The sequence below is a fragment of the Caulobacter sp. FV2ye17ST genome (genome assembly GCF_058680955.1).
This window is the reverse complement of sequence record NZ_CM178727.1, coordinates 2,008,466-2,123,808: the sequence shown is the minus strand read 5'-3', so window position 1 is coordinate 2,123,808 and position 115,343 is coordinate 2,008,466. Positions and strand designations below refer to the sequence as shown.

Annotated in this window: 95 protein-coding genes and 2 pseudogenes (2 of these 97 running past the window's edge); 41 read left to right on the top strand and 56 right to left on the bottom strand. The window is 65.4% G+C overall.

The window, feature by feature from the left end; all coding sequences use genetic code 11:
- The 7 genes from ACW17V_RS10250 to phnX all read left to right on the top strand — a co-directional run.
- Window positions 1-1,388, top strand: the 3' end of a protein-coding gene (locus ACW17V_RS10250) for a TonB-dependent receptor (protein ID WP_492108706.1). 1,444 nt of this gene lie to the left of the window's left edge; 1,388 of the gene's 2,832 nt are visible here — the last part of the coding sequence; the start codon falls outside the window, past its left edge; the stop codon is at window positions 1,386-1,388.
- A gap of 70 nt (window positions 1,389-1,458) precedes the next feature.
- Entirely contained in the window at window positions 1,459-2,097 is a 639-nt protein-coding gene (locus tag ACW17V_RS10245; protein ID WP_492108705.1) for a sulfotransferase family 2 domain-containing protein, read from the top strand.
- A complete protein-coding gene (locus tag ACW17V_RS10240; protein WP_492108704.1) occupies window positions 2,094-2,723 on the top strand; it encodes an aspartyl/asparaginyl beta-hydroxylase domain-containing protein in 630 nt (209 codons plus the stop codon). Before ACW17V_RS10245 ends, ACW17V_RS10240 begins: the two co-directional genes overlap by 4 nt.
- A complete protein-coding gene (locus tag ACW17V_RS10235) occupies window positions 2,720-4,636 on the top strand; it encodes a tetratricopeptide repeat-containing sulfotransferase family protein (RefSeq protein WP_492108703.1) in 1,917 nt (638 codons plus the stop codon). Before ACW17V_RS10240 ends, ACW17V_RS10235 begins: the two co-directional genes overlap by 4 nt.
- A 2-nt stretch (window positions 4,637-4,638) precedes the next feature.
- Window positions 4,639-5,619 carry an aspartyl/asparaginyl beta-hydroxylase domain-containing protein gene (locus tag ACW17V_RS10230; protein ID WP_492108702.1) on the top strand — a complete coding sequence of 327 codons (981 nt, stop codon included), beginning with the start codon at window positions 4,639-4,641 and terminating at the stop codon, window positions 5,617-5,619.
- 15 nt (window positions 5,620-5,634) lie between these two features.
- Window positions 5,635-6,771: a TIGR03364 family FAD-dependent oxidoreductase gene (locus ACW17V_RS10225; RefSeq protein ID WP_492108701.1), complete on the top strand. Its 1,137-nt coding sequence runs from the start codon at window positions 5,635-5,637 to the stop codon at window positions 6,769-6,771.
- On the top strand, window positions 6,768-7,580 hold the full coding sequence (gene phnX / locus ACW17V_RS10220; protein ID WP_492108700.1) for a phosphonoacetaldehyde hydrolase: 813 nt from the start codon (window positions 6,768-6,770) through the stop codon (window positions 7,578-7,580). The genes ACW17V_RS10225 and phnX overlap by 4 nt, the downstream gene beginning before the upstream one ends.
- Window positions 7,581-7,621: 41 nt before the next feature.
- Here the strand turns inward: phnX and ACW17V_RS10215 are convergent, their stop codons facing one another.
- On the bottom strand, window positions 7,622-8,197 hold the full coding sequence (locus tag ACW17V_RS10215; protein ID WP_492108699.1) for an HD domain-containing protein: 576 nt from the start codon (window positions 8,195-8,197) through the stop codon (window positions 7,622-7,624).
- Between the two features lie 33 nt (window positions 8,198-8,230).
- A complete protein-coding gene (locus ACW17V_RS10210; protein WP_492108698.1) occupies window positions 8,231-10,354 on the bottom strand; it encodes a phosphocholine-specific phospholipase C in 2,124 nt (707 codons plus the stop codon).
- 182 nt (window positions 10,355-10,536) lie between these two features.
- Here ACW17V_RS10210 and ACW17V_RS10205 point away from each other — a divergent pair, with 182 nt between their 5' ends.
- The 3 genes from ACW17V_RS10205 to ACW17V_RS10195 all read left to right on the top strand — a co-directional run bounded on the left by ACW17V_RS10205 (window position 10,537) and on the right by ACW17V_RS10195 (window position 14,612).
- The gene (locus ACW17V_RS10205) at window positions 10,537-11,253 is read left to right on the top strand and encodes a UTRA domain-containing protein (protein WP_492108697.1); all 717 of its coding nucleotides are present in this window, start codon (window positions 10,537-10,539) and stop codon (window positions 11,251-11,253) included.
- A 91-nt stretch (window positions 11,254-11,344) separates the two neighbouring features.
- Window positions 11,345-12,640 (top strand): DUF5690 family protein, encoded by a 1,296-nt coding sequence (locus ACW17V_RS10200; RefSeq protein WP_492108696.1) that lies wholly within the window; start codon window positions 11,345-11,347, stop codon window positions 12,638-12,640.
- Between the two features lie 397 nt (window positions 12,641-13,037).
- Window positions 13,038-14,612 (top strand): M61 family metallopeptidase, encoded by a 1,575-nt coding sequence (locus ACW17V_RS10195; protein WP_492108695.1) that lies wholly within the window; start codon window positions 13,038-13,040, stop codon window positions 14,610-14,612.
- A gap of 136 nt (window positions 14,613-14,748) precedes the next feature.
- Here the strand turns inward: ACW17V_RS10195 and ACW17V_RS10190 are convergent, their stop codons facing one another.
- Window positions 14,749-16,023 (bottom strand): aminotransferase class III-fold pyridoxal phosphate-dependent enzyme, encoded by a 1,275-nt coding sequence (locus tag ACW17V_RS10190; protein WP_492108694.1) that lies wholly within the window; start codon window positions 16,021-16,023, stop codon window positions 14,749-14,751.
- Between the two features lie 83 nt (window positions 16,024-16,106).
- Between ACW17V_RS10190 and ACW17V_RS10185 the strand changes: the two genes are divergently transcribed.
- From ACW17V_RS10185 to ACW17V_RS10175, 3 genes are read left to right on the top strand one after another with little or no spacing between them, the layout of a single operon-like run.
- Complete coding sequence (locus tag ACW17V_RS10185; protein WP_492108693.1) at window positions 16,107-17,051, top strand: carbohydrate kinase family protein; 945 nt, start codon at window positions 16,107-16,109, stop codon at window positions 17,049-17,051.
- Window positions 17,051-17,701, top strand: coding sequence for a class II aldolase/adducin family protein (locus tag ACW17V_RS10180; RefSeq protein WP_492108692.1), 651 nt, complete (start codon window positions 17,051-17,053; stop codon window positions 17,699-17,701). The genes ACW17V_RS10185 and ACW17V_RS10180 overlap by 1 nt, the downstream gene beginning before the upstream one ends.
- Window positions 17,698-18,891 carry an MFS transporter gene (locus ACW17V_RS10175; RefSeq protein ID WP_492108691.1) on the top strand — a complete coding sequence of 398 codons (1,194 nt, stop codon included), beginning with the start codon at window positions 17,698-17,700 and terminating at the stop codon, window positions 18,889-18,891. The genes ACW17V_RS10180 and ACW17V_RS10175 overlap by 4 nt, the downstream gene beginning before the upstream one ends.
- On the opposite strand, the gene ACW17V_RS10170 is transcribed toward ACW17V_RS10175, so the two are convergent.
- From ACW17V_RS10170 to ACW17V_RS10160, 3 genes are all read right to left on the bottom strand, one after another.
- Window positions 18,830-19,516, bottom strand: a complete 687-nt coding sequence (locus ACW17V_RS10170; protein ID WP_492108690.1) for a TetR/AcrR family transcriptional regulator — start codon at window positions 19,514-19,516, stop codon at window positions 18,830-18,832. The genes ACW17V_RS10175 and ACW17V_RS10170 overlap by 62 nt on opposite strands.
- Window positions 19,517-19,611: 95 nt before the next feature.
- Complete coding sequence (locus ACW17V_RS10165; RefSeq protein ID WP_492108689.1) at window positions 19,612-21,867, bottom strand: TonB-dependent receptor; 2,256 nt, start codon at window positions 21,865-21,867, stop codon at window positions 19,612-19,614.
- A gap of 305 nt (window positions 21,868-22,172) precedes the next feature.
- Entirely contained in the window at window positions 22,173-23,036 is an 864-nt protein-coding gene (locus ACW17V_RS10160; protein WP_492108688.1) for a LysR family transcriptional regulator, read from the bottom strand.
- 104 nt (window positions 23,037-23,140) lie between these two features.
- On the opposite strand from ACW17V_RS10160, the gene bla (ACW17V_RS10155) reads away from it, so the two are divergent.
- From bla (ACW17V_RS10155) to ACW17V_RS10135, 5 genes are all read left to right on the top strand, one after another.
- Entirely contained in the window at window positions 23,141-24,055 is a 915-nt protein-coding gene (bla, locus tag ACW17V_RS10155; RefSeq protein WP_492108687.1) for a subclass B3 metallo-beta-lactamase, read from the top strand.
- A 247-nt stretch (window positions 24,056-24,302) separates the two neighbouring features.
- Window positions 24,303-24,962 carry a hydrolase gene (locus ACW17V_RS10150; protein ID WP_492108686.1) on the top strand — a complete coding sequence of 220 codons (660 nt, stop codon included), beginning with the start codon at window positions 24,303-24,305 and terminating at the stop codon, window positions 24,960-24,962.
- 66 nt (window positions 24,963-25,028) lie between these two features.
- Window positions 25,029-25,322 carry a DUF1427 family protein gene (locus tag ACW17V_RS10145; protein ID WP_492108685.1) on the top strand — a complete coding sequence of 98 codons (294 nt, stop codon included), beginning with the start codon at window positions 25,029-25,031 and terminating at the stop codon, window positions 25,320-25,322.
- A 71-nt stretch (window positions 25,323-25,393) separates the two neighbouring features.
- A complete protein-coding gene (locus ACW17V_RS10140; RefSeq protein WP_492108684.1) occupies window positions 25,394-26,026 on the top strand; it encodes an amidohydrolase family protein in 633 nt (210 codons plus the stop codon).
- A complete protein-coding gene (locus ACW17V_RS10135) occupies window positions 25,972-26,898 on the top strand; it encodes an amidohydrolase family protein (RefSeq protein ID WP_492108778.1) in 927 nt (308 codons plus the stop codon). Before ACW17V_RS10140 ends, ACW17V_RS10135 begins: the two co-directional genes overlap by 55 nt.
- Here ACW17V_RS10135 and ACW17V_RS10130 read toward each other — a convergent pair.
- The 8 genes from ACW17V_RS10130 to ACW17V_RS10095 all read right to left on the bottom strand — a co-directional run bounded on the left by ACW17V_RS10130 (window position 26,856) and on the right by ACW17V_RS10095 (window position 34,552).
- Entirely contained in the window at window positions 26,856-28,031 is a 1,176-nt protein-coding gene (locus ACW17V_RS10130) for an SDR family oxidoreductase (protein WP_492108683.1), read from the bottom strand. The genes ACW17V_RS10135 and ACW17V_RS10130 overlap by 43 nt on opposite strands.
- Before the next feature lie 17 nt (window positions 28,032-28,048).
- On the bottom strand, window positions 28,049-28,921 hold the full coding sequence (locus ACW17V_RS10125) for a lysophospholipid acyltransferase family protein (RefSeq protein ID WP_492108682.1): 873 nt from the start codon (window positions 28,919-28,921) through the stop codon (window positions 28,049-28,051).
- Window positions 28,914-30,065 (bottom strand): nucleotide disphospho-sugar-binding domain-containing protein, encoded by a 1,152-nt coding sequence (locus tag ACW17V_RS10120; protein WP_492108681.1) that lies wholly within the window; start codon window positions 30,063-30,065, stop codon window positions 28,914-28,916. The genes ACW17V_RS10125 and ACW17V_RS10120 overlap by 8 nt, the downstream gene beginning before the upstream one ends.
- Window positions 30,066-30,079: 14 nt before the next feature.
- Window positions 30,080-30,382 (bottom strand): acyl carrier protein, encoded by a 303-nt coding sequence (locus ACW17V_RS10115; protein ID WP_492108680.1) that lies wholly within the window; start codon window positions 30,380-30,382, stop codon window positions 30,080-30,082.
- Window positions 30,379-31,449 (bottom strand): sulfotransferase family protein, encoded by a 1,071-nt coding sequence (locus ACW17V_RS10110; protein WP_492108679.1) that lies wholly within the window; start codon window positions 31,447-31,449, stop codon window positions 30,379-30,381. The genes ACW17V_RS10115 and ACW17V_RS10110 overlap by 4 nt, the downstream gene beginning before the upstream one ends.
- Window positions 31,446-32,777 (bottom strand): cytochrome P450, encoded by a 1,332-nt coding sequence (locus ACW17V_RS10105; RefSeq protein ID WP_492108678.1) that lies wholly within the window; start codon window positions 32,775-32,777, stop codon window positions 31,446-31,448. The genes ACW17V_RS10110 and ACW17V_RS10105 overlap by 4 nt, the downstream gene beginning before the upstream one ends.
- 510 nt (window positions 32,778-33,287) lie before the next feature.
- On the bottom strand, window positions 33,288-33,749 hold the full coding sequence (locus ACW17V_RS10100; RefSeq protein ID WP_492108677.1) for an EF-hand domain-containing protein: 462 nt from the start codon (window positions 33,747-33,749) through the stop codon (window positions 33,288-33,290).
- An 11-nt stretch (window positions 33,750-33,760) separates the two neighbouring features.
- Window positions 33,761-34,552: a DUF4198 domain-containing protein gene (locus ACW17V_RS10095; protein ID WP_492108676.1), complete on the bottom strand. Its 792-nt coding sequence runs from the start codon at window positions 34,550-34,552 to the stop codon at window positions 33,761-33,763.
- Window positions 34,553-34,708: 156 nt separating this feature from the next.
- Between ACW17V_RS10095 and ACW17V_RS10090 the strand changes: the two genes are divergently transcribed.
- Both ACW17V_RS10090 and ACW17V_RS10085 read left to right on the top strand, forming a co-directional pair.
- The gene (locus ACW17V_RS10090) at window positions 34,709-36,940 is read left to right on the top strand and encodes a TonB-dependent hemoglobin/transferrin/lactoferrin family receptor (RefSeq protein ID WP_492108675.1); all 2,232 of its coding nucleotides are present in this window, start codon (window positions 34,709-34,711) and stop codon (window positions 36,938-36,940) included.
- A gap of 484 nt (window positions 36,941-37,424) precedes the next feature.
- On the top strand, window positions 37,425-39,020 hold the full coding sequence (locus tag ACW17V_RS10085; RefSeq protein ID WP_492108674.1) for an amidohydrolase: 1,596 nt from the start codon (window positions 37,425-37,427) through the stop codon (window positions 39,018-39,020).
- Between the two features lie 40 nt (window positions 39,021-39,060).
- Here the strand turns inward: ACW17V_RS10085 and ACW17V_RS10080 are convergent, their stop codons facing one another.
- On the bottom strand, window positions 39,061-39,615 hold the full coding sequence (locus tag ACW17V_RS10080) for an Lrp/AsnC family transcriptional regulator (RefSeq protein ID WP_492108673.1): 555 nt from the start codon (window positions 39,613-39,615) through the stop codon (window positions 39,061-39,063).
- Window positions 39,616-40,124: 509 nt separating this feature from the next.
- Between ACW17V_RS10080 and ACW17V_RS10075 the strand changes: the two genes are divergently transcribed.
- Window positions 40,125-42,908 carry a TonB-dependent receptor plug domain-containing protein gene (locus ACW17V_RS10075; protein WP_492108672.1) on the top strand — a complete coding sequence of 928 codons (2,784 nt, stop codon included), beginning with the start codon at window positions 40,125-40,127 and terminating at the stop codon, window positions 42,906-42,908.
- A gap of 198 nt (window positions 42,909-43,106) precedes the next feature.
- Window positions 43,107-43,288: pseudogene (locus tag ACW17V_RS10070) on the top strand (IS3 family transposase); the annotation flags it as partial.
- A 310-nt stretch (window positions 43,289-43,598) separates the two neighbouring features.
- Here the strand turns inward: ACW17V_RS10070 and ACW17V_RS10065 are convergent.
- The 4 genes and pseudogenes from ACW17V_RS10065 to ACW17V_RS10050 all read right to left on the bottom strand — a co-directional run bounded on the left by ACW17V_RS10065 (window position 43,599) and on the right by ACW17V_RS10050 (window position 47,231).
- Window positions 43,599-44,210 carry a hypothetical protein gene (locus ACW17V_RS10065; RefSeq protein WP_492108858.1) on the bottom strand — a complete coding sequence of 204 codons (612 nt, stop codon included), beginning with the start codon at window positions 44,208-44,210 and terminating at the stop codon, window positions 43,599-43,601.
- A 105-nt stretch (window positions 44,211-44,315) separates the two neighbouring features.
- Window positions 44,316-44,684 (bottom strand): annotated as a pseudogene (locus ACW17V_RS10060) (TniQ family protein); the annotation flags it as partial.
- Window positions 44,677-45,594, bottom strand: coding sequence for a TniB family NTP-binding protein (locus ACW17V_RS10055; RefSeq protein ID WP_492108671.1), 918 nt, complete (start codon window positions 45,592-45,594; stop codon window positions 44,677-44,679). The gene ACW17V_RS10055 and the pseudogene ACW17V_RS10060, both read right to left, overlap by 8 nt.
- Window positions 45,594-47,231, bottom strand: coding sequence for a transposase (locus ACW17V_RS10050; RefSeq protein WP_492108670.1), 1,638 nt, complete (start codon window positions 47,229-47,231; stop codon window positions 45,594-45,596). Before ACW17V_RS10050 ends, ACW17V_RS10055 begins: the two co-directional genes overlap by 1 nt.
- A 1,217-nt stretch (window positions 47,232-48,448) precedes the next feature.
- Here ACW17V_RS10050 and ACW17V_RS10045 point away from each other — a divergent pair.
- On the top strand, window positions 48,449-48,922 hold the full coding sequence (locus tag ACW17V_RS10045) for a GatB/YqeY domain-containing protein (protein WP_492108669.1): 474 nt from the start codon (window positions 48,449-48,451) through the stop codon (window positions 48,920-48,922).
- 236 nt (window positions 48,923-49,158) lie between these two features.
- Here ACW17V_RS10045 and cobA read toward each other — a convergent pair whose 3' ends face one another.
- The 12 genes from cobA to ACW17V_RS09985 form a co-directional block, all read right to left on the bottom strand.
- On the bottom strand, window positions 49,159-49,929 hold the full coding sequence (cobA, locus tag ACW17V_RS10040) for a uroporphyrinogen-III C-methyltransferase (protein WP_492108668.1): 771 nt from the start codon (window positions 49,927-49,929) through the stop codon (window positions 49,159-49,161).
- Window positions 49,919-52,612, bottom strand: coding sequence for a nitrate reductase (locus tag ACW17V_RS10035; RefSeq protein WP_492108667.1), 2,694 nt, complete (start codon window positions 52,610-52,612; stop codon window positions 49,919-49,921). The genes cobA and ACW17V_RS10035 overlap by 11 nt, the downstream gene beginning before the upstream one ends.
- Window positions 52,605-52,958: a nitrite reductase small subunit NirD gene (gene nirD / locus ACW17V_RS10030; protein WP_492108666.1), complete on the bottom strand. Its 354-nt coding sequence runs from the start codon at window positions 52,956-52,958 to the stop codon at window positions 52,605-52,607. The genes ACW17V_RS10035 and nirD overlap by 8 nt, the downstream gene beginning before the upstream one ends.
- The gene (gene nirB / locus ACW17V_RS10025) at window positions 52,955-55,423 is read right to left on the bottom strand and encodes a nitrite reductase large subunit NirB (protein WP_492108665.1); all 2,469 of its coding nucleotides are present in this window, start codon (window positions 55,421-55,423) and stop codon (window positions 52,955-52,957) included. Before nirB ends, nirD begins: the two co-directional genes overlap by 4 nt.
- Window positions 55,424-55,451: 28 nt before the next feature.
- Entirely contained in the window at window positions 55,452-56,672 is a 1,221-nt protein-coding gene (locus ACW17V_RS10020; RefSeq protein ID WP_492057329.1) for a nitrate/nitrite transporter, read from the bottom strand.
- Between the two features lie 227 nt (window positions 56,673-56,899).
- Window positions 56,900-57,685: an ABC transporter ATP-binding protein gene (locus ACW17V_RS10015; protein ID WP_492108664.1), complete on the bottom strand. Its 786-nt coding sequence runs from the start codon at window positions 57,683-57,685 to the stop codon at window positions 56,900-56,902.
- 12 nt (window positions 57,686-57,697) lie between these two features.
- On the bottom strand, window positions 57,698-58,612 hold the full coding sequence (ntrB, locus tag ACW17V_RS10010) for a nitrate ABC transporter permease (protein ID WP_492108663.1): 915 nt from the start codon (window positions 58,610-58,612) through the stop codon (window positions 57,698-57,700).
- A 10-nt stretch (window positions 58,613-58,622) separates the two neighbouring features.
- Window positions 58,623-59,921 carry a CmpA/NrtA family ABC transporter substrate-binding protein gene (locus tag ACW17V_RS10005; RefSeq protein WP_492108662.1) on the bottom strand — a complete coding sequence of 433 codons (1,299 nt, stop codon included), beginning with the start codon at window positions 59,919-59,921 and terminating at the stop codon, window positions 58,623-58,625.
- Between the two features lie 22 nt (window positions 59,922-59,943).
- The gene (locus ACW17V_RS10000; RefSeq protein ID WP_492108661.1) at window positions 59,944-61,326 is read right to left on the bottom strand and encodes an alginate export family protein; all 1,383 of its coding nucleotides are present in this window, start codon (window positions 61,324-61,326) and stop codon (window positions 59,944-59,946) included.
- 316 nt (window positions 61,327-61,642) lie between these two features.
- Window positions 61,643-62,797: a CmpA/NrtA family ABC transporter substrate-binding protein gene (locus ACW17V_RS09995; protein WP_492108660.1), complete on the bottom strand. Its 1,155-nt coding sequence runs from the start codon at window positions 62,795-62,797 to the stop codon at window positions 61,643-61,645.
- Entirely contained in the window at window positions 62,794-63,372 is a 579-nt protein-coding gene (locus ACW17V_RS09990) for an ANTAR domain-containing response regulator (RefSeq protein ID WP_421736419.1), read from the bottom strand. The genes ACW17V_RS09995 and ACW17V_RS09990 overlap by 4 nt, the downstream gene beginning before the upstream one ends.
- Before the next feature lie 344 nt (window positions 63,373-63,716).
- The gene (locus ACW17V_RS09985; RefSeq protein WP_492108659.1) at window positions 63,717-64,475 is read right to left on the bottom strand and encodes a helix-turn-helix transcriptional regulator; all 759 of its coding nucleotides are present in this window, start codon (window positions 64,473-64,475) and stop codon (window positions 63,717-63,719) included.
- A gap of 164 nt (window positions 64,476-64,639) precedes the next feature.
- On the opposite strand from ACW17V_RS09985, the gene ACW17V_RS09980 reads away from it, so the two are divergent.
- The 4 genes from ACW17V_RS09980 to ACW17V_RS09965 all read left to right on the top strand — a co-directional run bounded on the left by ACW17V_RS09980 (window position 64,640) and on the right by ACW17V_RS09965 (window position 70,337).
- A complete protein-coding gene (locus ACW17V_RS09980) occupies window positions 64,640-65,842 on the top strand; it encodes an acyl-CoA dehydrogenase family protein (protein ID WP_492108658.1) in 1,203 nt (400 codons plus the stop codon).
- A gap of 105 nt (window positions 65,843-65,947) precedes the next feature.
- Window positions 65,948-68,383, top strand: a complete 2,436-nt coding sequence (locus ACW17V_RS09975; RefSeq protein ID WP_492108657.1) for a TonB-dependent receptor — start codon at window positions 65,948-65,950, stop codon at window positions 68,381-68,383.
- Window positions 68,384-69,085: 702 nt separating this feature from the next.
- Window positions 69,086-69,700, top strand: a complete 615-nt coding sequence (locus ACW17V_RS09970) for a recombinase family protein (RefSeq protein WP_492108656.1) — start codon at window positions 69,086-69,088, stop codon at window positions 69,698-69,700.
- Window positions 69,701-70,070: 370 nt separating this feature from the next.
- On the top strand, window positions 70,071-70,337 hold the full coding sequence (locus tag ACW17V_RS09965) for a hypothetical protein (protein WP_492108655.1): 267 nt from the start codon (window positions 70,071-70,073) through the stop codon (window positions 70,335-70,337).
- A 95-nt stretch (window positions 70,338-70,432) separates the two neighbouring features.
- Here the strand turns inward: ACW17V_RS09965 and ACW17V_RS09960 are convergent, their stop codons facing one another.
- Window positions 70,433-70,672: a hypothetical protein gene (locus tag ACW17V_RS09960; protein ID WP_492108654.1), complete on the bottom strand. Its 240-nt coding sequence runs from the start codon at window positions 70,670-70,672 to the stop codon at window positions 70,433-70,435.
- Window positions 70,673-70,933: 261 nt separating this feature from the next.
- Between ACW17V_RS09960 and ACW17V_RS09955 the strand changes: the two genes are divergently transcribed.
- The 4 genes from ACW17V_RS09955 to ACW17V_RS09940 all read left to right on the top strand — a co-directional run bounded on the left by ACW17V_RS09955 (window position 70,934) and on the right by ACW17V_RS09940 (window position 76,668).
- Entirely contained in the window at window positions 70,934-72,436 is a 1,503-nt protein-coding gene (locus ACW17V_RS09955) for a DUF4153 domain-containing protein (protein ID WP_492108653.1), read from the top strand.
- A 4-nt stretch (window positions 72,437-72,440) separates the two neighbouring features.
- On the top strand, window positions 72,441-73,142 hold the full coding sequence (locus tag ACW17V_RS09950; RefSeq protein ID WP_492108652.1) for a response regulator transcription factor: 702 nt from the start codon (window positions 72,441-72,443) through the stop codon (window positions 73,140-73,142).
- Window positions 73,139-74,719 carry a sensor histidine kinase gene (locus ACW17V_RS09945; protein ID WP_492108651.1) on the top strand — a complete coding sequence of 527 codons (1,581 nt, stop codon included), beginning with the start codon at window positions 73,139-73,141 and terminating at the stop codon, window positions 74,717-74,719. The genes ACW17V_RS09950 and ACW17V_RS09945 overlap by 4 nt, the downstream gene beginning before the upstream one ends.
- Before the next feature lie 536 nt (window positions 74,720-75,255).
- Window positions 75,256-76,668 carry an alpha/beta hydrolase family protein gene (locus ACW17V_RS09940; protein ID WP_492108650.1) on the top strand — a complete coding sequence of 471 codons (1,413 nt, stop codon included), beginning with the start codon at window positions 75,256-75,258 and terminating at the stop codon, window positions 76,666-76,668.
- Window positions 76,669-76,896: 228 nt separating this feature from the next.
- On the opposite strand, the gene ACW17V_RS09935 is transcribed toward ACW17V_RS09940, so the two are convergent.
- The 3 genes from ACW17V_RS09935 to ACW17V_RS09925 all read right to left on the bottom strand — a co-directional run bounded on the left by ACW17V_RS09935 (window position 76,897) and on the right by ACW17V_RS09925 (window position 80,981).
- Window positions 76,897-79,335, bottom strand: a complete 2,439-nt coding sequence (locus ACW17V_RS09935; RefSeq protein ID WP_492108777.1) for a TonB-dependent receptor — start codon at window positions 79,333-79,335, stop codon at window positions 76,897-76,899.
- Window positions 79,336-79,351: 16 nt separating this feature from the next.
- Window positions 79,352-80,350 (bottom strand): FecR family protein, encoded by a 999-nt coding sequence (locus tag ACW17V_RS09930; protein ID WP_492108649.1) that lies wholly within the window; start codon window positions 80,348-80,350, stop codon window positions 79,352-79,354.
- 112 nt (window positions 80,351-80,462) lie between these two features.
- A complete protein-coding gene (locus tag ACW17V_RS09925; protein ID WP_492108648.1) occupies window positions 80,463-80,981 on the bottom strand; it encodes an RNA polymerase sigma factor in 519 nt (172 codons plus the stop codon).
- Between the two features lie 377 nt (window positions 80,982-81,358).
- Between ACW17V_RS09925 and ACW17V_RS09920 the strand changes: the two genes are divergently transcribed.
- Window positions 81,359-81,784, top strand: coding sequence for a hypothetical protein (locus tag ACW17V_RS09920; protein ID WP_492108647.1), 426 nt, complete (start codon window positions 81,359-81,361; stop codon window positions 81,782-81,784).
- A 163-nt stretch (window positions 81,785-81,947) separates the two neighbouring features.
- On the opposite strand, the gene ACW17V_RS09915 is transcribed toward ACW17V_RS09920, so the two are convergent.
- Window positions 81,948-82,415: an MlaD family protein gene (locus tag ACW17V_RS09915; RefSeq protein ID WP_492108646.1), complete on the bottom strand. Its 468-nt coding sequence runs from the start codon at window positions 82,413-82,415 to the stop codon at window positions 81,948-81,950.
- A gap of 751 nt (window positions 82,416-83,166) precedes the next feature.
- Window positions 83,167-84,378, bottom strand: a complete 1,212-nt coding sequence (gene bla, locus ACW17V_RS09910; RefSeq protein WP_492108645.1) for a class A beta-lactamase — start codon at window positions 84,376-84,378, stop codon at window positions 83,167-83,169.
- Here bla (ACW17V_RS09910) and ACW17V_RS09905 point away from each other — a divergent pair.
- The gene (locus ACW17V_RS09905; RefSeq protein ID WP_492108644.1) at window positions 84,262-84,546 is read left to right on the top strand and encodes a LysR family transcriptional regulator; all 285 of its coding nucleotides are present in this window, start codon (window positions 84,262-84,264) and stop codon (window positions 84,544-84,546) included. The two genes, bla (ACW17V_RS09910) and ACW17V_RS09905, sit on opposite strands and share 117 nt — an antisense overlap.
- A gap of 267 nt (window positions 84,547-84,813) precedes the next feature.
- On the opposite strand, the gene ACW17V_RS09900 is transcribed toward ACW17V_RS09905, so the two are convergent.
- The 4 genes from ACW17V_RS09900 to otsB all read right to left on the bottom strand — a co-directional run bounded on the left by ACW17V_RS09900 (window position 84,814) and on the right by otsB (window position 87,927).
- Window positions 84,814-85,131, bottom strand: a complete 318-nt coding sequence (locus ACW17V_RS09900; RefSeq protein ID WP_492108643.1) for a hypothetical protein — start codon at window positions 85,129-85,131, stop codon at window positions 84,814-84,816.
- Window positions 85,132-85,239: 108 nt separating this feature from the next.
- Complete coding sequence (locus ACW17V_RS09895) at window positions 85,240-85,533, bottom strand: hypothetical protein (RefSeq protein WP_492108642.1); 294 nt, start codon at window positions 85,531-85,533, stop codon at window positions 85,240-85,242.
- Between the two features lie 208 nt (window positions 85,534-85,741).
- Window positions 85,742-87,157: an alpha,alpha-trehalose-phosphate synthase (UDP-forming) gene (gene otsA, locus ACW17V_RS09890; protein ID WP_492108641.1), complete on the bottom strand. Its 1,416-nt coding sequence runs from the start codon at window positions 87,155-87,157 to the stop codon at window positions 85,742-85,744.
- Complete coding sequence (gene otsB / locus ACW17V_RS09885) at window positions 87,154-87,927, bottom strand: trehalose-phosphatase (RefSeq protein ID WP_492108640.1); 774 nt, start codon at window positions 87,925-87,927, stop codon at window positions 87,154-87,156. Before otsB ends, otsA begins: the two co-directional genes overlap by 4 nt.
- A 771-nt stretch (window positions 87,928-88,698) precedes the next feature.
- On the opposite strand from otsB, the gene ACW17V_RS09880 reads away from it, so the two are divergent.
- Window positions 88,699-89,166 (top strand): MarR family transcriptional regulator, encoded by a 468-nt coding sequence (locus tag ACW17V_RS09880; protein WP_419316803.1) that lies wholly within the window; start codon window positions 88,699-88,701, stop codon window positions 89,164-89,166.
- On the opposite strand, the gene ACW17V_RS09875 is transcribed toward ACW17V_RS09880, so the two are convergent.
- Together ACW17V_RS09875 and ACW17V_RS09870 are read right to left on the bottom strand one after the other, a co-directional pair.
- Complete coding sequence (locus ACW17V_RS09875) at window positions 89,163-89,918, bottom strand: hypothetical protein (RefSeq protein WP_419316804.1); 756 nt, start codon at window positions 89,916-89,918, stop codon at window positions 89,163-89,165. The two genes, ACW17V_RS09880 and ACW17V_RS09875, sit on opposite strands and share 4 nt — an antisense overlap.
- Window positions 89,915-90,760, bottom strand: coding sequence for a hypothetical protein (locus ACW17V_RS09870; protein WP_492108639.1), 846 nt, complete (start codon window positions 90,758-90,760; stop codon window positions 89,915-89,917). Before ACW17V_RS09870 ends, ACW17V_RS09875 begins: the two co-directional genes overlap by 4 nt.
- Before the next feature lie 93 nt (window positions 90,761-90,853).
- On the opposite strand from ACW17V_RS09870, the gene ACW17V_RS09865 reads away from it, so the two are divergent.
- The 4 genes from ACW17V_RS09865 to nhaA all read left to right on the top strand — a co-directional run bounded on the left by ACW17V_RS09865 (window position 90,854) and on the right by nhaA (window position 95,265).
- Complete coding sequence (locus ACW17V_RS09865) at window positions 90,854-92,155, top strand: SLC13 family permease (RefSeq protein ID WP_492108638.1); 1,302 nt, start codon at window positions 90,854-90,856, stop codon at window positions 92,153-92,155.
- Window positions 92,156-92,267: 112 nt separating this feature from the next.
- Window positions 92,268-92,627, top strand: coding sequence for a hypothetical protein (locus tag ACW17V_RS09860; RefSeq protein WP_492108637.1), 360 nt, complete (start codon window positions 92,268-92,270; stop codon window positions 92,625-92,627).
- 77 nt (window positions 92,628-92,704) lie between these two features.
- Window positions 92,705-93,883, top strand: a complete 1,179-nt coding sequence (locus ACW17V_RS09855) for a mechanosensitive ion channel family protein (RefSeq protein ID WP_492108636.1) — start codon at window positions 92,705-92,707, stop codon at window positions 93,881-93,883.
- Between the two features lie 143 nt (window positions 93,884-94,026).
- Window positions 94,027-95,265 (top strand): Na+/H+ antiporter NhaA, encoded by a 1,239-nt coding sequence (gene nhaA / locus ACW17V_RS09850; protein WP_492108635.1) that lies wholly within the window; start codon window positions 94,027-94,029, stop codon window positions 95,263-95,265.
- Window positions 95,266-95,268: 3 nt separating this feature from the next.
- Here the strand turns inward: nhaA and ACW17V_RS09845 are convergent, their stop codons facing one another.
- The 9 genes from ACW17V_RS09845 to acs form a co-directional block, all read right to left on the bottom strand.
- Entirely contained in the window at window positions 95,269-95,634 is a 366-nt protein-coding gene (locus tag ACW17V_RS09845; RefSeq protein ID WP_492108634.1) for a hypothetical protein, read from the bottom strand.
- A 65-nt stretch (window positions 95,635-95,699) separates the two neighbouring features.
- On the bottom strand, window positions 95,700-96,053 hold the full coding sequence (locus ACW17V_RS09840) for a DUF6768 family protein (RefSeq protein ID WP_492108633.1): 354 nt from the start codon (window positions 96,051-96,053) through the stop codon (window positions 95,700-95,702).
- On the bottom strand, window positions 96,046-96,615 hold the full coding sequence (locus ACW17V_RS09835; RefSeq protein WP_492108632.1) for an RNA polymerase sigma factor: 570 nt from the start codon (window positions 96,613-96,615) through the stop codon (window positions 96,046-96,048). Before ACW17V_RS09835 ends, ACW17V_RS09840 begins: the two co-directional genes overlap by 8 nt.
- A gap of 510 nt (window positions 96,616-97,125) precedes the next feature.
- A complete protein-coding gene (locus tag ACW17V_RS09830) occupies window positions 97,126-99,255 on the bottom strand; it encodes a TonB-dependent receptor (protein WP_492108631.1) in 2,130 nt (709 codons plus the stop codon).
- Between the two features lie 391 nt (window positions 99,256-99,646).
- Window positions 99,647-100,684: a LacI family DNA-binding transcriptional regulator gene (locus ACW17V_RS09825; RefSeq protein ID WP_492108630.1), complete on the bottom strand. Its 1,038-nt coding sequence runs from the start codon at window positions 100,682-100,684 to the stop codon at window positions 99,647-99,649.
- A gap of 115 nt (window positions 100,685-100,799) precedes the next feature.
- The gene (locus ACW17V_RS09820; protein ID WP_492108629.1) at window positions 100,800-102,149 is read right to left on the bottom strand and encodes a neutral/alkaline non-lysosomal ceramidase N-terminal domain-containing protein; all 1,350 of its coding nucleotides are present in this window, start codon (window positions 102,147-102,149) and stop codon (window positions 100,800-100,802) included.
- Between the two features lie 48 nt (window positions 102,150-102,197).
- Complete coding sequence (locus ACW17V_RS09815) at window positions 102,198-103,142, bottom strand: ROK family protein (RefSeq protein WP_492108628.1); 945 nt, start codon at window positions 103,140-103,142, stop codon at window positions 102,198-102,200.
- A 2-nt stretch (window positions 103,143-103,144) separates the two neighbouring features.
- The gene (locus tag ACW17V_RS09810) at window positions 103,145-104,302 is read right to left on the bottom strand and encodes a glycoside hydrolase family 68 protein (protein WP_492108627.1); all 1,158 of its coding nucleotides are present in this window, start codon (window positions 104,300-104,302) and stop codon (window positions 103,145-103,147) included.
- A gap of 129 nt (window positions 104,303-104,431) precedes the next feature.
- Window positions 104,432-106,381: an acetate--CoA ligase gene (gene acs / locus ACW17V_RS09805; protein WP_492108626.1), complete on the bottom strand. Its 1,950-nt coding sequence runs from the start codon at window positions 106,379-106,381 to the stop codon at window positions 104,432-104,434.
- A 661-nt stretch (window positions 106,382-107,042) separates the two neighbouring features.
- Here acs and ACW17V_RS09800 point away from each other — a divergent pair.
- Entirely contained in the window at window positions 107,043-108,170 is a 1,128-nt protein-coding gene (locus tag ACW17V_RS09800) for an alpha/beta hydrolase (protein WP_492108625.1), read from the top strand.
- 25 nt (window positions 108,171-108,195) lie between these two features.
- Here the strand turns inward: ACW17V_RS09800 and ACW17V_RS09795 are convergent, their stop codons facing one another.
- The 3 genes from ACW17V_RS09795 to ACW17V_RS09785 form a co-directional block, all read right to left on the bottom strand.
- On the bottom strand, window positions 108,196-109,443 hold the full coding sequence (locus tag ACW17V_RS09795) for an MFS transporter (RefSeq protein ID WP_492108624.1): 1,248 nt from the start codon (window positions 109,441-109,443) through the stop codon (window positions 108,196-108,198).
- 147 nt (window positions 109,444-109,590) lie between these two features.
- Complete coding sequence (locus ACW17V_RS09790; protein ID WP_492108623.1) at window positions 109,591-110,913, bottom strand: SGNH/GDSL hydrolase family protein; 1,323 nt, start codon at window positions 110,911-110,913, stop codon at window positions 109,591-109,593.
- A gap of 21 nt (window positions 110,914-110,934) precedes the next feature.
- Window positions 110,935-112,026 (bottom strand): alpha/beta hydrolase, encoded by a 1,092-nt coding sequence (locus ACW17V_RS09785; protein ID WP_492108622.1) that lies wholly within the window; start codon window positions 112,024-112,026, stop codon window positions 110,935-110,937.
- Window positions 112,027-112,338: 312 nt separating this feature from the next.
- Here ACW17V_RS09785 and ACW17V_RS09780 point away from each other — a divergent pair, with 312 nt between their 5' ends.
- Together ACW17V_RS09780 and ACW17V_RS09775 are read left to right on the top strand one after the other, a co-directional pair.
- Complete coding sequence (locus ACW17V_RS09780; RefSeq protein WP_492108621.1) at window positions 112,339-112,662, top strand: DUF485 domain-containing protein; 324 nt, start codon at window positions 112,339-112,341, stop codon at window positions 112,660-112,662.
- Window positions 112,659-114,371, top strand: a complete 1,713-nt coding sequence (locus ACW17V_RS09775; RefSeq protein WP_492108620.1) for a cation acetate symporter — start codon at window positions 112,659-112,661, stop codon at window positions 114,369-114,371. Before ACW17V_RS09780 ends, ACW17V_RS09775 begins: the two co-directional genes overlap by 4 nt.
- Before the next feature lie 112 nt (window positions 114,372-114,483).
- Here the strand turns inward: ACW17V_RS09775 and ACW17V_RS09770 are convergent, their stop codons facing one another.
- Window positions 114,484-115,343 carry the 3' portion of a carboxylesterase/lipase family protein gene (locus ACW17V_RS09770; RefSeq protein ID WP_492108619.1) on the bottom strand. The gene runs 838 nt beyond the window's last position, so 860 of the gene's 1,698 nt are visible here — the last part of the coding sequence; the start codon falls outside the window, past its right edge; the stop codon is at window positions 114,484-114,486.

Here is a 115,343-nt window from a genome sequence, read left to right as displayed (position 1 = left end):
ATCGCGGCTTCAACAATAAATCGGAGCTGCACGAGGGCGTGCTGAACGCCCGCTATGAACTGTCCGACGTGTGGACGCTGCGCGCCGGCGCCGCCTATCACAAGTTCTCGCAGGGCGGCATCGACCTGTTCTATGACGACAACGTCAATGGGACCCGGTCGAAGATGCGTGGAACGTCGGTCGCCGATGTCACCTCGGTGTTCACCAACAGCTTTGGTTCGTGGTTGATCGGCGACTACGCGAAGGCCTTCGCGAAGTACAACGAGTACCACCGGTTCGGTCCCAACAAGGACGGCACGGGCGGCGCGCTCCAGGATATCGAGAACGTCTACGAAACCACGGAAGAGACCGTGTCCGAGTACGTGCAGGCGGATTGGGACAGCGAGCTCTTCGGCAAGCGTTTCCGCGGCAATATCGGCCTGCGCGGCTACCAGACCGACACCCACAGCACCGGCTGGATCCAGGGCGACAGCTATGCCTACCTGGGCACGACGGACGTGGAAGGCAGCTATTCGGGCGTCTTGCCGTCGCTGAATACGGTGCTGGAGATGACGCCGGACGTTCTGGTGCGCTTCTCCGCCACGCAGAACCTGAACCGTCCTGGCCTGGGCTCCATGGCCGCCAAGGGCAGCGCGTTCCAGGGCAACGAGCCCTGCACGATCGCCGCGAACGGCTCCAATGATTGCAAGATCACGGCGTCGCGCGGCAATCCGAACCTTGAGCCTTACAAGGACAACACGCTGGATCTGGCGGTGGAGTACTATTTCGGCAAGGCGGGCCTGCTTTCGGCGGGCGTGTTCCAGAAGAACATCACGAACTTCATCGGTTCGCTGACCCTCGAGAACGTCCCCTTCAGCCAGACGGGCGTGCCATCCGGCACGATCCCGGGCGCCAAGGACAGCACAATCGTTTCGGAATTCTCGATGCCGATCAACGTCCCCGGCAAGAAGAAGCTGACCGGTGTCGAACTGGCCGCGCAGACCCAGTTGTCGTTCCTACCGGCGCCCTTCGACAACCTGGGTGTGGTCGCCAACTACACCTATGTTGACACCCCTCCGGAGCTTACCGGCATTTCGAAGACCAGTTACAACGCCACGATCTACTATGAGACCGAGACCTGGGGCGCCCGCGCTTCGGTGAGCCAACGTGACCGCTGGTACTCCGGGCGCAACGACTCGGTCATGAGCGCGAGCACGCGAGGCTTCCAGGGGTCTACCTATGTGGACGCCGCGGCCTTCGTGAACATCACCGAAAAGCTGCAGGTCACGCTGGATGCGATCAATCTGACCAACCAGAAGGACACTCAGTTCTGGGGTCAGAACGAGTATCTCTATAACCAGACCCAGAGCGGCAAAACCTACATGCTGGGACTGAGCTACAAGTTCTAGACGACTGACTATTTTAGACTATGCGCCCCGCCACCCTCGTGGCGGGGCGCTTTTTCGGGTTTTCTGAAACGTGATTGTTTCCCATCGCCACCGCTTCATCTTCGCCGCAGTGCCCAAGACCGGCACGCATTCCGTGCGGCAGGCCCTGCGCGAGCAGCTGGGCGACGAGGATGTCGAGCAGGTGGGGCTATTCGTCGACAAGCGGTTCCCGTGGGAAGATCTGGCGGCGATCCGGCACGGCCACCTCTCATTGCGGCAGGTGCGGCCCTATCTCGGCGAAGAGGCCTTCACCGACTATTTCAAGTTCGCCTTCGTGCGTAATCCCTTCGACCGCTTCGTTTCGTACTGCGCTTTCATGCTGCGGGGCGGCGAGGTCTTTCAGCAACAGCCGCGCGAGGCGATGCGCCACTTCTTGTTCGTGGAGCCGCCGGAGCAGCATATCCTGTTCCAGCCGCAGGCTTCGCTGCTGGTGGCTGAGGACGGCAAGACTCTCCTGACCGACGCCATCGGACGCGTCGAAGACATGCAGGCCTCTTATGATGCGATCTGCGCACGCATTGGCATCGCCTCCCGCCCGCTCGATCGGGTCAACGGCAGCAAGCATAACGATCATCGCCACTATTATGACCAGGCTCTGATCGACGGGGTCGCAGCGCGCTATGCGCAAGACCTGGAACTGTTCGGCTACACCTTCGAAGGCCTGCGATGACCGCCGTCCCTCTGGAACCCGTCGCCAATCCGCGCAAGACCGCTGGCGTCTGCAAGCTTGGACGGGTCGACATCACGGCCCTTCGGGTTGCCGTGCTGGCGATCCCCGAGGACGTATGGGAGACGGAAAACGCCAGCAAGCCCAACAGGTTCGAGGTGCTGGACGCCACGCGTCACATCGTCTTTCGCTTCATCGACAGCCCTCGCGACTGGCGCGGTTCGCATGATCGCGCGGCCTGGCCTCAATGGCGCGAATTGCTGGAGCCGGTGCTGGAGCAGGCCGTCCGCGACTATGGCTATGCGCGCGGCGTTTTCCCCCGGGTGATGCTGGCGAGGATGCCGCCGGGCGGGGTGATCCACCCGCACATCGACGCCAATCCCGCGGCGAAGTGGCCGCACAAGATCCACGTGCCGTTGTCGACCAATCCCAGGGTGGTGTGCTTCTTCGGCGGCGGCGAGCACCATTTTCCGCAGGGCGAGGCGGTGGAGGTCGATAACCTTGGCCCTCACTGGGTGCGCAACGATGGCGACACCGACCGCATCCACCTGATCTTCGAGTATTACGACGCCGACCAGCCGGAGCCGACCTGGCTGGAGCCGTTTCTGCTGGGCGGCGCGGCGCGGTGAGGGCTGTCGGTTCCAGCGATCGCGACACCCTGCTCCAGGAGGCGCGGGATCTGCGCGCCCGGCAACAGATCCCGGAAGCCCTGGCCACCCTCGCGCGGCTGCAGGTGCTTTATCCCCGGTTCAGTCGCCTCTTTCAGGAGCGCGGCCACTGCCATGTCCTGCTTCGCGACGGCCCGGCGGCCATCGCCGCGCTGCGGGAGGCTGTGCGCCTCAACCCGACCCTGCCGGCGAGCTGGGACATGCTGGAACAGCTTTACCGCCGCGAGGGCGACGCTGCCCAGGCGGCCGCGGCGGCGCAGCATCTGGCCACGCTGAAACAGCTGCCTTCTGAGGTGGTGGTGGCCAACAGTCTGCTGGCCGACGACGACTTTCCGTCAGCGGAGGAGGTCATCCGGGAGTACCTGCGCAAGGATCCTGAGAACCTTGGCGCCTTGCGGCTGCTGGCGCGTGTCCGGAAGGCGCGCGATGCGCCCGACGAGGCCGAGGCGTTGCTGAAATTGGTTCTCGAACGGGCGCCAGACTACCACGCCGCGCGCCTCGACTACGCCATGGTGCTTCTGCAGCAGCAGAAGCATCTGCAGGCGCGGCAGGAGGCCGAGCGTCTGCTCGGAAACGACCCGGACAACCGCGAATGCCTCAAGCTGTATGGCGCGGCCTGTATCGGCCTGGGCGATCATGAGCCGGTGATCGATCTCTATGAGAGGCTGCTGGCCGGCCAGCCTAAAACGGGAGCCGAGGTCGCTGACTTGCGCCTGTGGCGGGCGAACGCCCTGAAGATCTCAGGCCGGCCCCAGGAAGCCATTGCGAACTATCGCGCGTCCCTGATGGCCAGGCCGGATAATGGCGTGGCCTGGTTCAGCCTCGCCAACCTCAAGACCTATCGCTTCACGGACGATGACATCGCACGCCTACGCGTCGCGCTGGAGCGGCCAGGCGTCCTCGACATGGACCAGGTCTATCTGTGTTTCACCTTGGGCAAGGCGCTGGAGGACCGGGGCGACTATGCGGCGTCGTGGCAGTATTATGATCGTGGAAACGCGGTGCGGCGCCTCACCAGCCGCTACCGCCCGGACGCCGCGGAATCCTGCGCCCTTCGACTGAAGGCGGTCTTCACCGCTGAATTCTTCGCCGCGCGCGATGGTTGGGGCGTTGCCGACGCGGCGCCCATCTTTATTCTCGGCTTGCCGCGTTCGGGCTCGACCCTGATCGAGCAGATCCTGGCCTCACATTCCCGCGTGGAAGGCACCCAGGAACTAACCGAAATCGACCGCTATGTCGGCGAACTCTGCGGCCGGGATCCGGATTGCGGCCTGCCGCTTCAACCCGAGGCGCTCTTGCGCCTGACCGCGGTAGAGGCCCGTACGCTGGGTGAGCGCTTCCTGGCCGAAACCCGCACCTACCGCAGGCTGAACCGGCCGTTCTTCATCGACAAGATGCCGAACAACTTCTGGCACATCGGCCTGATCCAGCTGATCCTGCCGCGCTCGATCATCATTGATGTGCGGCGCGAGCCCATGGCGTGCTGCTTCAGCAATCTCAAGCAGCTGTTCGGGGGCGCCAATCAGGAATTCACCTACGGCGTCGATCATGTCGCGCGTCACTACCGCACCTATCTCGACCTCATGCGACACTGGGACGAGGTGCTGCCGGGCCGGGTGCTCAGGGCGCCGTACGAGGACGTGGTCGAGGATCTTGAAGGGAGCGTTCGGCGGATGCTGGAGCATTGCGGACTGCCCTTCGAGCCGGCCTGCCTGGCCTTCCACGAGACCCGACGCAGTGTGCGCACGCCCAGTTCCGAGCAGGTGCGCCAGCCCATCGGACGGGAGGGGCTGGAGCAATGGCGGCATTACGCACCCTGGCTCACGCCGTTGCGGGACGCGCTGGGTGATGCCTTGACGCGGTACAGGGACTGACCATGCGGCTATCGCGCCCCTTCTTTCAGCTTCCCCTGCTTTTCGACGTCGCGTGTCTGCAGGCCGAGGTCGCGGCCTTGCCGCCCGAGGCCTGGATCGCACACCCCGATCAGGTGCCCGGCAACAGCGCGGCGCGGTTGATCAGCGCCGGTGGCGACGAGACGGATTCCGTCCATGGACAGATGCTGCCGACCCGCTGGCTTGAGGCGATGCCTTATCTTCGCCAGGCCCTTGCGGGCTTTGGCGTGGTCTGGAGCCGGTCGCGACTGATGCGTCTCGCGCCGGGCGTGGGCGTCCCCGAACACGCTGACATCAACTACCATTGGCATACGAGAGTGCGGGTCCACATCCCGATCTTCACCCGACCGGAGGTGCTCTTTCACTGCGATGGTCAGGCGGTGCACATGGCCGCGGGCGAAGCCTGGATCTTCGATAACTGGCGCCGGCACCATGTCGAGAACGGGTCCAACGCCGAGCGCATCCATCTGGTCGCGGACACCAGCGGTACGGCGGCGTTCTGGCAGTTCGCCTGCGGGCAGGCGCCGCCACGCGCACAATGGCGGACCGTGAAATGGGATCCCGGCGCCAGTTCGACACTGCTGACCGAGGGCGACCAGCGCTCGCCGGTCATGCCTGCCGCCGAGGTGCAAGGGCTGGTCGATGACCTGCGCGCGGAACTGGCGGTCGCCACGGATACCGCCGAAGCCAGGACACGCGCCGTGCGGTTCAGCCTGCTGCTGGAGAGCTTCGTGCAAGACTGGCGTCAGCTCTGCGCACTGCATGGCGTAGGCGGGCGGGGGCGGCCTGACTTCCTGCGCCTGGGTCGCGCCGTGCACGAGGCGGCCAGGCCGCTCGCGGAGGGGCTGGTCATGCGCACCAACGACGCCAGCGCGCTTCTGGTGCTGGAAAAACGCGTGCTGCAGCACCTGGTCGCGGAAGACGTCACGCCGCAGGCCGACGGGCGCGCCAGATTGAACCCCTGACCTTTGGAACATCATTTGGAACAGACCTTCGATCTTGCAGTGGTCGGCGCCGGCGTCGTGGGCCTGGCGCATGCCCTGGCCGCCGCGCGCCTGGGCAAGCGTGTGGTGGTCATCGACCGCGACGCCCAGGCGAACGGCGCCTCGGTGCGCAATTTCGGCTTCGTGACGGTGACGGGACAGTCGCGCGGCGCTGTGTGGAGACGCGCCCGACGCTCCGCGCAGATCTGGGACGAGGTCGCAGGCCCAGCCGGCATCGCGGTGCTGCAGCGGGGCCTGACCATGGTCGCCCGCCGTCCGGAGGCCAAGGCTGTGCTGCAGGCCTTCCTCGAGACCGAGATGGGAGAGGGCTGCGCCTGGCGGGACGCCGCCGAGCTCGGCGATCGACTGCCGGGGCAAGGCGATGTGCTGGGCGCCCTGACCAGCAGCGTGGACCTGCGCGTTGAGTCCCGCACCGCCATTCCACGACTGGCCGCCTGGCTGGAGGCCGCACACGGCGTGACGTTCCTGCGGGGCGCGGCGGTGCGGAGCGTGGAGCCCGGACGGCTGGAGACTTCTGTCGGTTTGGTCCGCGCCGAGAGCATCGTGGTGTGCCCGGGCGACGACCTGATTACCCTGTTTCCCGAGAGCTTCGCCCGCGCCGACGTTACACGCTGCAAGCTCCAGATGCTTCGCCTGGCCGATCCGGGCTGGAGTCTGCCGGCGCCGGTCATGTCTGACCTTGGCCTTGTCCGCTACCAGGGCTATGCCGACCTGCCGCAGGCTGGACCGCTGCTGGAGCGGCTGCGCGCCGAGCAGGCCCCGCACCTTAAGCATGGCGTCCACCTGATCGTCGTGCAGAGCGCCGACGGCTCACTGGTGGTCGGCGACAGCCATCACTACGCCCAGACGCCCGACCCGTTCGCCCACGATGATGTCGACGCCCTGATCCTCGATGAATTTGCCGGGGTGTTCGGCCAGGCGCCCCCGGCGGTGCTGGAACGCTGGACAGGAACCTACGCTTCAGCGGCGGGCCACAGTCTGATCGAAACCCCCATGCCCGGCGTCCGCCTGGTGGTGGTGACCGGCGGCACGGGCGCTTCGACCGCCTTCGGCCTGGCCGAAGAGGTGCTGGCGGATCTCTACGACTTGCCTCAACCCGGAGCCGCCACATGAACAACAGCCCCATCCAGGCCGTAGTCTTCGACTGGGCCGGTACCATGGTCGACTTCGGCTGCCGTGCGCCGGTTAAAGCGCTGAGCGAGGTCTTCGCCGAGGCGGGGATCGAGATCCAGGAATCCGAGGCGCGGGCCGATATGGGCAAGGCCAAGCGCGACCATGTGCGGGCCCTGCTGGCCATGCCGCGCATCGCCGCCGCCTGGCGCGCGGCTCATGGCGAGGCCTCGACGGAGGCCGACGTCGATCGCTTGCACGACGCCGTCGAGCCGAAGATGCGCGCGGCCGCCCGGGACTGCGCCACGCTGATCCCCGGGGCTGTCGAACTCGTCGCCGACCTGCGCGCGCGCGGCGTGTCGATCGGTTCGACCACTGGCTACACCCGGCCGATGATGGCCGACATCCTGCCGCTGGCCGCAAGCCAGGGTTACGCGCCCGACGTCGTGGTTTGCGCCGGCGAGACGGCGCAGGGACGGCCTTCGCCGCTGATGATGTGGAAGGCGCTGGTCGAGCTGGGCGCCTGGCCGGGACGGGCCTGCGTCAAGGTCGACGACGCAGTCGTCGGGATCGGGGAGGGACTGGAGGTCGGGGCCTGGACGATTGGACTCTCGGCCTCTGGCAACGGCGTCGGCCTCGATGCAAGCGCCCTGGCGATGCTGCCGGCCGCCGAACGCACAGCAAGGATCGAGAGCGCTGCCAGGGCGCTACGTGAGGCTGGCGCGCACTATGTCGTCGAGAGCGTCGCGAGCCTCGAGCCCGTGCTGGCCGAGATCGAGGCGCGGATCGAACGCGGCGAGACGCCCCGGTAGAAAGGCCCCCGCGTCTTCCGGGACGGAGGACGCGGGACCCCTCAGGCCTTGCCCGAGCGCTCGATGAGGTCGCGGAGAAGATCGTGATAGGCCTCAAACCCCGCGACCTCGGCCTCCGGCGCCTTGCCGGCTTCGTCATAGCCGCGCAGCCGCAAGGCGGCCTGCGCCCATGGATCGGCCAGGAAGGTCTCGATCTCGGCGGGGGTCATGGACCCACCCTGCAGCGCGAGGCTCTGCAATGACGCCTTGCTGAGGTTCTCGAGATAGGCCGGATCCACCGCCACCCGGTAGCGTTTGGCGGCCACGTGCAGGCGGATCGGCTCAGTGACCGCCGGACCGAAGGCGCGAGCCAGGTAGCCGGCGCTGATCTGCTCGTGGCGGGTGTCGATGCCCAGGTCGGCGGCGTTCTCGCCGACCTTCTGCATCAGGTGGCCGACATCGTGCAGCAGGGCGGCGGCGACCAGCTCGGGCGGCGCGTCGTCGATCCGGGCGTGGTGCGCCGTCTGCAGCGCGTGCTCCAGCTGGCTGACGTCCTCGCCGTAGCGCAGCCCGCCCAGCTGGTTGAACAGGTCGGTTAGTTCGGCCACGAAAGCATCGGGCAGGGGACGCGAAGTCATTGAGTATCCGTAAGACAGGTTGTGAGGTGGGGCTTAGAGGCGCATCCGCCCGATGCCCGGATCAGTGCGGCTGGCGCGACCGGTTTCAAGGTGGCCGGCCAAGCGCTGGGTGAAAGAGGGATCGTCCGCCAGACTCAGGGTCAGGTCGTACCAGTGGTCGCTGCCGCTGAGGTCCCAGACCGAGCGGACGACGCCGTTGGGTTTCAGCTTCAGGCGTTCGCGGGCCTCGCCCTCGGCCAGGGGATAGGCCTCGTCCATCTGCGCTGTCACGAGGCCTGACTGCGTGGCCGCCATGCTGATGACCAGCCGTAGGCGGGCGTCAGCGGCGACGGTCACGATCGGCTGTGCCTTCGACGTATCGCCGGCGAAGCGGCGGTAGAAGCCGTTGGGTCCATGAACGGTCAGGTCGTAGGGACCCGGCCCGCGACCTGTCCCGTTCCAATGTCCGGCGACATAGGTCTCGCCGGCGGCCAGGGTGAAGCGCCAGGGGCCGTCGCGATCGGTGTTGTCGAACACCTGGAACACCGCGCCCGTGCGGCCGGTATTGGCCAGGTCGATCCACAATCCCTCGTCCGCCACGCGGGCGTTTGCCGACAGGGCGTAGGGCAGGGAACGCGCGCTGCGTTGCGGACCATCCTGCCCCGAGGCGCTCTGCCTGATGGGAATTCGCAGGGTCGGGGCAGCCTTGGAGCGGGCCACGCGCTGCACATAGTTGGCGGTGGCCGGCAGGGTCAGCGCCGTCCAGTTCTGGTTTGGCGAGGCGAAATCAAACGCGGAGGTGAGGTCGCCACACACCGTGCGGCGCCAGTCGCTGATGTTGTCCTCGCGCACGCCGAAGCGCTTCTCCAGGAACTTCAGAGTCGAGGTGTGGTCGAACACCTCCGAGCAGACGAAGCCGCCGCGGCTCCAGGGCGAGACAATGATGGCCGGCACGCGGATGCCCAGGCCGAGCGGGTGGGCGCCCTGGTTCTCGACCTTGGCCTGACCGTAGTCCTTGGTCTCGCCGGCGATCGACACCGAGCTCCAGCCCTGCTCGGGCGTCAGCGGCGGCATCGGCGGCTGCATGTGATCGTAGAAGCCGCCCGCCTCGTCATAGTTGACGATGAATACGGTCTTGGCGAAGACCTCGGGGTTGTCGACCAGCGCCTTGATCAGTTCGGCGCAGACGTGTTCACCCTTCGAGGGCTCGGCCTGTGGGTGTTCCGAGAGGTCGGCGGCGGTAACGATCCAGGACACCTGCGGTAGACGATCGGCGGCGACGTCGGCCCGGAAGGCCTCGACGAGTTGCTGGCCATCCGAGCGCGTGCGGTCGGCTCCGGTCTTGTGTTCCGACACCCAGGACCGGGCGCGGTCATAGAGCGGCGAATCCTTGGCGCAGGGTCGGAAGGGCTTGAACACCGACAGGATGTTGTCGCCGAAGTTGTCGTACTCTTGATAGACCTTCCAGCTGACCCCTGCGGCCTGCAATCGTTCGGCGTAGGTCGTCCAATCGTATGGCCCCCTGGCCATGAACTTGTCGTCGGCCATGTCGGCGCTGGGCGTCTCGTCCTCGCCGTAGTTGCTCATCTCCGGATCGCCGCCGACCTTGCCGCCGCCGTTACAGCCGGTCCAAAGGTGCAGGCGGTTCGGATAGGTCTGGGTCAGGGTCGAGCAGTGATAGGCGTCGCAGATCGTGAAGGCGCTGGCCAGAGCATGGTAGAACGGCAGGTCCGAGGCCTTGTAGTAGACCATTCGCTTGTGCAGTTCGCCCGAGTGGCCCCACTGATCGTAGCGGCCGCCATTGACGATCGTGATCGCTGCCTGGTGGCCCTGGTCAGCGCCGTCGACCGTATAGGCGTTGGTCACCGAGGCGTCGCCGTGGAACGGAGCAACGAAACCGTCCGGATGTTCGCGGCTGGGCTGACGCCAGACCGACGCGCCGCCCGGGAGGCGCTGCGGACGTGGATCGCCCAGGCCACGCACTCCGTTCAGCGCCCCGAAATAGTGATCGAACGCGCGGTTTTCCTGCATGAAGATCACGACGTGTTCGACGTCCATGATCGTGCCGGTGCGATGGCGCGCGGGGATGCTCATGGCCCTGGCGACCGTGGCCGGCAGCAGGCCTGCGGCGGCCCCCGCGGCGGCGGAACGTAGGAAGGCGCGGCGGTTGGCCGTCATGAACCGTCTCCAGAACGAAACGCTGGTATAGACCAGAGCGCTCCCGCTTGGACGAAACTTTCGTGAAATCTTGACCTCGCCCCAGCCCGCTCTTCAGGGGTCTGATCCATTTCCTTGACCCCGGAGAAGCGCCCACTCATCTTCCCGAGGTGGCGGGATTCGACCGCTAGCCAGGTCGTCAGATGCAACAGCCCGATCTCCAGTATCTCGGCGTGCGGGACGAAATTGCCGCGCGCATCGCCAGCGGCGAGCTCAAGCCGGGCGAGCGTCTTGCGTCCGAGCGTCAACTGCAGGTCGGCGGCGGCGTGGCGCGGGGCACCATCCGCGAGGCGCTATTCCAGCTGGAAGCCGAGGGCGCCATCTATCGCAAGGAGCGCAGCGGCTGGTACGTCTCGCCGCCGCCGGTGGTTTACGACCCGACCCGTTGGGAAGGCTTCATGTCCTATGTCGAGGCGCAGGGGCGGCGGCCGGAGACCGAGACGCTCAGCAAGATCGAGATCGCCTGCGACGCCATGCTGGCCCAGATCTTTTCGCGCCCCATCGGCGCGCCGATGTACTGGATCCGCCGGCGGCGCTCGGTCGATGGTCGGGCGGTTCTGATGGAGAGCATCATCGTTGACGCGTCCCTGGCGCCGGGTCTGGTGGATCACGATCTCGACGGCTCGCTGACCAGCGTCCTGAAGTCGGTCTACGGCATTGGCGTCGCGCGCAACAAGGTCGATATGCGGCCCTGCGCCCTGACCCGCGACGTGGCCGAGGCGCTGCGGGTCAAGTCGGGTCTGCCGGGCCTCAGCGTGGTTCGTACCTGCTACGACGCCCAGGGGTGCGTGGTCGAGTTCGACCGGGAATATTGGCGTCACGACGCCCTGAAGGTCAGCGTCGACCTTCGCGTGCGATAGGCATTGGCCTAGTTGTTCCAAGCGCGCTCGGGCGTCACCGAGGTGTCGTGGAGCTGGTATAGACCACCATGCTTAAACAAGGGGCGTTTCCATGACATCAGGTCCTCGGCGCTGGCTGGAGCGGGCAAATCCGCTGGCGTTCACGATCTTCGCGGGCCTGGCCGGTTTCTGCGCCTATTTCTCGATGTACGCCTTTCGCAAGCCCTTCGCCGCGGCGACCTTCGGCGCGGTCGACGGCTGGAACTTCGTGGTCGACTACAAGATCGCGCTCGTCCTGGCTCAAGTCATCGGCTACGCGGCCTCCAAGATGATCGGGGTCAAGGTGATTTCCGAGATCGCGCCACGGCATCGCGGCGCGGCGATTCTGGGCCTGATCGGCATCTCGTGGCTGGCCCTGGTCGCTTTCGCGCTCATTCCCGCACCCTGGAACGTCGCAGCCCTGTTCCTGAACGGCCTGCCCTTGGGCATGATCTGGGGTCTGGTGTTCGGCTTCATGGAAGGGCGGCGCACATCAGAGGTGCTGGGCGCCATCCTTTGCGCCAGCTTCATCCTGTCGTCCGGCGTCGTGAAATCGATTGGCAAGTGGCTCATGATCGACGCCCACGTGTCGCCGTTCTGGATGCCGGCCGCCACGGGCGCGCTCTTCATGCCCCTGCTGGCCATCTCAGTCTGGGCGCTGATGCAACTGCCGCCGCCCAATGCCGCCGATGAGGCCGCCCGCGTGCGCCGCCAGCCCATGGACCGCTCGCAGCGACAGGCCTTCCTGGCCGCCTACGCCCCTGGAGTCGCGCTACTGGTCCTGTCCTATGTTCTGCTGACGGCGCTGCGCGATTTCCGCGACAACTTCGCTGCGGAGATCTGGTCAGCCCTTGGCTATGGCCAGGCCTCCGGGGTCTTCACCGCGAGCGAGCTGCCGGTCGCCGTTGTCTCGCTGGCGGCGATCGGCGCGGTGATGCTTGTGCGCGACAACCTGCGGGCCCTGTTGGTCATGCACGGCGTGATCCTCGCCGGCTTTCTCATGATGGGCCTCTCGACGCTGGCGTTTCAGGCCCATCTGCTCAACCCGCTGACCTGGATGATCCTGACGGGGGCGGGCCTCTACATGGCCTACACGCCGTTCAACGCCATGCTTTTCGACCGGATGATCGCCTTCAGCGGCCGGGTCGGCACGGCCGGCTTTCTGATCTATGTCGCAGACGCCTCAGGCTATCTTGGTAGTGTCGCCCTGCTGGTCTGGCGCAACTTCGCCATGGTCTCGTTGGACTGGTTGGGTTTCTTCATTGCCAGCATCTACGCGACCAGCATCGTTGGCGCCGTCTGCGCGATCCTTGCGGGTCTGTACTTCCTGCGACAGGCCCCGACGACACGCCAAGACACTGCCGGCTGAACGTACTGCGCGACCTGAAGCCGTCTGTCGATGGGGTGCGCGTTGCCTGCGAACCGGCGGCGCCCGCGCATCAACGACATCAGGCGCGGGCGTTGAGGTCGACGGGTTGATCCGGAACTGCTGCTAGGTATCGGCCTATCGCTCGATGGAGCTGATAGGCGAGGGGTGGTCGTTTGATCCGAGGACTGCTCGACGCACGAGCCGGCAGCAGCCATGAAACAGTTCAAGGCAGGGTGTGAAGCAGACACTCCAAACCGGCGTCCCGACTGAACTGATCTATGGCCATTTCCAGAACGATGAGGCTACTCCCATCGCGCGAGCTGAGGCTCGCACAAGGTCGTTCGCGTCCGCGAAAAGCCAACCGCAACGCCCGCTCGTCAGAGCGGTGGAGGCCGCAATGAAATTCGCGCGATGGCAAGTTCTCGTGTTGGCCTCCATTATCCTGTCGACGGCCTCCGGCCTTGCAGTTGGCCAACAGGCCCTCGCGGGCGAGCGCAGGAAAGCTGCGGCGATCGCCTACCGAATCCACATCAAGGACCTCGTCAGCCAGACGGTGGAAGTGGAGGCGAACCTTCCCGTCAGCCAGTCCCAGGAAATCCTCTACATGCCGGTGTGGACTCCCGGCTACTACGTCAAGGAGGACTACAAGAAGAACGTCGTCCGGATCCAGGCGTATGACGGCCGCGGGCGTGAGTTGGCGGTGACCGACGCCGGCGCCAATCGATGGTCAGTGAACACGAGCGGAGCGGGCAGGCTGATCGTCCGATACGTACTTTCTGCGAAGGAGCGATCCGTATCGAGAAACGAAGTGACACCGACCTACGCCGTGCTCAACGGCTCAGCGACCTACATCACGGTAAAGGGCGGCGAGCATCTCCCGCAGGAAGTCGCTCTTGAGCTTCCCAAAGGCTGGGTCAGCGCGACGGGCCTCAGAAAAAAGGGGCAGGGCGCCGCGCCGCGCTTCGAGGCCGGCAGCTACGAGGAACTGGTCGATTCACCGATCATGGCGGGTGACCTGGAAATTCTCGAATTCACCTCAAAGGGTACGCCTCATCAGATCGCTTACAACCGCGGCGCCGTGACCGTGGACAAGTCGCGAGTGCTCTCCGATCTCAAGACGATGGTCGACGAGACGCGCGATTTCTGGGGAGAAAAACCCTGGCGGAACTACGCGTTCCTGATCGCCTTCAGGACCAAGACTGGCGGCGGTCTGGAGCACACCCATTCGACCTTCGTGAACGTCAATCCGGAGCGGTTCGCGACCGAGGCGGGCTACAACGCTTTCGTCTCCTTGCTCGCCCACGAGTACCAGCACGCGTTCAACGTGAAGCGACTGCGTCCCGTGGATCTGGGACCGTTCGACTACGAGACGGTCCCGACCCTATCCACCTTGTGGATATCGGAGGGCCTTACTTCCTATTACAGCAATCTCATGCTGCGACGGAGCGGACTGATCGACGTCGATCGCTATCTCGGCGTTCTGTCCAGACAGATCACCAGCCTTCAGAATTCGCCCGGCCGACTGAAGCAGTCCCTCGAACAGTCTTCCATGGACGTGTGGTCGAACAGCCTGTCCGGCGTCGGCGCATCGGATGCGACGGTCAGCTACTACATCAAGGGCGAGGTCGCAGGCTTCCTTCTGGACGCGCATATCCGCCAGTTGACCGGCGGCAAGGCCAGCCTCGATAACGTCATGCGCAAGGCCTATGGACAGTATTCTGGCAAGGTCGGCTTCCGGCCCGAAGAGTTCAACGCAGTGGCGGAGAGTGTCTCCGGCCATCCGCTGAAGGACTGGTTCGGCATCGTAGTCGGCTCTCCCGTAGAGGTCGACTACGCCGAGGCGCTCGATTGCTATGGCCTGGCCCTGACGCGGAGCGAGGCGAAAGACGGAGCCAGTTTCGTGCTCAGCATCGCGGCGAACGCGGATCAGAGGCAGACCGCGCAACGGCAAGACTGGCTCGGATCCAGATGATCTGAGGGTAGGATCTCTGGGCCGTTCTAAACAGTCGCGGCGCCCCCTCCAGGCCTTCCTCTCGCGGATTCACCACGCAAACGAGGCAGGATCATCCCGGAGGGGGCGTGGCTAGTCGGCTCCCGCCGGCGGGCCATCAACCGACCATGGAATGCATGAATTCGAGCTTGGCGACAGGCTCCAGCGGGCCGGCGGCCTTCAGCAGCTTGAAGGCGTCGTCGGCGGCCTGGAGGGCGTGGTCGATGTCGGCCTCGGTCATGGCAGTGTTGATGAACATGTTGTGCCAGGGGTGGAAATAGACGCCGCGCTTGAGCAGGGCGTTGTTCCAGAAATAGCCCTTCGCGCCGGTCGGATCCTCGTCGACCATGATGAGCGGCATCTGGACCGGTCCCGTCTGGCGGAGGCCAAAGCCGTGGCGGTTGGAAACCTCTTCCAGACCCGTGCGCAGACGCTGGCCCAGGGTGATGGTGCGCTCCAGATAGTCGGTTTCGGCGATCAGCTTCATCGTCGCCAGCGAGGCGGCCATCGGCGCGGCCGAGAACCAGAACGAGCCGGTGGCGTAGATCGTGGCGGCGGCGAAGCGGGCGATGTCGGCGCCCAGCAGGGCCGAGATCGGGTGGCCGTTGGCGATGGCCTTGCCCCAGCTGGACAGATCGGGTTTGACCCCCACCAGCGCCCAGCTGCAATCGCGGGCCAGGCGGAAGCCGGCGCGCACGTCGTCGATGATCAGCAAGGCGCCATGCTCGTCGCACAGCTCGCGGGCCCGGCGGGCATATTCGGGCGTAGGCGCTTCCTGGTCGATGAAGGTGTCGTGCTTGATGGGCGAGGCGAAGATGCCGGCCAGGTCGGAGCCGGCCTCGCGCACGGCCGCTTCCAGGCTTTCGACGTCGTTATAGTCGTAGAACACCTGATTGGCGCGATCGGCGGGGGTGACGCCGTTCTTCAGGGGCGTGCACCATGGCGCGGCGCCGTGATAGGCGCCCCTGGCCAGAACGATTGTGTTCTTCTTAGTGAAGTTGCGGGCGATCATCAGCGCCATGGTCGTGGCGTCGGTGCCGTTCTTGCAGAACATCGCCCAGTCGGCGTGGCTGACCTGGCGGGTCATGGCCTCGGCCAGTTCCACCATGGCCTGGCCTGGACCGGTCATGGTGTCGCCCTGCTGCATCCGCTCGACATAGGCGGCGTCGATGCCGGCATGGGCATAGCCGAACAGGTTGGGGCCATAACCGCACATGAAGTCGACATAGCGGTTGCCGTCGACGTCCCACAGATAGGCGCCCTGGGCGCGGTCGAAGAACTGCGGATAGTCGTCGGGCAGCAGCATGACCGACTGGTGGCCGTACATGCCGTTGGGGATCACGGCCATGGCGCGCTCGCGCAGCGCGCTGTCCTTGCTGTTGGTCCAGGTCATGTCGAGCCCTCCGCCATAAGATAGTTTTGACTATCATAAAGACCGAGGCATAGTGAGAGTCAACGCATGGGGGACGAACGGCGATGAAGACCGGCTTGGCGTGTATTGGCCTGACGACCTTGGACGTGGTGGCGCGCGCCATCGACGCCTTGCCGGAGGGCGAGGGGACCACCCTGATCGAGGGCATCGCCTGCGCGCCCGCCGGTACGGCGGCCGGGGCGGCGATAGTCGCCGCGAGGCTGGGCATGCAAGTCAAGCTGGCCTCGGCGGTGGGCGATGACCTGATCGGCCGCTTCATCCGCATGGCGCTGGACGAGGCGGGCGTCGACCTGTCGGCGCTGGAGACGATGCCGGGCCTGCCCAGCTCCACCACCGTGCTGGCGGTCGATTCGGCAGGCCGCCGGCCCAACTTTCATGCGCTCGGCGCCGGGATGCTGGCCTGGGCCTCGCCGGCCGCGCTCGAGGTGGCGACCTCGGCGCGCTTCTTCCACTATGCGGGCATCGGCGGGCCCAGGCTGGACGGCGGGGTGGGCGCGGATCTGGCCAAGGCGGCAAGCGAGGCCGGCGCGATCGTGACCTGCGACCTGATCTCGCCCCAGGCCTCGGCGATGGACGAGCTGAAGCGCCTGGCGCCCTTCATCGACTATTTCATGCCCAGCGCAGCCGAGGCCAAGGCCCTGACCGGCCAGGACGACCTGTTCGCCGCCGCCGACGTGTTTCGTGGGCTGGGGATCGGCGGCTGCCTGATCAAGAACGGCGGCCAGGGCTCGGTGATCGTGCTGGACGGCGTGCGCACCGCCTTGCCCGCCTACGCCATCACGCCGGTGGACACCACCAGCTGCGGCGACTCCTATTGCGCGGGGTTCATCGCGGCCCTGGATCGGGGCTGGCCGCCGCTGGAGGCCGCGCGGTTTGCCACGGCGACGTCGGCACTGGTGGCCCAGGGATTGGCGACGCTGGGCAAGCTGGAAAGCTTCGAGGCCACCGAGGCGGCGATGGGCCAGATGACCTTGAACGGAGCGGGCTGATGGCGGCGATGGACGAGGGCGCCCTGCGGGTTCGCCTGGCCCAGGTGATGAAGGCCATGGACGAGCGCGGCCTCAATCGCGGCACGTCGGGCAATGTCTCGGCCCGCTGCGGCGGCGCCATGTTGGTGACCCCCAGCGGTGTGCCGGCCAGCCAGCTCACGCCCGAGCAGATGGTGCTGGTCCAGCCTGACGGCTCCACCGCGCCGGGCGCGCTGAAGCCCTCCAGCGAATGGCGGATGCATCAGGGCCTGCTCGATCGACGGCCCGACATCAACGCCGTGGTCCACTGCCACTCGCGCCACGCCACCATCCTGGCTTGCGCGGGCCGGCCGATCCCGGCCGTGCACTACATGGTCGCCGTCAGTGGCGGGACCAGCGTGCCGGTCGCGCCCTACGCCACCTTCGGCTCGTCGGATCTGGCGAAGACCGTGGTCGAGGCGCTGGACGGCCGCTACGCCGCCCTGATGGCCAATCACGGCCAGATCGTCGTGGCGCCCAGCCTGGATTTCGCCCTGGCCATCGCCGAGGAGATCGAGGAGCAGGCGGCGGTCTATTGGGGAACCCTGGCCATAGGCGGTCCCACCCTGCTGGCGGAAGACGAGATGCACACCATCCTGCAGCGCTTCAAATCCTACGGGCAGCGCGGATGAGCGTGCTTGAGACTGTCGGCGACCAGCCGCTGGCCGTGACGTCGCCGCCCAGACACGAGGCCGCTGTCAGTCAGGGCATCGGCGTTGTCGCCCTGCTGATCGCGGGTCTGCAGCCGGTGATCCTGGGCGCGCTGGAACGGGAAGGCCGGCTCAGCACCGCCGAGATCGGCCTGACCGCCACGGTCGAGCTGATGGCCCTGGGCGTGGCCTGCGGTCTGGCCGCGGCCTTTCTGAAACCCACCCATATCCGCCTGAAGATCGCCCTGGCCTGTCTGGCCCATGCCGGCGCCATGCTCGCCACCACCCTGACCACCGGCGCGGAGGTCATCCTGGCGCGCGGCGCGGCGGGCGCCTGCGCCGGCGTAATGCTGTGGCTGGCGATCGGTGTCATCGCGCGCTCGTCCAGGCCTGAGCGCGCCTCGGGCGTCTTCGTCACGGTCCAGACCTTCGCCCAGCTGGTGCTGGCGGCAGCGCTTCCAGCGCTGGTCATGGGGCGCTGGGGCGTCAACGGCGCCCTGGTCACTCTGGCGGTGATCTCGCTGCTGGCCGCCGGGGCGGCCTTTGCCGGACCCGACCGCTTCTCGGTCCTTCCCAAGCCCGAGGGCGGCGGCGGCAAGCTGGGCGCCGCCCCGCTTGGCGGACTGCTGGCGGTGTTCCTCTACATGGCCTTCATCGTGGCCCTGTGGGTCTATCTGGAACCGCTGGCCGCCCAGGCGGGGCTGTCGCCGCGCGAGGCGGGACTGGCCGTCGCCCTGGCCCTGGGCCTGCAGGTGCTGGGCGGCGCCGCCGCCACCCTGGTGGGCGACCGCGCCCCGCCGGCCCGCATCCTGATTGGCGTGGGCCTGATCAACGCGGTCATCCTGGCAGTGCTGTGGAGCGGACCGGGGCGAGGCCTGTTCGTCGCCTGTGTCGCGGCGTTCGGCTTCCTGTGGCTGTTCGCCCTGCCGTTCCAGACCCTGCTGTTGATCCGCCTGGACCCGACGCGCCGCGCCGCGATGCAGTTGGGTGCGGCCCAGCTTCTGGGCAGCAGCGCCGGCCCGCTGGCGGCGTCGCTTGTGGTGGGGGATGGCGAGGTGCGGCGGGCCCTGGCCCTGTCGGCCGTCTGCCTGGCGGCCGCCCTGGCGCTGATCAGCCTTCTGGCGTCGCGGGCGCGGATGCCGGCCGCGTCAGGTGCTGATAGTACAGGCTGACCATCCAGCAGATCTCTTCGTTGATCCGGTCTTCGTCCTGGTCGGGCTCTTCCAGCACCATTTCGGTGGCGGCGTACATCATCTGGGTGGTCAGCCGGGTGGCCGTGCGCAGGCGATCTTCGTCGGCGTGAGGGTTGGCCTGGCGCAGCAGGTCGAACAGGGTCAGGGCGATGGTGTCGCGCGAGGAGGTGCGCACCTCCTGCAGCACGGGCAGGGCGCGCAGCGCGCGCAGGATCCAGTCGCCGCCCGGAAAGGCGCGGGTGACGGCGTTGACCTGTTTCTGCAGGTCGCGGTTCCTGGCGACGGAATCTTCCAGCGACGTGAAGCGCGTGCCGCCGTTCTCTAGCCACGCCAGCACCACCTGATCCTGGGCGTCCATCAGGCGATGGGCCAGTTCCTTGAGCAGGGCGTACTTGTTGGGGAAGTAGCGATAGAGGGCCGGCGGGGTCAGGCCCGCGCGCTGGCAAACCAGATTGGTGGTCAGGCGCTCGAAGCCCACCTCGGCCAGCAACTCGCCCGCCGTGGTCAGGATGACTTCGAACGTGTCGATGCCGCGCTGCCTGGACGGGCGCGACTTGGTGTCCAGAGAGGGCGCCGGGGTCGTGGCGGCGGAGCGTCTTGCCATGGGGTTCCTGAAGGGCCCGGATCGAGGATCGCCGACAGATAGCAAGAACCCCTTCCCGCGACGAGGCGCAAAGGCCCCGTCGCGGGCACGCGTCCCTAGTAGTGGTAGCGCAGGAAGGCGCCGAGGCTGCGCGGGCGGTTCATGCTCAGCAGGTCCTCGCCCAGACTGTCGATGTTGGAGATCGAGACCACATACGACTTGTCGAACAGGTTGCGGGCGAAGACGCCGGCTTCAATGGTCTGGTTGGGGGATCGCCAGCTGAGCTGGGCGCCGGCCAGCCACACCGCGTCCTGCGACAGGCGATCGGCGTTGCTGTTGTCGAAATAGACCCTGGACGCATAGTTGGCGTCGACATTGGCCACGACCGCGCCGCCGGATGGCAGGGCGGCGACATAGGTGGCGGCGGCGTTGAACGTCACCTTGGGCGACTGCGGCAGCCAGTTGCCGCTGAAGTCCTGGCCCTCGCTGAAATATTCGCCGTACTTGGCGTGCAGCAGCGAGACACCGGCCGTCAGGGTCAGGGGCTGGATCGGCCGCGCCGTCAGCTCAGCCTCGCCGCCATAGACCTCGGAGTTGGCGGCGTTGTCGAGCACCAGCACCGACAGGCCGTTGCGTAGCGCCTGGGCGAACACCTGCTGGTTCTTGTAGTCATAATAGAAGCCAGACACGTTCAGCCGCAGGCGACGGTCAAAGAACTCCGTCTTCGCCCCCAGCTCGAAGGCGTCGAGGGTTTCGTTGTCGTAGGGCTCGACCTCCTCGGGCGTGGTGGCCAGGCCGCCGAAGAAGCCGCCGCTCTTGTAGCCGCGATTATAGGTGGCGTAGACGCTGGCGTCGGGCGTCACCTCGTAGCGCAGGCCCAGCCGTCCGGAGAGCGCTGAGAAGGTCTTGCTCTGGTCGGAGCTCAACAGGACGATCAGCCCGTCCTCGATCTGGCTCTGATAGTTCATGTGCTTGTCGTCGGCAGACCAGCGCAGGCCCACCGTGCCGGTCAGCTTGTCGCTGAACCGGTAGTCGGCCTGACCGAAGACGGCGTAGCCCTTGGTCTTCTGGGTGTAGGGCCAGCCGAACACCGCCACGCTGTCGGCGGGGCTGAGGCCTTCGGGATTGTCGGGCGTGGCGAACAGCGGGCGGATCTCGCGCAGGGTGTCCTGGCGGGTGTTGTCCTTGACCGTCTCGTCCATGAAATAGGCCCCGACCACCCAGTTCAGGGCGGCGGCGCTGTCGTTGGACTGCAGGCGCAGTTCCTGGGTGAACTGCTGCTGACGGGAGCGGTAGTTGATCTCCAGCATCTGCAGGGGGCTGCCGTCGGTGTTTTCGACCGCGTTACGATGGGCCCACTGCCAGGCGGTGACCGAGACCAGCGACACGCCGCCAAACGTCCAGGTGGCCTGATTGGAGGCGCCGAACAGGTCGACCTTGTCCTTGCCCTCCAGATTGGAGTCGATCGCGCGGTCGTTGTCGTCGGTATCGGCATAGCCCAGCAGGTCGGTGCATTCGCCGCTGGCATAGGCGTTGGCGGCGCACAGACCGCCTGGGCCAGTAGCGCCGGCCGTGGCCGGGAACAGGGCGCGATGCTGGGGCGCGATGGCGTCGCCGCGATTCACATAGCGGCTGGCCTGGGTCAGCATCTCGAAATCGTCGGTGGGCGTATAGAGCAGCGACAGCCGGCCGGCCCAGTGATGGGCGGCGTTGACGTCGTTTCCGGTCACCCGGTTGAAGGTGTAGCCGTCGTCCTTGACCACCTGGCCGGCGACCCGGAAGGCCAGCTTGTCGGCGATGATCGGACCGCCCATGGCCGCCTCGGCGGTGATGGCGTTGAAGCTGCCATATTCCAGCGCGGTGTCGACGGAGAAGGCCTGGCTGGGGCGCTTGGTGGTGACGTTGATCGCGCCGCCATTGGTGTTGCGGCCATAGAGGGTGCCCTGCGGCCCGCGCAGCACCTCCACCTGGGCCAGGTCGAAGAAGCCGGCCATCTGGGCCAGGGGCGAGCCGATATAGACGCCGTCGACATAGACGCCCACGCCGCTGGAGGCGTTGGGGTTGAAGTCACTGAGGCCCACGCCGCGAATGAAGATCTTGGGATTGGCGGCCGCGTCATTGGCGCTGATCCGCAGGCCGGGGGCCATGTTGTTGAGCCCCATGACATTGCCGACGCCGCGCGCGGCAAGGGTGTCGGCGGTCAGGGCGGTCACCGAGACCGGAACGTCCTGAAGATTCTCGGCGCGCTTCTGGGCGGTGACGACGATCTCGGCGATTGCCGTATCGTTGTCGGCAGGAGCCGCTGTTTGGGCCGAAGCCAGACCTGCCGAAAGCGCCAGCATGGCGCAGCCCGTGAACATCGCCGCTTTCATATTCCGGTCCCCTAGATCCGGTACTTTTTGACCGGTGCGAACATACGATAATAAAAACTATCTCAACGCAAGGGTGGGAAGTGCAAGCCGTCGCGACGCGCCAAGGCAGCAGTCGCTCGCTCTGCATGGTTTAGAGGCGGGGCTGACCTCAAAGCGGTCCAGGGCGGCGCTAGTCAGCCAGCGTCGAGGACGTCTTGGAGAGCTCAGAGGTCCAGAAGTGATGGCTGGACGGGCTGGGAGGCTGCTGCTGCCAAAGGCGCCGCTTCAGCGTTTTCGAAGTCCTACTGCCCATGGGCGGATCTCGATCAGGCGGCGGCCCGCCGGAGCCAACCCCGAAAACGGGCCATGGCGGGACTGTCTTCGCGCGACTTGAGGCGGGTCAGCCAATACCGTCCGGTCGTAATCTCGATGTCAAACGGCCGCACGAGATGGCCAAGGTTCAGATCGCGGCCGAACATGGCCACGGGAACCAGCGCGACGCCGAGTCCGGCGCTGGCCGTGGCGGCCATCGTGGTGGAGCTGTCAAAAACCGGACCGCGTAGCGGCGGGCAAGTCGCGCCGGCCGCTTGGAACCACGCGGGCCATTCATCGGCGCGAAAAGACCGCAACAGAGTCTCGCCTGTCAAATCGGCGGGGGTGGCGAGGCGGGTTTGCAGGGCCGGCGCACATACCGGTGAAAGCGGGGCGTCCATCACCGCCTCGGCGTCGACCCCGTGCCAGGCGCCGTCGCCATAGCGGATGGCGAAGTCCAGGCCCTCTCCGGCCAGATCGACACGGTTGTTATTGGTCATGAGCCGCAGGTCGATCTGCGGGCAGTCCGCACGGAAGGCGGCCAGGCGTGGCAGCAGCCACCCGGAGGCGAAGGCGCCGACCACGCCGACGGTCAGGACTTCCTGGGCATCGCCCTGGTAGCGCGCCAGCGTCGCGCTCATTCGATCGAACAGCTCCGACAGCACCGGCGCCAGACCCAGACCCTCGTCTGTCAGGGCCAGGCCGCGCGGCAACCGACGAAACAGTTTCACGTCCAGCCGGGCTTCAAGCCGCGCGACCTGATGGCTGACCGCGCCCTGACTGACGCAGAGTTCGGCCGCCGCGCGGGTGAAGTTCAGGTGGCGAGCCGAGGCGTCGAAAGCGCGGAGGGCGTTCAGCGGCAGTTGTGCGCGTTCCATGCCCTGACATGAATTGGATTGGGGTCTCTGTCGAGAGAAGAAGGTTTGTCGGCTGCGGCGCTGATCGGCATTTTCCCAGCCTTGAAATCCAGGGAGACGACGACATGCAGCGGTTGGTGAAGCGAGTTCTAGCGCTGGGCCTGGCTTTCTCGGGATTGCCCGCTTTGGCCCACGAACCGACCGACCCGCTGCGCAGGCCGGTCGCCGCTGACTTTGCCAAGCGTTGGCTAGCGGAACAGCCGCCGGTGCGTGTGTTCGGCAATACCTATCTTGTGGGCTTTTCGGGCATGACCGTGGGCCTCATAGACACCGGCGAAGGGCTGATCGTGATCGACGCGGCGCTGCCGCAAGCGGTGGACAGCATCGAGGCCAACATCCAAAAGCTGGGTTTCAAGCTCAAGGACGTGCGCTGGATTCTCAGCACCGAGCCACATTATGATCATGCCAGCGGGCTGGCCGCCCTGGCGCGAGACACCGGTGCGACCGTGGTGGCCAGTCCCCAGGCCGCAGAGGTGCTGCGTCATGGCGGCGTCGACGCCAACGATCCGCAGTCAGGGTGGCTGCAGACCTTTCCGGCCGTCACCCGGCTCAAGACCCTGACCGACGGTCAGACGGTGAATCTGGGAAGAACCACGATCACCGCGCACGCCACGGCCGGTCATACGGCCGGCAGTATGAGCTGGTCGTGGCGGGCCTGTCAGGGCCGCGACTGTCGCAGCGTGGTGTTCGCTTCAAGCCTCAATCCGGTGAGCACGGACGACTATCGGTTCACCGATCCGAGCCATGCGCCCGTGGTCGCCAGCTACCGAAAGACCTTCGGCAGGCTTCGCCAGCTTCCCTGCGATATCCTGCTAACGCCTCACCCCGACCAAGGGGGGCTCGACCTGCGCATGGCCGCGTACCGCGCCGGCGGCGGCTTCAAAGCCTTCATCGATCCCCACGCTTGCCGCGCCTATGTCGATAGGTTCGAGCAGAAGCTCAATGCGCGCCTAGCCAAGGAAGTCGAGCCTGTGCGCTGATCGTCCCTCGGGCCAATATGCACCCGGCGCTCCACGCTGCTCCGCCGCGAGGGGCCAAGGCGCGCGCGTTGGGTCCTCCGCATCGCTGACGCAAGCGACCAGGGGCAAGACGCTCTTGCTGACCGCTCCTGGATGGGCGTGCTGATTGAAGTCGGCCAGGCCAAAACACCGCTCCCCGAGACAAGACCGGAGCGCGCTTGGGCGACAATGTTCCCCGGCAATCCCACGTCTTGCCAAGGACCCGTCGATGCCGATCAAGGCCACCCCAAAAGCTGGCTCTCAGCTGCTTTCGCCCAAGGATCACACGCTGATCCTCATCGACTTTCAGTCCCAGATGGCTTTCGCAACCAAGTCGATCGATCCGGTCAGCCTTCGCAACAACGCTGCTCTGGTGGCGAGCGCCGCGGCGGGTTTCGGGGTTTCCACCATCCTGACGACCGTCGCCGAGAAGAGCTTTTCCGGTCCGATGTTCTCGGAAGTCACCGCGCCGTTCCCGGGCCAGGCCTTGCTGGACCGCACCTCAATCAACGGCTGGGAAGACGTCGCGGTCATCGAAGCGGTCAACCGTATGGGCCTGGACCGGATCGTACTGGCTGGCCTCTGGACCAGTGTCTGCATTGCCGGGCCGGCGCTGTCGGCTCTGGAGCAAGGCTATGAGGTCTATTTCATCGCTGACGCCTGCGGCGATATCTCGCCGGAAGCCCATGAGAGCGCCGTGCAGCGCATGATTCAGGCGGGCGCGCGACCGATGACGGCCCTCCAGTATCTGCTGGAACTGCAGAGAGACTGGGCGCGTAGCGAAACCTACGACATGACCACCGGGATCGCCCAGAAACTGGGGGGCGGCTATGGCCTGGGCATCACCTATGCCCGCGCGATGTTCAACGCCTCCGAAGGCGGTCACTAGCGGCTCTGGCGCGCGACCTCTTGGTCGCGCGCCGCGTCGGCGCCCAGCCAAACTCGGAGCGGTCGAATGAAGATGTATCTTGTCGCGCTGGCGGTGGGGCTGCTGGTTGGTGCGATCTATGGCCTTTTGCAGGTGCGATCTCCAGCGCCGCCCATCGTCGCGCTGGTCGGTCTGCTGGGCATGCTGATCGGAGAACAGCTGGTGCCCCTGGCGCGGGAGGCGATCGCCGGCCGGTCCATCGCCGCCCATCTGCATCTGGGGGAAGCCCACCCTGTCTTCGGCAAGCTGCCAGAGGGCAGGACCCTGGCCAAGGGTCCTGCGGATGCGCAGGCCCCTGACGAGGCCCCCTCCGAAACATGAGTCCCACCCGCCGCGCCGTGGTTGGGACAGCACTCGCCAGTACGCTCGTTTCCTCAGCCTGGAGCGCCACCATGACCGCCAAGGATCTTCTGCTCGTCAACGGCAGGTTCGCCACCCTGGATCGTGGCAATCCCCGCGCCGACGCCGTGCTGATCCGCAGCGGGCGCTTTGCGGCTGTGGGGTCTGAGAGTGAGGTGCGGGCCCAGGCGGGCTCCGACCCGGCGATGATCGACCTGAAAGGGCGTCGCGTGATCCCCGGGCTCATCGACAGTCACATGCACATCATCCGCGGCGGGCTGAACTACAACATGGAGCTGCGCTGGGACGGCATGCCGACCCTGGCCGACGCCATGGCCATGCTGAAGACGCAGGCCCAGAACACGCCGCCGCCGCAGTGGATGCGGGTCGTGGGAGGCTTCACCGAGCACCAGTTCGTTGAAAAGCGCCTGCCGACCCTGGACGAGATCAACGCCGCCGCGCCGGAAACGCCGGTGTTCATCCTGCACATCTACGACCGCGCCCTGCTCAATCGCGCCGCTCGCCGCGCGGTCGGCTATACCAAGGACACGCCCAACCCGCCGGGCGGGGAAATCCAGCGCGACGCGTCCGGCGAGCCCACGGGCCTGCTGCTGGCCCAGCCGACGCCACGATCCTCTACGCCACTCTGGCCAAGGGCCCCAAGCTGCCGCCCGAATATCAGCTGAACTCGACCCGTCACTTCATGCGCGAGATGAACCGGCTGGGCGTGACCGGGGTGATCGACGCCGGCGGCGGGTTCCAGAACTATCCTGACGACTACGCGATCGTCGAGAAGCTGCACGCCGACGATCAACTGACCCTGCGCATCAGCTACAACCTGTTCACCCAGAAGCCCAAGGCCGAGCTGTCCGACTTCCAGTCGTGGTCCAAACAGGTCAGGCCGGGGCAGGGCGACGACACCTATCGCCACAACGGCGCGGGCGAGATGCTGGTCTACAGCGCCGCCGACTTCGAGGACTTCCGTGTCGAGCGGCCCGAGATGCCGGCCAACATGGAGACCGATCTCGAACCGGTGATCCGGCTGCTGGCCGAGCAGCGCTGGCCCTGGCGGTTGCACGCCACCTACGACCAGACCATCGACCGGGCGCTGGCTGTGTTTGAGAAGGTCAATCGGGATGTGCCGTTCGATGGGCTGCACTGGTTCTTCGACCACGCCGAAACGATCAGTGACCGCAACATCGACCGCATCGCGGCCTTGGGCGGCGGCATCGCCGTGCAGCATCGCATGGCCTTCCAGGGCGAGTACTTCACTGAGCGCTATGGGGCCAAGGCGGCGGAGATGACGCCGCCGGTCGGCAAGATGCTGAAGGCCGGTATTCCGGTCGGGGCCGGCGCCGACGCCACCCGCGTAGCCAGCTACAATCCCTGGGTGTCGCTTGGTTTCAAGGTTCTGACCGTGAAGCGGCGCCAAGGTCGGCTTCTGACGCGCACTGGTCCCAAAAGATCTGTTCGGATTGAACCTTCGCGGGTGTCCAGAACGTGTTTGCGTTGGCGTCAGGGCCTGGGCGCATTTTGCCGGACCATCGCGTCGACATAGATGCCTATCAGTCGCTGATCGAGCGGGGGGCAGGTCAGCCCCACCTCCGCAAGGACGCTGCGCAGATGCGACGCGTCGAACTGCATGGCCTGGATGTTTGGCTTCTCGCTCCGGTCCGGGTCGAGGGCAGAGGCCAGCACGAGCGGCAAGAACTCCCGATGGGCCGCCAGCACGCCGCGAAGCGCTCCATGCCAGGCCGCGAATGGCATGAACTCCATCGCGTGGCCGTTCCCCTGGATGCCTTGGACGAGCTCTCGCCAGGTGATCGGGGCTTCGGTGATGATATGGTAGTGGCGGTTCGCATTGGCCGACGCCAGGGCGACCTGCGCCATCGCCGCTGCGGCGAAGTCGATGGGCGTGATGTGCATCAGGAAGTCGACGTCCTGCGCCTTGCCCATCGCCAGGCAGGCTCGCACGTTCAACGTCACCACGTCGTCGGGTTTGCTTTGCCCTGACCGGGTGTCACCCCACAAATATCCAAGCCGATGGATGGTGACGTTCCATCCTCGGGCGCGGGCGGCGTCGCCGATGCGCTCTGCGATCCACTTCGACGCTGGATAGCCGCCATTGAAGCCTTGCCCCTCACCGATGAGGGCGTCTTCGGCGACGTGAGTAACGCCCTTGTAAGATGCCTCGTTGAAGACCGAGTACGAGGATGAGAGGTGCACCGGTTTCGGACGGGTCGCGGCCGCAAGGCGCAACAGGTTCAGTGGCCCCCCAACATTAATGGGTAGGAGCCGATCCAGCGGCGCGATGAAGTTCACGTTGGCGGCCGCGTCGACAATGGCGTCGATGTCAGCGGCCAGCTTTGTCCACACGGCCTCCTCCACGCCAAGACGGGGCTGGTCGAGCGCGCCCGCCACCACTTCCACCCGGCTGAGGTCTGCTTGCAGTTCATAGCGGGCCAGGTTGGCCTTTATGCGTGCGAGACCCGCCGCCGCATCGGTCGCGCGCACCAGGCACACCAAGGTGGCGTCCGAGCGCTCCAGCAGGGCCGCCAACAGGTATGCGCCCAGATAGCCGGTCGCGCCCGTCAGCAGGATGCGCGCTGGGCGGTCGGCGATCACGCCGGCCGCCGGGTCCTTCAGATCATCAGGCAGTTGCGCATGGCTGAGGAGACAGGTCTTCGACATCGGGGCCTCGCTATCCTTCAAGTGCGCAGCCTCGCGGCATTCCAGTTCAACCACTGCTCCGGCCGACGTCGCAGAAGGTCTTCGATGTGACCGGCCATGATCCCCATGACCTGGGCTTCGTCATGGGTCGTGCGATCCAGGACGGGGCGCGGCGTCACCCGAAGGGCGCCGTCTTCCCATTCATGGATGAAAGGCGCGATCGGGATCCCCATGCCGTGGATCCTCGACATCAGGGTCGTCTTGACGCCGAGACCCGCGCTCACGCCGTCGAGCGCGCGGACCCCGGGGGTTCCGGGTCGGTGGGGGCCGTCGGGCAGGATCAGCAACCGCCTGATCGAGCCGTCCTTCAACCCCCTCGCGAGCTGGCGCAGGCCGGCGGGATCGGTGCTGATCACCTCCACGGAGTCCAGGACCCAGCGGTTGCCGCCCAGACGCAGCCAACCCATGTTTCGCGCCGCCATCAGGGCGTGCAGCGGGCCATCGTGAATGTCGCGCCAGGCCGCGCCGATCAACGAGCAGACGAGGGGAAAAGCGGCCATGTGGAAGACCGTGCTCACTAGTTGCGGGCGCGATTCCAAGGGTTCGAGCGCCGCGCGCACTTGGGCGTAGGCGTGCGGCAGACGTTCACGAACGGCGGCGAAATCCCATGTGCTGGCCCCGATCGTCGCCGGCATATGCAGTTGCCAGAAGGCCAAGGGGGCGAGGCTCGCCTGCAAGTCCTCCTCGGACAGAGCTAGGTGCGAGGCCATCGACTGGGCGCCTTCAAGGATGAAGCGTGGGGTTGCCGCGCTCGTGGCGCCACGCTGCCGTAACCGCGCGGCGTCGATCAGGTCGCTGAACGTTCCCGCCTCGCGGACTTGCGTGGGAGAGGGGACGGACTGCTCAACCACGGCGCTGGCCTGCCAGAGCGAGCATCCTGTCGACGACGTTGGCGACAGTCGTGCTCTCGGTGAAGCTGCGCTGGAGACGGCTCGCGGCGGCCGCGAAGGTTGTGCGGTTGGATTCGATTGTCGCCAGCGCCGCCGACAGGCTCTCGGTCGACACCGCGCTTGGCTCGATGACCACGGCCGCGCCCAGGTTGGCGGCCTGCCTGGCGACGAGATGCTGGTCCACCGCCTGTGGCACGACGATCATCGGGACCGCGTGGGAAAGAGCTTCCGACACGCTGTTCATGCCCCCATGGGTCACGAAGAGCTGAGCTTGCGCCAGCACGCCGATCTGGTCGACGAACGGATAGGCCTGGACGTGCTCGGGCCAGGAGGAAGGCGCGGCGGCGGCGTCGCCCAGCGAGACGATCACCTGCCAGCCCGTTTCAGCCAGCACCTGGCTGATCCGCAACAGCAGGGCGTGGTCTTGATTGAAAAGCGTGCCCAGCGACACATAGGCCAGAGGTCGCTGTCCGATCGGCTGGGCGCGGGTTCCGTCGCGAGGACGACCATCTACCAGCGGGCCAACGAACAGGTGGCTTTCGTCAAGGAACCGGCCGGCAGGCTGGAAGGCCTGGCTGGTGTAGACGACCTTGAGGTCAGCTTCGGGCGCCATCACATCGAAATGATCTTGCATGTTGGCCCCATAAGCGAGGTTCAAGCGCTCGAAGGCCGGTTGCGACCAGGCGGCTGGCGGCGGCGCGCCGAGCATTCTGAGCATCTGGCGGTTGAAGGCGAACGTCGTGATGGAGCAGACGCACGGAAGCCCAAGCCGGCGGGCGATAATGCCGCCCCAAAAGGCCGAAGCGTCGAACAGCACCAGATCGGGCGGCGGCTCCATTTCGGCGAGGAGCAGCGGTATCAGCATGTCGGCGGCGGTCAGGTTGCGCGCCAGGTGCTCGCTTGAGTCAACCGGGGTGGTCAGAAGGGCTTCGCACCCGCCGGAATAGGCGACGAACCGCGCGCCCGCGCTCTCCACCAGGGGCCTGAACGCCGGCAGCGAGTAGTAGTCGACCCGCGCGCCGCGGCGTGTGAGCTCCGCGACAATAGGCAGGCTCGGCGCGGTGTGGCCGCGCACGGGAAAGCCGAAGAAGGCGAGGTTCGGCACGAGCGAGCTACCGGTCAGAGACCGACGCTGCGGACGCTATTGGCGGCCAGCTCGCGGACTGTAGGGTTGTCGATGATCAGTTCGATGTCGGCCTCCACACCCAGGACCTGATCGAGCTCAAACTTCAGTTCAACGATCTGGAGGGAGTCGATCGCAAGATCGCCGAGACGAACCGAGGCGTCGATGGATTTCACGGGATCGGCCTGTAGCGACCCGATGGTCGCCAGCAGGAATTCCTCCACCAGACGGGCGCGTTGCTCCGGCGGGGCGGCCACCAGCCGCGTATGGGTCAACGGCTCGATAACTTGGTCGCTCATGCTAATGCGTCGCCTTGAGGTTGAAGGTTTGATGCTTCGGGCGGGGCTGGCTCATGCCGCGAAGGCGCGTCGGCTCCCGTGAGGCCCACGCCATATCCGAACCGCTTGAGAAAGGGGGAGAAGGCTTCGCGACGCGCCTCGTAAGCCTCCAGGACTTCCGGTGTCAGCCTAGTTTCGCGCGGAGTCGGAGCGGCGGTCGGGGGCGTCAGCTCCATATCGAGGAAGCGCCCCATGCGTTCAAAGGCGGCGACTTGGTCAGCGCACATGTCCTCGTAGCGCAGCGTCAGAATGTTCGCGCCTGGATGGGTCTCGAGCCATGCGACGAAGCCGAGATGCGCGCGCAGAATGCTGTCCGCCAGCCACGCCACACCTGCCGCCGAGTGCAGGAAAAGTCCCTGGCCCATCCGCCGTTTCGGATCATCGAAAAGGTCACGATAGCCGCGTTCGAGAAGAAGCAGGTAGGGGTTTGGTCGCAGCACCAGATGCCGCCAGGCATTGACCTGTGACTGCAGGGTCGCCAGCGGATGTCGCTGGATTGCAATGAAGCGCGCCTGCGGCCAGGTGGAGGCGAGAAGCGGAAGGGCCCCAGGATAGTCGGGCGGTGATTTCAGCAGGAGCGGCCGATCGCGACCGTCGATGAGCGCCTTTTTCGCACAGATCTCGCGAAGGCGATGCAGGCTGTCGGGCGTGGTGTCAGGCTGGTCGTAGCGAAGCTGGCCGTCGCCGATCACCAGGCCGTATTCCTCCGGCGTGTCGGCCTGCGCGGGAATGGCGTCAATTCCGCGATCGCCGGCGGCGCCCGCCAGCATGGCCTCGAAGGCCGCCTTCGCTGCGGTCTTGCGATCCATCAGATGATCTTGGACGAGCGTCTCCCGTGCGTCCGCGAAGACATCATAGGCGCTCAGGTAACGAAAGGCGCCGCTGCGCGCCAATTGCAGATGCAGCCATGTCGTGCCGGACCGCTGGCAGCCGAGCAGAAAGACCAGCGGACCAGGATCCTCAGCGTAGGCGGTCCACTGTGTCTGGCAGGCGGGCTCCAGGTCGGTGGCCGACAGTTGCGATCTCATGCTTGAGCCCGCGGGTTGAGGCGGAAGAGGACCCTGTCGCGCGGCTGCATGGTGTAGGCGGCGGACATCGCTATCGGCGCATCGGACACCAGCTCGAGTTCAAATCGCGCCAGGGTCATGCAGGTGATGGCGCTCATCTCCATCAGGGCCAATCCGCGTCCCAGGCAGGTTCGCATGCCGGTGCCGAAAGCTATCAGCGAGCGCGGGACGATGGGTCGCTCGGCGCCCGGCAGGAAGCGCTCCGGCCGGTACTGGTCGCTTTCAGGCCAAAGCGTCGGCATGCGGTGCAAGACGTAGGGACTGCAGATGACGCGCGTACCGGCGGCGATCTCTGTTTCGCCGACAACGACATCCCGGCGGGCCACCCGACCCATGAACCAGACCGGCGGATAGAGGCGCTGGCTCTCGTTCAAGGCTGCGGCGACAAAGGGAGGGGCGTCCATCGGTGGGGTCCCGCCTGCGGCGTTGGTCTCGGCGAGGACCTCCGCGCGGGCGCGCGCCTGGGCCTGGGGGTGCTTCGCCAGCAGATAGAGGCCCCAGAATATGCTTTCGCCGGTCGTGACGAAGCCGGCGGCCAGCAGGGTGACGACCTGATCGGCCAGGAAGGCGCGCTTGCGCTCAGCGCTATAGGCTTGAAAGGTTTGCGTCTCCATCAGGCCCCCGAGGAGGTCATCCGAGGTGGAGGTGCGAGCCAGCCGCTCGTCGGCGACCGCGGCCGCCAGGCGATCCATATGCTCGAGGAGCTCCGTGTGGGCGCTGCGCTGGAAGCCGCTGGCGGGTATGCTCGCGCGCATCCGCTTCACCAGATAGGTGATCCGGACGGTCTCTACGCGCTCGAGATCACCCAGGGTGCGGAAAAGGTCATCGGCCAAGGCGGTGTCAGTGATGCCGAGCAGGCCGATGGCGACGATGTCGAAGGCGAGGCGGCTGGCCGCCGCGAGCAGGTCAACGGGCTCGCCCGGCTGCAGGGCGGACCAGGTTTCCATGAGGCGACTCACACGGTCGCAGATCAGCGGCTCCAGCTGGCGGACGCGACGACGCGTGAACAAGGGGGCGAACATGGCGTGTTGCTCGACCCATCCTTCGCCTTCGACCGTGATGATGCCGTCACGCCAGGAAGCGCGCGGTATCTCAACCGTCGCCCCCTTTTCGAAATCATCCAGCTTGCCGTTCATGACCGCGTGGATCGATGCGGGGTCGGACAGCACGAGGAATGTCTCGTCGTTCATCCGAAACCACGGCGTCGAACCAGAGAGCGCCAGATCCAGCAGGAAGCGTTGCGGGGACTGGGCGAACGCCATCAAGCTGTCGGGCAGGTCACGGTCCATGGCCTAGCCTCGGCCCATCGACGGGCCGCTAACACTCCGGAAGCATAGGCTCTGGCCCAGCCCGGTTCTGGCGCGGCTAGACGCGCGCGGACGATAGCGGGTCACGCGGAAGAGAGTCCCATCATTGCTGAGGCGACTGACCGCGCGAACGCTGTCGGAGCCCAGCCGCCTGCGCCCCACGCGCGACTGATGCGGCACTGCTTAGCGGCTAAACTGCCATTGTCGACTCCGATAACGCCGAAATGCGAGGCGGCGTGGCGGAATTCCTCCGCTGAAGCTCAGGGAACGTTGGGCGCCGCCTCGAAGGTTCAATGTAGAGCGGCCGAAATGGCGTCGGTTCGATCTCCGAGCCACTCGTTCGACCCCACAGGCCGCCCAACGCAGTTGTTCGGCACGATATAGCCGGCTTAGGTCGAGTTTTTGGGGTTTGCCACTGTCGGCGTTCCACCGCGCAAATCTGCGCGATTGTCTCGCCTTGGACGGCCCGCATTGGATGGGGTGAGCTTGAAGTCAGACTTGGTCTTCGGTCACCGGGTCGGCGGCCGAGACCGCACCGTCCTTGTTGGTGTCGTGGGTCACGAACATCCGCCAGCCGGAATATTCGAACTCGGCCAGCGTGATGCCGCCACTCTTGTCAGTGTCGAGCACGCCAAAGCGCACGTCGGCCTGACGCAGCTGGCGCACGCGCTCCTCTTCCTTCTTCTCGGCCGTCTCGGTCGAGCCGGCCATGCGCTTGGTCAGGCGGGCGGTGAACTCGCCAACATATTCGCCATGCGACACGGCGCCGGACCTGTCGGCGTCGATGCCGGCGAACTGCTTTTCGCGGCCGGCCTTGAACTCTTCCTTGCTGACCGCGCCGTCGCCATTCAGGTCCTGCTCCTTGATGAAGGTGTCGCGGGCATGAGAGGCGGCGAAGGCGGGCGTGGCGACGCAGAGGGCGGCGGCGGCGAGGAGGGCGATCTTGGTCTTCATCAGACAGGTCCTTAGTGTAGGGATTCGAAGGTGAGGGCGTAGGTGTAGGAGCGCCCGACCGGGTCGGCGGCGGTGGGGGCGACGCGGTAGCGAGCCTGAATCTGGTAGACGCCCGAGCGCTCGACCTTGACCGAGAAGCGGCCCTGGTCATCGCTGACCACATCGACCGGCGGGGTCTTGGTTTCAGCGTAGCGGTCGTCGCCGGCATGCAGGGTGACGGTCTGGCCCTTCACGGGCTTGCCATCGAACAGGACCTCGAACTGGGCGTCCTGGCCGGTGAACACGCTGCTGGGATGGGTCACGGCCACGAACTCCAGGCCCTTGCCGACCGGGGTTAAGGCGGCTGCGCTGGGCGCCCCGCGCGTCACATAGACATCGGCCAGGGTCAGGCTCTGCATGTCGACCGGCGTCGTTCCAGCCGGGGCCTTGGTGGGGTCCTCGATGAATTCCCACTCGCCTTTGACCAGCACGGCCTTGGCGGTGCGACCCGTGCGCTGGCCGCTGGTGATGCGATAGGTGCCGGGCTGCTCGGTCGAAACCTCGACCAGCGCCAGTTCGCGCAGATTGGTCGCGGTCAGCGACCTGCGGACGCCGTCGGGGCCGATGACGGCCCAGGCGTCGGACTTCATCACCACCTCGGGGCTGAAGAAGTTCTCGGTGAATGCGCCCTGCACCGTCACCAGCTTGCGGTCGGTAACGTCGAAGGCGCTGGGGAGCAGGTAGGGCGAATGGGCGTGGGCGGCGCCGGTCAGGGCCAGGGTGAGAGCGGCTGAAAGGGCGGTGGAGAGGAGGGGGCGGCGCATGGCGGTCTCCGGATCGGTGCAGAAGCGTCGCCGCGCTCTCTATTGCGAACGATTATGAGAATCAATCTCAATCTACTTGACCCACATCGAGGATGTCCGTAGCTCAGCCGCCAAAGATGCGAACGGTTCGCATTTTGATTGCCTGTAGGGGGACCGATGTCTCGATCCAAACTCGCCTTTTTCGCCGTCGCCTCGGCCGCCGCTCTGTTCCAGGCCGGCGCCGGATTTGCGGACGAGCTGCCCACGAGCGGAGCGACGGAGGTCGACAAGGTCACCGTCACCGCGACCCGGTCAGAGAAAAGGCTGGACGATGTCCCGGCCACGGCCAGCGTGATCTCCAGCCAGGACATCGAGGACGGCCTAGTCAAGGACATCAAGGACCTCGTGCGCTTCGAGCCTGGCGTCTCGGTGCGCCGCGCGCCGGCCCGGTTCACCGCCGCCAGCTCCTCGACCGGGCGCGACGGCAATGCCGGCTTCAACATCCGTGGCCTGGAAGGCAACAGGGTGCTAATCTTGGTCGACGGCGTGCGCGTGCCCGACGGCTACGCCTTCGGAGCCCAGAACATGGGGCGCGGTGACTATGTCGACCTGGACCTGCTGAAGTCAGTTGAGATCGTGCGTGGTCCGGCTTCGGCCCTCTATGGCAGCGATGGCCTGGCCGGTTCGGTCAGCTTCTTCACCAAGGATCCGTCCGACCTGCTGAAGGACGGCCAGGCCTTCAGCCTGCGGGCCCGCGCCGGCTACGCCTCGGCTGACGAAAGCACGACCGGCAGCCTGCTGGCCGCCGGTCGGCAAGGTCGCTGGGAAGGCCTGCTGGCCTATACCCGCCGAGACGGGGAGGGGCAGGATACTGCGGGAACCAACAACGCGGCCAACACTGACCGCACGACCGCCAACCCCGAGGACAACCATTCCAACGCTGTGCTCGGGCGAGCGGTGTTTCACTGGAATGACCAGAACCGCATCCGCCTGACCTACGATCACCTCGACAGCGGGACAGAGTGGATTGTCCTCAGCGCCATCGCCAAGCCGCCCCTGGCCTCGACCAGCGTTCTGGGTCTGACCGCCTTCGACAAGATGCGCCGCGATCGCCTCACCCTTGATCACCGCTTCAGCGGTGGCGGCGGCCTGATCCGCTCGGCGACAACCACCGTTTACTACCAGGATAGCGAGACACGGCAGTTCTCGGCCGAGGACCGCAACACCGCCGTCGACCGCACCCGCGACGCGACGTTCGACAATCGGGTGTTCGGCGCTGCCCTCGAGTTGAACAGCCAGGCCACGCTGGGCGGCCTCGTCCACAGGCTGGTCTGGGGCGGGGACGCCTCGATCACCCGTCAGGAGGGCGTACGTGACGGCACGGTCCCGCCAGCCGGTGAAGTCTTCCCCAACCGCGCCTTTCCAACCACCGACTATACCCTTGCCGGCGCCTATCTGCAGGACGAGATCGCTGTCGGTCAGGTGACCTTCTATCCGGCCGTCCGCCTCGACTATTTCAAGCTGGAACCCAAGCGCGACGCCCTGTTCACCGCCAACGTCCCGGCAAGCCAGAGTGATTCCCACCTGACGCCCAAGCTGGGCGTGGTGTGGAAAGCGACCGACCTGGTCACCCTGTTCGCCAACGCCGCCTCAGGCTTCAAGGCCCCGGCGCCCTCGCAGGTCAATAACGGCTTCGCCAACCTGGTTTCGAACTACATGTCGATCTCCAACCCCGACCTGAAACCCGAGACCAGCCAGACCTTCGAGGCCGGTATCCGGGTGCACGGCCCGACCTGGCGGATCAGCGCCACCGGCTTCACCGGCGAGTACGACGACTTCATCGAGCAGGTTCAGGTGCGCGGCGCCTTCACCCCGACCAACCCGGCCGTCTACCAGTATGTGAACCTGGCGCACGCCGAGATCGCCGGCGCCGAAGCCACCCTCGACGTCACCCTCGGCGGGGGCTTCACCGCGCGGGGCGCGGCCTCGTACGCCCGGGGCCATTCGGAAAGCGCCGGGGTCAAGACGCCTCTGGCCTCGATCGATCCGGTCAAGCTGACGGCGGGCCTGGCCTATCGCGATCCCAATGGCCGGTTTGGCGGTCAGCTCAGCGCCGTCCATTCGGAGCGCCAGTCCGCCGGGCGCGCGGGTGTCAAATGCTCGACGACGGGCACGACCGTCACCGCGTCGGACTATTGCTGGATGCCGGCGGCGTTCACCGTCTACGACGTCACCGCTTATTGGAACCTCACCGAGGCGGTCACCGTACGAGGTGGGGTCTTCAACCTGACCGACGAGACTTATGCCTGGTGGAGCGATGCGCGGGGGCTGGCCGACAACTCAACGGTCAAGGACGCCTATACCCAACCGGGCCGTAACTATGGCGTCTCGCTGGCCGTGAAGTTCTAGCCGGCAATTACCCTCAACGGGCTCAAGGTGCGGGCCGTGACTGTTGTCCGGGCTACGGTCCGCACCCCTTGTGTTCCAGCGGCGTCCTTGACGCATGCGCGGAAGGATCGCGCCAAGCGCCGATCAGATCATCAAAGCAGCAGTCAGACGCCGCGATTTTAAGAAATCGCTTCGAGATCGCTCACTTGGCGCGACATGACGGTTTCGCGCGCAATATCAATTCCAGCCAATGAATATCACGATCAACATGATCATCATGCGCAGACTTTCATCAACATACACCGCTTTTGCGCCGGAAATCGACGGTAAAATCCTTCGCTTCACGGCTCGGCGCGGTTCATGGTGGGGTTTGCGGAGACAGGGACCGGCCGAGATCGGCCCCGGGGGTTGGCATTGGCTCCAGGTGTGGAGTCGGGGAGACGCACGGGCGCTTCCGCTTCAGAGGAGCGGGAGGTCATCGAGTGTCACAATAGTGGGGACTGGAATGAAGAAGATCACGAAGGCCAAGACACTGACCGCCGTGCTGCTGGCGGGCGCCATGGCGGCGCCGGCGACTCTGGCGCACGCCGAGACCACGCCGGCCATGAAGGCCGCTGCGACCGCGGGCGTCGATGCGCGGGCCAAGCTGAACCAGCAGATGATCGACCAGGTGTTCAGCTATGCCGAGCCAGGCTTCCAGGAGTTCCGCACTTCTGAATACCTGACGGGCATCCTTGAGAAAAACGGCTTCAAGATCACGCGTGGTGTCGCGGGTATCCCCACGGCCTGGACGGCCACCTGGGGGACGGGCGGGCCGCTGGTGGCGCTGGGCAGCGACATCGACAATCTTCTGGGCCTGTCCCAATACCCCGGCGTCGCCGAGATCAAGCCCATGGTCGAAGGCGCTCCGGGCCACGGCGAGGGCCACAATTCGGGCATGCCCATGATGATCGTCGCGGCGCTGGCGGCCAAGGACGTCATGGAGAAGAACAATATTCCGGGCCGGCTGATGCTGTGGCCCGGCGTTGCCGAGGAACTCCTGGCCGCCAAGGCCTACTATGTGCGCGCAGGCGTGTTCGACGGCGTCGACGCCTCGATCTTCGCCCACGTCAGCAAGGACTTTTCCACCGGCTGGGGGCCGGGCGGCAACAACGGCATGGTCTCGGTGGAATACACCTTCCACGGAAAGACGGCTCATGCGGCTGGCCAGCCCTGGGATGGCCTCTCGGCCCTCGACGGCGTCGAGGTGATGGGCATGGCCTGGAACATGCGCCGTGAGCACCTGCCGCTAACCCAGCGTTCGCACTACGTGATCACCAATGGCGGCGGCCAGCCCAACATCGTCCCCGGGGTCGCCTCGGTCTGGTACTACTTCCGGGAGAACACATTCGACTCGATCCGCAAGCTCTACGAGTTGGGCAATACCATCTCGCAGGCGGCGGCCACCGCCACGGGCACCACGGTCGAGCATCGCGTGCTGGGCTACGCCGCGCCCAACTACAGCAACAAGCCGCTGGCCGAGGCCGCCTACGCCAACATCAAGGCCGTCGGCATGCCGAAGTGGACTGCCGACGATCAGGCGTTCGTCAAGTCGGTGCAGGTCGCGCAGAAGTTCAAGTTGCAGCCGCTGGCTTCCGAGGTCGCGCCGCTGTCGACGCCGGACAGCCGCGGCGTCTCGATGGGCGGCGGCTCGGACGACATCGGCGACGTGATGTGGACGGTGCCGACGATCACCATCCGCTACCCTTCGAACATCCCCGGCGCGATCGGCCACAATGTGACCTCGGCCATGGCGATGGCGACGCCGATCGCCCACAAGGGCGCCGAGGTGGGCGCCAAGGCCGTGGCCCTGACCGTGCTGGATCTGATGACGACGCCGAAGCTGGTCGCTGACGCCAAGGCCTACTTCCAGAACGTCCAGCTGAAGGACACCAAGTACGATCCGGTTCTCACCAAGGACGACAAGCCGGCGATCTGGCTGAACGAAGACATCATGTTCAAGATGCGCCCCAAGATGGAGCCGTTCTACTACGACTCCAGCAAGTACGGCACCTATCTGGAGCAACTGGGCGTCAACTATCCTAATGGACTTGCGAAATAGGTATTGGACGGATGGCCGCTGGAGGCGTTCGGTGGAGGGCTTAGCGCCTCCCCGAACTGCCTCCAGGGGGAAGGGCAGGGGACGGCTCGTTCGGTCGCGCCATGGCCTTTTCCTGGAAGACGATCGGTGGCGTGCCGCGTCGCGCGACTTCGCGCATCACGAAGCTGCTGCGGATTTTCGCCACATGCGGCAAGGTCGATAGCTCCCGACGATAAACACGATCGTAGTCTTCGAAAGACTCGACGTTGAGCATGATCAGGAAGTCGGTGTCTCCGGAAACGAATCCGCAATAGGAAACCGACGGGCATTTGACGACTTCACGCTCGAACTCATTGAGCGCTCGTTCGGCCTGGGAGCTCAATTCAATCGCGACGAAAACCACCACGCTATAGCCAAGCATCGGCAGGTTGAGATTGGCGGAGTAGCTCAACACCGCCTGACGTTCTTCCAGGCTTTTGCGGCGCCGCGCCACGGCTGTGCTGGAAAGGTTGATTTGTTCGCCTAGCCAGACGTCCGACGCCCGGCCGTCGTCGGAAAGCTCCTTCAAGATCTGATAATCGACGCTATCGAGGTCCAGGTGATCGGATTTCGACATTGAATTCCCAACTCCGTGCATAAATCAGTAGCAGAAATACACTTCTGACGCTGAAAGCCTACTTTAGGAAAGTAATATACTCGAGTTTTGATAATTTGATGATGGTCGCGACTTGCATCGCGATTGGTCTATCAAGTTCGGCGCCTCCCATCGTCGTATAAGTTGGGTGTGAAATTGTATTACGCCGCTCTCAATGGGCGGTTCACGGGGTGGAGACAAGCAGAAAACTGCCACGGCGGCTAAACGTCGTGGCGTGTGGGGTGTGTGGCCGCGTCTGCGGGTTCAATTGATATGGTCTGAAGCGGACCCGTCGAGCTGATTTCAAATTCAAAGAAAGCTTTCGCGCGCCCGTAACTCGGCGCGCATCGCACAGTCATGTCTTGTTTGCCTCTGATCTCATCATTTTTGCTCTGATGGTGATCGCGCTTATTGCCTATCAAACTTTCAAGGGGGACATAATGAAGCTCTGTAACAGTAAATCGCCAATGTTCAGCGCTCGGCGCTATGCGTTGGCGACCACTAGCGCCGCTGCGCTGCTGGCGTCGGGACACGCGGCTTTCGCGCAACTGGCCGCTACGGAAACGGCCGCTCCTGCCGCCGAGGTCGTTGAGGCCGTCATCGTCACCGGGTCGCGCGTGGCGCGCGACGGGTTCGACGCGCCGACGCCCGTCAACGTCCTGGGACTGGAAGAAATCAAGGCGTCCGCGCCGGCCAATATCGCCGACTTCGTCAATACCATGCCGTCCGTCGCCGGCAGCTCGACGGCCGCCAACTCCTCCGGCGCGCTCAGCAACGGCGCTGCGGGCATCAGCGCTCTGAACCTGCGCTCGCTCGGTACGGGGCGGACCCTGGTGCTGTTTGACGGCCAGCGCTCGGTGGTCTCGGCGTCCACGGGGCAGGTCGACACCAACACCTTTCCGCAGTCGCTGATCTCGCGTGTTGAAGTGGTGACGGGCGGCGCCTCTTCGGCCTACGGCTCGGACGCTATCGGCGGCGTGGTCAACTTCATCCTCGACAAGGATTACACCGGCATCAAGTCGTCTGCGGAATACGGCGAGACCACCTACGGCGACGGAGAGAACTGGAAGTACAACCTCACGGGCGGCGGCGGTTTCGCCGGCGGCAAGGGCCATGTGCTGGCCAGCGCCGAGTGGTTCCACCAGGAAGGCGTCCACACAATCGACCGCGACTGGAACCGGACCGGTTATTTCGCGATCCGCAATCCTAACACGTCGGCGACTGCGCCCTACTACATCACCACCAACCACGTGGGCATCTCGACCTACACGCCCGGCGGCCTGATCACGTCAGGCCCCTTGAAAGGCGCCTATTTCGGGGTCAACAGCTCGGTCAATCAACTGGCCTATGGCGCCGTGTCGGGCCAATGGATGGTCGGCGGCGACTGGGACTATTCGTCCTCAGGCATTGAGGGCACCAACACCCTGATCCCGGACGAGGATCGCAGCAGCTATTTCGGTCGCGTCAGCTACGAGCTGACGCCCAATATCGAGGTCTATGGCCAGGCGTCCTACGCGAAGTACGAGGGGCTGAGCTACTATATCTCGCCCACCCAGACCGGCATCGTCATCCGGGCCGACAACGCCTTCCTGCCGACCGCGGTGAAGAGCCAGATGACGGCCCTGGGCCTGACCTCGTTCACCATGGGCACCGGCAATATCGACATGCCGGCCTCGGGCAGCGCCATGACGCGCGAGACCGAGCGCTATGTCGTGGGCGGCAAGGGCGACTTCGAGGCCTTCGGCCTGGGCGTCGACTGGGACACCTACTACCAGCACGGCAAGACCACGACCCACGAGCAGCTGACTCCGACCTGGAACAATGCGCGCCTGGCCCTGGCCACCGACGCCGTGCTCAGCAACGGCAAGATCGTCTGCCGCTCAACGATCACGGATCCGACCAATGGCTGCGTGCCGCTGAACCGCTTTGGTCAAGGCGTGGCTAGCAAGGAGGCCCTGGCCTATGTGCTGGGGACGCCCTACCGAGACCAGGAATTCACCCAGGACGTCGCGGCCTTCAACTTCCGCACCAACGACATCCAGGGTTGGGCTGGCCCCATCTCGCTGGCGACCGGCGCGGAATACCGCAAGGAGAAGATGAGCGGCTTCGTCGAGGCCCAGTATCAGAGCAGCGGTTGGAAATACGGCAACTTCCGCGCCACCAGCGGCAAGTACAACGTGGCCGAGGCCTATGCCGAAGCCGTGGTGCCGCTGTTCAAGGGAGCGGACTTCAACGGCGCCTTCCGTATCACCGACTACAGCACCTCGGGCACGGTGAAGACCTGGAAGGCCGGCGTGACCTATTCGCCGATCGCCGACATAAAGCTTCGGGGCTCGGCCTCGCGCGACATTCGAGCTGCCAATATGAGCGAGCTCTATGACGCCGGCACGGCGCGCAGCAACTCGGTCAATATCAACGGCGTCTCGACCGCCTTCGTCCAGAACCTGCAGGGTAATCCTGACGCCAAGCCGGAAGTCGCCGACGGCTTTGGTGTCGGCTTGGTCGTGTCGCCGCGCTTCCTGCCGGGTGTCCAGGCCTCGATCGACTACTACGACATCTCTGTAAAAGGGGTCATCAGCTTCGTCACTGCTCAGCAGGTAACGGACTACTGCTACATCCAGAAAGTCACGTCCTACTGCAGCAACTTGAAGTTTGTTGGCGGCGTGCTCAACACGATCGATCTCTACTACGCCAACCTCAACAAGATGACCGCCAAGGGCCTGGACGTCGAAGTTTCGTACCGCACCAGCATGAGCGACCTGGTGTCCTGGGGCGCGGGCGAGCTGGCCCTGCGCGGCATGTTCACCCACTATATCGAGAACGTCACCGATGACGGCGTCACCCACATCGATCTGGCCGGCGCCAACACAGGCAGCACCCCCGACTGGGTCTATCGTCTGACGGCCAACTACAATCTGGATGATTGGGCGTTCAATCTGACGGCCCGCGGCGTCAGCGACGGTGTGGTCAGCAACGCCTACACCGAATGCCAGACCGCTTGCCCGGCCAGCGTCGCGCCGTACTACACGATCAACGACAACAGCATTGACGGCGCGATCTACTTCGACCTCTCCACGACCTACAAGTTCAAGGTGGCCGAGGTGGCGGGCGAAGGCTTCCTGTCGATCAAAAACCTGCTCAACGACGACCCCGTCCTCGTCGCCAACCCGAACAACCTCGGCGCAGAGAACACCGTGGGCTACCCGCAGACCAACCGGAACCTCTACGACACCATGGGTCGCACCTTCCGCGTCGGCCTGCGGTTCGACTTCTAGGACACGTCCAGCTCCAGGCCGTCCCTTGCTTCGGCGCGGGGCGGCCTGATGGGCGGTGAGCCCGTGCTCCTGCGCGAAGGCTTCGATGCGGGGAGGGGGCTGTCGCAAACCTGGGTCTCGCAGGAGCCCCTCGGCTTTCGGCCGCAGGCGATCTGTCGTCCAGCGCGGAACTGGGGTCTGACACTTGAGAGGACGGGCCTGAAGCGATCAAGATCTGCGGGTGAGCAGATCATCGAGTCCTGCGGGAGAACGAGGCTTGGGCGAATGCCGATGAGCTAGGTGTTTCTGATGGCGCGATCTATGGTTGCGGGGTCAAGCTCTGCGACATGAGCGTGTCTGAGGCCCAGAAGCTGAAGGTGCTGGAGGACGAGAACCGGCGGCCGAGCTTGGATTCGACAGCACGGGAAGCCTGGACCGTTGCCGACAGTTCGGCACGGGCGTTCAGCGTAGAAGGTACATTTTGCTGATAATATATCTTAGACGATAAAGATTGATCGGTGCGCCTGTCGGTTTTCCCAATCTGTCACTGACTCCTATTCCTGCGAATCGCAGCTGTGCCGTTACGAGTTGCCACGACGGTCCGCGTTTCTGCGGATTTCTGACTCCAACCGTGCGACTGGCTGACTCCATTTTTGCGACTGACACGCCGTCGGCGAAAATGGAGTTTGCATCAGCCTCTCTGCGAGAGTCTCAGAACACAAAGCCCCCAATAGCTCCGACCGCGACGGCGTAAGTCCACCGCCTTCTGAGGTCGGTCGGCCAAGCCCTAGACCGCTCGTCAAGATCGACCAGGCTCAGTCTGGGCAGTTCCATAGGCAGCAAGAACAAGGGGTCTCGAATTGCGTGTGTAAACACGCTTTGCCAGCCCTCGACCTTGCTGTAGCGATACCAAGCGTAAGGCCACGTCTGTGCTGGAAATTTTCTGTCGTCCTCCAGTGGGTCGACTGGTTCAGCGAAAATGCGAAGGGCAACACGCGTGTAGAAAAGGCGCATGTTTGCGCCCAGATCTTCCCACCAACCTGTCGGAATATCCCGCGAACCCTGCAACACCTTGCTGCCTAGCAGCGTCCACTCGAATATCGAAATTAGTGCTTTGTTCCGCGGCGGGCGCATTCTTGTGGCCAACGCGTCGATCAAATCGCTCACTGCGCGACGTAGCTTGATCAGTTCCACCAAGGTTTCTGCATCGCCGGCTCCATCGAGAGCTCTTTGAACGCGTATGAGCATATTTATATTGTCGAAATCAACATCTCCAAAAACTGAGCCGCGCATGTCTTCGCCGCCGGCTTCGTCGCCGTACAAAGTGAGATTACTTGCTATCTTGATTGTAGAGTGACGGTGTGAGATCAGCCTTGTGGCGTGCTCAACGCAAACGACTGCTAGCGGATGTGTCCAGGATCGCCGGATATATGGCGGCACTCCCCTCGCCCCATCCTTCTCCAGACAGTTTTGGCAAACCGCCCAGCAATATGGCGCGTTGAAGCCTGGGCGTGGCGGGTAGTCACTTGGCGGGATGGGGTGAGCAATCAGGTCGGAGAGCGGTGCTTGCGCTAGAATCTCTTCCCGCTGCCGCGTCATGGCTGCAATGCGCGGCAGGAGCGTCAAATCTCCTCGATCTGGGCCTGTAACCACTCCACCAAGTATTTGCTCCATCTCCCTGACTGTAATTAGATGCGCATCGGCGATCCGAACAAGCCAAGATGAGAGCGCCTCGTCAGGCTGGATTGGTGGCGCTAGGACTGTCAGGTCGATGCTTTCGGCGCTCTCTCTAGTCATGGACTTCGCGTCGACGACGAAGCGCAACCTCCTCGATCAGTTGAGCGGCCAAGCACTCCTCGTTGTTCAATGCGACGATCGCTGCTCGCTCTATGAGGCTGAACAGACGACCCACGATCGATCCAGAATGAAGAAACAGCGCCTCCATTAGAGGTCTATCGACCAAAGTCGGTTTTCTCAGGGGGATAGAGCGAAGGCGTTCGCGGACAGCGTCAACGACCCACTTTTCTCTTTTCGCCCAAGCCGGCAGCGCAACGATTTCAAACCGCTCTTCGAGATGTGGATCCGATTTGATCAGCGCCTTGGCTTCGCCCGAGCCAAAACCGACGATACTTATCGACAGCTGATTGGATAAGTACTTGAGTGCGTTGAGAACAATGCGTTGATCGCGGGCACGAAACTCAGTGATGCGCTGAATTTCGTCGAGGATGATCATCCTGACACGATTTGCAGTGAGTTGGGTAATAACCATATCCTGAAGTCGATATGTAGTGGCCTCCATTGGTCGAGGTGCATTCAGTCTCCTCAGAATGTCGATGTAGAGGCGCTTCTCAGTTAGCTCATCATTGACTTCAAACCGGAGCACGCCTTCTGCCCGCCAAAGTTTGTCCTTCTCCGTCGGCTCGTTTGCTGCCGGATGCCGAGCGCGAACTAAGCTTAGGAAATGGACCTGTATGTAACTCTTGCCCATGTTCGGGGCCGCCCAGAACAACACCGACGGCATTCGCAGGCGCGGCGGCATTTCAAGCACCTCGAACATCCGCTCGATTGCATCTTCTGCGGCTGGGTAGTTGACCCAGCAGTCCGTGAGGATCGCGGCCTTGCGAATAGCGTGGTCGGCGGTCGCCAAGTACGCAATGTCGGGATGCAAGTGTCCGAAAGGACCTTCATCGGAGGATCGAGGTGCCATCACCCCCCTCCCCCAAAGGCGCCGCCCCAATCATCGTCATGGTCCGGCTGAACCGGCGTAGCGCGCCCTACCCAATGCCCCGCGGCAGCTCGTGCTCTGTCTAGCCGTTCAAGCTGACGCGCGGCCTGGGTCGATCGCCCCGCAGCATCCTGGATGATCTGCTCGACCTGCGCGGCGGCGCGATGAAGGGTCTCCCTATGAGGGCGGGCTTTGTCCACCTCCCCCACCATGCGGCGCGAGGCTTTATACAGCCACAGCGTCAAGGTTGGCCCCTCGCGAAAACGGCTCAGCGGGACCGTGACATAGCCGCGCCCTCTGACTTGGACATAGAGATGGGAAAGGTCGCGCGGGTCGTACTTGGCCTTGATCTCGCGCGTCCCAGAGATGAAAGCCTCGCAGATTTCCTGACAATAGTAGAGCTCGTTGAAGGCCTGGATACCTTGTCGCCCGATCGTGCGCGGCAGTTCCGGGAGTAAGTCGAGGCGAAAAGCGTCCGGATCCTCGGGGTGCTCCGGCGCCTGGCCCGCCGTCGCCGCGCGCCAGGCGTCGATGGGCGAAACCCCAAGTGCGCTGTGCACGCGATGATGATAGATGCCCAGGATCTGATGCGCGAAGTAGTCTTGAAGCTGATCGAGCGTGAGCCGCGCGGACGCTTTGCTGTCATAGTCGCCGCGCGCCGTTGGGCTGCGGTGCGTCGCGCCTGGCAGTAGCCTGCAGGTTCCCATCAAGGTGCCGATGAGGCGTTCGATATGCCCGCCGAACCGGGTCCTTCCTGGTGGCCGAAGGAAAGTCTCGACCCCTTGGTTCTTCAACGCGCGCACCAGGATTGGCGACGAGAACTCCTTGGCGCGGTCGCTGTGCAAGAGCTTCATCAGCCCTTCGATGGGGTAGTCGTAGTTGTAGCCCTGCCTGCTCAGCCAAGGCCCCTTGGGCGCCACCGCGAGATCCAGGGTGGTCGCGACCCTTATAGCGGAAGGCGGTTCCAGCCCCACGTAGAAGCCGGCGATCATACGGGTGCAGACGTCGATCACGACCGTCAGCCAAGGGCGTCCGATCGGCCGTCCCTCTCGATCGATGATGATCACGTCGGCAAGGGTGTGGTCGATCTGCCAAACGTCCCAGGGGCGCTTTACTTCATAGTGGCCAGGCCTGGGCGTGTGCTTCTCGGCAGACTTTGCCCCTTCCCGCTTTGCGGCGATTTCACGCTTGGATATTCGATTTCGCCGCCTGATGACGGCCGCTCGAGTAGGCTGAGACAGACCTTCGGCCTCGCAAGCATCTCCGATCTTCTCCCAGACGGACATCAGCGAAGGCTTGGCCTGGGTTAGGTAGTCCCTCCGTAGAAGCTCGTCGATCAATTCGTCTTGGCGAGGATGCAGCTTCGACCGACCTTCCGGCCACCCTTTACCGTGAGGCGAGATGTCCTCGATCGTCCCTCTTCCTTGGAGGCGCCCGATGTCGCGGTAGAGCGTGGAGGCGTGAACGCCGGCCTCTTCCGCCGCCAGTTCTACGTCGTACCGAGAACGGTTCGGCATGTTCTTGAGCGCGCGCGCAGCCTTCAGGCGACGGCCCAATTCGTCGATCCGCTCGTCAGGCAATTGCGTAAGCGGGCCGCTTGATGGGGGCGAAGGCATCATCGCGCCCTGCCCGACTGGAGGAAGTCCGCTTCAAAGGCCAGCCGAACGTTGATCGCTCCCTCGGCGTCTAAGGCGCAAATGACCAGGGGATGCTCCAGTCGGCCATTTCTTGGGTCGATGGCAGGATCCGTCGCCCAGACAAACTCGATGCGAAGCCCCCCCTCGCCCTTCGGCGCGCATTGTGTTTTTCTTGCAGGCATAGGTTCTCTCTCGCGATCTCTGAAGACTTCGCGTTGACGGCGAGCACACAAGCGCAACAAGGCACTCGGCGTTTCGCCGCTGGTTGACAGAAACAAATTGTCGGGAGAGAGTTGGTGCGTCGAATTTACCGACTCTCCGCCTTTCACTGCCTAAAGGGCTCGTCCGGCAAGACGGGCCTTTTGAGGTCTTGTTGATCAAGGAGACATGGATCACCTCCGACAATCACGCTTGGCGACGTGAGTCTGAGGTCAACGATCGGTCAGTTTCTGAATTCTAGCAAGTTTGATTACGAATGCTGATTTCTTACCAAAAGTTGGTTATATGGGATGAGATATATTCTGATATACGATGGGATATATTTTAAGCGACAGGATCGGCGGCTTAAAGGCCGCCCGCCACACCGCGATTGGCGTGAATAAACGGCTGCAGCCGAGACGCGATCCTGATCCAGGCCTGTCGATAATCAGTGCTGAAAGGCACCGAGCGCCTCGGCGAGAGACCGAGCCACGGCTCGCCTTTGACGGACGGGAAGATTAGGAAGCGATTGTGGAATGCCCATCCCGGCGAGCCGCAGCGCATCCGAAACTTGAGCATGAGGCCCCGCAAGTTTGGCGCGGCAGGCTGCAACTTTGCGCCACAGCTCAATCAGTCGGTATCCGAGACCGCAGGATAAGCTGCGAAGGCCCGGCAACGGGTTGCCCTCAGAAATTCCTTAGCGGCGTCGCCCGTCAGCGCCCGGCCTTCTAAGTGGTCACGGCGCGCCTCGTCTAAAACCTTCCCCAGTTCGATAGTCTCGGCCGAGGCCGGCCGCTGTTTGCGGTTTGGGCCGGCCGAACGACTTACATGGGCCAAATGGCGATCGGGCATGATCATAGAATAACGCGGGCTCTCCCGATTTGTCATCCGGGTACCTAGTCTGCTGCGCGCCAATAGCGGACATTGGCGTGCTCCCAGGATGTTGACGTTGCCACGCAGTGCGGCGCAATCGAGGCGCAGTGAATTGGAAGGACGACCACATGGCTTTACTCGACGAGCTCAAAGCTGACCAACTCGCCGCGCGCAAGCTGAGCGACCGTCTGAAGGCTGACCTGCTGACCACATTGATCGGCGAAGCTACGCAGATCACGACCGAAGAATTCAAGCGCGGCGTGACGGAAGTCACTGACGAAAAGGTCGTCGCAACCGTCGCTAAGTTCTTGAAGAACACGAAGCTGACGCTGGAGAACCTCGCCACCGAACGCGCGCGTCTGATCGAAGCCGGAGGCGATGCGGCGAAGGTGGATGAGCGGACCAGGGCGGCTGAAACCGAGCTGGCGATACTGACCTCGTATGGCCCAAAGCAGATGACGGAAGCGCAACTGCGCGAGGTCATCAGCGACTTCAGGGCCAAGAACCCCGACGCCAACGTCGGGACGATCATGGCCCACCTGAAGACGAGCTTCGGCGGCCAGTATGACGGCAAGGCGGCCAGCGCGTTGGCCAAGGCTTAAAGTGAGGACTACTTCGCCGTCTCGCGGCGGGACCCGGAGCGAGGTTGCGGCACTGGTGGATAATTGCAGGGAAGCCCGTCGCGATCATGGGCCGCACTCAGCGAGCCAAGTTCGATCCCTCTCGCGGCCATGACCGATGGCGGCTTCCGTGGCGAGTTCGCGCCAGGAGCAGACTCTCGAACCACCCCAGGAACACGACGTTCAGCTCACAGCCAACACGGACATCCGCCTGCCACTCAAGCGGACGCCCTCTTCGGCGCCTCATGGACCACAGCCTCTCCGACACCGGAGACAACCTCGCCGATGACGATCAGAAGCGGGCCACCCGACGTCGAGGCTCCGAATTGGGCAAGCTCCTGAAGGGTCGCAGCCGTCAGCTTGGCGTTCGGTCCACCGACGCTCTCCATGATCGCGACCGGCGTTGTTGGAGACCTCCCCTGCAGAAGAAGTGCGAGCGCCAGAGAAGACGCCGCTTCACCGCCCATATAGATGGCCAAGGTGGCTTCGGGATCGGCGCCCAGCTGCCAGTCGCTGACCGCGCCAGCGCCTTCTACCCGCGCGGTGGCGAAGATCACTCGCCGGGCCTGGCCACGATGGGTTAGGGGGAAGCCGAACTGCGCCGCCGCCGCGCAAGCGGCTGTTACCCCTGGCACCACTTCGACCGCGATCCCGAAGCGCCTCAGATAGTCGGCCTCTTCGCCGACGCGTCCGAAGATCGACGGATCGCCGCCCTTGAGGCGCACGACCCTCAAACCTCTACGCGCCAGGCGCAAAGCCAGGCAATTGATGGCGTCTTGGCTCATACTGGGACGACCGGAGCGCTTGCCGGTCTCGATGCGGATGCAGCCCGGCGGCGCGAGAGCTATGGCCTCCTCGGAGATCAGGGCGTCGTACAGCAGGGCCTGGGCGCTCTCGACCGCCCGCACCGCGCGCAACGTCATCAGATCGACGGGACCAGGGCCTGCGCCGACGAGCAGGACACAGCCGGCCTTGGGGTCATGCGACATCGACGGTCTCCTTGGCGAGCTTGAGGGAAGCGGCGATCATCCGGGCGATCTCGGGCCGGCAGGAGCCGCAATTGGTCCCCGCCCCGGTTACCTCGCCCACAGCGTCTGGATTGACGGCGCCGGCCGCGATGGCGGCCTGGATAGTCTTGGCGCCCACCTTCAGGCAGGCGCAGACCAAAGCGCCCTTGTCGACGGGCGCGCCGGGTGGGCGGCCAAACAGCAGGGCCGAGCGCGCCTCGGCGCCCAGCACCGGCGCGGTGAAAAGCTCGGCCAGCCAGTCACGCGACGGCAGGGCTCCGCTGGTGGTCATGAACAGCACCGCCGCCAATCGCCCGTCGCGGACCCAGGCCTCGCGCCGCGAACCGGACCCGGCGTCCTCATAGGCCACCAACTCGCCGACCAGTCTCTTTGACAGCACCTTGCGGACGACCTCGCGTTGGGCTTGGTCGCCGCGCCCCGCGAACTCATGCTGCTGACAGGCCTCCTGCGGAATCCGTCGCCACACAAGATCCTGGCCAGCAGGCGCGCTGAGGCTGTCGCGCGAGAGAAAAAAGCCCTTCCAGGTTTCGCGATAGGCGCGGATCCGGGCGGGGGTGTGCTTGAATTCCGGCTGACCGGAGATTGGGTCGATATTTGGCGCGATCAGGCCATTGGACCGCCCTGACGGCGCGAAGGCGGCGGTCCAGTGCATGGGCATGAACAGGTCGCCGGGGCGTTGCCGGTCGGTGACCCTGGCAATGACGACGGCTTCGCCACGCGCGGTCAGGACTCGGGTCAGAACCCCGTCCTTGACGCCGGCGGCCTCGGCGTCGACCGGATGCATCTCGACAAAGGGCTCGGGCGCGTGGCGGCACAGGTCGGGTGCGAGACCCGTACGGGTCATGGTGTGCCACTGGTCGCGGATGCGGCCCGTATTGAGTGATAGCGGATAGGCGTCGCTGACGGCGTCGGCGGGCCCCTTCGGACGGGTCGGGATCATCCGGGCGCGAGTATCAGGGGTCTGAAAACGGCCGTCGACAAACAGACGCGGCGCGCCCTGCCCGTCGGCTCTGACCGGCCACTGCATCGGCTTCAGGCCGGCATAGCCGTCCGGATCGATGCTGGTCAGACCCGAAAGGTCGAGAAGGCGGCCGTCATTCTCATAGGCCGTCAGGCGCGCCCATTCGCGGAACACGCTGGCGGGACTCGACCAACCGAAGCCGTCATGGCCCATGGCCACGGCGACCTCGGCGATGATCCTCCAGTCGGCGCGGGCCTTGCCCGGCGCGACGAACAAGGGCCGCTGACGCGAGATGCGACGTTCGGAATTGGTGACCGTGCCGTCCTTCTCGCCCCAGGCCAGGGCCGGCAGCTTCACATGGGCGAAGGCGCTGGTGTCGGTGTCGGCGATGCAGTCGGAGACGACCACGAACGGGCACTTGGCCAGGGCCTCGCGCACCCGGCCGGCGTCCGGCATCGAGACGGCCGGGTTGGTGGCCATCACCCAGATCGCCTTGATCCGGCCGTCATGCACCGCCTCGAACATGTCGACGGCCTTCAGGCCCGGCTTGCGGGCGGTGTCGGGCGCGCCCCAGAAGCGGGCGACGCGATCTCGATCGGCCGGCTCGAAGTCCATGTGGCCGGCCAGGGTGTTGGCCATGCCGCCGGTTTCCCGGCCGCCCATGGCGTTGGGCTGGCCGGTGATCGAGAACGGGCAGGCCCCGGGCTTTCCGATGCGGCCTGTGGCCAGATGGACATTGAGGATCGACAGCCCCTTGGCCACGCCCTGGGCTGACTGGTTTGCCCCCATCGAGAACAGACTGACCGTCCTGGGATGGGCGGCGAACAGATCGAAAAAGGTCAGCAGGTCGATCAGCGCCAGACCGCAGTCGGCGGCGACCGCCTGGGGCGACTGGTCGAGTTCGCCCAGGGCCGCCTCGACCGCGTCAAAGCCGTTTACATGGGCGGCGATATAGTCGCGATCGATCGCGCCGCGCCGGATCAGGTCGGCCAGCAGGCCGGTCCACAGGCGCACATCGCTCTGCGGCGCGATGGCCAGGTGCAGATCGGCGCCCTCGGCAGTGTCGGTGCGGCGCGGATCGATGACCACGTGCTTCTGGCCGCGCGCCCGGGCCGCCTCCATGCGCCGATAGAGCACCGGATGGGTCCAGGCGGCGTTGTGGCCGCTGAATACAACGAGGTCAGCCAGATCGAGGTCTTCATAGCAGCCGGGCACCAGGTCGGCGCCGAAGGCCTGTTTGTGAGCCGCGACGGCCGAGGCCATGCAGAGCCGGCTGTTGGTGTCGATATTGCCCGAGCCGATGAAGCCCTTCATCAGCTTGTTGGCGACGTAGTAGTCCTCGGTCAGCAATTGGCCGGAGACATAAAAGGCCACGCTATCAGGACCGTATTTGGCGATGGTGTCGCCAAAGCGTTTGGCGACCAGAGCTGTCGCCTCGGTCCAGCTGGCGACGCGTCCGCCGATCGTCGGCTCCAGAAGCCGACCTTCGAGACTGACGGTGGCGCCCAGCGCCGTACCCTTCGAGCAGAGGCGCCCCAGATTGGCCGGATGGGTCGGGTCACCCGCCACCGACACCGCCCGGTTCTCGCCCCGGTCGGCGGTCACGACAGCGGCGACGCCGCAGCCGACGCCGCAATAGGGGCAAGCGGTCTTGACCGAAAGGGCGGCGCCGCCGTCAGCCATCGGCCTCGACCAGAGCCAGGCTCAGCAGCAGGCGGCCGTCGCGAACCTCCAGCGGCACGACGGGCGTGCAGCCCTTGCCCTTGTCGGCGCCCATTGGCTCGCCGGTGGCCAGGTCGATCGACCAGTTGTGCAGCGGACAGGCCACGGCGCGACCGTGGACAATACCCTGGCTGAGCGGCCCGCCCTTGTGCGGACAGGTGTCCATCAGCGCAAAGACCTCGCCATCGCCGGTGCGGAAGATGGCGATGTCGCCGCGCGGGCTGGTCACGCGGCGCGCGCCGCGACGGGGAATATCGGTCACCGCGCCGACGTCGATCCAGACCGGCTCTTTGACGGGGGCGTTCATGCGGGGGCGAACTCCATCCGGCGGCTCATGGGGGTGAATTCCTCGTTGTGGCGACCGGCCACGCGCTCGGCCCAGGGGTCGATGCGGGCGAAGCGCTGCGAGAAGACAAAGCGGTCGTAGAGGGCCTTGCGCTGGTCCGGATCGGTGACCTGGACTTGGATGGTCTCCAGACCCACGCGCGCCATCCACTTGTAGACGCGCTCCAGGTACCAGCCTTCTTCTCGGTAGAGCTGCATGGCGGCGGCAATGACCCAGACCACCTCGTCCTCCGAGGCGACATGGGTCAGCACCTTGGTGCCTTGGATGTGCAGGCCGGCCGCGCCGCCGATATGGATCTCGTAACCGCTGTCGACGCAGACGACGCCGAAGTCCTTGCAGGTGGCTTCGGCGCAGTTGCGGGGGCAACCTGACACCGCCAGCTTGACCTTGGCCGGCGCCCACGAGCCCCAAAGGAACTTCTCGAGGCGAATCCCCAAGCCCGTGGAGTCCTGGGTGCCGAACCGGCACCAGTCGCTGCCGACGCAGGTCTTCACCGTGCGCAGGCCCTTGGCGTAGGCGTGGCCGCTGACCATGCCGGCGGCGTTCAGGTCGGCCCAGACGGCCGGCAGATCGTCCTTTTTGACGCCCAACAGATCGATGCGCTGGCCACCGGTGACCTTGACCGCCGGAATGGCGAACTTGTCGGCGACATCGGCGATGGCCCGCAATTCGTCGGGCGTCGTCATGCCGCCCCACATGCGCGGCACAACGCTGTAGGTGCCGTCTTTCTGGATGTTGGCGTGGACCCGCTCGTTGATGTAGCGCGACTGCTTGTCGTCGCGGTACTCGGCGGGCCAGGCGCACAACAGGTAGTAGTTCAGGGCCGGACGGCAGGACGAGCAGCCGTCGGGCGTGGTCCATTCCATGGCCTGCATCACCGCCGGCATGGACTTCAGGTCCTGAGCCAGGATCGCCTCACGGACGGCCGAGTGCGGATGGTGCGTACATTTGCACATCGGCTTGGGGCCGACCTGGGCCTTGAAGTCATCGCCCAGGGTGAGCTTAAGCACCTGCTCGACCAGCGGGGTGCAAGAGCCGCACGAGGCCGAAGCCTTGGTGACCGCCTTCACGTCATCCAGGGTCGTCAGACCCTGGCTGGTGATGGCCGAGACGATCGAACCCTTGCAGACACCGTTGCAGCCGCAGATTTCCTGCGTATCGGGCATGGCCGCAACGGCCGCATTAGGGTCCAGGCCGGACAAACCCTCCGTGATGGCCTGACCGAAGATCAGGGTGTCGCGAATGTCGGCGACCATGGTCCCGGCCCGCATGAGGTCGAAGTACCAGCCGCCGTCGGCGGCGTCGCCGAACAGCACCGCGCCGGCGACCTTGCCGTCCTCGATGACCACGCGCTTGTAAACGCCGCGCCCGGCATCGCGGAACACGATGTCCTCACAGCCCTCCCCCCCGGAAAACTTGCCGGCCGAGAACACATCGACACCCGAGACCTTCAGGCGAGTAGAGAGGACGGAGCCTTCATAAGCCCCCTCCCCGTCGGTCAACGAGAGGGCCAGCGAGCGGCACATGTCCCAGATCGGCGCGACAAGGCCGTAGCAATTGCCCCGATGCTCGGCGCATTCGCCCACCGCGAACACAGCCGGATCGGAGGTGCGCATGGTGTCATCCACCACCACGCCGCGATTGACGGCCAGACCCGCCTCGCGCGCCAGGGCAGCGTTGGGACGGATGCCGACGGCCATGACCAGCAGATCGCACGGCAGGATACGGCCGTCTTTCAGCTTGAGGCCGGCGACCTGACCGTCCTGACCGACGATCTCCTCGGAATGAGCCCCCAGCACCGTTTCGACGCCGCGCTCGAGCAGGGCCTCGCGCAGCAGGAAACCGGCGCTCTCGTCCAGCTGGCGTTCCATCAGCACGTCCATCAGGTGGACGACCGTGGCGGCCATGCCGCGCCGGGCCAGGCCGTAGGCTGCTTCCAGACCCAGCAGGCCGCCGCCGATCACCACCGCGCGGGCGCCGGATTTGGCCGAGGCCGCGACCATGGCCTCGACGTCATCCAGATCGCGGAAGGTCACCACGCCTTTCAGGTCGGAACCTGGCAAGGGCAGACGGAAGGGATCGGAGCCCGTGGCCAGGATCAGCTTGTCGTAAGCGAGCGAAAGCCCGCCTTCGGCTCGCACCGCCTTGACTTTGATATCGACCTCGACGACCGCGCGGCCCGCATGCAGGGCGATGCCATTGTCGCGATACCAGGCCTCGTCATTGATGACGATGTCCTCGAAGGTCTTCTCGCCCGCCAGCACCGGCGACAGCATGATGCGGTTGTAGTTGACGCGGGGCTCGGTCCCGAAGATCGCGATCTCGTAGCGGTCGGGATCGCGCTTGAGGACTTCCTCGACCGCTCGGCAGCCAGCCATGCCGTTGCCGATGACGACCAGACGTTCCCGAGTGTGGGCTTTGCTCATGGCGTTGCTCATTTCTCAGAGGTCAGGATCAGACGCGCACGGGGCGAGCGTCGGCGTGCAGGGTCGGCCAGATCGCCCGCCAGCGGGCCTTCAGACCGTGCAGGGCGAAGAGGGCGAACAGGGCCAGGGCGGCGAAACCGAGAAAGCCGAGCTGGTAGGAACCGGTCACCTTCTTGGCCATGCCAAGCGTCGAAGCCAGGTAGAAGCCGCCGATCCCGCCGGTCATGCCGATCAGGCCGGTCATGACGCCGATCTCCTTGCGGAAGCGCTGCGGCGCCAGCTGGAACACCGCGCCATTGCCGGCCCCCAGGGCCAGCATCGAGAACATCAGCACCGCCAGGGCCAGCCAGGCCGAGGGCAGTTGGAAGCTGGCCACCGCCAGACCGATCGCGGCCAGGGCGTAGACCACGGTCAGGGTGCGCACGCCGCCATGCCGGTCGGCCAGGGCGCCGCCGACGGGACGGATGAACGAGCCGGCGAAGACGCAGGCGGCCGTGAAGAAGCCGGCGATGACCGGGTCGAGGCCATATTCGGAGTTGAAGTACATGGTCAGCGACGAGGCCAGCCCCACGAAGCCGCCGAAGGTGACGGCGTAGAGGAGCATCAACCACCAGGCGTCCGGGACCTTCAGGACGTCGAGATACTCGGCCAGCTTCTTGGGCTCGGGCTGCTCGGGCGCGTCCTTGGCCATCAGCATGTAGATGACGAAGGCGACCGCCAGAGGGATCGCCGCAAGACCAATGACGTTCTGCCAGCCATAGGTCTTGGCGAGCACGGGCGCGAAAAGCGCCGCCAGCGCCGTACCCGAATTGCCCGCGCCGGCGATGCCCAGGGCCAGGCCCTGGTGCTCTTGCGGATACCAGCGCGACGCCAGAGGCAAAGCGACAGCGAAGGATGAGCCAGCGACGCCCAGGATCAGGCCCAGGGCCAAGACCTGGTTGTAGCTATGCACCCCGACCGCCCAGGTCAGGGCCAGACCGGTCAGCACAATCAGCTGACCGATCATGCCGGTCTTCTTGGGACCGATGCGATCGACCAGGACTCCGTTGACCAGTCGCAGCAGCGCGCCGGCCAGGACCGGCACAGCGACCATCAGGCCCTTTTGGGCGGGATCGAGGTTGAAGTCCTTGGCGATCGCCACGCCCAGCGGGCCCAGGATCACCCAGACCATGAAACTGAGGTCGAAATAGAGGAAGGCGGCGAACAGGGTCGGAGCGTGGCCGACCTTGGCAAATTCGCGGAGATTCATGGCTGTGCCTCGGAATGCGGTCTGCGAGAGGGGCGCCTGCGCCCATGCGGTGACCGCATCCGAGCGGTCGTCTCTTGCAGCCACGAACGTCGTTGTCCGAAGGCCTGATCTCATTGGGCGGCACGAACGGCGGGGTGTCACCCGCCTTCGCACCCGCGACGCCGCTGTTCACGGCGTCGCACAATCGCTCAGCAAACAGGCGCCGCCAGCGCCTGTTTGCTGAGCAGCTACGCGGCTCGCCGGGCGTAGAGGAACTCGATCACCGCCGCTCGGCCTTGGACATAGGCGGGATTCTCGGCAACCCCGAGCCGGTCTCTAGGGCGCGCCAGATCCACGGGCAGGATGTCACCGATCGTGGCGCGCGGGCCGTTGGTCATCATCACGATACGATCCGACAAGAGCACCGCTTCGTCGACATCGTGGGTGATCATCAACACCGTGTTCTTCAGCGCCGTCTGGATTTCCATGACGCTGTCTTGCAGATGCGCGCGGGTCAGGGCGTCCAGGGCCCCGAACGGCTCGTCCAGCAGCAGGACCTTAGGCTGCATCGCCAGGGCCCGGGCGATGCCGACGCGCTGCTTCATGCCGCCCGAAATCTCCGACGGCCGCTTGTCGCGGGCGTGGGTCATCTTGACCAGGTCCAGATTGTGCAGCGTCCAGTCCTTGCGCTCGGCGGCCGACTTCTTGCCGGCGAACACCTTGTCGACCGCCAGCCGCACATTTTCCTGCACCGACAGCCAGGGCAGCAGCGAATGGTTCTGGAACACCACGGCCCGCTCCGGCCCGGGCGCCTCGACCGACTCGCGATCAAGGATCACCGCTCCGGTCGTCACCGGGATCAGCCCGGCCACCACATTGAGCAGGGTGGACTTGCCGCAACCGGAGTGGCCGATGATCGAGACAAACTCGCCTTGATCGACCTGCAGGTTGATGTCGCGCAGCACTTCGGAGCGGGCGGAGCCCTTCTGGAACGTGACGCCGACGCCTTCGATGGAAAGATAGGCCTTGGGCATGCTGGTGATCCTTCAGCTCAGCGCGCTGCCGCGCGAGACGATGCGCCCGATAAAGGCGACGATGCGGTCGAGGAAGAAGCCGGTGAGACCGACCCAGGCCAGCGCCACGACGATGTCGGAAATCCGCCCGGAATTGTACTGGTCCCAGATGAAGAAGCCGACGCCGACGCCGCCCAGCAGCATTTCGGAGGCGACGATGGCCAGCCAGCTCATGCCGATGCCGATGCGCAGACCGGTGAATATGTAGGGCGTGGTGGCCGGCAGCAGGATCTTGAAGAAATACTCGGTCGGCGACAGCCGCAGCACCCGGGCGACGTTGCGATAGTCATCCGGAATATTGCGCACGCCCACGGCGGTGTTGATGATGATCGGCCAGATCGATGTGATGAAGATCACGAACAGGGCCGAAGGCTCAGCCTGCTGAAAGGCGGCCAGCGAGATCGGCAACCAGGCCAGGGGCGGGACGGTGCGCAGCACCTGAAAGATCGGATCCAGGCCCCGATGGGCCCAGCGATTGGCGCCGATCAGTACGCCCAGCATGATCCCGCAGATCGCCGACAGCGAAAAGCCAACGCCGACCCGGCTGAGGCTGGTCAGCACGTGCCAGAAGAGCCCTTTGTCGACCCCGCCATTATCGAAGAACGGGTCGGTGATCAGGTCCTTGGACTCGGTCCAGATCCGCCCGGGCGACGGCACGCCGGTGTAGGAATCGCCGGCCGCCACCTGCCACAGCCCCATCAGAACCAGCAGCATCAGAGCCGGCGGGATGACCGCCGCCGAGACAGCGCGAGCCTGGCGTCCAAGTTCGGACAGGCGCGAGGCGCGAACCTCATCGACAGGCGACAGCGAACCCGCCGACGCCTGGACCTCGCCTGCGGCGCTGGCCAGAGGCTCGGCTGGTGAAAAGGAGGGCTTGGGAAAGGTCATCACCGCGCCCCTAAACCAGCTTCTTGATCGGCTGACTGGCTAGGTAGGCGCCCGGATTGGCCGGATCGAACACCTTGCCATCAAAGAACCGCTCGACGCCGCGGCTGTCGCCGGCGGGACCGGTCTGGCCGATGGTCTTGGCGGCGGCGCGCCAGATGTCCGAACGATTGACCCTGCCCACCAGCGCCTGGGTGTTGGTCTTCTGCGGCAAGACACCCCAGCGGATATCCTCGGTCAGGAACCACAGGTCATGCGACTTGAACGGGAAGCTGGCATTGTCGGCCCAGAACTTCATCCGGTGCGGCGAGTTCTTCAGGGTCCGACCGTCGCCGTAGTCCACCGTGCCCTGCAGGCGGGGCAGGATGTCGCCCATCGGCACGTTAATGTACTGGCGACCCGAAACGATCGAGCACATAGCCGGCAGGTTGGAAGCCTTGTCGCACCACATGGCCGCTTCCTGGACAGCGGCGGTGATGGCCTGGGCGGCGCGGGGATATTTGTCGACCCAGGCGGCGCGCATGCCCAGCGCCTTTTCCGGGTGGTTCATCCACAGTTCCGAGGTCAGGCAAGCCGTGTAACCGACCTTCTGGTTGACCAGCTGACCGTTCCACGGCTCGCCGACGCAGAACACGTCCTGGGTGCCGGCCTTCATGTTGGCCACCATCTGCGGCGGCGGGATCACGATCGTCGAGACGTCAGTCTCGGGGTTGATGCCGCCAGCCGCCAGCCAGTACCGAACCCACAGGTCGTGCGTGCCGCCCCGGAAGGTCATCGCCACCTTGGCGATATTGCCTGAGGCCTTCAGCTGGGCAAACTTGGCCTTGGCCCCGCTACTGTTGAGGCCAACCTTGACCGCCTTCAGATCGTTGCCGACCGAGATGCCCTGACCATTGGTGTTGAGCCGGGCCAGCACATACATCGGCGTTGGCGCGCCGCCGGTGATCGCCCCCGTGGTCATCAGATAGGGCATGGGCGACAGGATATGCGCTCCGTCGATACCGCCCCGCTCGGATCCCAGCACCAGGTTGTCGCGCGTGGCGCCCCAGGAGGCCTGTTTGAGGACCTCCACATCGGGCATGCCGTGCTTGGCGAACAGGCCTCGCTCCTTGGCGATGATCACCGGGGCGGAGTCCGTCAGGGCGATGAAGCCCAGGCGAGCCTTGGCGACTTCGGGGGCCATGCCTGCGGCGTGGGCCCCGGCCGGAAAGGCGGCCTTGACGGCGGCGACGGTGGCGGCCGCGCCCACCAGGGCGTTGCGGCGGGTGAGGCTCATCTCAGAGCCGGCGATGGTCTTGTCGGTCTTGGTCATGATCTTCAGATCCCGCTGGGGCTTAGAGTTTGTATTCGAGGGTGATCCAGCCCTTGGTCCGCGACGGCGGCGGCGCCGCCGTGCCCAGCGGCACGGTCGTCTCGCGCTTGAAGTCGGCGTACTTGAACTGGATCGAGAGCTTGGGATTGATCGCGGCCGTCAGCTGGACGCCCCACTCGCGACCCAGGTCCGCACCCGTCTTCTGGTCGTTGAAGTCGTGGTAGCGGACCAGAACGTCGGTGTTGAACCAGTAGGTCCGCTTGAACCGGGGCTTGGCGTTGAAGGTGAGGTTGGCGTCCTCAATGCCGTCGACGAAGCTCTTGTTGCCGCCCGGCGAGACGAAGGCGTCGCTCCATCCCTGGAAGGCGTGAACTGTGGCCAAAGGCGTGGTGAAGCCGCGTGCGCCATCGCCTTCAAGCGACTCGTAAGCCGCTTTCACCGTGTAGATGTCGAAGGTCGCCGCGACGTCGCCACCCCAATAGGCCAGGTCGAAGCTGGGTGTATTGCCGTGATAGTCCGACTGCTGGGCGTAGGTGGCGTTGTAGGCCAGTTGGAACAGGTTGACCCAGGTCTTGCCCGAGACCTTCACCCCTTTGGTGAGCGACGAGTTGATCGCAGAGTTGCCGAAGTCCAGGGCGTAGACGAAGCCTTGCAGCCTCAAGGCCTCGGCGGGGGACCATGTCGCGTTCAGTAGATGGCTGTCGCTGTCCCAGTCCTTCAACTCACCGAGGATGCGATTGATGTGGGTGACGTAGGCGTAGGTCGCCTTGAACCGGCCCAGGGCGACGTCGGCGCGCAAGCCATCCATCGTCTGCTCGTCCTGGCGCCAGCCGACATTGCCGACGAACCGCTGGTCATCCAGCAGGATGCGCTGGCGGCCGGCGGTGACCTGCAGGGCCGCGCTGGGCGTCCAGGTGAGCTGGGCGCGGTTCAGCTCGGTGACATCGGGGTCGTTGACGACCGGATAGCGGGCCTTGTCGGCGCCGTTCAACGGAGCGGTCGCGACGCCGGGTACGTTGACGGCATAGTGCTCTTCGCCGACCTGCCGGACGTCCTCGAACTCCACCAGCGCCTTGACGCCCTGGAACTCGGCGGTCTCCCACCCGAAACGGGTGCGGACGGTGAAGGCCGAGGCGTCGTTCCTCAGCGTGGCGGTCTTGGTCTGGTCGACGGTCTCGTAGCGAGCCCGGACCTCCAGGATCAGTTTGCCGGCCGCGATCTGGTCGCTGATGGTCGGCGGCGGCGCGAGCGGCGGAGGTTCGACGGCCGGCTCGGCGACGGCCTCGACCGTGGTTTCAGCGGTCGGCGCGGCGGGAGCCGGAGCTTCCTGGGCCCAGGCCGTTCCACCCAACGTCAGGGCGCAGAAAGCCGTCCCGCACCGCAGCATTCCTCGCAGATTTTTCATTGCCTCAATCCCCCAAGGCCAAAAAAAAACGCCCGGCGAGACCGCGTGTGCGATCTCTCCGGACGTCGTTGTCCATTCCATACCGACGACTACGTCACCGTCGGCGGCCCTCTCAGGCCTGCGCGGAACCTCGTTGTCCCGCGTGTCGCCATCAGGAAGGCGTCGACCGCCGACCTGCGGCAATCGAAAAACGGCGTTATCGCCTAGTGCGCTCCGTCACCGGCGCATTTTGCACAGCGCAACAGCAGTTCTCAGCAGGACCGTGCCCGTATTCCGCGCGTTTGTGCGACCTCAAGGACCGCTGCGCCCTGCCCCGTCAGGCCTTCAAGCGGGTAATAGGAAAGGCTGCCGCATAGAGTCCGGCCGCCTCGGGGCTGAATTCCAGGCCGTCGAACAGGACCATGGACGGGGCGTTGGCTGCCTCTGCGAACGCGCCTGCGGGCTCGATGACAGGGCCCAGCGAGATCGCCGCCGCCTGAAAAAGGTCAGGGCGATAGACAAGGTCGGCTGCGCGCCCAAGATCCTGCTGAACCTCAACCTGACCCCAACGCGCCATTTGCGACAAGAACCAGAGGGCGTGCTCCCGCCGCGGCAGTCCCGCCGCGCCGGTATGAAAGACGATCTCGTCTTCCAATGCCCAGGCGATGGACTCTGCGGGCGCGCCAATGTGCTCGGGTAAGGCCAGCAACTCCACGAGCGTCTGACGATGGGCTGGATCGTCAGCCCAGGCCGAGGCCCGGATGATCGCCCTGAGCGCGGCGCGAAGCTCGTCTGGATAGGTCGCGGCCCACTGCGCCTTGACCCCGAACACCTTGTCGGGCGAGCCGGGCCAAAATTCCGAGGCCCTGATCAGCACCTCGCCCAACCCCTCCTGCAGCGCCACCGCGTTCCACGGCGCGCCGACGCAGAACCCATCGACGCCGCCCGATCGCAGGTGCTCGACCATGCGCGGCGGTGGCGTGACCACCAGCTTGATGTCCCGGTCCGGATCGATCCCCGCCTGGGCCATCCAGTAGCGCAGCTCGTAGGCGTGCATTGAATAGGTGAAGACCACGGCGAAGGTCAGAAGCGGCTCACCAGACGCCCGGCGGTGCTCCAACAGCCGCGCCAGGGGGCGCGCCGTGATCGGCCGCTGGGCCATACCCTCGGGATCTACTTGGCGCAGGGCATCAGCCAAGGCCGTCGAGACTGTTATGGCGCTGCCATTCAGGTTCAAAGCCATCGGCGCGATCATCGGCACGGCGTCGCTCGCCACTCCCAGGGTGGAGGCCAGGGCCATCGGCGCCAGCATGTGCGCCCCGTCCAGGGCGCCAACCGTGACCTTGTCGCGAAGGGTCGCCCACGAGGCCTCGCGGCTGAGGCTCACCTCCAGCCCTTCTTCGGCAAAGAAACCCAGGGCCTTGGCCACCACCAGCGGCGCACAGTCGGTCAGGGGGATGAAGCCCAGGCGCAGATCGACGAGACCGCTCACGAGGCGTCTCCTTTCAGAATACCCGCGAAGGCCATCAAATCGGCGGCGACCGCACCGATCGGCCGGCCCTTGTCCATCGCCAGCTTGCGCAGCAGACGATAGGCGCCGTCCTCGTCTAGCCCCCGCTCCTTCATCAACAGACCCTTGGCCCGTTCGACGATCTTGCGAGACTCCAGGTCGGCCTTGGCCTTGGCCAGATCGCCGCGCAATTGCTGGGTCAGGGCAAAGCGGCTCATGGCAACGTCCAGGATCGGTCGCACCCGCCCTGGGGCAAGGCCATCGACGATATAGGCCGCAACACCCGCCCGGACCGCCTGCTCGGCCAGCCCCGGTTCGGAGCGATCAACGAACATCACCACCGGGCGAGCGTTGCCGTGCGTAACCTCCCGCAAGCTCTCCAGGGTGTCGCGGTCGGGACTATCGGCCGCGATGACCACCACATCGGGGGCAAAGGCCGCCACTTCACGCTCGTCGAATAGCGCCGCCTGTCTCACCTCGAGCGGATCGATGCCTAGCAGGCCCTCGGCAACCAGGGCGGCTCGGGCAGGATCGGGGTCGATGACAAGCACGCGCATGGCGCATGCCTAGGGCGGAGACGGCTTGAACGGTAACCGGCGCAGACACTCTACGCCGCACAACCTCGCAGTCGCCCATATTTTACACAGTTGAGCCCTGATCGTAGGCGCCGGCCTAAGTCGGCACGCCGGTCTGGCTATCTCGTTTGAGGCGCGGCCCCGATGTTCAGATAACTCTAGTCCTGTCCGACCTGCGCGAGGCGCTGGCCCCGTCGGCGCATCAGTCCACCACCAGCGATCGGACCTTCCCAAGGTCATGTAAGCGCCAGAAGCGGATCTTTGAGACTCTTCAGAAACCGGACATTCGTCCTACCGCTCAACGGCCGCTCACGCGCCAAGCCCACCTACGAACGCTCCGCCGCGCCGATATAGCCGAGCGTCGCCGCCCGGTGGACGGTCTGGGAGCGGCCGGCCACGCCCAGCTTGTCGGCCGCGTTGATCATGTGGAAGCGGACGGTCGGCGTGGCGATCTGGACGATGGTGGCGATCTCGCCATCGGTCTTGCCCGCGGCGGCCCATTTCAAGCACTGGATCTCGCGCCGGGTCAGCCGCGCCATATCCTTGCGCGCGCCCAGCGCCGCCTCCTGATAGGCGCCGGTCAGGCGCAGCGCCAGCAGATGGAACTCGCTGGCCCGGGTCGCGAAAATCTCGGCCACGTCGACCCGCGCGTCCGGCGAGGCCCAGACGACCGCCCCGATCACACCGCGTGGCAGATAGGCCGGAGCGATGATCGCGGCGCCCACGCCGAACATGTCGCCCGGGTCGATCGCGCCCATGGCCTCGGTCCAGCCCGTCGGTCGCCAGGTCCGCAGGCGGCCATCCGAGAAGTAGAATGGCTCGGACGTCAGGCGAGTGGCGAAGACGAACGGCGCGCGCAGGGCGAAGGCCCGGTCGCGCCAGTATTCCAGCGCCGGGTCGATCCAGCGGAACAGGCTCTCGGCCAGGGGCCGGCCACCCATGCCGACCATCGGCCTGGGGCTGGAGATATCGGCGCTGACGGCGATGAACGGCAGGCCGACCTCGCGGCCCAGCGCATCGACTTCACGCGCCAGCCGCTCAACCACCTCCAAATCCGAAGCCGCGGGTGCGCGCTCGGCGCTCATCGTCCCACCCTCGTTCACCGCCCCCTGACGATGACCCAGCCATCCGCGCGGCGCAACGATCCCTAACGGAAACCCCCTATCAGTTCCGATAGCTTGCGCGCGGGGGCCGCCTTGGCGAGCCTCGCGGCGGGTTGCAGCGGTGCGCCCGCCGCGAGGTGATGTGGGTGAAGCTTGAACTGTCGGCCAAGGACCTGGCCTTTCGCGACACGGTGCGGGCCTTTCTCGCCGCCGAGCTGACGCCGGAGCTGCGCGCGGCCGGACAACGCATGACAAGCGTGTTCTGCGACAAGACCCACAGCCTGGCCTGGCAGCAGATCCTGCATGCCAAGGGTTGGGTCGCCCCCACCTGGCCGGTCGAGTATGGCGGCCCCGGCTGGAGCGAGATCCAGCGGCACGTCTTCTTCGCCGAATGCGCCCGCGCCGGCGCGCCGGGCCTCGCGCCCATGGGGCTGCGCATGGCGGCGCCAGCCATCATGATGTTCGGCTCCCCCGAGCAGAAGGCTCGCTACCTGCCACGCATCCTGTCGGGCGAGGACTACTGGTGCCAGGGCTATTCAGAGCCGGGCGCGGGCTCGGACCTGGCTTCGCTGCGGATGCGGGCGGTCCCCGACCGCGCCGACTACGTGCTGAACGGCTCGAAGATCTGGACCACCCACGCCCATCTGGCGACCCACATGTTCTGCCTTGTCCGCACCGCCTCGGAGGGCAAGCCCCAGGCCGGGATCACCTTCCTACTGATCCGGATGGACCTGCCCGGAATCCGCGTCGAGCCCATCGTCACCCTGGCCGGCGAACACGAGGTCAACCAGGTGTTCTTCGACGAGGTCCGCACGCCCAAGGCAGATCGGCTGGGCGAGGAGAACCAGGGCTGGACCGTCGCCAAGCGCCTCCTGGAATTCGAGCGCGGCGGCGGCTACGCGGCCGGCCTCGACGCGGGGCTCGAACGTCTGCGCGCGAACGCGGGCCAGACGACCGGGGACGACAATATTAGCCTGCTGGACGATCCGCACCATCGCCGGCGCCTCGCGGAGGCCGAGATCGCCGCCCTGGCCATCGACATCACCGAGCGCCGCGCGCTCAGCGCCCTGGCCTGTGGGGCCAATCCCGGCCCGGCCTCGTCGATCCTGAAGACCCAGGGCTCCGAGGCCTTGCAGCGCCTGGACGAGCTGGCGGTCGACGGGCTGGGAGCCTATGCCGCCATCCACCAGCCCCAGGCGCGAGAGGCCGGCTCGAACCAGCCCTATGTCGGGCCCGAGCACGGCCTGACGACCATGGCCCGCTATCTGAACAACCGCGCAGCCTCGATCTATGGCGGTTCCAACGAGATCCAGCGCGACATCATCGCCAAGCTGGTGCTGGGCCTTTGACCCCGCCGCCCTATCATTTCCGATAGCTTGTTCGGTCCCGGCGACGCCCGCACGCTCCAGTCAGAGCCACGTCCGATGCAGGCGTGGCCAGAGGGAGGATACCGGATGCAAGGACCATCGCGTCTTGGGCTGACATTTGGCGCGTCAGCGCTGGCCCTGCTCGCCGCTCTGCCGACAATGGCGTGGGCGCAGGACAATACGGGCAAGGACAGCCTGACCATCGAGACCCTGGTCGTCACCGCCCAGCGGCGGGAGGAGAGCGCCAACAGCGTCGGCATGCCGATCCAGGCGTTCAGCGGCGAGACGCTGCAGCAGCTGCGCATCACCGACCCAAAGGACCTCTCGGCCATCGCCCCCAGCTTCACGGTCAGCCAGAGCTATCAAGGCGTACCGACCTATACACTGCGCGGTATCGGCTTCAACACCATCAACCTGTCGGCTACGTCGACCGTCGGGACCTATGTCGACGAGGTCGCCTACGCCTACCCCTTCATGAACACCGGCCCGATGTTCGATCTGGAACGGGTCGAAGTGTTGAAGGGGCCGCAAGGCACGCTCTACGGCCGCAACACCACCGCCGGCCTGATCGACTTCGTGACCAGCAAGCCCAGCGCGGTGAAGGAAGGCTCGCTGACCGCCGAGGTCGGCGACTACAAGACCCACAATTTCGAAGGCTTCATCAGCGGTCCGCTCGGCGAGCGGATCCAGGGACGCCTGGCCTTCCGAACCGAGGACAGCGACAAGGGCTGGCAGGTCAGCAATGCCCGCGGCGAGCGCCAGGGCGAGCTGCACAGGGCCGGCTGGCGCGCGGCCCTGGCGATCCAGCCATCCGACACGGTGGCCATCGACATCTCCTATTCGGGCTGGGTCAACACTTCCGACACCGTGGCCGCCCAGGGCATCGGCTTCACGCCAGCCACGGCGGCCAGCCCGTTTAACGCCCCGGGTCTGGTGGCCTATATCGCCGCCAACAAGCCGACCAAGGCCAGCCAGGCCGACTGGGCTTCGCGCACGGCGCGCGGAGCCGACATCGGCGCGGGCCTGGGCATCGCCGACGCCCCGGCCGAGGACGACACCTTCCACGCCGGCAAGCTGCGCATCGCCTGGGACTTGAGCGACAAGGTCCGCCTGATCTCGCTGACCAGCTACAACGAGCTGGACCGTCGGGCCGTGTTCGACTGGAGCGGCGCGCCCTACGAGATTTTGGTCCAGAAAGCCAAGGGCCACATCGAGTCCACCGCCGAGGAACTGCACTTCGAGGGCTCGACCGACAACGGCTCGTGGCTGGTCGGCGCCTATGTGGCGCACGATAAGATCCTCGACATGAACCGCACGCTGCTGGGCCAGAACGCCAATGTCGGCCTGATCCGCTACTACGGCTCGACCCTGCTGGCCTCGCCCTTCAACAGCGGCGGCTACACGCCCCTGCAGATGAGCCAGGCGTTCCGCACCTACGAGGACGTTGGCAATATCGAGACCGACACCTGGAGCGTCTTCGCCAACGCCGACCACCAGTTGACCGACGCCCTGAAACTGACCCTGGGCATCCGCTACAGCCAGGACAAGCAGGACTATGTCGGCTGCTCACGCGACTTCAACGGCGACATGCTGCCCAACGTCAATGTCGTCAACCGGGCCCTGTTCTTCGCCGCCTATGGCATGACCGCGCCGATCGTCCAGGGCGGTTGCAACACCTTCGATCCGGTCAAGAAGAGCTTCGGCTTCGTCTCGTCAAAGCTGGACGAGGACAATGTCGCCTGGCGCGTGGCTCTGGACTGGAAGGCTTCGGAGGACGTGCTGCTGTTTGGTTCGGTCTCGCGCGGCGCCAAGGCCGGCGCCACGCCGATCAACGCGGCCAATATCTCGACCCAGAACGCCCCGGCTCGGCAGGAAATGCTGACCGCCTACGAGGTGGGCATGAAGGCGGGACTGTTTGGCCGCCGCGTCCAGGCCAATCTCGGAGCCTTCTATTACGACTATGAGGACAAGCAGCTCAGCGTCTATTTCGCCGATCCGATCTATACCGCCCTCTCGCGCCTGGCCAACGTGCCCGACAGTGAGGCCTATGGTCTTGACGGCGACATCACCTGGCGCGCCTCACGGAGCCTTACCCTTATCGCCTCCGCCACCTGGCTGCATACGGAGGTGAAAGGCTACAACGGCATCAACGCTTCGGGCCAGGCCGCCAGCTTCGATGGCAAGCCCTTCCTCTACAGCCCAAAGTTCCAGGGCGGGCTGACGGCCCTGTTCGATCACGACCTCGAAAACGGTCTCAAGCTGCAGGCCGCGTTGAACGGCCGCTACCAGGCCAAGTCGCACGCCGACCTTGAGGGTAATCCGCTGTTCGTGATCAACGACTACGGCCTGCTGAACGCCAGTGTCGGCCTGTCTGCGCAGGACCAGCGCTGGAAGGTTTCCCTCTGGGGCCGCAACCTGACCGATGAATATTACTGGAGCGCGGTCAGCAGCAACGCCAACGTGGTGGTCCGCTTCCCCGGACGCCCCCGGAGCTATGGGGCTGCGCTCAGCGTCAAGTTCTGACGCGCTGAGATCGGACCATAGCCACGCTTCGGTGTGATGGCCGCCGAGCCGACCTCCCGTTCGCCATCGATCTCGGATCCTGGAGCGTGGCGCATCGCCACGCTCCTCTTTTGAGGACCACCGCTCAGCGCTCCTGCCCACCGACCAGCAGAAGGCGGCGCCTTTGTTCCGAAAGCTCCCGAGGGGCGCTCAAGCAGAGCAATGTCCGATCCAGGAACAGACATTGGAGCCCGCCGGGAAGTGAACAGCTAGGCGGCCGTGGTGGCCAACTGCTGACGCTCCCGCCGACAATTGGCCGCCAACTTCGCTCAACGATATCCCCAATTGGATTCTGAGGTTCGCCTATCCGATTGCGAAAGACAAAAAGCGCAACCATGGGTGCTCGCTTGGCAAAACGTCGCCGGTTAACCTGCGGCCGAGGTACGCAATCTGCGTGCAATCCACGGAATGTACCGAACCTCAGTTGAGGATTGAGCCTTAGACTTCGCGCCTCGGCTGAGCCGCCGACAAGCGGACGTTCCCAACCTCCGCTTAGAGTCATGTCTGACCGTTCACGCTGTCCGAAAAACGCTGGTTATTCGGTCCCCTGCCGAGACAACGCCCCCTCCCCCGGCTGACTTGAACGTGAGGGGTCCTAAAACCGTGTCGCGAAATCAAAGTCGGGCGTTTGGTGGTTCGCACGAGATTTGAGACAATCGCGGCATGTTCATTGGCTACGCCCGCGTCTCCACGGCAGACCAGCGCCTCGATCTCCAGATCGACGCGCTGACTAAGGCTGGCTGCGAGAGGATTTTTACGGACCACGCCAGCGGCGGTCGTGGTGATCGCGTGGGCTTGGCCGACGCTCTTTCACATCTGCGCGCTGGCGACACCCTGGTGGTTTGGAAGCTTGATCGTCTCGGGCGCTCGGTGAGGCAGCTCGTCGACTTCACCTCTCAGCTTGAGGCTAGACGGACCCACTTCGCCAGTCTGACGGATGGCATTGATACGGGGACAGCGGCCGGACGTTTTTTCTTCCACGTGATGGCCGCGATGGCGGAAATGGAACGAGATCTGGTGCGGGAGCGCACGGTCGCTGGTTTGGCGGCCGCAAAGGCGCGCGGAAGACTCGGTGGTCGCCCTTCAAAGCTGACAGCGCAACAGATCGGACATGCGAAACGTCTGCTCGCGGATCCGGAGATCAGCGGCGCGGAAGTCGCCCGCACGCTCGGCGTCGCTCGCTCGACGCTCTATAGATCCATAGAGCGGCCCGCCGGCGTGGCCCGTAAGCGCTATCGTCGTCCGTCGTCGAATTTGGAGTCAGGAAGCGCGCGATAGGAGTCGGTCGCGCAAATAGGAGTCAGAAATCCACACGTTCGTGGTGATGCTGAATCTCGGGGTTAGGAGTCAGCGACACAATCCCCTGGATTCTGGCTGGAAAATCGGGATTTGCAACAATTTGGGGCTTTCCGAGCCGATCCTGACTCCAATTGTCTGGACTCCCGTTCTCTCGGCGTTCGACGTATTTGCGATTTCCGACGCCAACCTTGCGACCAAGCTGTTGGGGTGCTTCACCCCGGTCCGGATGCCTGCGCCGCCTGCCACCAGGTAGGTGCGATTGATATCGGTTGCATATGGGCTATTCTATGTGCACGGCTTAGGCCGCCGGATCGCAAAATCCACGCCTTGGTTTACTGAGGCCAAACAGATGACCACTCCGTATTATTTCCGGTCTCTCTTGCTCGCGGATCTAGGGATCGGCGGCGCGGAATTCGCCCACACACTGGGCGACGCTCGCTCGACGCTTTGTCAGTGGATGAGCGAGCCGGTGGTAGAGCCTTGCAGGAGGTTGCCCGATGATTTCGACATCCACGAAACCGATCTGAATGAGGCGGTGAAAGACACCAGTGCGTCTTACAAGAAGTGGCTGAAGGCGGAGTTGAAGCGGGTCGGTAAATCCGCCCTGCTCACCTGACGACGGCCAAGCCCGCGGCTCCTTGGGCGAGAAGAAACTCCGTCCCGAGATCCCGGCGCGATCGAAGAACGCCTGGTTTCGTCCGCGCGCGTCGGTCAGCCTTGGTTGCGGGGTGCGAGATCCTCGATAGTCCCCCTGCCCTCCGGTCGCCTGATATCGCGGTAGAGTGTCGAGGCGTGGACACCGATTTCCTCGGCGGCTAGCTCGACGTCGTAGCGTGAGCGATGCGGCTTGCTCACCAGGATACGCGCAGCCTTGAGGCGACGAGCTAGAAGTTCGACCTGCTCCTCCGACAGCCGCGCAAGTGGGGCGAGCGATTGGAGTGGCGGCTTCATCGTGGCCTCCTAGGCAGCCTGAAGCGCGGCTGCGCGGGCGCAAGTTGAGCGTCGGGTATGCGCTATTTGCGGACATTGGTGCAGTTCCGAGAAGCGGACGTTCACAGAATGTCGCGCTCTAGCTGAAGTCCTCGCCCTTGGGGCCGGGTTGAACTGCACGAGATCTGCATCGAGATAATGGTCTCTCTGCACTCTGCGCTCGCCACCGCTCGACGTCGGCGTCGCAACTACGAGCCCTCATCCTTGAGGTCCGTAGACGCCATGCCAAGACTGCCCACATTGCGCCCGACCCTTGGCGCCAAGGCTGCGATCACCGCCTGCCTCGTCGTGATCGTCGACCAACTCTTCTATGGCCATGAGCCGGGCTTGAACCTGGGGCTCTTCGGACTGGCTTTGAGCACGGCCGCCCTGGCGGCGTTTCCGGCCCTGCGACGCGATCGGCGCGGCCTGATTGTCATCGCGCTCGCCGCGAGCATGGCGCTCCTGCTGATCGAGCGCCCGACCGTCGCGGTCACCTCGTTCCTGCTTGTGGCCTTGGGAATGGCCGCGCTGTCGCCGCGCGCGCCCGGCGGCTACGACGCCTGGCTGTGGGCCCAGCGCCTGATCGTCGGCGCGACGCGCGGCCTGCTGCGTCCCTTGACGGACCTGCGACGATTGCGTGACCCGCGTCTGGGCCGACGCTCGCCCCCGCCAAGGCGGATGAAGCTGTCCACCCTACTCCTACCTCTAGTGGGCGGCTTGGCGTTCATCGCCCTGTTCTCGGCGGCCAACCCGATCATCGAGGCCAGCCTCGCCGCCATCCGGTTTCCGCGCATGGACCTAGCGCGTGGAGTGTTCTGGGTGGCGGCCGCAACGACGCTCTGGGGCTTTCTGCGCCCGAGAGGCCCACGCCGCGCCTTTGCGCCGCCCGACGGCCGAGGCGACCTGCAGGTGTTCGGCGTGACCCCGGCGTCCCTGACCCTGTCGCTGGCGGTGTTCAACGCCCTCTTCGCGCTGCAGAACGGGCTGGACGTGGCGTTCCTGTGGAGCGGCGCCCCCCTGCCCGCAGGCGTGACCCTGGCCGAATACGCCCATCGCGGCGCCTATCTGCTGATCGCCACCGCGATCCTGGCCGGGGCCTTCGTGCTGGTCGCCCTGCGACCGGGCTCGTCCACGGCCGGCCGGCCGATGGTGCGGCGGATGGTGGTGCTGTTCGTCGCCCAGAACCTGCTGCTGGTGGCCTCCAGCGCCCTGCGCACCGTCGACTATGTCGAGGCCTATGGCCTGACCCGGCTGCGGATCTCGGCCCTGGCCTGGATGGGACTTGTGGCCGTTGGGCTGATCCTGATCGGCGTGCGCCTGCTGCGGGACAAGAGCTCGAGCTGGCTGATCAACGCCAACGTCTTGGCCGCCGCCGCCATGCTGCTGGCGACCAGCCTCATCGACCTGGGCGCAGTCGCCGCTCACTGGAATACCCGCAATGCCCGCGAGATCGGCGGCCACGGCCCGCCGCTCGACCTTGGCTATCTGCGCGGCCTGGGCGGCGCGGCGCTGGTTCCGCTGACGACGCTGGAAGGCCGCCTGCCGCCGACGCAGCAGCGCGAGGCGCTGGCCGCGATACGGCTCAAGCTGACCGCCGATCTGCGGCGCAAGCAGTCCGACTGGCGCACCTGGTCCTGGCGTGACCAGCGCCGGCTGGACGAGGCGCGGGCCCTGGCGGTCAGGCTTCCGCCGCCGGTCCGATCACCTCCGCCGTTGACCGCCGCGTCACAACCCGGAACATGAGCCCATGCCGCATCGGATCCTCATCATCGACGACGACCCGCATATCCGCCAGCTCCTGGCCTTCGCACTGGAGAAGGCCGGTTTCATCACCTGCGAGGCGTCGGACGGCGAGGCGGCCCTGGCCATGGCGGCCGAGGCCGCGCCGGATTTGGTTGTGCTGGACATCAACATGCCGCGCATGGACGGGCTGGAGGTCTGTCGCCGCCTTAGGGCGGAAGGCGACCTGCCGATCCTGTTCCTGTCCTCGCGCGACGAGGAGATCGACCGCGTGCTGGGGATCGAGTTGGGCGCCGACGACTATGTGGTGAAGCCGTTCAGCCCTCGCGAGGTGGTCGCCCGCGTCGGCGCGATCCTGCGCCGGGCGCGGGGCCCCGGAAAGGCCGATCCCGAGAACCATCTGGCCCGGGGCCGCCTCAGCCTTGATCCCGACGCCTGGAGCGCCGCCTGGGACGGAGAGCAGTTGCCGCTGACCGTCACCGAGTTCGGGATCCTGCGCACCCTGGCCGCCGCTCCCACCAAGGTCTTCACCCGCGACGCCATCATCGATCGCCTGCGCGGACCAGGCTTTGCGATCACTGACCGCACTGTCGACAGCCACGTGCGCAACCTGCGGGGTAAGTTCGCGAGCCTGGGCGGCCATGACGTGATCGAGACCCGGGCTGGGGTCGGCTATCGCTTGGGGACCTGCCTGGGCGGACCGGCTTGATTGCCGCGATCAAGGCCTTCGCTAAGCGTCGCTGGCCGCGCCTACGGCTGCGGATAATCCTGTTCGCGGTGCTGTTCTTCGCCGCCGCCATGCCCGGGATCAGCGCGATCTTCCTGCGCGTCTACGAAAACACCCTGGTGCGCCAGACCGAGGCCGAGTTGGTGGCCCAGGGCGCAGCGCTGTCGGCCGCGGCCGCCCTGGCCTGGCCTGGCGCGCGGCCCGAGCGCCAGGCCGATCGCGACGCCCCCGGCTATTACGCGCCCGAGCCGACCACGATCGACCTGCGCACCTCCCAGGTCCTGCCCGAGCGGCCGGCGCCGCGTTCGACGACGACGGCCGTCGATCCCGCAGCGATCGCCGTCGCGCGCGGCGTAGATCCGCTGATCGAGCGTACAACCCGCACGACCCTGGCCTCGATCCAGATCCTGGACCGGCACGGGCTGGTGGCGCGTGGCCAAAGCGTCGGCGGCGATCTTTCCGGCCTGCCCGAGATCCGGGCGGCCCTGGCTGGCATGCCTCGCTCGGTCCTACGGCGCAACGGCGACTATCGGCCCAGCTACGCCTTCGAGTGGCTAAGCCGAGCCTCCGGGGTGCGGCTGCACCACGCCCGGCCCATCGTGGTCGATGGGCGGACGGTGGGGGTGATCCTGCTGTCGCGCTCACCCCGAGCGCTGTTTCGCGGCCTCTACGAAGACCGGGGCAAGATTGCGCTGGGCGTGGCGGGAATCTTCGCCGTTCTGGTGGTTCTGGCGGGTCTGGTCTCGCGCGGGGTGACGCGGCCCATTGAGGCGCTGAGCGCGGCGTCGCGCGAGGTAGCCGCCGGCCGGGGCATGTTGCCGGAAACCCCTACCACGGCGGCCGTCGAGATCCAGGCGCTGTACGAGGACTTCCGCGCCATGGCCCACGCGATCGACCGTAGATCTGGCTATCTTCGCGACTTCGCCGCCGCTGTAAGTCACGAGTTCAAGACGCCCTTGGCCGGCATCGCCGGGGCCGTTGAGCTTCTGCAAGATCATGGCGAGACCATGAGTCCCGTCGAGCGTCGCCGCTTCCTGGATAACGTCGCGGCCGACTCCGTGCGGCTGTCCAAGCTGGTCACCCGTCTGTTGGACCTGGCCCGGGCTGATATGGCCCGGCCCGAAGCCGGCGTGGTGGTCGCGCTGGCGGGACCGATTAGCCGCGCGGCCGACGCCTTCGATGGCGAGACCCTCACGGTCGAGCTCGCCCTGCCCGCTGGTTTGCCATCCGTGGCCGTGCCTGAGACCACTCTCGACACCGTGCTGGGCGTGCTGCTGCAAAATAGCCGCCAGGCCGGAGCGCGGCACGTGGCCGTAACCGCCAGGCAGACCGCCAAGGCGGTGATCCTGCGTCTGACCGACGACGGCCCCGGCGTGCCTTCGGCCGATCGTGGCCGGCTGTTCGAGCCCTTCTTCACCAGCCGCCGCGCTGAGGGCGGCACGGGTCTGGGTCTATCGATCGCCCAGTCCTTGCTGGCCGCCAGCCATGGCGCGATCACCCTGGTCGACAGTCCGGCGGGCGCGGCCTTCGATATAGCCCTGCCCCGCGCCTCCATCTAACCGTCTGCACCGTTTCTCGACATCGGCCACCGTCGCCCCTGCACAGGGTCCCGGCAGTCTCGCCAGGTCACAAGGGAGAACGCGACATGGATGGATCCCAGACCCAGCCTACCTATCGACTGAGCGTTCGCGCCGAAGCGAGCGCTTGGCGGTGGACGGTTTTGCACGGCGAGAAGCCCGCCATGCAGGGCAAGGCGTCGACCATGGACAGTGCTCTCAGGGCTGGAGGTCTGGCCACCGGGCTTCACGCGGCTTTCCGCAGGATCGGTCGACGCAGATTCTGACGTGATGACACTGCGCCATTAGCTGCGTTGGGATCGCGCCAAGAACTGGCCACGGGTCCCCACCGTGCGAAGGTCAGGATGCTGCCTTCGCGACTAGTTTCGCTTCAGGCCCGTTGCTGACGTTTACCCCGCCGTCTGCAGCTGGCTTTCGACTGAAGTTGCTGATCGCACCGGCTTGATGCTGGCTAGGACAATGACGCCATGGCGGGGAAGAGCCCGCTGTGTGCGTAAATGCAGAGAGCCGAGCGAGCGATGTTGATCCCTGATCTGATCTTGCTGGTAGTGGTGCTGGCCTTGGCCGTTTGGCGGTTGATCGCGCCAGGCTGGCGGCCAACGCTGCGGATGGCCGCTGCCGGCTTTGGCCTATCGCTGGCGGCCGCCCAATGGGCTCTCTGCGGCTTCACCTGGCAGAGTCTGCCGGCCTGTCTCTTGTTGGCGCTGAGCGCCGTGCCGCCGGTGCGGACGCATGCCGTACCGCGCTGGATCGGCCGCATCGGTCTGGCAGGAATCGCCGCAGCCTGCATCGGCGTCTGGTTCCTGCCTGCGGTCCCGACGCTGCCGCCGCCCGACGGACGCTACGCCATCGCGACCCAAGTCTATCGCTGGACCGACTCCTCGCGGGGCGAGCCGCATACGGCCGACCCGAGCGACCGGCGCAGCGTGATCGCCCAGGCCTGGTATCCGACTACGGGCAGCGAACATTCCGGCGGCGGCGCGCGCCCCCCCTACATAGATGGGATCGGCCAAATGCCCGACATGGTCAGCGTCATGCCCAGCTTCGTGCTGCGTCGCTACGGCCAGATCGATACCCACGCCAAGGCGCTGGCGCCACTCGCGCCCAGCGGTCGGCCCTGGCCGGTAGTGATCTTCTCGCCGGGTTACGACGCGCCCCGCGCGATCTATACCGGCCTGGTGACCCGGCTTGCCAGCCGGGGCTTCGTCGTCTTCGTTCTGGACCATCCCTATGAGTCGGCGGTGACCCAGCTTCCGAACGGCCAAGTGGTCGGCCTCCAGGAGATATTCCCGCCGGACCGCACCCAGTTCATGCCCAACCAGCAGGTCGTGCGGACCGCCGACATTCGCTTCGTCATCGACCAATTCGCACGTCCAGGCGCCCTGTCGCCACTGCTGCGGGGCGGTCGGATCGACGCCTCGAAAGTGGCTGTGATCGGCCACTCCTTCGGTGGAGCGGTTTCAGCCATGGCAATGAGCGAAGACCCACGCGTCGTGGCAGCCGCCAACATCGACGGTACGCCCTATGGCGACCTGCCGGATCGCCGACTGACCCGTCCCTTCATGCTTCTTCAGAGCGACTATGCTGAGACGCACCACAGCGACCTCTTCATCAACGGTAACGGCAAGCTGCTCGCCCGTTCGACCGCGCCCGGCTGCCATTTTGAGATCAAGAACGCCAACCACTACAGCTTCACCGATGTGCCCTTCTTCTTCGCTCCGCCGGGCCGTTGGCTGTTGGCGCAGGTGATGGGTGGTGGCCGCGGGGCCGCAGCCACACACCAGGCGGCGGCCGACATCCTGGCGGCGTTCCTTTCAGGCCCGCTCACAGGCATACCCGCCGACGTGGCCGTGACAGCCGCCCGCCATCCCAAAGTGTTGGGCGTGCGCGCGCCCCCCAAACACAGCGCCGCGCCGGTGTCGAACGACTGAGGTTTTCCAAATGTCGCTCAGCGGGGCCGGCGATCGTCGGGTCTCCCTCCTTCCCTGTCGCTCGGACTGCTGCGCGCCAGTTGCAGACCTTCAACGCCTTCCAGATAGGCGACCTTCACGCCCCAGGTCGCCGGATACTGACACTGGTGTGGGCGGATCATGGGTCGGAGCGCGACGCGGCAATGGCCCGATGTCTGCAGCGTCACGCACAGTCGCGATGCAACAGGTCTAGAAACGCGACACAAGCCGAAAACCGGTGGTTTGGGGCCGCAGAGGTGTGATGGCTTGGTCGCTCCGCGGGGCGAACGGATTGCCGAAAGCAAAGGTGTTGGCGTGGCTGTCGGAGGGGTTATCGACATAGGCCTCAAGGGTCCAGCGCTCGGTTTCTAACGCCGCGCTGGCTGATGTCGTCCAGTAGCTGTCCAAGTGTCGTCCAGTGGCCTCGTCCAACCCTAGTCGCGTGCCCCCCGTGTGGGCGGCTTGAACACGAACGCGCAAGGTGGGGCCCCTGGCCAGAGGTCGGTGGTAGTCGATACTGAGATTGGCCGATCCGCTGGAAATCCCCGCCAAGCCGGCGCTCGCGACCGACGCCGGATCCAGGCTCAATCGCGACAGACTGGGATTGTTGACGAGGAGCGCCAATCTCAGCTCCAAGTGGTCGCTGGCGCGCCAGGCGCCTTCGACTTCAAGGCCCGTATTGTCGCCGTCGCCGACATTGACTGTGTAGCCCAGGCCGTCCGCGCGGTACTGGTCGCTCTGGATCGAACCCCACTCGGCATAGAAGGCCGCGGCGCGCATCCGCAGGCGATCATCGAAAGCCGTCAGCTTGACGCCAACCTCGCGGTTCCAGAGCTCGTCGGGGCGGTACTGGCGTTGCAGGGCGCCAAGGTTTCCAAACACCTGCCCAATCCTTCCGCCGGTGTTGAATCCGCCCGGGCGATAGCCTTCGGAAAGCTGCAGATACACCAACAGCGATGACGTCGGCGCATAGCTGACCAGAATCTTGGGTGAGACCCCGCGCTCGCTGTTTTCGCCTGTAAAGGCGAGGACCTCGCCTGCCTGAACGACGCGGGATCGGACACCATAGTGGTAGTCGAACCAACGCAGGCCGGCCGTGGCCGACAGGCTCCACGACAGGTCCCAGGTGGCTTCGCCATAGACCGCCGCTTCGCGGATATCGTCGATGCGCGCTTCCTGATAGCCAGGCGCACCGCCCGTCGTGGCCGGCGCCATGGCGCTGTCCAAGCGGGCCTCTGTGGTGGAGAAGAAGGCGCCGACAAGGCCATACAGCCGCCGCCCGGACGGCGTGGCGTAGGTGACCTCGCCGACCACCAGGTCAGTGCTTCGCGTGTCGTCGAAGGCTGCCGGACCCGCCGGCAGGCCAAACGGGGCCGTCTGGCTCGTGGCGTCGTAGCGGCTGGCGACGTCGTGACCCAAGCGCGAAACCGAACCGGTGAATCGGCCCCAGCCCCCGTCCCCCGTCAGGGTCAGCGAATCCTGGTCAAAACTGTTGGTATTGGGTTCGCGCGCGGCGTTGTCGCGGCTCAACGCTCCCAACCGGGCCACACCGTACTGGGTGTCATGATTGTCAATCGATTGGAAGTTGGTCACCGCCGTGACCTGCCAGGCGGGCGACAGGACGGCCCGAAGCGACAGGCGTGCGCCATTCCGCTCGGAGGCGTTGACGTCGTTGCGCGCCAGCCCGGCATTGTCGATATAGCCGGGCGACTTCTCCACGTAGGCCACGGCCCGCATCGCCACCTTTCCTGCCAGCAGTGGAAGATTGATCGTACCCTCCATCTCGCGGCCCACGCCACCGTGGCGGGTGGCGGAGGCGCCCGCCAGAACCTGACCGGAGATCTCGTCAAGATTGGGCTTGCGCGTGACAAGGCGAACGATCCCGCCGATCGTTCCGCCGCCGTAAAGCGTGCCCTGGGGGCCCCGCATGACTTCAACCCGCTCCATGTCGGCCAACCGCAGATCCGGGTCTGGTGCGTTGTAGGTGATGGGCGCCTCGTCAAGATAGAGGGCGACAATCGACCGGGTCTGCCCCGTGAAAGCCCCGTCCGAAAGGCCGCGCAGCAGGATCTTGTTGCGGCCTGGGCCTAGGTTGGTGGTGGTCAGTCCAGCCACCTGAAGGCCGATATCAGCCAAGCTGGAGGCGCGCTCGCGGGTGATCGCCTCGCCGGAGACCGCCGAGATAGCGTAGGGGGTCCGGCCCGGGAGGTTGGGAAAGCGCTGGGCGGTAATCACGACTTCTCCGAGCGCGAGCTCGCCCTCCGCTTCCGCCACGACCGGCGCGGCCAGTCGCGGCGCGTAGACGGCCGCCGGCGGGCGCTTCGGGAGGGCGCCGCGCACCACGACGGTGCGCTGATCCAGGATCGCGAAGGTGCAGCCGGACCCGCCGAGCACGCGAGAAAGGGCGGTCTCCAGCGACATAAGCCCGGCGATCGTCGGGCTATCGCCGCGACAGACGTCGAGATTGCCGCCCAGCGAGACCTCCGCCTGAAGCGCCAGGTCAATCAGGGCCGCGCGCACGGGCTTGCGCGCCAACCGCAGCCGAATGTCGGGCGACGCCGCCTCGGCGGCGGTTCCAAGGCTGAGCGACGCCGCGACAAGCGCGGACAAACCTGCCCATCGCAGCGCGGGCCGACTCACGAAATCCATGACCGACAACGGGCGATCATTGTCCCTTCAGAACGATTTCGTTCGGGCGCGTGACGACAGCCACCCCGCTGAACTGGGCCAATCGCTCGACCATGGCCCGCTGTCCGTCGACGAGGAACACACCGCTGACCTTCACGTTCGCCGCGCTGGGATCGATGCGGATCGGCGCGCCGCCATACCGGTTGAAGTCGGCGACCACGTCGGCCAGGGGTGTGTTGTCGTAGATCAGCCGCCCAGCGCGCCACGCGAACACCGCCTCGGGATCGGCGCCGCGCACCTCCTGGACCGTGGAGCCCTCGGTATGGAGAACCTGCTGGCCTCTGGTCAACCGCACCTCGCCGCCGCTCGCCTGCGCCACGGCGACGACGCCGCGACGCACCGTGACGGCGGTGCGTCCCGCATGGCGCGAGATATTGAATTCGGTGCCGATCACGCGAACCCGCTGATCGCCCATGGCGACCACGAACGGGCTGTCAGGCTTGTGGACGACATCGAACGCGGCCTGGCCGTCCGCGAGGATGACGTCCCGGCGTCCGGCGCGCATCGTGACGCTGACCCGCGTGTCGGCGCCCAGGGTCAGGCGGGAGCCATCCGCCAGGGTAACGGCCCGGACCTCGCCCTTGGAGGTGACGTAGTCCGTCGGGGCCGAGGGCAGCCATCTCGGCGTCAACAGCAGGACCGCGATACTGGCGGCGATGGCGCCGCCAGCGATCAGCCAGGGCGCTGAACGAGGTGAGCGCGGCTTGAAAGCCGTGACCGTGGATCTGGGCTCAAGCGTCCTGGTGTCGCTGGGTGTGGAAGGGGTCGCCGTGGCGGTCGCCAACAGGGCTTCGACCGCCGGGTCTTCCAGGTCGAGCCATAGCGCCTCCACGTCTTCATAGGCCAGGCGGTGGGCCGGATCGGCTTCGAGCCAGGTCTGGAAATCCGTCCAGGCGTCGAGGTCGGCGTCGTCGCGCAGGCGGGCGAACCAGTCTGTCGCGGTCTGCGGGATCGGATCGATCGGAGAAGCGGTCATGGGCGGTCACCTGAGGCTTCGCGGCCGAATGCGGGCCAGCCTCTCCGCAACGACGTCGCCGTCCAACCATCCCCTCCCCGGTTTGTGGGGGGATGATGCAGATTGGTCGCGCTCATCGGGTCACCCGGGAATGAAGATGGCCCAGGGCCAGGCTGATCTGCTTCTCAACCAAGCTTTTGGAGACGCCCAAGGCGGCGGCGGTTTGGGCGTATGACAGACCGTCGATCTTGTGGAGTTTGAAAATCTGTTGAGTGCGCGGGGACAGCGTCGTCAGGGCGGCCATGACCTTGTCCAGCCGCTGTCGCGCGATGATGGCCGATTCCGCGTCGGGCGCGTCGGTGACATCCACGGGCCCCACCGAGGTCTGGTGAGTGCTGCGCCAGTCGGCGTCACGCGCGCCGGCCCGGCGACGCTGGCGCAGACGGTCCAGCATCAGGTTGGAGGCGAGCCGGTAGAGAAAGGCCGGCGGGTTGTTCACCGGCTCATCATGCAGGGCGATGACCTTCAGATAGAGGTCCTGCACGAGATCCTCGACATCGGCGTCGGGACCCAGCCTGGCCAGGAAGAACCGCCGCATGTCGTCGCGACGTTCAAGATAGGACGCCAGAAGAGGCGATTGGCTCTCCACCATCGGCTCTTCAGCGGGACGTCGAATGAAGGGCGGGTGGAAGCAGGGCCACGGCAAATCCAAATAGGCTGGCGCGGTCCGAGAGGCCGCTTCTTGTGAAGCTTAGCGTGATAGATTCACGGCGAAATGTCACAACTATGGCCGTCTGTTTAGAGAAACCGGCGCATCCGGCTGACCAGCGACAGAAGAACGCGAACGCTTCGCGATCACCTTCCACGATCATGTCGTGAGCGCCCGCCAAGGCCGACCGAAGGGCCATGGGGCCAGACCATCGAGGTCCACGCAACCGGAAAGCCGCCGCCCCAAAGCAAAGGACGAATTCGGTGAGTGGGCGGTGGCCGCGTGGCGTCATTGGGTCATAGCCTCACGGAGTCTCGCTCATGAACGACGCCCCCTTTGCTCACGGCTTCCTGACCGATGGCGATGTCGCCTATCTGATCTCCAGCCGCGCGGGTCTGGCTCGGTCCAGGCTGCACCGCGCGACCAGGATCTGCGACTTGCAGCTTTCGTTGGAGGAGTATGCGGCGGTGCTGGTCGCGATCGAGGATCGGTTCGACATTGAGATTGACGACCTGGTCGGCGCCGACTGCGACACCCTCGGCGCGCTGATGGACCGCCTCAAGGATCGCGTTGCGGGTTCCCTGCGCCCTGTCGCCCTGGCTGGAGGGCGATCGGTTGATCAACGCGGGACTGGAGTTCAGATCTCCACAGCCAGCGAGCCTAAAGTTGCCCCAGACCGGGCCCTGATCACCTACGAGAGGCTCATCACGCCGCGCCGACCGTGTGCGATCGCGCTGCCGTTCTAAGCTCGATCCTGAGAGGCAGAGCCTACCGCCAGCAGCGCCACCCTCCGGATTGAATAGGCCATGCCCTAGCCTACGCTCGTCATCGGCCCGCCGGCCCGAGCGTTGATGAACTGCGCACATTGGCGCGGATCGCAACGTGGGCCGCACGTGGGCCGCGGCCATCTCAGTGGTTGTCTGGAGCGGTGGCGGCGCGTCCTCCGCCGCCTTGTGGTCGCCTAGCCGAACCGATCAAGCCCGACAGTTCGAATGCTCCCTGAGTGGTCTCGATCTCACCGCCCGGCTTGATGTCGTCGGTTGCGCCGCCAAGCGTAATCGCCACGTGGTCTCCGCCCAGCAGGCTGTTGCTGGTGATCTTCGCGGAGGAGTCCGAGGGCAGCCTGACGTACGGATCCAGGCGGAGCGTGATCACCGCCAGATAGGTGTGGGGGTCCAGCCTGATTTCCGAAACGGCGCCGACCTCGACGCCCGCCATGGTGACGGCCGCGCCCGGCGCTAGGGATCCGACCTGGCCGAACTTGGCCGTGACGTCATAGCCGCCCAGCTTGCTGCCCACGCCGCCCACCGTCAGTGAGTAAGCCAGAACTCCGACCGCGAGGACGAGGACGAGAACACCCATCAGGGTTTCGGCCATTATTCGTGCAACCCCATATCCTTTCGAAATCCAGCAAGGCCGTCCGCCCGACGGCCGCCGCGTCGTTGCCTACCGCCCGGCGGGACGCTGAGCTTCGCGCTGCGGTTGGGAGATCAGCACGTCAACATTGCCGCAGGCGCAGCTATCGCAAGGGCAAAGCGGCGTCTGTCCATGGTGAACTCTTCCATTTATGGGACGCCTCGCCGCGCCGTTCTGTCCAATGACGCCGCCGCTCCGCAGCCCCCCCACACAATTGTCAGGCTGGATCACGCAGGAGCGCCGGAGCGCGTCATCGGCGCTCGGCCCGGAGCGTTGCGACGTCACAAAGCGGCGTATCCTCACCGAGTGGCTAGCCGGCCCAACGCCGCGCGCGGCATCCACAGCGCCGGAGCGGAAATCCGCGACGTTGACGATGGCAGGAACGGGTCTCCCACCAGCACCACGACCGCTGGGGTAGAGCGCAGGATCGTGGAATATCCGCATCAAACGGATTGCTGATTTGATGCTCAGCGTGTTGGCCGGGCGCTGTAGGATGCGCGGCCTGGGGCAGCTAGCTTGCCTGCATCCACCGCGTGGGCGGCGATCGGGCCGGGCTGCGCCGATTTCGTTGAAAAAGGCGGCCGCTGAGATCGCCGCTAGTACCGGACGCGGCAGTCCGCTCCTGCTTCAGGTGATCACCGGCGTTGGTGGCGGGATCAGCCGGGCGGACGGGCCATGCCGTCCTCCATCATCGTCAAAGCGGGGATGTCGGTCATGCGGCGGCGCCGTGGCCGAGCGCCCGCAGCGCCATGCGTGTGGCCTGCGCGATGTCAGCTTCACGTTGGGCCGGCGTCGATTTCGAGGTCGCGTGATTGTAGGCGGCGACGATCACGGGCTTGCCCGTCGGCGGATAGAGCAGGCCGATGTCGTTGGTCGGCCCGTATCCGCCCGTGCCAGTCTTGTGCGCCACGCGCCAGCCCGCCGGAACCCCGGCCCTGAGGCGATCCGCGCCCGTCGGCGAGGCGACCATCCAGCCGAGCAGACGCGCCTGTGACGCCGCCGTCAGAGGCGTGGTCGGATCGAGGAACAGGCGCTGGAGGTTGGCGACGCACTGAGCCGGCGTGATGGTGTCCTTGTCGCCGTCCAGCCGGTTCATCTCTGGCTCGAACCGGTCAACGCGAGTGCTTTCGTCCCCGATGGAGCGGTAGAAGGTCTGCATGGCCTCGATGCCGCCGTTGGCTCTCAGCAGCAGGTTAGCGGCAGGGTTGTCGCTGACTTCGACCACGGCCTGCATCATCCGGTCGACGCTGAGGCTGGAGCCGATCGCCGGCTCGGTCACCGGGGCGTTGGACACCATGTCGGCGGCCGTGACGGGGATCATGCGGTCGGCGGATTCCTCGCCGTTCTGGATGCGGACGAAGGTCGCCGCTGCCAGATACATCTTGAAGGTCGAGCAGTAGACGAAGCGCTCGTTCGCCCGCCATCCGAAGCTCTCGCCACTGGCCGTGTCGAGGGCGACGAAGCCGAGGCGGCCGCCGTCGGCCGCTTCCATCGCCGACAGGTCGATAGCCTGCATGGCGACGGCCGGGCGAGCCGGCTGGACCTTGGGCGTCGCATCGGGTCCGGTTTGGGGCGAACAGCCCATGACGCCGAGAGCGCCAAGTCCGGTCAGCACGCTTCTGCGGTCCGTTCCGAAGGTCATGCTCTGGCCGCCGCGGGTCGGCATGGTCAGCGCGACCGCGCTCGCCGCATGTGTGCGCTTCATCGCTCTCTCCGTCATGAGGTGTGACACCAAGGTGGTCGATCGGAGCTGGCCATACAAAGCATCAATACTGGAAACAGGCATGAACTCAGCTAATGCCTTGGCATGGATCGCGCTCAGCTCCCGCTCAATGCCCTGCGCGCTTTCGAGGCTTCGGCGCGCCGCCTGAACTTCACGCGTGCAGCCATCGAGCTGTGCGTGAGCCAGGGCGCTATGAGCCATCAGGTGGTCCAACTGGAGACGAAGTTGGGCGTCCGCATGTTCCGCCGCCTGCCGCGTGGGCTGGCGTCAACGTCCGAGGGACAGGCTCTTGCGCCGATGCTGGCCGAGTCTTTCGGCCGTGTGGGCGCGTCCCTCGACCGTTATGCGGGCGGTTGCAGGAAGTGCTGACGGTCGGCGTGGTCGGGGCCTTCGCCACAGGCTGGTTGTTGCCGAGGATGTACGACTTCCACCGCGCTCTACCCGACATCGAGTTGCGCCTGGTGACCAACAACAACCGGTCGATTTGGCCGGGGAAGGCCTGGACCTAGCCTTCCGTTGAGGCGAAGGTGCGTGGCACGGTACCCATGCCGACCTGCGTCGAAGGATCACCGACTACAACGACATCTTCTTCACGCATCTGACCGAACATCATGTGTTCGGCGCCGAGGCGTCAGCTCATAGCCCGTCGGGCTTGAAGCGGAACGCATTGGCCAGGCTGCGCAAGTCCGCCGCGCCGCAGCCGATCAAGCTGATCATCGCGAACGGCTTCAGGCGATATGCGCTTTCGGCTCGCGCGCAGAGGTCGGCGCGTTGTTGGCTTCCTGGTTGGTAACGCCGCGCCTCCCCTTCACGCACCACAAGATTCAGCCTCTCCAAGCGCCGCAGAATTTCCCCGACCATGTCGAGACTAGCCCGCAACTCGGCGGTCAGATCCGCCTCGGTCCACACGCGATCCGAAGCGCCCCGCATCAGCAGAAGCAGTTCCAGCGCCACACGGTCCGAAGGTCGCTGACCACGAAACGAACGATGTCGTCGTCAAATCCAGGATTGTTCAGACGTGGCATCTACGCGCCCGCCTCGATCACGTAACCGCGCAGCCCATCACGAACGGCTGAGATCCATGCCGAGCGTTGTTCCGATGCCGTCGGGATGCTCGCCGAACGGCTTGTCGCCAGCTCTCCGGCGCGCCAGTTCGTCGAGCCGCTGGCGAAGGCTGGAGTCCAGCCCAAGGGACGAACTTTCCGCCAGGGCCTCTTCCGAGACAACGGGCGCGCTGGCCAACACCCGTTGCAGGGCCGCGTCGAAATGTCGACCCTCGGCCGTACCGGGCGCGGGAGGGTCCGGTAAGAAGGCGATGATGGCTTCGAGCGCGTTTTCCCAACCGGTATCTGGCACTGGAACTCTCTTCTCGCCGCGATTGACCGCTCGGCGTTCAGCCCGTTAGCCGAAGGGACATAAGCGCCAAGCAGACGAACGCGGCGAGGCCGACAAGGATGACCTCGAGCGGGACCTCGCCCATATGACCGCGTTTCATGGCGCGTCTCCTCCCAGCGGCGGCTCTGACGGTCGCTCGCATCGATCCACGATCGACATATGGATCGTATCACGATGCTTTTCGATTGTCGTCGTCCCTGTGGGTCACGACGGCGGCATCGCCTTGCAGCGCTGAAACGAAGCGATCACGCCAGGCGGCCACATCGTCGCGCACGACGCCGTCCATCAGTCTCGTCCAGCGCGCGATCCGCTCCGCCCGGGGCATGGCCAAGGCTACTTCGAGCGCTTCGGAGGTTTCCTCGCGGCTGAACGGATTGACGATCAGGGCGTCCTCCATCTGCTCGGCCGCACCGGCGTACCGGGACAGCACCAGAACACCCGGGTCGTCGGGGTCCTGCGCGGCGACATATTCCTTGGCCACCAGATTCATCCCGTCGCGTAGCGGCGTGACGAGACCGACATGGGCCGCGCGATAGACCCCGGCCAACTCGTCCCGGCGATGGGTGCGGTTCACGTAGCGGATCGGCACCCAATCGACCGTGGCGTAGGCGCCGTTGATGCGCCCTGACACGCCGTCCAGCCGAGCCCGTATCTCCTGGTAGGCCTGGACCGCGTCGCGGCTGGGCGTGGCGATCTGCAGCAGGAACACTCGCTCGGCCCAGTCCGGGTGGTCGGCCAGTAATTGCTCATAGGCCAGGAAGCGCTCCTCCAGGCCCTTGGAATAGTCGAGACGATCGACGCCGACGATCATCTTGCGGCCCGTCTGACTGAGCCTGACGCGCTCGAACGTGGCCTGAGCCGCCTCGCCCCGCGCCAGATCGGCGAACGCCGCCGCCTCGATCCCGATCGGGAAGGCCCCGATGCGAGTGCGACGACCGTCGGCTTCGATGACGCCATCGTCGATCGTCAGCTCCAGTTCGCGGCCAACATAGTCACTGAACGCCTCCAGGGCGTCGCGTGTCTGGAAGCCGACCACATCATAGGCCAGCAACGATTCCACCAGCTGCCGATGCTGCGGCAAGGTGGTCAGCAGTCGCCGCCCCGGCCAGGGAATGTGCAGAAAGAAGCCGATGCGGTTGGTGACGCCCAACCGTCGCAGCTCTTCGGCCAGCGGGATCAGGTGGTAGTCGTGAATCCAGACAAGATCATCGGGGCCGATCAGCGGCGCCAGAGTCTCGGCAAAGCGCCTGTTGACCCGTTGATAGCCTTCGCCAAACGAGCGCTCATAGGCCGCCAGGTCGGTGCGGGAATGAAACAGCGGCCAAAGCGTCCGATTGGCGTAACCGTCATAATATTCCTCGCGATCCTGCTCCTCCAGGTCGACCAGGGCCACGGTCACCCCGCCAACCCTCTGCATGGAAATCTGGCCGGTGAAGGCGTCGGTGGTCTCGCCGCTCCAGCCAAACCAGACGCCGGAATACTCCCGCAAAGCCGCAGCCAGGGCCATGGCCAGCCCGCCAGCCGTGCCGACCCCGGCGTCGCTGGGCGGGTTGACCCGGTTGGAGACGACGATCAGCCGGCTCATGACGTCTGGTCCGTGATAGCCGCCTCAAGCCAGTCGAGAACGGCCGGCACATCGGCCAGGTGATAGCGCGCCAAGGTCTGGCGGCCAGGGGAGCCGACCAGAACGCCGTAGCCGCCCGCCGCGGCGGCGGCCATGAATCCGTCTTCGTCGGTCAGATCGTCGCCTACGAAGATTGGACGCGCGCCCGTGAAAGGCCATTCGGCCATGAAGGCGTGGATGGCCTGGCCCTTGTCGGCGCCGGCGGTGCGCAGCTCGGCGACCATATCGCCCTCCTGCAGAACCAGGCGCGTGGCCGCCTCCAGACGGCGGGCGACCTCGCGCACCGCCTCGCAAGCGGCGGGATGCGCCCGATAGTGCAGCGCCACGCTGAGGCCCTTCTCCTCGACCAGCAGTTCCGGTTGGGCGCGGGCCAGCGCTTTGAACACCGCTGCGGCGTCATCCAGACCAGGATCAGGGACGGCGTTGATCTCGTCGCCCAGTACGGTGCGCCGTTGCAGGCCATGGACGCCGGCGACGGCCGACACAGCGTCTTCGGTGATAGCGTACACCTCGGCCAGCGTCCGGCCGCTGACGATCGCTAGGCGCCGGCCCAGCCTCTCGGAGAGGCCGCGCAAGATGGCGGTGCGCCGCCTGTCCGGCCCCACATCGGTGGGGCGCGCGACGATGGGCGCCAGAACGCCGTCAAGGTCGAGAAACAGCGCGCAGCCAACGGGATCGAGCGGCGGCGGACACGGCAAGGGGTCGGGAAAGGCAAGAATCTGGGCGGTCATGGCAAACTCCATGGCGGCGTCCGACAGAGGGGCGTCGGGCGCAGGACTTTATCGCGCCGGCCTGGGCTGGCGGCGGTGGCGACGGGCTCAGCCGTCGCGGCGAATGGAGGGTGTCAGAGGCAGCGCGGCCTTATGGCTCGGCGGCGCGGTGTCGCGCGACGGCAGCGTGGAAGGCGAAGCTCGCCTTGTCGGATCGGTGGTCTCATGTTCAGCCCCTTGCCAAGTTTGGCGCCGTGCGCGGCGCGGTCGGTCTCCAGATTGATGGATCGGCCGTCGAAGGGACGGCGAACCTGTCGCACGATGCGACGCGAGCCAAGGCTCTATCCGGGGCGGCATCGTCCCGAATGGCGCCAAGCGTAGCAGGCTCCAGGATTATAGGGGCGCGTCTCACGGGATAGTGACGCCGGCTTGATCGCCACCTTGCCCAGGCCTGACCTGGAGGTGTGGTCCTCGGACCGTCCGGATTTCGAGCTCGTCCAGTTGCAGCTCTGATCCGACCAAGGCGCCGGCTGCAGCCATCAAGGCCGCGCCCGTCAGCAGCGTCGCGATTTGCTTTCGCCTTAGTCGCACCGACGCGAGCAAAATCCCCCAAGCCCGCGCCAGCGGCGCATCGCCCTTGGAGCGCTCGGCTTTCCAAACAGCCATCGGCCTTAAATATCGTAACACGATCTATTCGTCAAATTAGCGCGCGTCGGGACTGCTCGCGACTCGGCCTCCATGTTAGGAAAGCGACCGGCCGCGAGCGTCTCGTGCGCCGTCCAGGATCCTGTCGTGACGACGCCAGCCTCTCCGCCCTCGCAAAACCTGATCGAGGACGCGCCTCTCACCCAGGAAGACTATCGCGCACTTGGGGAATTTCGCCGCGCTATCCGCCAGTTCCTGGCGTTCAGTGAGCAAGGCGCGCGCGACCACGGCCTGACCGCCCAACAGCACCAAGCTTTGTTGGCCATCAAGGCGCATCCCGGGCCGGACCCGATCTCGATCGGGGACCTCGCAGACAGCTTGCTGATCAAGAACCACAGCGCCGTCGAACTGGTCGCCCGCCTGGTCGAGCGCGACCTGGCGGCGCGCCGAGACTCTGCTGCCGACCGACGTCGCGTTGTGCTGGAATTACGTCCGCGTGGCGCGGCGATTCTGGAGACCATCTCCCGACGCAACCTAGGCCGCCTGAGCCAGGGCGCCGACATCCTCGCCGACATCATCGAGGCCGCGCGCCGCGCTGCCCCAAATCGCCGCTAACAGACCAGGACCGGCGTGCGAGCATTCCACAGGCCCGCCGGTGTGATCGCCCGAAGCGGCCCCGTCCCGCCCGCCAGGAGCACGGCGCGAGAAATGACGATCAAGTCGGCTTGGCGCGTCTGCAGATAGTCCCAAACGGCCGCGCCGGGACGTTCGGCGGATATCGCGAAGGCCTTGGCGCGCCCGTCCAGCGCCTGACGCGCTAGCGCGAGCTTCTCGCCCGGATCGTCCGAAGCCTTGGTCGCCACCAGAACCTCAAGTTGGAGATTGGCAAAGCCTTGATGGTCCGCGACGAGATCGAGGGCGGCGCGGCGTCTCGGGTCCCCATCGGTGACGACCAGAGCCCGCTCGATCGGTAGGAAAACCCGCGAGGCGAGGCAGACCGGAACCCTGGTCACGCTCAGCACCGCGTCGATCTGCCCGCCCAACACCTTCCGGTCATCCTGGCTGTCGGCTCCGCGCTTGCCCATCACGAACAAGGCCGCCGGGGTCTTCGACACCACATCGGCCAAAGCGCCTTCGAGCAGACGCTGAACAGGCGCCGGCGCGCCCTGATCGGCCAGATGCGCCGCCAGATCGGCGAGCAAACCTGGCCATTCCGCCGCGCCGTCCTGACCTGGTTCGCACACATGAAGCAACTCAAGGCCCACGCCCATACGCTCTGCCAGCCAGGCGGCATGTATCCCAACGCTCGTCCTGTAGTTCGAACGATCGACCAGAGCGACGACTGGCGGTGCGCCCTCGCCGCTCATTTGGGCCAATCGGCGAGCACGGTCGCCTTGGCGTCCTCGAAAGCGACGCGATCGATATCGACCGCATAGAGACAGACTGGACGGTGTTCTGCCGACTCGCTCCAGCAATGGATCGCCGCTCCATCGGCAAACCCAGAAACCTTTCCTTCAAGCACAAGGCCAAAGGTCCGCGCCTGATCGACGTCGCCAGCATCCAGCTTGACGACATGCTCGTAAGCACGCTCGCCGCGCCGCTCAACGCGCGAATCTTGCGCGGCGTGCAACATGGCCAGCCCCAAGGTCGGAGCCTCGGCAGGCGTTGGTGTCGCGGGCGGCGCAATGGCTCGGCGGGAGGGGCAACCCTCCGACGCCAACCATGGGCGCGGGAGCCAGAACCCCTCAACCAACTCGGTACCCTTAGGCGTCGGCGCAGCGCGAACCAGCGGCAGATCGGTCCAGATCGCGGGCCTGGCGACGAGACGCAGCGCCGGGCCGGCCGGATCATACTGATAATAGGCCTGAGCCGACCCCGGGTCGGCGGTCGGGCCACCGCAGCCAAACATCAGCCGCATCCGAAAGCGACGGCCGACCAGGTCCCGGCCGCCGCCGTCCGCCGTTCCCGCCGCATAGGCGTTGGCCGCCGTGGCGGCGGCGGCGATCAGATCGCCGCGCGTGGCTGTCTTCTGGGGTGCAGGCGCCGCGGGCGGCGCCGCGACCACCGGTATAGGTTCAGGCGGGGCGGGCGTCGGCGGCGTCTGACGGATCAACAGCCAGACGAGCACGGCAACGGCCGCCAACCCGATGACGACGGGCGCGAACAGGGCGAACTTGCGGTCGGCTGACCTGGGGTTATTGTCGCTCATGGCGAGAGCCTAGCAGAAGACAAGGTCCCGATTGCAATCGCCTTCGCCACGCTCCGCGCCGGCCGCTCGCGCCCGCGCCGCCGGGTGGCCATGATGACGCCCGCCCAAATCATCGCGCTGGGGGTGCTGGCGGCGGTCGTCGTCGCCCTGATCCATGGCAAGCTACGCTCGGATGTCGTGGCCTTGGCTGGCGCGGCCGTGCTGCTGGGCACGCGCACTGTCAGGCCGGTCGAGGTCCAGGCGGCCTTCGCCAGCCCAGCCATCCTGGCGCTGGCGTCACTTTTCGTCATTGCCTACGCCATGGAGCTCTCGGGCCTTCTCGGCTTGCTGATCCGAGGAGCCACACGGCTATGCGCACGCCTGGGCGCCCTGGGCCTTTGGATAGTCATCGGACTTTGCGGTGTGGCCTCGGCCTTCCTCAACAACACCCCCATCGTCGTGTTGGGCGCGCCGGTGGTGCGCGACGTCTCCAAATCTATGGGTCTGTCGCCCAAGCGTTTCCTGATCCCTCTATCTTATGCGACGATCCTCGGCGGCGCCTGCACCTTGATTGGCACCTCGACCAACCTTCTGGTCAACGACATGGCGCGCAATGCCGGCCAGCCCGCGTTCAGCCTGTTCGAGATCACCCCGGTGGCTCTGGTCATCGCCGTAGTCGGGGGTCTCTATCTTGTGTTGGTGGGGCCACGTCTGCTGGGCGCCGAGCCCGCGCCGGCTCCTGTGTCCGAACAGGCGACCTTGCCAGCCATCTCGCCGCCGAACGGCGAGGATCCGGCGCTCTATCCCATTGATGCGCCCTTCGACCCGCTAAGGGCCGGCGCGGCCCTGGTGGTCTTTGTCCTGGTGGTGACCGTCGCGGCCCTGGGCCTGCTGCCGATCGCGGCGGCGGCTTTCGCCGGGGCGGTGCTGCTGGTCGTGACGGGCGTGATCAGCGTCGAGGACGCCTATAAGGGCCTGCGGCCGGAGATCCTGTTGCTGATCGCGGGCATGGTGGTGGTGGGGCTGTCGATAGAACTGACCGGCCTGGCGGCCCTGACGACCGACGCCCTGGTCGGATGGCTGCACGACCTTGGGCCGCTCTACGCCCTGGCCCTGATCTATGGCGCGACCCTACTGCTGACCGAGCTCCTGTCCAACGCCGCCGTGGCGGTACTTTTGACCCCGTTGGCCGTCGCCTTAGGCGAGAGTCTCGGTGTCAGCCCCCGCCCCTTCCTGGTGGCCGTGATGATGGCCGCCAGCGCCGCCTTCGCCACACCGTTCGGCTATCAGACCAACGTCATCGTCTGTCAGATGGGCGGCTATCGCTATCTCGACTTCGTGCGGATCGGCGCGCCCCTCAACCTGATTACCTGGGCCGCCGGCCTGGCGGTCATCCCGGTGTTCTTTCCCTTCTGAGCCCCCAGGATCAAAGTCTCACGACTTCGTCAGATCGATGTGTCCTGAGCGCCAATTGGATCGTGTTACGATATTTTGGGCTGACGCTTCGGTCCTGAAAAGCGGGGACGCGATGAGCGATCACGACAAGGAAACAATCCTTTTCATTTGCGGCGACGGTATCGACGCCGCCACCATCATGACCCACCTCTACGACGCCGACATCCGGGTCGTCGGTCCAATCCACACCGCCAGGATGGCTCTGGCCATGGCCGCACAGACCGGGCCGACCCTGGCTCTAGTGGCCGGCCAACCCACCGGAGAGCGCAAGGCTCCGGAACTGGCCCAGGCCCTAATGTCCACCTGGGGCGTGCGCTCCATGTTGCTCGACCCCACTGAACACGACGCTCACGAGACCTCACACTGGCGAGCCCCCGACCATCAGGTCGCCTCTATTCGCCGCGCCCTGACGCAGAGCCGTCCCTCGGTCTGACGTCACCGGGCTAGCTCCCACCGTTTCGACCGCCGCTCGTAGCCGGCGCCCCGCTCAGCACAAGGAGGTCGCGGCCGATGACGGCAAGCGAACGCATTCTGGCGGGCCTGAAGGCCTTGATCGTCCATTTCACGGCGATGAGTCCCCTGGCTTGGACTATCAATCTGGCCCTGACGCTCGGTGTCAGCCTCCTGGCAGTGGCCGCCGGGCGACTGGCCAAGCGCCTGGCGCGCTTTGGCGCCCATCGTCTTCCAGGTCCGCCCGACGCGGAAAAGACGGTGCGGACCAATCGCCTGGCGCGCCTGGCCGGGCGAACGGTGCAGGTCGCGGCGACGGTGATCGCCGTGCTCGTCATCGCTGAGATCTGGAGCTTCAACCTGCTCGGCTGGACCGCAACCCCGCTTGGCGCGCGCACCCTTGGCGCGGCGATGCGCCTTGCGGTGCTGCTGGTCGCGGCGGTGGCGGCCTTCGAACTGGTCGGCCTGGCGATCGGCCGGGCCATGGACGGCTTCGCCGGCCATGCCGCCGAGCCGCGCCGACGCGCGCAATTGGCGACCCTGGGTCCACTGCTGGCCGGTATCGCCCAGACCGCGATCGTCATCATCGGGGTTCTGATGGCCTTGAGCGAACTGGGCGTGAAGATCGGGCCGCTTCTGGCCGGCGCCGGGGTGGTGGGGGTGGCGCTTGGCTTTGGGGCTCAGACTCTGGTCAAGGACTTCCTGACCGGGATATTCCTGATCGTCGAGGACATCGTCTCGGTCGGCGACATCGTCCGCATCGGCGACAGCGGCGGTCTTGTGGAACAGATGACGCTGCGCACCATCCGCCTGCGCGACTTCGACGGCACCGTGCACGTCTTCCCCTACAGCGAGGCCCAGGTGCTGCATAACCTGACCAAGACCTTCTCCTACTATGTCTTCGATCTGCAGGTATCTTACGGCTCGGACCTCGACGCGGCGCTGGCGATCATGCGGCGGGTGGGTGGACGGCTAAAGGCCGATCCGGACTTCGCCGACAAGATCCTGGAGCCGATCGAGGTGGTTGGCGTCGACAGTCTCGGCGACAGCGGCGTGGTGCTGAAGGCGCGGATCAAGACAGAGCCGCTGCAGCAGTGGAATGTCGGACGCGAATACAACCGTCGCATCAAGCTAGCCTTCGACGAAGCCGGCGTGGAAATCCCCTTCCCGCACATGCAGATCGTGATGCCCGATCGGCAGGTGGCTGAACTGGCGGGCCTGCGCGAAGCGGTCAATTAGAGCGGGGTGCGACCGGTTTGGCTTGACCCAGGCGGCATGATCGCGAACTTGGCCGCGCGACCACGAGAGGCCTTCAGCCTGACTCGCGGGTCCAGTCGCCCCCAGGCCGCGCTCGCGCGCAAAGCCGTCAAAGACGAGTCCGCATGACCCGAGCCTCATCCCGGTCCCGTCCGCTCTCAGCGCTGCGCGCCTTCCTGCATCACGAAGCCTCGGGCGGTTACGTGCTGATGGCCACAGCCGCCTTGGCCTTGGTGGTGGCCAATTCGCCTTTGTCAGAGGCTTATTTCGCTGCACTTAAAACCGAGTTCGGTTTCGCAATCGGCGCCTTCCATCTGAGCGAGAGCCTACTCCACTGGATCAATGATGGCCTGATGGCCGTGTTCTTCCTGCTTGTCGGGCTAGAGATCAAGCGCGAGGTCCTTGATGGTCAGCTGTCCAAGCCTTCGCGCGTGATCCTGCCTGGCGTCGCCGCGTTGGGCGGCATTCTCGTGCCTGCTCTGATCTACCTGGCCTTTAACGCCGCTTCGCCGGCCCGCCGTGACGGTTGGGCCATTCCCTCGGCCACTGACATCGCCTTCGCGCTCGGCGTCCTGGCGCTGCTGGGCCCCCGCGTGCCGGGCTCGCTGAAGATCTTCCTGACGGCGATCGCCATCATGGACGACTTGGCCGCCATCGTAATCATCGCGCTGTTTTACACCGCCCAGCTGCACCTGGCCTATCTGGCCGCCGCCGGTGGCGTCATCTTCGCCTTGCTGATCTTCAATCGCCTCAAAGTCATGACGCTCTGGCCCTATCTGATCGGCGGCCTCATCCTATGGTGGCTTGTGTTGGAATCGGGCGTTCACGCCACCTTGGCGGGCGTCGCCTTGGCGATGCTGATCCCCCTGCGCAAGAGCCCCGCAGCCCCCGATCACGCCGCTTCTCCGCTGCACCGGCTCGAACACGCCCTGCACAAGCCCGTAGCCTTCTTGATCGTGCCGCTGTTCGGCTTCGCCAATGCCGGCCTGTCCTTCTCGGGGATCTCGCCGGCCGCGCTCCTCGACCCAGTGCCGCTAGGCGTGGCGCTGGGCCTATTCGTCGGCAAGCAGCTCGGCGTCTTCCTGACGGCTGCCGCGATCGTGCGTCTCGGCTGGGCCGACATGCCCCGGGACGCCTCCACGGCGCAGCTCTATGGCGTAGCCGTGCTCTGCGGCATTGGCTTCACCATGAGCCTGTTCATCGGCAATCTGGCTTTCAGTGATCCCCTTCTGATCGACGAGACCAAGATCGGTGTGCTGGTCGGATCGCTGGCCTCCGCCCTGCTTGGCGTGACCATCCTGCGGCTCTGTAAGCCCTGCTCGCCTGCGGCCGCTGATCGCGACGAGGATTACGCGCGGGGCTGAAGCCTATGCGCCCTTGCGGGCCTTCCAGAGCGCCGCCGCCTGCGAAGGCTTGCCCTTCAGCAAACTCGCCGCCGCCAGGCCGGCCAGGAAGGCTGCGGTCGGGTGGGCGTGAAGCGCGTCGAGAACCCTCTGATCCAGGGGCGGCTGGCGCGTTCTGTGCCGATGCGACTTCTGCAACAACGACCACACTGCCACGACGCCCGCCGCGATGGCCGCGACGATGACATACGCCCAGGCCGCCCCTACCCACTGTGTCAGGAAAGCGAAGATCGCCATCGCGCCGGCGACGGCGGCGATCGCCGCCGCCATCACCAAGCCCGCTCCCGCCATCAAGCGAGAGATGAGCCTATCGACGAAATCATCGAACATCGGGTTCTCCTGAACAGCCAGAAGACCAACGCGCGCGACTGGATTTGGTCGCTCCGAGCCTGCGGTCAGCTTCTCGTCGCCGCAATCCGCAATTCGATCCGCTTGAGCGCCTGGAGCTGTCGCTGGGCGTGCATCGCGGGCCATAGGGCCAGCTTGATCATCAGCGACATGGTCACCAGCACGGCCGCAGGCAGTCCCCAGCGCATGGCCAGGAGCGGGTCGGTCGCCTGGAAGAAGTTCCAACCGGCCCAGGCCCCGGCGACGAACAGAAGGGTCTGCGCCGCGAGGAGCACCCTCGCCATCCACCCCGACCGTGCGGACAGCAGGGCCGCAAGTTGATCCAGGTCGCCGGGTTCCTCCCCTATGCGTCGCAGCAGGGCGTCTTCTTCGTCCTTCAGGGCCTTGTCGATGTCAGTCATGATGATCTCCTTCCAGAACGGCGCGCAGGGCGCGCCGGGCGTGCATGAGGCGGGTCTTGATCGTGCCCGCCGGGGCGTCGAGCGCGATGGCGATTTCGGCCACGCTCAGGTCTTCGACATAGAACAGCGCCAGAGCCGCCCTCTGGTGCGGGGGCAGACTTCTGATGGCGGCCTGCAGGCGGGGCGTGGCGATCTCTGGCGGCTCGGTCGGGCCGCCACCGGGGTCATCCCTTAGGGCGCCGGACAGGGCGCGATCGCCCTGCAACGCCCGGATGCTTCGCGCGCAGCGGCGCGACACGATCTGATAGGCCCAAGCCGGAAACGCCGCCTCGTCCTTCAGGCGGGGAAGACCGCGAGCGATATCGATCCAGCTGGACTGAACGACATCCTTGGCGAGTTCCTCATCGCCGGTCAGCCGCCAGGCATGGGCCACCAGTCGGCGATGATAGCGACGCGCCAGCAAGTCGGCCGCGCGCCGGTCGCCTGCCTGGGCGGAGACGACGAGGTAGCCGTCGAGAAGCCGACTGGCGGCGAAGCGCTGATCTGAAGCTTGGCGGGTCATTGATTGTAAGGTGGCGCCCAGCCCTAGAACGGTTCAATCACACCGCAAGATCAGTTAGCGCCTGGCCCGTCGGGCCCGCAACGCAGCGCCTTCTTTGGTGTGCTCAAGGCGAGCCGCGCCAACCGTCCCGGGTTCTAGGCGCGAGCGGGATCCTGGCCCGTCACGTGGCCGCGACGACAAGCCTCGCCGCCAGCGCCGGGCCGTTCTGACGCCAGTAGCTGCCCTTGGGACCTCGCTGGCATCCTGACATTCATCTGCCTGCACGCAGCGGCTCAATCCTAGCTCTGACTTGGCAATGCGACGGAAGGCTGGGACTTTTTCATCTAGCAAGTTCTACGTGTGCAGGCGCGGCGGAGAACTCCCAACCTGGATACTCTGAAACGGTTTAGACGCTAACTGCGGGTCACGATCAGCGCAAAAAGCCCGCCTTTTTTGTGGCGGGCTTTTCTCCGGCAGATACAGCGTCGTTGGCTCCAGTCCAACGACGCCGCACTGCTGTAGCTTTCGCGACTATTGTGAACTCACGCGCAGTCGGAAGCCCACGGTTCGAGGCGTCGGACCGGAGCCCGACAAGGGTCCCTCGGTGCCGACGAAGGTCGGGCCGCGCTCGTCGGCCAGGTTGTTGCCGACAAACGCCAGCTCCCAGTTGTCGCGTCGAACGCCGATCGTCGTGCTGAGCTGGTCGTAGGGACGCGTGGGGAACCCATTGGTCTGCAGCCGGTCGCCGCTGTGGCTTAACGCCAGATTGCTAAACCCTTCCAGGCCGTAGGGAAGATCGCGGCTATAGTTGACGTCAAAGCGGTAGTTTCGATCCAGCGTATTGAGCAGCCGCGAACCCGGCCGCAGCAGAGGCTGCGCAGCCGCCACGACAGCATTGACGGTGTCATATTTGCTGTCGTTGAAATTGCCGACGAACCCAAGCCGCAGGCCTGCGATCGGCGTTCGCCATTGAACTTCCAGGTCAACGCCTTTGGTGGTCGCGTCGCCGAAGTTGGCGAAGCCATTGACCCCCTGGATACCGCCAGTGACCGAGGTTTGAAGATTGGTGTATTGAAGCTGATACAGGTTAAGCCCGAGCGTCCAAGCCCGGTTATCGCTGCGCCACTTGGCGCCAAACTCATAGTTCTTCGATTCTTCAGGCTCCAACGCCACCGTGGCTGGTACGCCCGCCAGCACCAACGATTCGACCTGTACGCGAGACTGCACGATTCCAGGCCGGAAGCCCGTAGCCGCCGAGACGAACATCGTCAGGTTGTCGCTGGGCAGATAGGCAAGGTTGAGCCGCCAGGTGTTGACGTCCGCCTTGGTGGGAACGGAAGAGTTTCCGTCGGCGAACGAACGGTCGTCGTGATAGGTTCGCACCCCGACCAACGGCACGAGCTTCCCGTCGAACAGATCATAGCTGACCTCTCCGAAAAACGCGTAGTTCTTGGTCAGCGTATTGTTGTTGGCATTGATGTTCACGCCCGGTCGAATGAGCGCGTTGACCTGCGGACCCTCGCCATCCTGATACGAAGCCCCCGCGACCCAGTGCAGAGGGCCGTCGGTGGTGGAATTCACGCGAACTTCCTGCGCGAACATCTTGGGTATGAACTGGCTTGAGAACGACCCAGCTGGCGACAGGGGGATGTGAATTCCGAAATCCCCTTCCAGGTTGCTGGTCGCGCTGGTGATGGAGAAGCCGTCCAAGTCGACCTTGGCCGCCAGGCTCCACAGCTTGAAGTCACCGTTTGAAAAACCCTGCTGACCCGCGGTGTTCTGGAAATAGGGAGGTTTGACCGAGGCGGTGAAGCCCGTAAAATCCTGGCGCGGCCGGAAATTCCAGTACTGGGCTCTGATCTCGACATTGTCGCGCGGACGGAACAAGGCCACGACGCGCAAATCGTCGTTCTTGGCTTTGTTGACGCCCTTCTCGTCGGGCGTGCCGTCGAAAGGACCATAGTAGGCGTCCGCCCACCCGGCGTCACGTGAAGAGCCACCGCTGACACGGACAGCAAGGCGATCCTTGATCAGCGGAATCGAAATCGCGCCCGAAGCACCATAGTTTAGACCGTCGGCGCCGACCGTGTCGGAAGCCTCGGTTTCGATGGAATATTCCAGCTCATTGAGGTTCGGATCACGCGTGTGGAAAATGAACACGCCGCCCGACGAGCCCTGGCCATAGAGCGTCCCCTGAGGACCCCGCAGGACCTCCACGCGGTCCATGTCGATAAATCGCACCGGCGGCGCAATGCCGAAGTTGGTCACGATAAATGGGACATCATCGAGATAGTAGCCGAGCGGCGAGTCGCCGTTCTGGGTGACGCTGCCCCGGAGATTGTAGAAGCGAGAGCCCACCGACTGGCGGAATCCCTCAAAGGCGCCCGGTATGGTCGAAACGAGGTCACCGACGCTGCCGATATTGCGCGCCTTCAGCTCCTCGCCCGAAAAGGCCTGGATAGCCATGGGGACGGTCTGGAGTGTCTGCCCTCCGGTTTTCGACGCGGTAACGACGACTTCCTGAACCGAGCTCGTCTGGCCCTCGACGCCTTGCCGGGTATCCTGCGCGGCCCCCGCCGCCTGACGCGCCTGAGCGATACTCCACGGCGCGCACATCGCCAGGGCCGCGGCGCTCACCGCCAGCCATTTCCGATCTTTCATCCCTGTTTCTCCCCTAACGTCTGAGCGCGTTTTGTCGCTCCTCCCCCGCTCATCTGGTGGCGGGGGTTACGCCTCAGCCCTTTTGATATTTGCTTGCTGGCGACGAGGGAACATTGGCCCGCAAACGATTGCCGGTCAACCAAAGTCTAAGATTTCGGGCTCCCTCGACGTAGAAGGTCGCTTTTCGGCTGAATGATCGGCCCTCCAGACCTGCCACCCCGATTTCGGCCCGCCTCCAGGCTCAGTCAGCCGAAGAATAGACAATCGATTGCTGATCCACCTTGGAGCTTCAACACCGAAAGGCGGCCTCCAAGGCGCAATCCCGCCGGAGCGGGTCAGGCCAGAGCAATTGAAAAAGCCGCCGAGCCAGCGGCACGGGGTTTGCGCCGTTCTAAGCGAACGCGATGTCGGCTGCGGTCGAGGCGCGCGGGGTGAGGGTCGGTGTCAGCAGGACCGACTCGGCGGCGTCGCCGCGCATCAACGCAAACAAGGTCTCGACGAGGGCATCAGCGCCCTTGCCCAGATCCTGGCGGATCGATGTCAGGGGCGGCAGGGTGTGGCGCGCAATCTCAAGGTCATCAAACCCGACCACCTTAACATCGGCAGGCACAGAGCGGCCATGATCGGCAAGAGCCTGAATGGTCATCATGGCGATGGTGTCGGAGGCCGCGAAAATGCCGTCGAGGCGATCGGCGATGCCCAGGTAGTCGGAGATTGTCGCCAACGCCATGTCTGGAACGAAATGAACCGGCAGAAGGGCTCCCGCCACGCCTTCGCCAGCGCCCTTCAGCGTTTCGCGAAAGCCTCGCAGACGCTCCTCGACCTCGGGAACGGTCGGATCGCCGAAAAAGGCCAGCTTGCGACACCCTTGAGCCAGTAGATGCTCTGTCGCGAGCTGACCGCCCAGTCGGTTGTCGCAGCCGACGGTGCGGTAGGCGTGTCCCTCGATCTGAGCGCCCCAAACGACCATCGGGGCATAAGATCGGGCGATCTGGTCGAGCACCAGCGCCTGGTCTGACTGTCCGATAACAATGATCCCGTCGACCCGACCAGACTGCGCAATGCGGTCCAGCCATTCAACATCACTGGGCACAACGCGGCTGAGCAGGACATCGTAGCCATGGTCGGCCAATCGGTCGGCCACGTGGCTGATAAGGGTCATGAAAAAGGGATCGGAGAGATGCTGGGTCCGCTCGTGTCCGAGAGGAACCACCACACCGATCGCCCCCGTCCGGCCCATCCTCAAATTGCGCGCGGTGGTGCTGGGCTTGAACTGAAGATCAGCGGCCAGCTTTTGAATACGCTCACGCGTCGCCGCTGACAGATGGCCCGCACCCGAAAGAGCGCGCGAAACCGTCGCGGTCGACACGCCGGCGATCTTTGCCAACTCCTGGATATTCTGAGGTCGGGCGCCGCTCAGTTTGGGCACGGGCCGTTTCTTGGGGGGCAAGGCAACCTCAATCAAAGACGCATAGGCGAACTCAGCGGACGCCAATGACGCCATTTCGTCAAGGTCGCCCCGCCAAGTCTCGCCAGAGGCAAGTTCAGTTCATTTCAGAGGCCTGCTCCAGATCCAGCAGACCTTCGATGATCGCGGTCTCGGCGCACCCAGGCTTGAGCCTGGAGGAGACGACCTCAAACGTATTCTGGCCGAAGGCCTCGTCATGAGGGATATAGCCGGATGGGGCCATCCCGTTGGTCAGGGTCGCCATCATCGTGCGGGCCGATCCGCTTCTGGCCTTGTAGCGCTGGGCAATAGGGTTGAACACCTCGGCGTTGACGCCGCCGATCTGGATGGCGCCGATCTTCAGGAGGCTCAGACGGATCGGCACATCAGGCCCGTCGGTATAGACGCCGGGATAGCCGGCCCGGCCCGTATTGGTGCGCACGCGCCCCGGACAGGTCACCGTCTTGGACGCGCCGAAAATTCGCGGATTGGCTTCAGGTCGATCCAGGACGTCGCGCCCCACCCGCAGAACCTCTTCGCCGAGCATCTGGCCCATCGAGTCGACCATCTGGCGTTGCTGGGCGATCAAGCGGGCGACCTGCGGATCCTTCCTGTTGAGACCCTGACCGCCGGGCGGCATGGCGTTGCTGATGTCTTCGCCGCGCTTGGCGTAGTCGGCAATGCGGATGTTTCGCAGGTCATAGGTCTGCTGGAAGAAGATCGGGTTCTGATCGCCCGCCGCGCCTTCGCTCCAGAGCGCCACGGCATCCCCGCCCAGCGCGCCCTCTATATAGCGCGATGAGGCGCCGGGAATGTCACCGCTCACCTGGTCAAGCTGACCGCTAACCACCGCGTGGACGGCGTAGTTGTAGTAAACCGCGATGGGCTGGCCGGACGCCGAGACAATGTTCACCACCGCAACCGTCTTGTCGGAGGGACCCTCGTAATTTGGCCCCTCCCACCACCGGCGGGTCTTGGGGTCGACGATGTTGCGGTTGATATTGATGTAGGAGACACCCTCTCCGTAGGCGATCGTGGCCGGCTGTAGCTTGCCCGCGGCCTCGCGCAGGGCGGCCAGGATTTTCTCGTCCAGCTGGGGAAGGCCGCGCGGAACGCTGTGGGTATGGGTCGCGGTGAGCACCAGGTTCGCCGCAGGAATACCCAGAGCCTCGGCGCCCTGAACGACCCTGGCCCAGACAGGATCGGGCATGCCGCCGACATCCACTGACACCAGAGCCGCCTTTTGACCGCCCTGCTCAAGGACGGCGGCGCGCACATAGATCGGATCATTGATCCCGTCATAGTCCTTGGGAAGCTGGGCCTTGGTCGGGGTGATATCGACCTTGGCCGCCCCCGCGCTCAGCACGGGAGCCGTGGGCGCGCCGAGGGCCGGCGCCGCTTGCAGCGCCATCAACGATGTCGTCAGAACCAGAGCGGCGTACTTCACGTTTTCTCTCCCAGTTTTTGTTTTTTGTGGCGTTGATCAGACAATCGATTACGGCGCGAGGATCACCCTCTGCGCTGGCATCGTTTCAGGCTCGCCTCGCCGATTGAGGGCGCCGAGCGCCAGCGCGATCGCGCCCAGCGGTCCGGCATCCGCGCCCAAGGCCGGCGCAGCGATGATCTGCTCGACACTCAGCGGCGTGACGAACGGCAGGTAGGATCCCAACTGCTCGACGACCTGGGCGCGAACCCGTGTCAGAAGCGGGGGCCTGGCATTGGCGACGCCCCCGCCGACCAAAACCCGATCGGCCGAGGTGGTCAGCAGCAGGGCGCCGATGAGCTCGGCCAGGGTATGGACAACATGGGCCCACCGGGGATCCTCATCAGCGACTAGCGCGGGGTCGCCCTCGAACAGGCCCGCCAGGGCAGGCCCCGAAATCAGCCCCTCCACGCAATCCCCGTGGAACGGGCAAGCGCCGGCGAAGACATCGCCGGGCGCACGCCGTAGTTTCAGGTGCCCGATCTCCGGATGCATGGCGCCATGCACCGCACGGCCATCCACGACGAAGCCTCCGCCCACGCCGGTGCCCAGGGTCAGGTACCAGAGCGATCGCGCCTGAAGACCCGCGCCCCAGTCATACTCGGCCAAGGCGGCGCCGTTGACGTCGGTATCGATGGCCCACGGCCCCCGAAAGCCACGCGTCAGCGTCGACGCGACAGGTGCATGGCTCCAGCCGGGCTTTGGCGTGGCCAGCATGCAACCATGGTTTTGCTTCGAGGGATCAAGTTCTATCGGACCAAACGAGGCGATGCCCAGGGCGGCGACCGCATGCTCGCGCGCCCATCGCTCCACAGTCAGGGCCAAGGCGCCCAGGGTGGCGTCTGGCGTTGTGGTCGCCACGACATGGCGCTCAAGGATCCGCGACCCTGCAGCGAGAACCGCGATCGACTTGGTGCCGCCCAGCTCGACACCGGCGCAGAGGGGTTGGGTCTCCACCGCTAGGTTTCCAGGCCAGCGATGTCGCCCGCCAGGCGCAGCCGCAGGGTCGGAGCGAAGGTGGCGCCAAAGCGCCGAACGCCCTGCGCGTCGCGGCCGCGTCCCCAGTCGTCCACAAAACTGGCGACTGTCAGGTCGGGCAGCACCAGCCAGCTATAGGCCTGGCGCGGCGCTGCCTCGGGATTGGCAAAGACCAGTCCGTCACCGTTCAGCGGCCGCCACCCGCCGGCCAGACTGTTGGAGACCATGCCATAGAGCCCCGTCGGGGCATGCCTCATGTCGGGCGCAAAGACATGGGTCTGGGTTGACCAGAACATATAGTAGAGGCCGTCGGCCATCACGACATGCGGCCGCTCCAGTTCGTTATTGACCTCGGTCGCATCGATGAGCGGCGGCGCCAGTCGCCAGTCGCCTGCCCCACCCGACAGCGACACGGCGGCTCCGATCACGCCGTTGAACTCCGATTGCGTCCTGGCCGCCGAGCCCGCGAAGAACAGATAGTGGCGTCCATCCTTGGGGTCATGGAAATAGGCCGGATCACGGAAGGCCTTGATGGTCCCGATCACACCCACGCCGCCATCACTGGCCATGTAGTGCTCGGGGTCGCGCGCGACGATCTCCTGAAGGTCGCGCCAACGGGTCAGGGCCAGACCCGCGCTGCCCCCTTTGAGGGTGGCGCGAGCGCTGAAAAGTCTCTGCTCGAATGTCAGACTCGCCTCGCCATATCGGCCCGTGGCGGTGAAATACAGACTCAAGGTCTGCTGATCGTCCTCAAGCACCGCCGAACCCGACCATTCCCGGCTGCCTGGCGAAAAACCTTCCGGCATCGCCGGGCCCAGATGGGACCAGCCCCTGGCGTCATGCTGAAGCAGATGGATACGGGCATGTCCGTGCCGCGCGTCAGGATCATCGAACCGGGGCGCGCCCAGCGCCATCCACAGGGTCAGCCCGTCGCCGAAATCGACCGGCGCGCCGGCCCTGGTCTGCACAGGCCAGGCGTCCCAGATGTCCAGATCGGGTGCGATACGCATGACGTCGGCCTCGACGATCAGCGGAGCGTCGCACAGGCCGCGCTGGCCGATCAGCGCCACATGGGCCGCCTCCCAACGATCCTGGGACACACGCTGTTCGGCGAGCGCCGAGGGAAGAGGACTGGACATTCGTTCTCCTGGCCGGGCTGGAACAGGCCTGCCCCGACGGGCGCTGGTGTAAAATAAACGGGCTAGATTGGCAAACGATTGCCAATTGATCTTGAACGCTGTTTGGCAAGTTGCAAGCAATGAAGCCCGCTATCCAGATGCGCCCCTGGACACGCGTTGACCGATCAGCACGTCAACGACGGCCGGATCGGCGAGGGTTGAGATGTCGCCGAGGTTGGCCAGGTCGTTTTCCGCGATCTTGCGCAGGATGCGTCGCATGATCTTGCCCGACCGTGTCTTTGGCAGACCCGGAGCGAACTGGACGGCGTCAGGCGTCGCCAACGGCCCGATTTCCCGGCGCACCCACGCCACCAGAGCCTTGCTCAGGCCATCGGAGGGCGCGGTTCCGATATTGAGGGTGACATAGCAATAGATGCCCTGCCCCTTGATGTCGTGGGGCATACCAACGACCGCCGCTTCGGCGACTTCGGGATGGGCAACGAGGGCCGACTCGATCTCGGCGGTGCCCAGGCGGTGACCTGAGACGTTGATGACGTCGTCCAGCCGCCCTGTAATCCAGTAGTAGCCATCAGCGTCGCGGCGGCACCCGTCCCCGGTGAAGTAGGCCCCGGGATAGGTCGAAAAATAGGTCTGGAAGAACCGGTCCGGATCGCCATAGACGCTTCGCATCTGACCCGGCCAGCTGTCGATCAGGCACAGTGCGCCCTCGGCGGCGCCCTCCAGCGCCCTGCCCTGGATATCCATCAGACAGGGCTCCACACCCGGCAGTGGCCGGGCGGCTGACCCTGGCTTGAGTGGTGTTGCCCCGGGAAGCGGCGCGATGAGCACGCCTCCGGTCTCGGTCTGCCACCAGGTGTCGATGACAGGACACCGCCCTCGCCCGACAACCCGATGATACCAGTTCCAGGCCTCGGGATTGATGGGCTCTCCCACGGTGCCCAGCAGACGCAGAGAGGCCAGAGACGCGCCTCTGACCGGCGCTTCGCCCTCCCGCATCAGGGCGCGAATGGCCGTCGGCGCGGTATAGAAGATTTCAACGCGGTGCTTGTCGATGATGCGCCAGAAGCGCGAGGCGTCCGGATAGGCGGGCGTTCCCTCAAACATCACCGTCGTCGCGCCATTGGCCAGCGGTCCGTAGACGACATAGCTGTGCCCGGTGACCCAGCCGATGTCGGCCGTGCAGAAATAGACCTGACCCGGTCGATAATCGAAGACCGCTTCGTGAGTGTAGGCCGCCCAGACCAGATAGCCCCCGGTCGTATGCAGCACCCCCTTCGGCTTGCCGGTCGAGCCCGACGTATAGAGGATGAAAAGCGGATCCTCCGCGCTCATCGGTTCTGGCGGACAGTGGTCGTCAACCTTGGCGCGCTCAACCTCATAGGCAAAGTCGCGGCCCGGCAGCATGGCGATCGGCGCGCCTGTTCGGGTCGTGACGATCACCGCTCGGACATCGGGACAATCCAGAAGCGCCTGGTCAACATTGGCTTTCAGCGGCGTCGTACGTCCGCCCCGGACCCCTTCGTCTGTGGTGATCACCACCTGCGATCCACAGTCCTGAATCCGGCTGGCGAGGCTCTCCGGGGAAAAGCCGCCAAACACCACCGAATGGACCGCGCCGATCCGGGCGCAGGCCAGCATGGCGAAGGCCGCCTCTGGGATCATGGGCATATAGAGGGTGACACGGTCGCCCTTCTTGACGCCGTGCGCCTTGAGGACATTGGCAAAACGACAGACCTCGGCATGAGCCTGGGCATAGCTGATCAGCCTCTGCTGATCCGGCTCGTCGCCCTCAAAGATGATCGCGATGTCGTCAGCGCGATGTGGCAGGTGACGATCCAGGCAATTGACCGAGACGTTCAGCACGCCGTCGGCGAACCAGCGAATCCGGAAATCGGCCTCATGGAAGGAAACGTCCTTGATCTCGGCCGGGGCCTTGATCCAACTCAGCCGCCGCGACATCTGCTCCCAATAGGCCAGAGGATCCTGGCGGGCCCGCTGGACGGCGGCCTCATAGGCGGCGGCATCGACAAGGGCGTCCTGCGCCCATTCGCGCTGCACCGCGATTGCATCCAATGTCACTTCGCACTCCGGATCTTGGCGTCACGGGTAAGGTCTGCAAAAGGCCCCCCGCGAAAATCACGATGCAATCTTCGCGGGGGCAGGCACCTTGCAGGGGCGGTCATTTGGCCCGACGCAGACGCGCGCAGATCATGCGCGCGTGAGCGGGAGGCCTGAATCGAGGGGCCACCGATCGCTACGGGGTCAGGCCTGTCGGGGAAATTCCGAGGCGACAGGGTCACCGGCGAAGGGTGCAATCAGGAGCCACCTTTTGAAGCCTTACAGCGGAGCGATATCCGCCGAATCCCGGTCCTCACATGGCCGAGTGGCGGGGATGAACCTGGCGCCGGCGCCGGCGTGGCGATTGCAGCGCCGTCCAGGGCCTGCGGCATCCCACCGTGTTGCATTCTAGCCCTCCCCTTCGCTGCGTTCGCCGCAGTCCGTTGGCGATTTTTTAGGTTGCAGTCGCCGTGCGGCGCCGCAGGATAAAGCGGCGGTTCGCCACCGCTCCCTTCGCGCCTCCACCTCTTGAAGGCACCTTGGGAAGACATTTCATGCAATCGTTTGCCGGTCAATCCGGCAGCGCATTTTCGTCAGTGCATGTGTGAAATTTCGACTCCGCACTCATGGAAACTACGCTGCATCGCAACCGATTGCAGATCTCGTTAGCGCTGACGTATGATTGATCGGCGATGGCCCAACCAGAGGCCAGGCTAAGTCCGCGCTCAGTCGGACGATCAACCTGCGGAAGGAAGCGATGACATATTCACTCACGCGAAGAAGGCTCGTCGGCGCCACCCTGGCCATAACCGGGCTGGCCGCTGGCGGAGCCGTGCAGGCCAGGCAGCCTGACGCCGAGTTGAAGGTGGTGGATCCCGAGTTGCGTGGTCCCCTGGCTCGACCTGAGCAGATCAAGATTCCAACCATGACCGAGAACGACATTGTCGCCTTTCGGCAAAAAGCGCCGCCGCCCGCGCCCCCGCGCCTTGCCGCGCCCCCGGTCACAACGCGTCAGATCCGAGGCCCGCTGGGCCCCGACTCGCTGAGGGTTTTCCTCATCAACGCCGAGGGCAAGGCCGGGCGGGCGGCCATCCTGCATATCCATGGCGGCGGCTTCATCCTGGGCTCCCCCACGACCGACATCCCCAATCTGCAGCGGATCGCGGCGGCGCAGGATTGTGTCATCGTCAGCGTCGACTACCGCTTGGCGCCTGAGGCGCGGTTTCCGGGCGCCCAGGAAGACAACTACGCCGCGCTGGGCTGGCTTCACGAAAACGCCCAGGCCCTTGGGATAGATCGCCAACGTATTATCGTCATGGGCGAGAGCGCCGGCGGCGGCCACGCTGCGGCCCTGGCGATCGCTGCCCGCGACCGCGGTCAATTCAAGCTCGCCGGACAGGTTCTTGTCTATCCGATGCTCGACGATCGAACCGGCAGCACTCACCAACCCCCGTCAGATCAGGGGCGATATGTCTGGACCCCCGAACAGAACCGTCTGGGCTGGGGCGCCCTGCTCGGCGTTCCGGCCGGCTCTGCCAATCCCCCGCAAGGCGCTGTTCCGGCGCGCGTGCAGGATCTGCGCGGTCTGCCGCCGACATTCATCGGCGTTGGCGGTCTGGACCTGTTCCTGCAGGAGGACATCGACTACGCGCAGCGCTTGCTGGACGCGGGTGTTTCGACTGAATTGCTGGTTGTGCCCGGCGCGTATCACGCCTTCCCGTTCATCGTCCCGGGAGCCAGGGTTTCACGTCAGTTCTTCGCCGCGATCGACGCGGCGATCACGCGCCTGCTTGCGCCGTCAGCGCCCTGAGGCGCCGACGGCGCGGCCGAAGCGTTCACCGCTCCGTGAGCGCTTCGGCCGGCAGATAGTCTTCCACGTCACGCTCGGCGAGGCGCGCCCGTGTGGGCTCAAAAATCGCGTTGCACACCGCCAGCACAGCCAGGGCCGCCGCAAAGGCCGTTGCCAGATAGAGGCTGAACTTGGCGTCCCCCATGGCGTCGCTCAACACACCCATGGCCAGGGGCGCGAGGACGGCGCTGGCGCAGGTAAAGAACAGCAGCAGCCCGGCAATCGCCCCATGCTGTGATTTGGCAAAGCAGCTGATGCCCTTGGAGTTGATGGTCGGATAGAGCACTGACATGAACAGCCCCGACAGCGGCAGAGCGATGGCGGCAACGCCGCGTCCGCCCATGGCGCTGGCCAGGAAGCAGACCAGCACCCCGCCCGCGCTGAGGGCCACGACGAGCGACCAGCCAAAGCGCGAGAGAAGCCAGGCCCCCAGGAAGCGGCCCGCCGCGCGGAGCACGAAGAAGATCGAGACGACATACAGCGCGAACCAGGCCGCGCTGCCCTGGTAGCCCATCAGGTAGGTCGGAGCCCACACATAGACCGCCGCCTCGGCCGCCACATACAGCATCAGGCCCAGGCTGAAGCCCAGGGCGTAGGGATCGCGCATCAAGGCCAGCGTCTGTCCCAGGCGCGGTTCCTGTTTGGCCTCGCGAGGCGGCGCCTTAGGGTACTTGGCCGCCGAGGCTGCCAGCACCAGCGCTCCGCAGAGCACCGCGGCGACAACGTAAAGCCATTTCCAATCGGCGCCGGACGACAGCAGCTTGGCGACGATCGCCGGGCCGATGATCGCGCCGATCCCGAAGAAGCCCTCGACCGTGTTCATGGTGGCGGCATGCTCGCGGGTCGAGCTGGAAATGTCGCCGATCAGCGCCAGGGCGCCGGCCTTGAACATGCCAATGCCCACGCCCGAGACAAACAGCAGCCCCACGAAGAACAGAAAGTCATTGCCGACCGCGAACAGGGCCGAAGAGACGCCAAACAGAACAAGGCCAGCGATGATCGTCCACTTGCGGCCAAAGCGGTCAGCCAGGAAGCCGAGCGCCAGTGCCGAAATCGAGATCCCCGACATCGTGGCATACTGAAAGGAGCCGCCGACGGTCATGCCGAGTGAAAACTGCTTGATCACCTCAGGGATGATCACGCCGACCGAGTCCGTCGTCATCGCGAACATCGCGAACATCAGATAGGTCAGGAGCTTCAGAAGTCCGGTGTTTTGATGGGAGGGCCCGGTCATGACCACGCACCAACAAGCAGAGCGGCAAGGCGGTCGATCGGATCCCCGTCGGCCCAAGGCCGACGCTCGATTGCTTTCACGATTGTTCTCCCAGGGACCGCCATGGGCGGCTCTCAGCCAAAGTTCTTGATCCGGCGACGTCGGCCGTTAGCGGCTGAAGTGGCTCAGGTCGATCGAAGCCCCCATGGCCTGGTTTCCAGCATCGTTGGGATGGATGTGGTCGCCAGGATCGAACTCGGGCCGCAGCCGGCCGGGCTGCGCGGGATCGCGGACAGCCGCTTCGAAATCCGTCACGGCGTCGAAGCGACCGCTGGTCCTGATCCAGTGATTGACAGCCTGGCGCATGGCCTCGCCTTGCGCTGTGTGCAGCCACAATCCTTCGGTCGGCGTGATGGTCATTCCCATCACCTTGATGCCGTGCAGATGAGCCTTTTCGATAAACTGATTGTAGCCGTCGATGATCTGCTCGGCGGTCGTGTGTTCAGCGGGCGGCGATCCGGGGATCACCGTCATGTTGATGTCGTTCACACCCTCAAGCAGCGCGACCCAACGCACGCCAGGCCGGCTCAGAACGTCACGATCGAAGCGGGCCAGAGCGCTGGCGCCGGCGCCGTCTCGCCGGACGCGATTGCCAGAGATGCCCATGTTGATGACGCCCCAGCCCTGGGTGCGGGGATCCGCGCGAAGCCGCCGGTCCAGGACCTCTGGCCAAGTCGCGTGCGCGCCCGGTGTGGTCGCAAAACCGTCGGTGATCGAGTCGCCAAAGGCGACGATCACGCCTTTGGGATTGTCGGCCAGAACCTCGACGCCCGCGAGCCAGAAGTAGGACCGAACAGCATTGGGCGCCGCAAGCGTGGTCGCGCCGGTCGCATCGCCGCTGACGATATAGGCCGGGTTCAGGCCGACGGGGTGGACCGTCAGCCCTTCGATCTTGTCGGGAACATACAGCGAGATCGCAAGCTCCTGCCCTGCGGCCACCGGTAGAGCGATGGTGTCGCTGGCGATCATCGCGCCCGGAGCGATGGTCACCGACGCCTTGCCGCCAAAGGTCACGGCGCGATCCGAGCTCGGGACGATGGCCGCCCCCTCCCCGCGAATCGCTAGATGCGCAGCGCCGATGACGACCGGCGAGCGTCCCTGGGCGTTGGACAACTGAATGCGAACCGCTTTGCCGCCCAGGCTCGTCTGCATGATCATGCGGATGGTTTGGTCAGCAAAGGACTCCGGATAGGGAACGATCGCCCGCGGCATGGCCTGCATCGCCTTGAGGGCGTCTGCCGGCGGCGGTGGGATCTTCAGAGCTGGCGGCGGCGGAGCAATCTCCAGCGCGGTGCCCCAGGAGCTGACCCAGCGCTCAGCGGCCTGGGCTGCAGCGGCTTGAGGTTTGCTGTTGGCGACGTCGGCGGCACGGCTGGCGGTTGTCCCGAATAGACTGCCAGCGATGGCGACGGCAATGAGCGGCTTCCACATGTCTTGCACCTGGCTGTCGAGTTAGCGGGAGAGTGTCTTGTCGAAGAAGTCAGCGATGACGTCGTAGGCCTCGCGCGATTCCGGAAGGTCGGCGTTGTAGAGGAAGGCGTGGCCCAGTCCGTCCCAGACGTGCAACCGCGCATCCACCTTGGCCTTGACCAACTGGTTGTGAGAATAGGTGGCCGCGCTCAGCTCCATCGACCGGGTGCCGGTGATGAGCAGGGTCGGTGGAAAGCTCGCAAGCAGTTGCGGCGAGACTTCCGGATAGGCGCGGGCGTCGTCGTCGGCAACCTCGCCGAGATAGGCGAACGTCATGCCGACGCGGGGCCGTCCCTCAGGCGATGCCGGCGGCGCGGGGTAGCCATTGAGCGGGCCGGCCAGATAGGCGGAGTCGCCGGTCACCAGCTTGCCGAGGGATGCGCACAGAACACCGATGGCCCCGGGGCGAGGCAGGTTTTTGGCCTGGAACCAGCCGATCGATTGGCCCGCCAACATGCCCCCCGCCGAGCATCCATAGATGCCGATCTGCTCGGACTTGTAGGTTTTCAGCATCTCGGCATAGACGGCGGCGATGTCCTCGGTGGCGGCCGGAAACTTGGCCTCAGGGCTCATGCGGTAGTCGATGCTGATGACCTTGACGCCCATCGTGGCGGCGATGGGGATGGATTCGACCAGGGCGGCGGTGCGCGCGCCGGAGAGGAAGCCACCGCCGTGAATGTTGAGCAGGACACGATGGGCGTTGCCGGGCGCCACACCCTTGGCGGGCGTGACGATGTCAGTGAGAACACCGCCGATGCGTCGCTCCTCGACCTGGACGGGATAGCGGGCCCGGATCGGCTTGAGGAACGTCTCCATGATCTCGTCTTGACGGCGGCGATAGCCATCGATGTCAGCGGTTGCGCTAGGGCCGCCGGCGAATGGCCGATCCACCAGAATATGGCGGACATAGGCTTGGGCCTCAGGACTGGTGCGATCCGAGAGCGGCACGGTCAGGCCGTTGATCGTCACGGCGCCCTGTGCGGTGACCTCGGCGCCAGCGGCGCTGGCGCTCCCGCAGGCCAAGCTCAGCCCCAGGGTCGTGGCGACCAAGAGGGCTCCCAGTCTGTCAATCATTTGGGCGGCTTTCAGGGGTGGTTGTTGGAGCCCCCACGTTGAAGCCCGAGGCTTCAGACGTTGAAAGGGGGCACGGCTTGGCGAGGTGAAAAGGCGGGCGTCGCGTGGCGGCGAAGGGCGCGTGGCGCCGACCTGGAACAATCTGCTTTTGATCCTCGCCTCCCCTTGGCCTAGCCTGCGGCTTACGGCGCCTCCCTCTGCGTGGAGACTTCCTGCGTACCTCCTTAAGCCCATTCCGCAGGTTTGCGCAATCGTTTGCTTAAAGTATTCTTGTCGCGCTAAACCTTGCTCAAAGAACAGGGAGGAGCCGTCATGACCGACACCCGTATGGAGCCTGGCGTTTTGCAGGGGGTGCTTGAGGACCCCCAATTTCAACAACTGGTGGCACGGCGCGACCGCCTGCGCTGGCGTTTGACCGTGGCGATGCTGGTCGCCTATTTCGGCTATATCGGCGTGATCGCTTTCGACAAGTCGATCCTGGCGCAGAAGGTGGGAGACGGGGCGATTTCCCTGGGGATTCCGGTGGGCCTGGCGCTGATTGCCTTCACCGTTCTGATCACCGGCGCCTATGTCGTGCGCGCCAATGGCGAGTTCGACCGCATGACCCGCGAGATCGTCGAGAGGGCGTCGCGATGAGCCGTATGCGAATGCTGCTCTGGCTGGCCGGCCTGGCCAGCCTGTCCCTGTTCGGTGTTGCGGCGGCCGCCGGCCTGGATGGCCAGGCCCAGCGTCAACCGCTCAACTGGACGGCCATCGCCATCTTCTCCGCCTTTGTGGCGCTTACCCTTTGGATCACCCGTTGGGCGGCTGGGCGCACCAAGACCGCGTCGGATTTCTATACCGCCGGCGGCAAGGTCACGGGCTTTCAGAACGGATTGGCCATCGCGGGCGACTTCATGTCGGCCGCCTCGTTCCTAGGCATTTCGGCACAGATCTTCACGGACGGCTATGACGGGCTGATCTACTCGATCGGCTTCCTGGTCGGCTGGCCGATCCTGATGTTCCTGATGGCCGAGAAGCTGCGCAATCTTGGCCGCTTCACCTTTGGCGATGTCGCGTCTTATCGTTTCGCCCAGGCGCCCGTGCGCACGTTCGCCGCCTCCAGCACGCTGATTGTGGTGATCTTTTACCTGATCGCGCAGATGGTCGGAGCGGGGCAACTGATCCAGCTGCTGTTTGGCCTGCCCTACCGCTATGCGGTGGCCCTCGTTGGCTTGTTGATGATCCTCTACGTGCTGTTTGGCGGCATGACCGCGACGACCTGGGTGCAGATCACCAAGGCCGTTCTGCTGATGGGCGGCGCGAGCTTCATGGCCTTCATGGTCATGGCCTCGGTTGGCTTCTCGCCCAGCGCGCTCTTTGCCCAGGCCGTTGAGGTGAAAACGCAACTGGCCGCCAAGGCAGGCGCAAATCCACAGGAAGCGGCGCGATTGGGCGACGCGATCATGGGTCCAGGCGGCTTTCTGAAGGACCCCATCTCGGCGATTTCGTTCGGCATGGCGTTGATGTTCGGCACAGCAGGCCTGCCGCATATCCTGATGCGTTTCTTCACCGTCCCGGACGCCCGTGAAGCCCGCAAGTCCATCCTGTGGGCGACGACCTGGATCGGCTATTTCTACTTCCTGACCTTCATCATCGGCTTTGGAGCCATTGTGCTGGTCGCCAACAACCCGGCCTTCCTGACCCCCGAGGGCGGCCTGAAGGGCGGCGGCAACATGGCCGCGATCCACCTGGCTCAGGCAGTGGGAGGCAACCTCTTCCTCGGCTTTATCTCCGCGGTGGCCTTCGCCACCATCCTGGCCGTAGTCGCGGGCCTGGCGCTGTCGGGCGCCTCGGCCATCTCGCACGATCTCTATGCGACGGTGTTCAAGCGCGGCGCGGCCACATCCCGCGACGAACTGCGCGTGTCGCGCATCACCACTCTGGTCCTGGGCCTGATCGCGGTCGTGATGGGCGTCCTGTTCGAGAAGCAGAATGTCGCCTTCATGGTCTCGCTGGCCTTCGCGCTGGCGGCCTCCGGCAATTTCCCAGTCCTGCTGCTGGGCTTGTTGTGGAAGGGCTGCACGACCCGGGGCGCGGTGATCGGCGGCTTCATCGGTCTGACAAGCGCGCTGGTCCTGATGATCCTGTCTCCGTCGATCTGGGTCACGGCTCTCGGTCACGAAACCGCGATCTTCCCGTTCACCTCGCCGGCGCTTTTCTCCATGACCGCGGGGTTTGTCGGCATATGGCTGTTCTCGGTCCTGGATCGCAGTCCCAGATCCGTCGTGGATCGCGACGGCTTCGAGGAGCAATTGGTGCGGTCGGAAACGGGCATCGGCGTCAGCGCCGCTGTCGATCACTAAACGGCCTGAACGCCCCATCGAACCGGTGGGGCGTTCAAACATCCGGCCGTGGCCTCGGGTGTCGACTTGAGGCTGCGCGATGGGGGCTGGGATACCAGCCCCGCCTCCGTGATCAGGCGATCGCCGCGCGTTCGACAGCGTCCGGATCGATCTCAAGGCGCGTCGCCTTGTCGAACGTCAGCGTCGCGATAGCCTTCGGTGTGACGGGCGACCACCTGGGAAGTCCCGCATGGTTGGGGTCGCCATGTCGCGCGAAAGCGACAAACGCGTCGGCAATCTGAGCGCTGAGCGCTCTAGCTTCATCGCCACCGCCCGTCATGGAGCCGCAGCGATCGGTATTGGCGAAGGCGAACGGGATATCCAGGCAATGAAACGCCCGGGGGCGGTGATCCAGAACCGGCGTCGACCAGGTGAACCAGTAGAGATAGGCCGGCGCGCGCCCAAGCGCCGCCTTCGCGACCGCCTGCTCGACCGCCGCCGTGCAGATCGGCGTCGTCGCGATGCGCGACCAGATGTCGAACGGCGCGGCCTCAGGCGTGCGTCGCCGAAAAGCCTCAACGAGGGCCCCGCCCCGTCCCGGAAGAAAGCGCTCCGCGCGGCCGAGCAGGTCCGCTTCGGTCATGGCCTCGACTTCGGGATGGTTGATGCCGGTGACGAACTCATTGAGCGTCGTGCCGATCATCATGGGCACGTCTGCCGAGATCGCCGGCGCCTGGGACTGAAAGGGACAGGCGGGCAGCACCAGGCCATCGACCACCGGCGAGAAGCTAAGGTTCTGTGCGATGCGCCGCACATCAACAAAGCCGTCAAAAGGCCTGTTGGATCTGGCCAAAACCCTTTCGCCCGCCTGTCTGAGCTGCAGGTAGGGCAAGGTCTGGAGGCGCTGCGCCTCCGCCGGCCGCAGGCCGAGTTCCTTCAGAACCTTGTCTGTGAGCTTTCGGGCGCTGTCCCTGGAAACAGCGCGACTGAACG

What these genes read in the sequence shown, in the direction of transcription:
- ACW17V_RS10240 (WP_492108704.1), top strand. Translation starts at nt 2,094, where the DNA reads ATGACCGCCGTCCCTCTGGAACCCGTCGCCAATCCGCGCAAGACCGCT.
- ACW17V_RS10230 (WP_492108702.1), top strand. Translation starts at nt 4,639, where the DNA reads ATGCGGCTATCGCGCCCCTTCTTTCAGCTTCCCCTGCTTTTCGACGTC.
- phnX (WP_492108700.1), top strand. Translation starts at nt 6,768, where the DNA reads ATGAACAACAGCCCCATCCAGGCCGTAGTCTTCGACTGGGCCGGTACC.
- ACW17V_RS10215 (WP_492108699.1), bottom strand. Translation starts at nt 8,197, where the DNA reads ATGACTTCGCGTCCCCTGCCCGATGCTTTCGTGGCCGAACTAACCGAC.
- ACW17V_RS10210 (WP_492108698.1), bottom strand. Translation starts at nt 10,354, where the DNA reads ATGACGGCCAACCGCCGCGCCTTCCTACGTTCCGCCGCCGCGGGGGCC.
- ACW17V_RS10205 (WP_492108697.1), top strand. Translation starts at nt 10,537, where the DNA reads ATGCAACAGCCCGATCTCCAGTATCTCGGCGTGCGGGACGAAATTGCC.
- ACW17V_RS10200 (WP_492108696.1), top strand. Translation starts at nt 11,345, where the DNA reads ATGACATCAGGTCCTCGGCGCTGGCTGGAGCGGGCAAATCCGCTGGCG.
- ACW17V_RS10195 (WP_492108695.1), top strand. Translation starts at nt 13,038, where the DNA reads ATGAAATTCGCGCGATGGCAAGTTCTCGTGTTGGCCTCCATTATCCTG.
- ACW17V_RS10190 (WP_492108694.1), bottom strand. Translation starts at nt 16,023, where the DNA reads ATGACCTGGACCAACAGCAAGGACAGCGCGCTGCGCGAGCGCGCCATG.
- ACW17V_RS10185 (WP_492108693.1), top strand. Translation starts at nt 16,107, where the DNA reads ATGAAGACCGGCTTGGCGTGTATTGGCCTGACGACCTTGGACGTGGTG.
- ACW17V_RS10180 (WP_492108692.1), top strand. Translation starts at nt 17,051, where the DNA reads ATGGCGGCGATGGACGAGGGCGCCCTGCGGGTTCGCCTGGCCCAGGTG.
- ACW17V_RS10175 (WP_492108691.1), top strand. Translation starts at nt 17,698, where the DNA reads ATGAGCGTGCTTGAGACTGTCGGCGACCAGCCGCTGGCCGTGACGTCG.
- ACW17V_RS10170 (WP_492108690.1), bottom strand. Translation starts at nt 19,516, where the DNA reads ATGGCAAGACGCTCCGCCGCCACGACCCCGGCGCCCTCTCTGGACACC.
- ACW17V_RS10165 (WP_492108689.1), bottom strand. Translation starts at nt 21,867, where the DNA reads ATGAAAGCGGCGATGTTCACGGGCTGCGCCATGCTGGCGCTTTCGGCA.
- ACW17V_RS10160 (WP_492108688.1), bottom strand. Translation starts at nt 23,036, where the DNA reads ATGGAACGCGCACAACTGCCGCTGAACGCCCTCCGCGCTTTCGACGCC.
- bla (WP_492108687.1), top strand. Translation starts at nt 23,141, where the DNA reads ATGCAGCGGTTGGTGAAGCGAGTTCTAGCGCTGGGCCTGGCTTTCTCG.
- ACW17V_RS10150 (WP_492108686.1), top strand. Translation starts at nt 24,303, where the DNA reads ATGCCGATCAAGGCCACCCCAAAAGCTGGCTCTCAGCTGCTTTCGCCC.
- ACW17V_RS10145 (WP_492108685.1), top strand. Translation starts at nt 25,029, where the DNA reads ATGAAGATGTATCTTGTCGCGCTGGCGGTGGGGCTGCTGGTTGGTGCG.
- ACW17V_RS10140 (WP_492108684.1), top strand. Translation starts at nt 25,394, where the DNA reads ATGACCGCCAAGGATCTTCTGCTCGTCAACGGCAGGTTCGCCACCCTG.
- ACW17V_RS10130 (WP_492108683.1), bottom strand. Translation starts at nt 28,031, where the DNA reads ATGTCGAAGACCTGTCTCCTCAGCCATGCGCAACTGCCTGATGATCTG.
- ACW17V_RS10115 (WP_492108680.1), bottom strand. Translation starts at nt 30,382, where the DNA reads ATGAGCGACCAAGTTATCGAGCCGTTGACCCATACGCGGCTGGTGGCC.
- ACW17V_RS10110 (WP_492108679.1), bottom strand. Translation starts at nt 31,449, where the DNA reads ATGAGATCGCAACTGTCGGCCACCGACCTGGAGCCCGCCTGCCAGACA.
- ACW17V_RS10105 (WP_492108678.1), bottom strand. Translation starts at nt 32,777, where the DNA reads ATGGACCGTGACCTGCCCGACAGCTTGATGGCGTTCGCCCAGTCCCCG.
- ACW17V_RS10100 (WP_492108677.1), bottom strand. Translation starts at nt 33,749, where the DNA reads ATGAAGACCAAGATCGCCCTCCTCGCCGCCGCCGCCCTCTGCGTCGCC.
- ACW17V_RS10095 (WP_492108676.1), bottom strand. Translation starts at nt 34,552, where the DNA reads ATGCGCCGCCCCCTCCTCTCCACCGCCCTTTCAGCCGCTCTCACCCTG.
- ACW17V_RS10090 (WP_492108675.1), top strand. Translation starts at nt 34,709, where the DNA reads ATGTCTCGATCCAAACTCGCCTTTTTCGCCGTCGCCTCGGCCGCCGCT.
- ACW17V_RS10085 (WP_492108674.1), top strand. Translation starts at nt 37,425, where the DNA reads ATGAAGAAGATCACGAAGGCCAAGACACTGACCGCCGTGCTGCTGGCG.
- ACW17V_RS10080 (WP_492108673.1), bottom strand. Translation starts at nt 39,615, where the DNA reads ATGTCGAAATCCGATCACCTGGACCTCGATAGCGTCGATTATCAGATC.
- ACW17V_RS10055 (WP_492108671.1), bottom strand. Translation starts at nt 45,594, where the DNA reads ATGGCACCTCGATCCTCCGATGAAGGTCCTTTCGGACACTTGCATCCC.
- ACW17V_RS10050 (WP_492108670.1), bottom strand. Translation starts at nt 47,231, where the DNA reads ATGATGCCTTCGCCCCCATCAAGCGGCCCGCTTACGCAATTGCCTGAC.
- ACW17V_RS10045 (WP_492108669.1), top strand. Translation starts at nt 48,449, where the DNA reads ATGGCTTTACTCGACGAGCTCAAAGCTGACCAACTCGCCGCGCGCAAG.
- cobA (WP_492108668.1), bottom strand. Translation starts at nt 49,929, where the DNA reads ATGTCGCATGACCCCAAGGCCGGCTGTGTCCTGCTCGTCGGCGCAGGC.
- ACW17V_RS10035 (WP_492108667.1), bottom strand. Translation starts at nt 52,612, where the DNA reads ATGGCTGACGGCGGCGCCGCCCTTTCGGTCAAGACCGCTTGCCCCTAT.
- nirD (WP_492108666.1), bottom strand. Translation starts at nt 52,958, where the DNA reads ATGAACGCCCCCGTCAAAGAGCCGGTCTGGATCGACGTCGGCGCGGTG.
- nirB (WP_492108665.1), bottom strand. Translation starts at nt 55,423, where the DNA reads ATGAGCAAAGCCCACACTCGGGAACGTCTGGTCGTCATCGGCAACGGC.
- ACW17V_RS10020 (WP_492057329.1), bottom strand. Translation starts at nt 56,672, where the DNA reads ATGAATCTCCGCGAATTTGCCAAGGTCGGCCACGCTCCGACCCTGTTC.
- ACW17V_RS10015 (WP_492108664.1), bottom strand. Translation starts at nt 57,685, where the DNA reads ATGCCCAAGGCCTATCTTTCCATCGAAGGCGTCGGCGTCACGTTCCAG.
- ntrB (WP_492108663.1), bottom strand. Translation starts at nt 58,612, where the DNA reads ATGACCTTTCCCAAGCCCTCCTTTTCACCAGCCGAGCCTCTGGCCAGC.
- ACW17V_RS10005 (WP_492108662.1), bottom strand. Translation starts at nt 59,921, where the DNA reads ATGACCAAGACCGACAAGACCATCGCCGGCTCTGAGATGAGCCTCACC.
- ACW17V_RS10000 (WP_492108661.1), bottom strand. Translation starts at nt 61,326, where the DNA reads ATGAAAAATCTGCGAGGAATGCTGCGGTGCGGGACGGCTTTCTGCGCC.
- ACW17V_RS09990 (WP_421736419.1), bottom strand. Translation starts at nt 63,372, where the DNA reads ATGCGCGTGCTTGTCATCGACCCCGATCCTGCCCGAGCCGCCCTGGTT.
- ACW17V_RS09985 (WP_492108659.1), bottom strand. Translation starts at nt 64,475, where the DNA reads ATGAGCGCCGAGCGCGCACCCGCGGCTTCGGATTTGGAGGTGGTTGAG.
- ACW17V_RS09975 (WP_492108657.1), top strand. Translation starts at nt 65,948, where the DNA reads ATGCAAGGACCATCGCGTCTTGGGCTGACATTTGGCGCGTCAGCGCTG.
- ACW17V_RS09970 (WP_492108656.1), top strand. Translation starts at nt 69,086, where the DNA reads ATGTTCATTGGCTACGCCCGCGTCTCCACGGCAGACCAGCGCCTCGAT.
- ACW17V_RS09965 (WP_492108655.1), top strand. Translation starts at nt 70,071, where the DNA reads ATGACCACTCCGTATTATTTCCGGTCTCTCTTGCTCGCGGATCTAGGG.
- ACW17V_RS09960 (WP_492108654.1), bottom strand. Translation starts at nt 70,672, where the DNA reads ATGAAGCCGCCACTCCAATCGCTCGCCCCACTTGCGCGGCTGTCGGAG.
- ACW17V_RS09955 (WP_492108653.1), top strand. Translation starts at nt 70,934, where the DNA reads ATGCCAAGACTGCCCACATTGCGCCCGACCCTTGGCGCCAAGGCTGCG.
- ACW17V_RS09950 (WP_492108652.1), top strand. Translation starts at nt 72,441, where the DNA reads ATGCCGCATCGGATCCTCATCATCGACGACGACCCGCATATCCGCCAG.
- ACW17V_RS09940 (WP_492108650.1), top strand. Translation starts at nt 75,256, where the DNA reads ATGTTGATCCCTGATCTGATCTTGCTGGTAGTGGTGCTGGCCTTGGCC.
- ACW17V_RS09935 (WP_492108777.1), bottom strand. Translation starts at nt 79,335, where the DNA reads ATGGATTTCGTGAGTCGGCCCGCGCTGCGATGGGCAGGTTTGTCCGCG.
- ACW17V_RS09930 (WP_492108649.1), bottom strand. Translation starts at nt 80,350, where the DNA reads ATGACCGCTTCTCCGATCGATCCGATCCCGCAGACCGCGACAGACTGG.
- ACW17V_RS09925 (WP_492108648.1), bottom strand. Translation starts at nt 80,981, where the DNA reads ATGGTGGAGAGCCAATCGCCTCTTCTGGCGTCCTATCTTGAACGTCGC.
- ACW17V_RS09920 (WP_492108647.1), top strand. Translation starts at nt 81,359, where the DNA reads ATGAACGACGCCCCCTTTGCTCACGGCTTCCTGACCGATGGCGATGTC.
- ACW17V_RS09915 (WP_492108646.1), bottom strand. Translation starts at nt 82,415, where the DNA reads ATGGCCGAAACCCTGATGGGTGTTCTCGTCCTCGTCCTCGCGGTCGGA.
- ACW17V_RS09905 (WP_492108644.1), top strand. Translation starts at nt 84,262, where the DNA reads ATGGATCGCGCTCAGCTCCCGCTCAATGCCCTGCGCGCTTTCGAGGCT.
- bla (WP_492108645.1), bottom strand. Translation starts at nt 84,378, where the DNA reads ATGGCTCATAGCGCCCTGGCTCACGCACAGCTCGATGGCTGCACGCGT.
- otsA (WP_492108641.1), bottom strand. Translation starts at nt 87,157, where the DNA reads ATGAGCCGGCTGATCGTCGTCTCCAACCGGGTCAACCCGCCCAGCGAC.
- otsB (WP_492108640.1), bottom strand. Translation starts at nt 87,927, where the DNA reads ATGACCGCCCAGATTCTTGCCTTTCCCGACCCCTTGCCGTGTCCGCCG.
- ACW17V_RS09875 (WP_419316804.1), bottom strand. Translation starts at nt 89,918, where the DNA reads ATGAGCGGCGAGGGCGCACCGCCAGTCGTCGCTCTGGTCGATCGTTCG.
- ACW17V_RS09870 (WP_492108639.1), bottom strand. Translation starts at nt 90,760, where the DNA reads ATGAGCGACAATAACCCCAGGTCAGCCGACCGCAAGTTCGCCCTGTTC.
- ACW17V_RS09865 (WP_492108638.1), top strand. Translation starts at nt 90,854, where the DNA reads ATGACGCCCGCCCAAATCATCGCGCTGGGGGTGCTGGCGGCGGTCGTC.
- ACW17V_RS09860 (WP_492108637.1), top strand. Translation starts at nt 92,268, where the DNA reads ATGAGCGATCACGACAAGGAAACAATCCTTTTCATTTGCGGCGACGGT.
- ACW17V_RS09855 (WP_492108636.1), top strand. Translation starts at nt 92,705, where the DNA reads ATGACGGCAAGCGAACGCATTCTGGCGGGCCTGAAGGCCTTGATCGTC.
- nhaA (WP_492108635.1), top strand. Translation starts at nt 94,027, where the DNA reads ATGACCCGAGCCTCATCCCGGTCCCGTCCGCTCTCAGCGCTGCGCGCC.
- ACW17V_RS09845 (WP_492108634.1), bottom strand. Translation starts at nt 95,634, where the DNA reads ATGTTCGATGATTTCGTCGATAGGCTCATCTCTCGCTTGATGGCGGGA.
- ACW17V_RS09840 (WP_492108633.1), bottom strand. Translation starts at nt 96,053, where the DNA reads ATGACTGACATCGACAAGGCCCTGAAGGACGAAGAAGACGCCCTGCTG.
- ACW17V_RS09835 (WP_492108632.1), bottom strand. Translation starts at nt 96,615, where the DNA reads ATGACCCGCCAAGCTTCAGATCAGCGCTTCGCCGCCAGTCGGCTTCTC.
- ACW17V_RS09830 (WP_492108631.1), bottom strand. Translation starts at nt 99,255, where the DNA reads ATGAAAGATCGGAAATGGCTGGCGGTGAGCGCCGCGGCCCTGGCGATG.
- ACW17V_RS09810 (WP_492108627.1), bottom strand. Translation starts at nt 104,302, where the DNA reads ATGTCCAGTCCTCTTCCCTCGGCGCTCGCCGAACAGCGTGTGTCCCAG.
- ACW17V_RS09795 (WP_492108624.1), bottom strand. Translation starts at nt 109,443, where the DNA reads ATGACCGGGCCCTCCCATCAAAACACCGGACTTCTGAAGCTCCTGACC.
- ACW17V_RS09790 (WP_492108623.1), bottom strand. Translation starts at nt 110,913, where the DNA reads ATGTGGAAGCCGCTCATTGCCGTCGCCATCGCTGGCAGTCTATTCGGG.
- ACW17V_RS09785 (WP_492108622.1), bottom strand. Translation starts at nt 112,026, where the DNA reads ATGATTGACAGACTGGGAGCCCTCTTGGTCGCCACGACCCTGGGGCTG.
- ACW17V_RS09780 (WP_492108621.1), top strand. Translation starts at nt 112,339, where the DNA reads ATGACCGACACCCGTATGGAGCCTGGCGTTTTGCAGGGGGTGCTTGAG.
- ACW17V_RS09775 (WP_492108620.1), top strand. Translation starts at nt 112,659, where the DNA reads ATGAGCCGTATGCGAATGCTGCTCTGGCTGGCCGGCCTGGCCAGCCTG.